The organism is Agrobacterium bohemicum (assembly GCF_002896715.1).
GTDB lineage: Bacteria > Pseudomonadota > Alphaproteobacteria > Rhizobiales > Rhizobiaceae > Agrobacterium > Agrobacterium bohemicum.
The window spans coordinates 60,172-175,514 of record NZ_PGEL01000020.1 but is presented as its reverse complement, the minus strand read 5'-3'; the positions used below and the strand labels follow the sequence as shown (position 1 = coordinate 175,514).

The following is a 115,343-nucleotide window of genomic DNA, read 5'->3' as shown; positions in this document are numbered from 1 at the left end:
GCAACTGTGCCGAACTCGACCACCTCACCTTTCTGCATGACCATGACGTAGTCTGCAAANTCGCGCACCAGAGGCAGGTCGTGAGCGATGAAGATGAAGGCAATTCCCATCTCTCGGCTCAGCTTGTCGAGCAGCCTCACCACCTGCGCCTGCACCGATACGTCGAGCGCCGAAACGGCCTCGTCACAAACGATCAGTTGCGGCTCCAGCGCAAGCGCGCGAGCAATGGCGATACGCTGACGCTGGCCACCGGAGAACTGATGCGGGTAGCGGCCCATATGTTCGGGCGACAGCCCGACTTGATCTAGCAATTCTGCGGCGCGTGCGCGCCAGTTCGCCTTGGGCAGAATCTCCGGGTGAATGACCCAGGCCTCGGATATCAACTGGTAAACCGTCATGCGCGGATTGAGCGATTGGGTCGGGTCCTGAAACACCATTTGCAGGTCGCGGCGCAGTTTGAAGAGATCGCCCGGCGAAAGCGCAAAAAGGTCTTGGCCTTTCCAATGCGCCGTGCCGCTATCCGGGTCATCGAGGCGCAACAGAATGCGGGCGAGGGTGGATTTTCCAGAACCGCTTTCACCGACGACAGCAACCGTTTCGCCGGCCTTCAGATCAAAGGAAATGCCCTTCAGTGCTTCGAAACCGCCATAGGACTTGCGGGCATCCCGAACCTTCAGGATCGGCTCGCCATCGGTAGAAGGCTCGTGCAATTGACCCTTGCCGGGGGCTGCTGCGATCAGTTTCTTGGTATAGGGGTGCTGTGGATTGCGGTAGACTTCGCGAACGGTGCCACTTTCGACCAGCACGCCTTTTNCCATGACGACCACACGGTCAGCGACTTCCGACACGACGCCGAGATCGTGGGTGATGATCAGAACACCCATGCCGGTTTCGCGTTGCAGTTCCTTGAGCAGCGCCAGAACCTCCGCTTGCACCGTGACGTCGAGCGCTGTGGTCGGTTCGTCCGCGATCAGCAGGTCGGGTTTCAACGCCAGCGCCATGGCGATCATCACGCGCTGTCGCTGGCCACCGGAAAATTCGTGTGGATATTTGTCGAGCGCCTTTTCAGGCTCCGGTAGGGCCACCCGTTTGAACAGACGCAAGGCTTCGGCCTGGGCTTGGCGGTTATCGATACCGTGCGTTCTTAGCGCTTCGCGCATCTGCCAGCCGACCGTGTAGACCGGGTTCAAGTGGCTGAGCGGGTCCTGAAAANTCATGGCGATGAGGCGGCCATTGACGGCCCGGCGGTCCTCCGCACTCATCTTCAAAAGGTCCTTGCCGTTGAGCAGGATTTCGCCAGACGAAATCTTGCCGGGCGGCATGTCGATCAGGTTCATGATCGCAGAGGATGAAACCGACTTGCCAGAACCGCTCTCACCCAGAATGGCGAGCGTTTCGCCACGGTCCAGATGGTACGAGATGTTGCGCACAGCTTTGACAGTTCCGGTAGCGGTATAGAAGTCCACCGAGAGGTTGCAGACCTCCAGCAAATGATCAGCCATTTTTCGGTCCTTTCATTTCCAGGCGCCAACGCTGGACGGGGTCGAGCGCAATACGCAGCCAGTTGGACAGAAGGTTGAGTGATAGCGTGGTGAGGATGATTGCCAGACCCGGCCAGAAGGACAGCCACCAGGCATTGGTGAGATACTGACGGCCCTGACTGATCATCAGACCCCAGGTGATCTCAGGCGGCTGAATGCCGATGCCGAGGAAGGATAAGGCACTTTCCGCCAGCATGACATAGGCGAAATCCAGCGTCGCCAGGGTCGTGAGCGTTGGCAGAACGACGGGCAGGATGTGGCGGAACAGGATGCGCTTGGACGACGCGCCCATGACACGTGCCGCCTGCACGAACATACGACTGCGGATCTCCATCACCTCGGCGCGCGTGGTACGGAGATAGACGGGGATACGCGTAATCGACAGAACCAGCATCAGGTTGAGGATCGAAGAACCCAGAATGTAGAGCACGATTACTGCGACAAGCAGCGAGGGGAACGACATGATGACGTCGGCAAGGCGCATGATGATCTGGCTGGTGCGCTGTGACGAAAAGCCTGCGATCAGGCCCAGCAGCGTGCCAACGACGGCAGATATGAAGACTGCCCCGGCGGCGACCATGATGGTGTTCTGCGTTGCAACAATGATGCGTGGCCACAGCGGCCGCCCCAGCGCATCGGCACCGAGCCACATGAACCATTCGCGGCTGAAATCGAACGGCGCGAGGTTACGGCCACGCAGGTTCTGTTTGGTCGCGAGTTCGTTGAGCAGGGTCGGGCCGATAATTGCGAGGATGATCACAAGGATGAGAAAGATCGCGGCACAGAGCGCAAACTTGTCTGCCCAGAGCATGCGTGCCATGCGCACGATGGCGCTGGCTTCTTCAGTGACGGGTTCTTTTGCGCTGCTGTTATCGGCGGTGTTGGGGGATTGAATGGCCATGGTCATATCGATCCTCAGTAGCGGATGCGCGGATCGAGCAGCGCATAGGCAAGGTCGATCACGAGGTTCATGAGGAAGATGGCGAAAGCGGTGAGGAGGATTGCCGCCAGCACGACGTTGAAGTCACGCTGCAGAATGCTGTCGATCATCAGCTTGCCAACGCCGGGGAAACCGAAGATCGTCTCGATAACGACAGCGCCATTGAGAAGGCTCGCGGCCTGGTCTCCGATGACGGTGATGACGGGCAGCATCGCATTGCGCAGCGCGTGAATGAAGATGATCGGGCCGGATTTCACGCCCTTGGCGCACGCTGTCTTGACGTAAGCAGACGACAGCGCCGAGATCATCGATCCGCGTACGACCTGCACGATGATGCCGAAGGGGCGCACGAACAGCACGCCGATCGGCAAAATCCAGTGGGACAACGTGCCGGTACCGGAGGTGGGCAGCCAGGAAAGCTGGATGGCGAACACGACGATGGCGACGATGGCCAGCCAGAAGTCAGGCACCGATGCGCCGATCAGCGAGACCATCGAGGAGAAGCGGTCGAAGAAACCGCCGGTGCGGAATGCGGCGAGCGACCCGACGACGATGGCGCAGATGGTCACCAAGGTCATGGTGATGACGGCAAGCCACAACGTCCAAGTGAAAGCCTCGAGCACCACGTCTAGGGCAGGGCGGGCCTTACGCAAGCTCTCGCCGAGATCGCCCGTCATGACATTGCCGACGTATTGGACGAACTGCACAAGAAGCGGCTGGTCCAGCCCGTGCAGGGCACGAAACTCGGCTTTCATCTGAGCGGAGGCTTCGACGGGAAGAAACAATGACGCAGGGTCACCGGTCAGACGGGACAGAAAAANCACCATGACCAGAAGCCCTATCAGCGAGATAAGGCTGGCGAGGGCGCGTTTGCGGATGAATCTGAGCATTGAGACCTCGATCTAGCTGGAATGGCCGGCAAAGGTTTCGCCGTCCACTTCACGTCGACAGGACGATCAAACGCCCTCTGGTTGGATCGGCAGAGCGGCAAATGATGACGTGCCGCTCTGACCTCTGTTCAAGGAGGAATTTCCATCCTGCCCACATGACCGTGACCCGATCAAGGCTGGCAGGATGGTGTCTTCAGGGCTTACTTTTTGAAGCCAATCTCCGAGAGCTGCAGCATGGAGTTGGTGGCGATGGTGGGCTTGAAGTCCAGACGTTCCGACACACGGGAGTAACCGACCATGTGGAACAGGAGGACATCGGCAACCAGATCGTCATGGACATAGGCGATCAGCTGTGACCAGAGTTTTGCGCGTTCGTCACCGGTCGCGGCAGATGCGCGGGCGATCAGGTCATCCACGGTCTTGTCGGAAAAGCCCGACTGTGTGCCGTTGGTATCGTACTTGAAGAACATCGTAAACGATGGGTCGCCCTTGGAATTGTCGTGCATGGCAGCAACGATCTGCGGACCACGGCCTTCCTTGAACGGCTTCGAGTAATAGACCTCATGCTCGGCGACTTCGACGAAGCGCAGCTCGACCTTGAAACCAACGTCCTGCAACTGCGCCTGCACGGCTTCCATGATTTCCGTCACATTCGGGAAATTGGCTGTGCGCGCAATGATGGTGATCGGGGTGTCGACCGGAACGCCAGCGGCCTTGGCTTCTTCAAGCAGCTTCTTTGCCTGATCGGGATCGTAAGGGAAAACCTTGACGTCCGGGTTCCATCCAAGCGTCGTCGGCGGCACCAAGGCAGTTGCGAGAACGGCGTCCTGCGGAACGAGCGTGCCGATAAACGCCTGCCGGTCGATGGCAAGGTTCAGCGCCTTGCGAACGCGGACATCGTTGAGCGGCGCGATATTGCCATCGAGGCGCAGATACACCGTTTCGCTGTCGAGATAGGAGAAGTCCGTCTTGTCGTTGGTCGCATCCACCTGGGAAATCGACGGAGCGAGACCAGCTTCACCGGCTTGAACCATGGCGGCGCGAACGGCTGGATCGGCACGGAATAGATATGTGGCCTTGGTGACGGCGGGCTTCTTGCCCCAATAATCGTCACGGGCATCGAGAACGATCTGCTGGCCCGGCGTCCAGTTGGACAGCTTGTAGGGGCCGGTGCCGATAGGCTCGCGCACGAATGCCAGCGGCGTTCCATCCGGAACAATGGTGACGAGGGAGAGCAGCAGCGGCAGGATCGGCTGAACCGGATCGACCTTGAAATCGATGGTGTTGTCGTCAACGACTTTAACGTCAAACTTCATGCCGCCGAAATAACGGCGCGACTCGCAGATGTTCTTGTCGCTGAAAATGCGGTCGAAGCTGTATTTGACATCCTTGGCACCAAAGGTCTTGCCGTCGGAGAATTTGACGCCCTGACGCAGGTGAAAACGCCAGGCGCCATCGCCGGTCTGTTCCCATTTTTCGGCAAGGCGGGGCATGACACCCTGTTTGCCACGCACGTCGAGCTCGGTCAGCGTTTCGCTGACATTTTCCATGATGACGCGCCCGATATTGGAGCGTGTCGCCATGCAGGGCTCGAGCAGGTCGGCCTCTTCAGGCAGAACGATCTTGATATCCGTCGACGCGGCCTTGACCGGTGCGATGCCGGTGCTGAGTACGAGAACGGAACCCAGAATGGCTCCGAAANGATGTGAGGTTTTCATGTCATTCTCCTCCCTATAGGTGCAGATCGCACCGCTTATTACTCACCTCGCGACGGCATCGATGCGACGCGGTTTGAATGCATTCCTCCTTGAAGCCCTATGCGCCACCAGAGATACCTCGTTCTCTTGATGTCGCCATAAGTGGGCTGGCGCAGACCATCGGATTTCCTTGCAAGTTTGTCAAATTAAATATTCATTGCCGTCATTTTGTGAAAAATTCATACGGATAAATATGTTATATTTCATATAGATATTGATATTGATTACGTCAAAAATAGCAAGTTTCCATACTTTNCAAACTTGACAACTTTATGATTTTTGTGATTTTCGTAGCTGTAAGAGGAGACCGTGATGACGCCTGAGCAGATTGCAACCGTCATGACCGGCAAAGTTGAAGCTGCCGGAAAAGGACGACATGAGGCCGTGCTGGCCTCGCCGATGATTCAGAACCACGCATCCTTCCTGCACCTGACCGATGATGGCGCGCTCATCTGCGCTTGGTTTGGCGGTACGCTGGAGGGAAAATCGGATATTTCCATCTTCGCGTCGGTTCTGGCAGCGGGGTCCAATAAATGGGGCGAGCCGCAGCGGCTGAGTTTCGATCCTGATCATTCCGAGCAGAACCCGGTGCTGTTTGCAGCGCCCGGCAACACGCTGTTGCTGTTCCATACGTCGCAGCCATCAGGCAATCAGGATGAATGCTGTATCCGGATGGCGGAGGTTTCGCGCCACGCCTCGGACCCGACCAGACTGACGGCGGGTGAGGGACGTTATCTCGACCTGCCGCGTGGCTGCTTCGTTCGTGCGCCACTGATAGTTCGGGCGGACGGCGCATGGCTTTTGCCGATCTTCCGTTGCATCCAGCGTCCGGGCCAGAAATGGAACGGCAGCCATGACCGCGCTGCGGTCGGCATTTCCGAAGATGGCGGCAAGACCTGGCGTCTGGAGGATATCGACCAGTCCACAGGCTGCGTGCATATGAGTCCCTTGGTGATTGGCGACGAAAAGCTGGCTGCGGTGTTCCGCCGTCGTCAGGCCGATTTCGTCTATCGCACGGAAAGTGCCGATGGCGGTCGCACATGGTCGGCGCCCCAGGCGACCGATGTGCCCAACAACAATTCGTCCATTGCCGCGATCCGTTTAAACGATGGCCGTATCGCGATGATCTGCAATCCAACCAATGCCGCCGTGTCGAGCGACCGCCGCGCCTCACTCTATGATGAGTTGGGCGAGGATGACGACCGGCCTGATGCCAACCCCGATGGTGGCTGCGTGCCGATCTGGGGTGTGCCGCGTGCACCAATCACGGTCTGCATTTCAGAAGATGGCGCAAAAAGCTTTCCGCAGCGGATCACCATCGAAGATGGTCCCGGTACCTGCCTTTCGAATAACTCCATTGACGGTCACAACAAGGAAATGTCCTATCCGTGGCTGCTTGAGGGAGCCGATGGCAGTCTCCACATAGCCTACACCTATTATCGGCGCGCTATCAAATATGTTCGTCTGGCTCCGGGCTGGGCACGTGCGGAAGACGGGAGATAAATCATGAGCAATATCATTGGTATCACCATGGGTGACCCCTGCGGTGTCGGACCGGAAATCACGGTGCGGGCGCTGGCCGAAATGGATGAGGCGGATCGCGCCGCCACGCGCATCTACGGTAACCTGCCAACACTGGAAGCGGCACGCAAGGCGCTGAATGTCGATATTGATCTGGCGCCCTATGTGGTCGATCTGCCGATCGAAGGTGCGCCGTTGGCCTGGGGTCAACTGTCGCCTGTTGCCGGTGATGCGGCTTTCCGCTTTATCGAAAAAGCAGTGCGCGATGCTGAGGCTGGATCGATCGGCTGCATCGTGACTGCGCCGATCAACAAGGAGGCGCTTAATCTTGCTGGCCACCACTATGATGGCCACACCGGCATGCTGCGCAGCCTGACCAAATCAGCCGCGGCCTATATGCTGCTGGCCTCGGAAAAACTGAAGGTCATCCATGTTTCCACCCATGTGTCATTGCAGGAAGCAATCCGTCGCGCCACGACCGAGCGGGTTCTGGCGACCATCAAGGCTGGCAACGACCACCTGAAACGCACCGGTTACGAGCGCCCGCGCATTGCGGTTGCCGGGATTAACCCGCATTGCGGTGAAAACGGCCTTTTCGGCACGGAGGATGACGATCAGATCGCGCCCGCCGTTGCCGCCGCTCGCGCCGAAGGCATTGATGCTTATGGTCCGATTTCCGCCGACACGGTGTTCCACCGCGCCTATTCCGGTGGCTTCGATCTCGTCGTAGCACAGTATCACGATCAGGGGCATATCCCGATCAAGCTTGTCGCCTTCGATACGGCGGTGAACGTTTCCGTGGATCTCACCATCGACCGCACCTCTGTCGATCACGGAACGGCCTTCGACATCGCTGGCAAGGGCATCGCCAATCACGGCAACATGCTGTCCGCCATTGCATACGCCCGCAAGCTCGTGGCTGGCGGCGCTTCCAAGGGAGCGCAGGCATGACGAGCACTCCCATCATCACCCTGCATCAGCCAAAGCGGCTGATCGTCGGTGCCGGAACAATCGGCGACGTCGCCAACTGGGTCGGAGAGGTCTCCTCGACGCTGGTCATTGCCTCGCCGATCACCGGCAGCTTCGTTGACCGTATGAAACTGCCTGGCAAAGTCGCCTTGTTCGACGCCATTCCGGGCGAGCCTGAGATATCCACGCTCGATGCAGCGCTGGCAGCGGCACGCGTGGCCAAACCTGATCTCGTCATCGGTCTCGGCGGCGGTTCGGTGATGGATGTGGCCAAGCTGGTCGCCGCCCTGTGGGATGGCGAACAGACGCTTGCCGATGTCGCAGGCCCTAACAAAGTGGCGGGCCGCCGAACCCGGCTGGCGCAGATTGCCACCACGGCTGGCACCGGCTCGGAAGCGGGCATCCGCTCGCTGATCACCGATCCAGTCAAGGGCAACAAGATCGCGGTCGAAAGCCCGCATCTGATTGCCGATCTCGCCGTGCTCGATCCCGAACTGACCTATTCGGTACCTCCTGCGGTAACGGCCGCAACGGGCGTGGATGCCATGGCGCATTGCGTCGAATCCTTCACCAGCAAACGCTCGCATCCGATGATCGATGGCTTTGCCCGCATGGGGTTTCACCTCGTCGGTAAATTTCTGGGTCGCGCGGTGCGTGACGGGTCGGATCGGGAAGCACGCGAAGGGTTGATGCTGGCTTCCTATTACGGCGGGATCTGCCTTGGACCCGTCAACACGGCGGCAGGTCATGCCATCGCCTATCCGCTTGGAACGCTGCTGCACCTCCCACACGGATTGGCCAATGCAATCGTGTTCCCGCATGTGCTTGCTTTCAATCAGCCCGTCGTTTCGGCCAAAACGGCGGAAGTTGCCGAAGCGCTCGGTCTTGGGGCTGGTCTGTCGCAGACACAGTTGCAAGACAGCGCTCGTGGCTTCTGTTCCGATCTCGGGATCGAGATGTCACTTGCGAAACATGGTGCGACCGAGGCTGATTTGTCGCGCTACGCTGCCGATGCGCATGCCATCCGTCGTTTGATGGACAATAATCCGGCAGATATGAGCGTCGATGACGTCCTCGACGTCTACAAGGCCAGTTTCTAAGCAACGTCAGTACAGCAGGAAAAGGCAGCGCATATGTGCTGCCTTTTTGGTTTGATCGGCCTATTTCTGCGAGGCTTGAAAAAGCCGTCCGCGCGATCCCTGAAGATGCTCGAACATTAGCCTTCTCGCATCGTCCTCTTGGCCATCGGCAATTGCTTTGGCAATAGCCTCATGTTCAGCGAAGACACGGGTCAGGCCTGTGGCTTCACGACGGATAGACGCACCGTGGAATTTCATGCCGACCGCAATGTGGTCTTTCAGTGCTTCCATTGCAGTGGAGAAATAAGTGTTCTGGGCAGCGCGGGCTATGGCCAGGTGAAACTGAAAGTCGGCGTCCTCACGGTGCGATTGCCTATTCGTGGCATCGCGGAGCAGTTCAAGTGCCTGCCTGATGGCTTTCAGGCTGTCGGCGTCATGGCGGCTGGCTGCTGCCGCTGCTGCTGCAGGCTCAAGCGTCAGGCGAAACTCGTAGCAATTCAACAGATCGGCGACATTTTCCAACTGGCCGAAGCCAAGTGGCTGCCGAAGTCCGACGGAGCGCACAAAACTACCCGCGCNGCGGCGCGAATAGATCAGGCCCTGATCGCGCAGACGCTTGAGCGCTTCGCGAATAACAGGGCGCGAGACCTCAAACTCAGCGGCGAGTTCGTGTTCGGTGGGCAGACGTTCGTCAGAATTATAGGCGCCTGATTTAATAGCGCGCAGCATGCGCTCGAACACGATGTCGGCAAGGCCTTTACGAGCGATTCCGGCTTCCAGTCCCATATATCAACTTGCCTTTCGCAGAACCATGTCTGCAACTATCTTGAGGGTATCTGGATGCCCGAACCCGCCTGATTTGGCAATGATGGTGCGCCCATTTGCCGAGGCGACGCCGAGCCCCGGCAGGCATTCACCGTGCAGATGAAGCCGTGACACACCAAGGCTGCGCATAACGGCATCAGCCGTGGCGCCACCCGAAAGAAGCAACGTGTCGAAGTGCCGCGACAGGCTGTCTCTAAGGCTATCGCCAAGAGCCTCTGCGACCGCTAGCGGGTTTACGTCCCGAGTACCCGGTGTTGCTTGTATCAAGGTCAGCGCGACGTCCGGGCCTATCGCATCTTCTGAATGACCATTCGGCGCGGCCACGTAATGCAAGTTCATGGCAGAGCGAAGTGCGTCTATCTGGACAAGTGTAATCGGATCGCGTGAACCAATGACAAATGTAGCGCGGCCGGCGGGGATCATCACCAGTTGCGAAGACGCGCCCTTGGTCATGCGGCAGGCAAGGGCATCGGCAAGGCCGCGCGCGCCGATCAAAAGGTCTATGCCATCGCGTTCGGCGGCAGCGAGCGCCTCTTCCATGTCGGCCTGCGTCCCCGTGTCAGGCGCATTGATACGGGCGAAATGCGAACCGAAGCGATCTGCTATCGATATCGGCTTTTCAATACCGTGACCTGTGACGTGACCTGCCTCGACAATACGGTCGAACGCCGGAATAGCGGGTGCGGCGAGTGCGCGGGAGTAGGGGATAGCATCGAGTTCAGCAACAATATTACCCTTAAGTCGCGAGTCGACCTTCTTGAACAGGCGCGTCCCGGTCGGCAACAAACGAATTGCGGCCGCGGTTGCTATCCTTGCATCGTCGGCGCCGATCTCACGGGTGTTAAGATTTATCGAAATCACATCCGGCTTATCTGCGACGATGTCGGGAACAGTCTTTAAATCCAGCGCGATGTATGCATGAAGGCCACGCGAAGCGAAAGGGGCTGCCGAATCAAGCGCGCCGGTCAAATCGTCCGCAAGAATGGCCAACATAATTTTTACCTTATAAAGTTGTTATCTTTATAATTGCAAAAANCGCTTTATTGTCAATCATTCATCACGATATCCGAACAAATCATGTTGCAGGCTCCGTATCGCTGAATGACTGCCAGCGCTCGCCGTTATTGGTGTAGAATATCCAAGTTGAGCGGAGGTCCTCTGCTGAGGATAGTTACAGAAGTTGTCTGCCCACTTTGCAGGATGTGGCGTATCAACGATCGCATGTCGTGTAGCACATTGAATCTGTCGCAATCCCTGCCACATCTGATGTCTCACTCTGGTCTTCTGAATGGGATGCGTATGCCCATCAATGTGCATGGGAAGAAGTGAAGATCAAACATTGTCAGAGGAGTGGCGAGGTTTGGTCAAGCCAGTTGATCATCGTGACCGCAGCATCGACAAGGAGGAGATTGAAATGAGCAGGAACCGTGGCGTCGTTTATCTGAAGCCGGGAAAAGTGGAAGTCCGCGATATCGATGATCCGAAGCTTGAGGCGCCCGATGGTCGCCGTATCGAGCACGGCGTCATCCTTAAGGTTATTTCGACCAATATCTGCGGATCTGACCAGCACATGGTCCGCGGTCGCACCACCGCGATGCCGGGCCTTGTTCTTGGCCACGAGATTACCGGCGAGGTGATCGAGAAGGGCCTCGACGTCGAGATGCTCGAGATCGGTGACATCGTTTCGGTTCCCTTCAACGTCGCATGCGGGCGATGCCGTTGCTGCAAGTCCCAGGACACCGGTGTTTGCCTGACCGTTAATCCGTCGCGGGCTGGCGGTGCGTATGGCTATGTCGATATGGGCGGCTGGATCGGCGGGCAGGCCCGCTATGTCACCATCCCCTATGCGGATTTCAATCTTCTGAAATTTCCCGACCGCGATCGGGCAATGTCGAAGATACGTGATCTTACCATGCTTTCCGATATCCTGCCGACTGGCTTCCATGGCGCAGTCAAAGCAGGTGTCGGGGTCGGGTCAACCGTCTATGTCGCTGGTGCTGGCCCCGTTGGTCTTGCCGCCGCAGCGTCTGCACGCATCCTCGGTGCTGCGGTTGTTATGATTGGCGATTTCAACAAGGATCGCCTTGCGCATGCAGCCAAGGTCGGTTTCGAGCCTATCGACTTGTCGCAGAGCGACCGTTTGGGCGACATGATCGCGCAGGTGGTCGGTACAAACGAGGTGGATAGCGCGATCGATGCCGTTGGCTTCGAGGCCCGAGGACACGGTGGCGGTGAGCAGCCGGCTATCGTGCTGAACCAGATGATGGAAATCACGAGAGCTGCTGGCTCTATCGGAATTCCCGGCCTTTACGTCACCGAAGATCCAGGCGCCGTGGACGCCGCTGCCAAGCAGGGAAGCTTGTCGCTACGCTTTGGCCTTGGCTGGGCGAAGGCACAGTCGTTCCATACCGGTCAGACGCCAGTCCTCAAGTACAATCGTCAACTGATGCAAGCCATACTGCACGACCGTCTTCCGATTGCCGACATCGTCAACGCCAAGATCATCCCGCTGGATGAGGCCGCACAGGGGTATGACAGTTTCGATCAGGGAGCGGCGACCAAATATGTGCTTGATCCTCATGGGGACCTGATCAAGGCCGCCTGAGACTCGCACCGTCTCGATTGAGTTCTCAAAGCACCCGGTATCACTTTTGATACCGGGTGCTTTNCCCGATCAACGTTCGTCATTCAGTGAAAGACAGACCTTCGGATTGACCCAGTACTGACTGTGGTTTCGTGCACAAAGAACTTTACTGGGATCACTTGGCGCATGCAAAGCGAAGTGGGTTCTGTCGTGGCGATATAGCACAGCAACGAAAAGGTGGTTGATGTCTGGACGTTGTTTATCGTCGGTCTCCGACATCGCATGCGCGTGCCGACTCGAATCCATTAGCGCAGAGTTAAGCGAATTCTCTGCACATCGCCACAAGGTCATCCCAAAGACTTTCTGCGAAGCCTCTGAGTACCATGAGTTCAAAGGCGAACATGCTGGTCCTTGTCATATGCGTGGCGATGTGTCCCATCAAGGTGACGGTTGCACTGCCAACTGGAAAGCTGGTTGGGGCCAGATCGACCGATGTTCCCTTGCTGAGAACGCGCTCGACCATTGTGCCTTGCACAAGAATACGCACACGGCCAGCACTTTGATCGACGCCGTAAATATCCGCGCCTAGTCCTGTGAAGAGCGCTTCGATTTCCCTCTGGGTCTTGGGGTGGTCGCCAACAATAAACCATTGGCCCGGCCCAGCTGCGCGCACGGCGTTTGGCTGGCGTTCTGAAAGAGAGGCCAGCTGGGTCTCAGCGTTGGTGGTACCTGGTTTNCCCATGACGAGAATGACGTGACCTTCAGGAAGCACCTCCATTGAGATACGTTCACCAACTATCGGCTTGCGATCTGCAAGTGCTGGCTTTGAGACGAGGCGAAAGTCAGACATGAAGCTTCTCGTTTTTNGGATCGACAAAGACAGGGTTGCACAGGCGTCCGGGTGTGAATTCGTTGCGGATACCGTTCCAGATCATCACCTCCTCGCCGTGGCGCTTAGAACCGCGCTTAACGAGTGCAAGGCCGATCGTGCATCCTACATGCGGAGAGAACGCGCTGGAGGTGACATAACCCTGGTCATTTNCAAGCGTTGCAGCTGCATTCTCTTCCAGAATGTGTGAGCCGCTGCGGAATGATGTATTCGGATCAAGCGGGATAACGCCGACGAGCTCCGGTCGCTCCGGTGATGTGAGGCCNTCGCGCTCGACCATTGCCTTGCCGATGAAATCCGCCTTGGTGGAGGAGACCATTTTGCCGAAACCGAGATCGGCAGGCACCACCGTTCCATTAATTTCATTGTGGGTGACATGGCCTTTTTCGATACGCAACACACTCAGCGCCTCGACGCCATATGGCTGGATACCATGTTCGCCACCTGCTTCCATCAGCGCATCTGCCACACTTTCACCGTAACCTGCCGGGACGGCGAGTTCGAACGCCAGTTCACCTGAGAAGGAAATCCGGAACAAGCGCCCGTGAAGCTGGCCGCTAAACAGAGACACGTCCCGTGCACCCAAGAACGGGAAAGCGTCGTTGGAAATGTCTTCATCGACAATGGTCTGGAGAATGAGACGGGCTTTGGGTCCGGCGATGGCCATTTGCGCCCACTGGTCCGTCGATGACGCCAAGTGGACGTCGAGGTTTGGCCAGAGGGCTTGTGCGCAGAATTCAAGGTGGTTCATGACGCCGGCGGCGTAAGCGGTGGTGGTCGTCATGAAAAAGCGTTCTTCCGAAAGACGGCTTGTCGTGCCATCATCATAGATCACGCCGTCTTCGCGCAGCATGAGGCCATAGCGTGCTTTGCCAACTGGTAGCTTCAGGAAGGCATTCGAATAGACACGGTTGAGGAATTCCGCCGCATCCTTGCCGCAGATCTCAATCTTGCCCAGCATGGACACATCACACAAGCCAGCGTTCAGGCGCACATTACGCACTTCGCGATCGACGCTTTCCCGCCAGGTCGTTTCACCATGGCGCGGGAACCAGGAAGAGCGGTACCACAAACCTGTCTCGACAAAGGTTGCACCATTCTTCTTCGCCCAGCCATGCAACGGCGATTTGCGCACGGGCTGAAAATGTTCGCCATGGTACACGCCGGTTAGCGCGCCGAATGATACCGGCGTGTAGAACGGCCTGAATGTTGTCGTGCCAACCTCTGCCGGGGAGACACCCTGGGCTTCAGCCAGAAGGCCGATGGCGTTGACGTTTGAAAGCTTACCCTGATCCGTCGCCATACCGTTGGTGGTATAACGCTTGGCCAGTTCCACATGGCCGTAACCTTCCTGAACGGCGAGGCCCAAATCCTTGCGGTGCACATCGTTCTGATAATCGACGAAGGCTTTGCCTTTGATGCCGGGAATGTTCCAGACGGGTTTGGCCGCAGGCGAAACGGTATCGCCTTCGATTGTGCCGAATGATACGGGTGACGTCTTGAAGCCGAGTTCCTCGACAAGTGAAGCTGCGCGATTTGTGCCCTCTTCAAAGCAAGCGGCGATGCCGGCAGTGGTGGCGACGGCACCTGCAAGCTCAATACCTTTCAGGCCCTGCGGTGCGAGAAAGGCTGGCTGTTGGTCCGACCAGATAGGTTTGCCGCCACGATGGCAGGCGAGATGGATAATGGGCGAAAANCCACCTGACATAGCCAACGCGTCCACCTTGATCGTCTCTGCGATGCCATTCTTGAAAACACTGATGGAGGAAAGTGCCTTGCCGCCATGGGCATCGGACACATAGGCACCCTTGATGAGACGCGCTTTGCCCGCATAGGCACAGTGTCCCTCCGGCCTTGAATCGATGATAGCGACGGGCAAAATTCCGCACGTTTCAAGATCATTCGCCAGCGCGTAGCCGCTGTCATTGGTGGTGAAGATCGCGATCTCTTTGCCGGGCGCAACACCATAGCGGTTGAGATAGGTGCGCATGGCTGTCGCCATCATCACGCCGGGTGTATCGTTGCCGCCAAAGACCAGCGGGCGTTCCTCCGCACCGCTGACAAGTAGGGCTTTTTTCGTAACGATGCGCCAGAGGCGCTCTATGGGCAACGCTGGATTCGGAAAAGAGATATGCTTCTGAACCCGTTCCACCGCGCCGAAGACGTTGCCGTCATACCAGCCGAAGGCCGTTGTGCGTGTGAGAACCTGAACGTTGGGCAGCGAATTGAGTTCGTCCATAGATTGCTTAACGAAGGTGGGCGCTGCCGCATTGCCAATTGTGGCAGTTTCAGACAGAAGCGAGCCGCCAGCCAAGGAATGCTCGTCTACCAGAATGACGCGCGCTCCGGAGCGACCGGCGGTCAGCGCCGCCGCGATGCCTGTGGGACCGGAGCCGATAATCAGTAGATCGCAATGGGCCCAGCATTTCTCGTATGTGTCCGGGTCTGCTTCGTACGTTGCTTTTCCCAAGCCCGCCGCCTTGCGGATGAAGGGTTCGTAGAGCTTTNCCCAAAGTGGCGCTGGCCACATGAACGTCTTGTAGTAGAAACCTGCACCGAGGAAAGGTGAGAGCAGACTGTTCAACGCGCCGATGTCGTAGTCAAGCGATGGCCAGCGGCTTTGGCTTTTAGCTTCCAGTCCTTGATAAAGTTCCTGCATCGTGGCGCGGGTGTTGGCTTCGGTACGACCGCCGCGACCGATTGTCATCAACGCATTCGGCTCTGCGGACCNTGCCGTCAGGATGCCGCGTGGGCGGTGATATTTGAAACTGCGGCCAACCAGTTGCCGCCCGTTGGCCAGCAGGGCAGAGGCGAGGCTATCGCCTTCGAGACCCAGCATGCGCTTGCCGTCGAAGGTAAACGACACGGTGGTCTGGCGGTCGATCAGCCCGCCGGTCTGCAAACGATAGGATGTCATGGGCGGATATCCGTTGCCTGGGCGAGTGCCACGTCGCGGCTATTTNCGATGTCATGGGTCGCCGTGTTACGCGTTACCACCAGCCAGCGGCGGCAGCCTGATGTGTGGTGCCAGTACTCCTCATAAGCACCACGCGGGTTGTCGCGTAAATAGACGTAATCCATCCACACATCCGTTCCGGCATCTGGGGCCGGGCGGGCAAGGGCTGCACCCTTGATGGTGAATTCTTCCTTGGGTCTTGCACCGCAATGCGGGCAGGGGACGAGACTGGCCATATCAGGCTATTCCTTGTGCTGCACTGTCAGTGAAGATTGGGCTGGGCACCCTGGCCTTTTTCATCCAGCATGAAACCGCGGGCGAAACGATCCAGCCGGAACGCCGTGGCTGTTTCCTGCGGGGTTCCGCGCGCCAGAAGATGGGCGAAACAGAACCCGGAAGCTGGTGTCGCCTTGAACCCGCCATAGCACCAGCCCGCATTGAGATAGAGATTATCGAGATGCGTGCGGTCGATGATCGGTGATCCATCCATCGACATATCCATGATGCCGCCCCAGGACCGCAGAACGCGCACGCGCGAAAGAGACGGGATCATGGCTTTTCCGGCTTCCGCCACATGTTCCACGGTCGCCAGATTGCCGCGCTGGGCATAGGAATTGTAGCCATCGATATCGCCACCGAAAACGAGGCCGCCCTTGTCGGACTGCGATACGTAGAAGTGGCCAGCACCAAAGGTCACGACGCCATTGATGAACGGCTTCAGCCCTTCGGAGACGAACGCCTGAAGCACATGGCTCTCAATCGGAAGCTTTAGTCCCGCCATTTCAGCCACGCGGGATGAGTTGCCAGCGGCCGCAAGGCCCAACTTGCCGCAGCCGATAAAGCCCTTCGTGGTTTCGACGCCGGTGACTTTGCCATTTTCGCGGCGGATACCGGTGACTTCGCAATTCTGGATGATGTCGACACCGCGCATGTCGGCCCNGCGGGCATAGCCCCAGGCGACCGCATCGTGGCGTACCGTGCCACCACGCTTTTGCAGCAGGCCGCCCTGTATCGGGAATCGGGCGTTATTATAATCGAGAAAAGGCAGCATCTTTTGCACCGCCGCCTTGTCCAGCAGATCGGCGTCGACACCGTGTAGCCGCATGGCATTGCCACGTCTGGTATAGGCATCGCGCTGCGCGTCCGAATGGAACAGGTTCAACACGCCGCGTTGGCTGACCATTGCGTTGAAATTGAAATCCTGCTCGAGACCTTCCCAAAGCTTCATCGATAACTCGTAGAACGGGTTGTTGCCTTGCAGCAGGTAGTTGGAGCGAATGATCGTGGTGTTGCGCCCGACATTGCCAGAGCCGATATAGCCCTTTTCCAGAACCGCGACATTGGTGATGCCGAATTCCTTGGCAAGATAATAGGCTGTCGCCAGACCATGCCCGCCGCCGCCAACGATGACGACGTCGTAATGCGGTTTCGGTTCCGGTTGCCGCCACGCGGGCGACCATGTCTTGTTGCCGCGAAGTCCGTTTAAAAACAGGGAAAGAGCCGAATAACGCATGTGATTGCCGCATCTCTCGAAAATGTTGCCGCAAGTGTAGGCTCCGATTACCAATACGGATTGCACAAANGAGACGTTTTCAGATAGATATAGGCCATGTCACGGTCTGATACTCCCACGCTGCAACGCATCGGTTTCGTATTGATGCCGAATTTCGCGCTGATGTCCTTCGCATCCGCAACCGAACCTTTACGAGCCGCTAATTTGATCGCAGCATTAACGCTCTACGAGCCAATAGCCTTGTCTGCCAACGGGCAACCCGTGCACTGTTCATCAGGTCTAAGTGTCGAATGTCATGATCTGATGGCGCATGGCAGTGCCTGTCACACGGTGTTCGTTTGCGCGGGTGGTGACCGTGCGGATTGGGACGATCGTGGTGGTCTCTATGCCGCTTTGCGAAAGCTTGCGCGGCAAGGCGTACGGATCGGGGCAATTTCCAGCGGTGCGTATGTTCTGGCCGCTGCCGGTTTGCTGGAAAACCGCGATTTTACAATTCACTGGGAACACGCGGGCGTCTTCAAAGAGGCGTTCCCACATCTTAACCCGCGTCAAGCGCGTTACTTCATCGATGGCGACAGGGTCACCTGCGGCGGCGGCATCGCGCCTCTCGATATGATGCATGCCATGATTTCACAACGTATGGGCTCGCATTTTGCGCGCCGGGTCAGCGACTGGTATCTGCATACGGCCATTGCCGAACCAGGTGCGCCACAGCGTGGATCGACAGCGCAACGCTTCGGCACCCACCATCCTGCCTTGTTGACCGTGCTGGAAAAANTGGAAGCGACCATCGAGCAACCTATGGACCGCGCTACGCTTGCGCAATTGGCAGGCGTCAGCGTCCGTCATCTTGACAGGCTCTTCACCGAACATCTTGGCAAAAGCTTTCTGGAAACCTATCGCCTCATTCGCCTGCGTCATGCCCAGAACCTGTTGGAGCAAAGCGCTCTTTCCATTTCGGAAATCGCCTTCGCTACCGGCTTTTCGAGTGCTAGCCATTTATCGCGTGCTTGCAAAGATGTGCTCGGCAAATCACCGGGTGCTTTTCGTTTGAAGTTTCCTGCTGATTAATGGAATATTCCTCTCAGGATAATTTCGAGAGGTGAATATGGCGAAAATCGAAGCGAATGATGATTCAGGAGCGGCGTTGTCACAGGACCCGCACGCCGTAAAAGAGCCACGCGGAAACAATCTTGAAATGGCAATAGGCCACGAGGTGCGTACCTATCGCAAGAAGCTCGGCATCACAGTGACAGATCTTGCCGCCGCAACAGGCGTGTCTGTCGGCATGCTGTCCAAGATCGAAAACGGCAATATCTCGCCATCGCTGACAACGCTTCAGACGCTGTCTCGCGCGCTCGGTGTACCGCTGACGGCATTTTTNCGCGGCTTCGAAGAAGCGCGCAGTGCGACTTTTGTAAAGGCAGGCGAAGGCGTTAATCTGGAGCGGCGCGGCACGCGTGCGGGCCATCAATACAGCCTGTTGGGCCATATCGATAACAACAGCAGCGGCGTCACCGTCGAACCCTATCTGATCACGCTGACGACGGATTCGGATGTCTTTCCTACGTTCCAGCACGAGGGCATGGAGTTTCTCTACATGCTGGAGGGAGAGGTGGTCTATCGCCACTCGGAAAGTCTCTACGCCATGCAACCCGGCGATAGCCTGTTCTTCGATGCCGACGCGCCGCATGGCCCGGAACAGCTTGTGAAACTGCCCGCGCGTTACATCTCAATCATTTCCTATCCGCAGAACAAAGCGAAATAAATTGCCTTAGAAGAAAATATTATTCTTCATAGTTGATATGTGAAATGCTCTATGCTAGCAATTCCTCCATCGAAGAATGGAGACGCTGGCCATGTGTGGTATTGTTGGATTGTTTCTGAAAGACAAAAGCCTCGAGCCGCAGCTTGGGGAATTGCTGTCGGATATGCTCATCACCATGACGGACCGTGGGCCGGACTCAGCTGGCATCGCGATCTATGGCGCACCGGCATCTGGCAAGGCCAAGGTGACGTTGCAGTCAGCGCAGCCGGATGTGGATTTTGGCGGTCTGGACGCCGATCTTGCCGCGGCTGGCATTGATGCCACGGTTATCGTGAAGAGCACCCACGCTGTGGTCGAGATTGCCGCCGCCAAACTTTCATCCGTCCGCTCAGTGCTGTCTGAAATACGGCCTAATATCCGCATCATGGGTTCTGGTGATAGTGTCGAAATCTATAAGGAAACCGGTCTGCCGAAGGATGTTGTTGCTCGCTTCGACGTGCGCTCCATGGGCGGGACGCATGGTATCGGCCACACCCGCATGGCGACCGAATCTGCCGTCACTACGCTTGGCGCGCATCCGTTTTCGACCGGTGCTGACCAGTGCCTGGTGCACAATGGTTCGCTGTCCAACCACAACAATCTGCGCCGCGAGCTGGTGCGTGAAGGCATGACTTTCGAGACGCAGAACGACTCGGAAGTTGCCGCCGCGTACCTGACGGCAGAAATGGCCAAGGGCAAGGATCTGGGTGAGGCGCTGACCGGTGCTCTGGAGGATCTGGATGGTTTCTTCACCTTCGTCGTCGGCACCAAATCCGGCTTCGGTGTTGTGCGAGATCCCATCGCCTGCAAGCCTGCGGTCATGGCCGAGACGGATCAATATGTCGCCTTCGGTTCGGAATATCGCGCACTGGTCAATCTGCCGGGCATCGAAACCGCGCGCGTCTGGGAGCCGGAACCGGCCACCGTCTATTTCTGGGATCACGACAAGGCCGCCTGAGACAAGCCCATATCGAGAAAGTTCACACCATGCCAGTTTTCGATCTCTCCACCACGCCCTTGCGTGAACTCAACAGTGCGCTGCATGCCTTGTCCAAAGGCGCGAATGACACAGAATTTGAAGTCATCAATCCGCGTGGCAGCCATTCGGTCGCTGTTGGTATCGACGCACCCGTCACCGTCGAAGTGCGTGGTTCGGTCGGTTATTATTGCGCCGGTATGAATGATGGCGGCACCGTCACCGTTCATGGCTCTGCTGGTCCCGGCGTTGCCGAAAATATGATGTCCGGCACTGTCATCATCGAAGGCGATGCCAGCCAATATGCCGGGGCCACGGGTCGTGGCGGTCTCTTGGTCATAAAGGGCAATGCGGCGTCGCGTTGCGCCATTTCGATGAAAGGCATCGATATCGTCGTGCACGGGAATGTTGGCCATATGTCAGCCTTCATGGGTCAGTCAGGCAACCTCGTCGTTCTTGGCGATGCGGGCGATGCGCTGGGCGACAGCCTGTATGAGGCCAAGCTCTTTGTGCGCGGTACCGTCAAGAGCCTTGGGTCCGATTGCATCGAAAAGCAGATGAAGCCCAAGCATCTGGCGAAGCTGGCGGAGCTTTTGGAAAAGGCTGGTGTCACAGATGTGAAGCCCGAAGAGTTCAAACGGTATGGCTCTGCCCGCACGCTCTACAATTTCAACATCGATAACGCCGACGCGTATTAAGGCGAGGGACATTTCATGAGCTATCACAATCCCCACACCCCGCCGCGCAAATCCGCGACATTCGATGATGCGACGCTGGCCGAAATCCGCCGTGCCGCCGCCACCGGCATCTATGATATCCGGGGAGGTGGCACCAAGCGGAAGGTTCCGCACTTCGATGATCTGCTGTTTCTCGGGGCCTCGATCTCGCGCTATCCGCTCGAAGGTTACCGCGAAAAATGCGATACCTCCGTCGTTCTCGGCACGCGTTTTGCCAAGAAGCCAATCCACCTGAAANCACCCATCACCATCGCTGGCATGTCCTTCGGCGCTCTCTCGGGTAATGCCAAGGAAGCGCTGGGTCGCGGCGCGACGCTGGCGGGCACATCCACCACCACGGGCGATGGCGGCATGACGGATGAGGAGCGCGGTCACAGCCAGACGCTGGTCTACCAGTATCTGCCATCGCGTTACGGCATGAACCCGAAGGATTTGCGCCGCGCCGATGCTATTGAAGTGGTGGTCGGCCAAGGTGCTAAACCGGGCGGCGGCGGCATGCTTCTGGGTCAGAAGATTTCCGACCGTGTCGCCAATATGCGCAACCTGCCGAAGGGCATCGACCAGCGCTCGGCCTGCCGTCACCCGGATTGGACCGGCCCGGACGATCTGGAAATCAAAATACTCGAACTGCGCGAAATCACCGATTGGGAAAAGCCGATCTACATCAAGGTCGGCGGCGCTCGCCCTTATTACGACACAGCCCTCGCCGTCAAAGCCGGTGCCGATGTGGTGGTGCTGGATGGTATGCAGGGCGGCACGGCTGCAACGCAGGATGTGTTCATCGAAAATGTCGNCATGCCGACACTTGCCTGTATTCGCCCTGCCGTTCAGGCGCTTCAAGATCTGGGTATGCACCGCAAGGTGCAACTGATTGTTTCAGGCGGCATCCGCTCCGGTGCGGATGTGGCGAAAGCTCTGGCGCTGGGTGCAGATGCGGTTGCCATCGGAACGGCTGCACTTGTGGCGCTGGGTGATAATGACCCGAAGTGGGAAGAAGAATACCAGAAGCTTGGCACCACGGCTGGCGCGTATGATGACTGGCACGAAGGCAAAGACCCGGCTGGCATCACCACGCAGGATCCGGAACTTGCTGCGCGTCTGGAGCCTATCGCTGCCGGTCGGCGTCTTGCCAACTATCTCAAGGTCATGACGCTGGAAGCCCAGACAATCGCGCGCGCCTGCGGCAAGAACCATCTGCATAATCTGGAGCCGGAAGACCTCTGCGCGCTGACCATGGAAGCCGCCGCAATGGCGCAAATTCCGTTGGCTGGCACCAACTGGTACCCTGGCAAGGGTGGCTTTTAAGCCCCCTTACGCAATAGCAGGCCGCGTTTGGGAGGATGCGGCTTGTTGACGATGAGTGTCTGATATCCAAAANGGGGAACAAAGTGACACTGGATCTCTCGCAATATGCCTCCGAAANCGGCGTCAAATATTTTATGATCAGTTTTACCGACCTCTTCGGTGGCCAGCGGGCAAAGCTGGTTCCGGCCGAAGCCATTGCCGATATGCAGGAAAACGGTGCCGGTTTTGCGGGTTTTGCCACCTGGCTTGATCTGACGCCCGCCCATCCCGATCTTTNCGCCGTTCCAGATCCATCCTCCGTCATCCAACTGCCGTGGAAAAANGACGTTGCCTGGGTCGCTGCCGATTGTGTGATGGAAGACAAGCCGGTCGAACAGGCCCCGCGCGTTCTCTTGAAGAAACTGATCGCAGAAGCGGCTGGAAAAGGGCTGCGCGTTAAAACCGGCGTCGAACCTGAATTCTTCCTGATTTCGCAGGATGGCTCGAAANTATCAGACGAGTTCGATACCGCAGAAAAGCCTTGCTACGACCAACAGGCGGTGATGCGCCGCTATGATGTCATCGCCGAAATCTGCGATTACATGCTGGAGCTTGGCTGGAAGCCCTACCAGAACGACCATGAGGATGCCAACGGCCAGTTCGAGATGAACTGGGAATATGACGACGCGCTTCAAACCGCCGATAAGCATTCCTTCTTCAAGTTCATGGTCAAATCCGTTGCCGAAAAACACGGGTTGCGCGCCACCTTCATGCCCAAGCCCTTCAAAGGCCTGACCGGCAATGGCTGCCACGCCCATATCTCTGTGTGGGATACGGATGGCAAGGTCAACGCATTCGCTGACAAGGGGATGGATTTCGGCCTCTCGGCGCAGGGCCGCACGTTCCTCGGCGGGATCATGAAACACGCGTCTGCTTTGGCGGCTGTCACCAATCCCACCGTCAATTCCTACAAGCGCATCAATGCACCGCGCACGATCTCGGGGGCGACATGGGCACCGAACACGGTGACCTGGACAGGTAATAACCGCACCCACATGGTGCGCGTGCCGGGTCCTGGTCGTTTCGAACTTCGTCTGCCGGATGGCGCGGTCAATCCTTATCTGTTGCAGGCAATCATCATTGCCGCAGGCCTGTCCGGCATTCGCACCAGCGCCGATCCCGGGCCGCATCACAACATCGATATGTACCGCGACGGTCATACGATTACCGATGCGCCCAAGTTGCCTTTGAACCTGCTGGACGCCCTTCGCGAATACGAGAAGGACACCGAGTTGCAGCAGGCCATGGGAACAGAGTTCTCGAGCGCTTATCTGAAACTCAAACAGGGCGAGTGGAATACATATTGTTCCCAGTTCACATCATGGGAACATGACACGACGCTGGATGTCTAGGTGCCGCCTTATAGCTCAGCCCCGCGCTATCGTCCGGGGCTTTTTATCGCCTTTCCAAAAGAGATCGCCCGATGACGAAATTCATTCTGACAGTCACCTGCACATCGACACGCGGTATTGTTGCAGCACTGTCCGGTTATCTGGCGAAGCTCGGTTGCAACATCATTGACAGCTCCCAGTTCGATGATCTGGATACAAATCGCTTCTTCATGCGCATCAGTTTTTNGTCGCAGACCGGCGCCACTCTCAAGCAACTCGCTGAAGGCTTGAAGCCGATCTCGCAAGAGTTTCAGATGGATGCAGAGATCCACGACGCGACGCAGCGTATGAAAGTGTTGTTGATGGTCTCGCGCTTCGGCCATTGCCTCAACGATCTGCTATACCGCTGGAAGATCGGTGCACTGCCGATAGATATTGTCGGTGTCGTGTCCAACCATTTTGACTACCAGAAAGTCGTGGTCAATCACGATATTCCTTTCTACCATATTCCCGTGACAAAGGAGAACAAGCCGCAAGCCGAAGCAAAGATCATGGATCTGGTGGAAAGCACCGGCACCGAACTGATCGTGCTGGCACGTTACATGCAGATCCTCTCGGACCGCATGTGCACCGAAATGTCCGGCAAGATCATCAACATCCACCATTCCTTCCTGCCCAGCTTCAAGGGCGCAAACCCCTACAAGCAGGCGTATCAACGCGGCGTAAAGCTGATTGGTGCGACAGCGCATTACGTAACTGCCGATCTAGATGAGGGNCCGATCATCGAGCAGGATACGGTGCGCGTTACCCACGCGCAAAGCCCTGATGATTATGTGTCGCTTGGCCGGGATGTGGAGGCGCAGGTGCTGGCGCGTGCCATTCATGCGCATATTCACCGTCGTACCTTCATCAATGGCAACCGAACCATCGTCTTTCCCCCGAGCCCTGGCTCCTATGCTTCAGAGCGTATGGGGTAGCCCGCGGCTCTGTACACATGTCTGAGGGAGTTGCAAAACAGATGTCCCGCCGATATGTATTTGGTACGCCATAATATTATGCTGCCTATCTGAGTCGCTATTTAGCAATTCGGTTGTGCGTCAGAAGGCGTCTCAGTACAGGGAGCGGGTAATGAATACGATTTNGCAGGGCTCGACAATCAAGGTGGAGCGTCCGGCAAAAACGTTGCGCGAACTAGCACTCGAGAAGGTACGGGAAGCTATCGTCAGCGGTCACTTCCGTCCGGGGGATCGTTTGGTGGAGCGTGATCTCTGCGCCCAGCTTGGCGTCAGCAGAACCATCGTGCGCGAAGTCTTGCGACATCTGGAATCCGAAGGGCTGGTTGCCAACCTTCCAAACAAAGGGCCGATCGTCGCGCAACTGGACCTGAACGAGGCGCGTCAAATCTATGAAATCCGCGGTGCGCTGGAAGGCATGGCCGCACGTTTGTGCGCCGAACGTAACGACCCCGCCATCGTCGCTGCGCTGGAAAAATCGCTGCACGGCATCCGCCAGTCTTATCATGACAAGGACATGCAGGGCGTTCTCACGCATACATCTGCATTCTATCAGACACTGTTCAGCAGTGTGGAGCGCACGGTGGCGTGGGGCATCGTCAATCTGCTGACGGTCCGTATCAACCATCTGCGCTCAATGACAATTAAGACGGAGAGCCGCAATATCGATGGCCCCGCGCAGATGGAAAAGATCATCGAGGCCATCCGCAAGGGTGATGGAGAGGCGGCTTACCAGGCAGCAATGAAGCATGTTGCCAGCGCATCGGCCATTGCCGAAGCTGTCCTTTCCGCGCAGTCACCCGTTCCTCGCGTATAATCTCCTCGTCCGTTCAATTCAGATAAGCTTACCAAACGCATTTTTACGCGCGACGCCGAGATGCGACCGGTGACGTGTGTGTCCACGTTTCCGGCTTATGTTATCCCTTTAAGCAGTTGATTTAATTCGATTAAATAATGATCTACTGACGATCATATATCGTTGGCAGAAAGTCTATTGACAGCTCTATATTATGGCATACCATAACCTCATATTCAATTGAGGGCCGAGCATGACCATTCAAATCCGCAAGACGATTTTGCAGGTTGAGACCGCCTTGATCGAGGGTGGGAAGGCGGCGCCGATCCCGTTGAAACTCTATTCCGCCTTCGCCGTCGTGAAGAACCCATGGGCTGGTCGTGGCTTTGTCGAGGACCTGAAACCCGAAATTCACGCACTCGCGCCGGTGCTTGGCGAGTTGTTGACGCGCATGATTATCGACGCTGTTGGTTCGGGCGAAGCGGTAGAAGGTTACGGCAAGGCGGCGGTTGTTGGTCTCGATGGTGAAATCGAACATGCCTCGGCGCTCATTCACACGCTGCGCTTCGGCAATCATTACCGCAATGCAGTCGGGGCCAAATCCTATCTTGCCTTCTGCAACACGCGCGGTCCCGCCAATGCGCCGATCATGATCCCGCTGATGGACAAGAATGATGAGGGTCGTCGCTCCCACTACCTGACTATTCACACCGCCATTCCCGATGCGCCAGCCGCAGACGAGATCGTCGTTGCTCTGGGGGCATCTGTCGGTGGACGCCCGCATCATCGCATCGGAGACCGTTATCAGGATCTGAAAGATCTGGGTAACGATGTCGCCAATCCCGCAGGCGTTTGAGATCGGTCGCCGCCATGCACACCAGCCCCACCGTTTCGCCTGACAACATATCGCAGCCGCCACAGTTTCAGCGTTTGCATACCGATGGCGGCGTCTCTTATGTCGAGGCGGGTTCTGGCGAGCCGTTGGTCCTGATCCACGGCGTGGGTATGCGGTTGGAGGCATGGGCTCCGCAGATTGGGATTTTTGCGAAGACGCACCGCGTGATCGCGGTTGATATGCCCGGCCATGGCGAAAGCGAAAGACTGCCTGACGGAAGCACACTTGAAGACTTCGTTGTTTGGTTTGGCCGGTTTCTGGACGAGATGAAAATCGAGAAAGCCAACGTTGCCGGTCACTCCATGGGCGCGTTGATCGCCGGAGGTGCTGCCGCCACGCTCAGTCAGCGCATCAAGCGGGTTGCCTACCTCAACGGTGTCTATCGACGGGACCCGGAAGCGAAAGCTGCTGTCATGGCGCGGGCTGCATCGATCGGCACTGTTGGTATTGATCGCGAAGGGCCGCTGAAGCGCTGGTTTGGCGACGATGCCGAGAGCTTGCATGCGCGTGAACTCACGCGCAACTGGTTAAGCCAGGTTGATCCGCAAGGTTACGGCGTTGCCTATACCGCCTTTGCGGGCGGCGACGAGACTTATGCAGACCATTGGCGCGATGTTCGCTGCCCGGCGCTGTTTTTGACCGGCTCTCACGATCCGAATTCGACACCAGACATGGCGCATCAGATGGCGGAGATAACGCCGAATGGTTGGGCGAAGATCGTGGAGGGGCATCGGCATATGGTCAATCTGACTGCACCCCATGCCGTGAATGGCCTGCTTGCAGAGTGGCTTGAAACAGAGGAGCCGAAATGATGCCGGATACCATTGATCCCCGCGCATTGAGAGATGCTTTCGGCGCTTTTCCAACCGGCGTTACGGTTGTTACCACCCGAAATTCGNATGGCAAGCCGATCGGTTTTACGGCCAACTCGTTCACGTCGGTCTCGCTAGATCCGCCGATGCTGCTCGTCTGTCTTGCACGCACCTCCCGCAATTTCGCAGTTATGACAAATACGAAAACTTTCGCCGTCAACATTCTCTCTGAAACGCAGAAGGATGTTTCCAACACCTTCGCCCGGCCTGTCGAGGATCGTTTCGCGGCGGTGTCGTGGAGCGATGGCCCCAAAGGTTGCCCTGTTTNCGATGATGTGGCGGCGTGGTTCGAGTGCACGATGGAAAACGTGCTGGAAGCGGGCGACCACGTCATTCTTCTTGGGCAGATTACAGCCTTCACCAACAGTGGCCGCAACGGTTTGGGTTATGCACGCGGGGGCTATTTCACGCCGCAACTGGCGGGCAAGGCAGTTTCAGCGGCAAGCGAGGGCGCATTGGAAATTAGTGCCGTTCTCGAAAGCGATGGCGACGTATTATTGCTAGGCACCGAAACACTGTCACTGCCAACCTGCCACAGCACGNATGGTGATCCGACGCTCGTGCTGGCCGCCTATCTCAAAGAACTAACGGGTCTCAGCATCACAATCGGCTTTCTATATTCCGTTTTTGAAGACAAGGCCGAACGTCGCCAGCATATTGTCTACCGTGCTTTTGCTTCCGAAGGCGTACCGAACGAAGGACGGTTCTTTTCGCCCTCCAGCCTGTCGGGCCTGACATTCAACACGGCCGCCACGGCCGATATCGTCAATCGTTTCGCGATGGAAAGTTCGCTGGGTAACTTCGGGGTCTATGTCGGCAACGAAACGGTTGGACGCGTTCACTCCATCAACATGAAGGGCGTCTAACCGTGAAATTTNCCCTTTTCGTCCATATGGAACGCCTTGATCCAAGCCAAAACCACAAGGCTCTCTACGAAGAATTCGTGGCGCTTTGCGAAATTGCCGATAAGGGCGGCATGCATGCCATCTGGACCGGCGAGCATCACGGCATGGACTTTACCATTGCTCCAAATCCATTCGTCACGATTGCCGATCTGGCGCGTCGTACGAAGAATGTCAGGCTCGGTACAGGCACTGTGATCGCGCCCTTCTGGCACCCGATCAAGCTGGCTGGCGAAGCCGCCATGACCGACATCATCTGCGATGGCAGGCTGGATATCGGTATTGCGCGTGGTGCCTATTCCTTTGAATATGAGCGCTTGTCGCCGGGTCTGGATGCCTGGGGCGCTGGCCAGCGCATGCGTGAACTGATCCCCGCCGTCAAAGGCATATGGGATGGCGACTATGCCCATGACGGCGAGTTCTTCAAGTTTCCGGCCACGACTTCCGCACCAAAGCCCCTGCAGGAGCCTTACCCACCAATTTGGGTTGCAGCGCGTGATCCTAACTCCCATGAATTTGCCATCGCCAATGGCTGCAATGTGCAGGTGACGCCGCTGTGGCAGGGTGACGATGAAGTCACTACGCTGATGTCACGTTTCAACGACGCCTGCGCCGCGCATCCCGACATCAAACGTCCAAAGATCATGCTGTTGCGGCACACATATGTGGGTTCGGATGAGGAAGACATTGCGCTCGCGGCCCATGAATTGAGCGTCTATTACAATTACTTCTTCGCCTGGTTTAAAAACGAAAAGCCTGTCACCCAGGGTCTGATCGAGCGCATTCCAGATGACGTGATCGCCGCAAACGAGATGATATCCGCAAACTCGATGCGCCAGAACAATGTCGTCGGCAATGCCGATGATGTCATTGCGCGTTTGAAGACCTATGAGGCCATGGGTTACGACGAATATTCCTTCTGGATCGACACCGGCATGAGCTTTGAGCGAAAGAAAGCATCGCTTGAGCGCTTCATGGCTGAGGTCATGCCAGCGTTCGCGGAGTAGACCATGCAGCACTTCCAGTATTACATCGATGGACAGTTTCTCGAAGGCGAGGCACGCTTCGATAGTCTTGACCCTTCGACGGGAAAGCCATGGGCAACAATGCCGGAGGCCCGCGAAGCAGATGTCGACCGCGCCGTTTCTGCCGCATACACTGCGCTTTACGACGGCCCCTGGCCTAAACTTACCGCCACGCAACGCGGCAAGCTGCTGTATAAGCTGGCTGATCTGGTGGCTGCCAATGCGCAGAAACTGGCAGAGCTGGAAACACGCGACACCGGAAAAATCATCCGCGAGACCTCGGCCCAGATCGCTTACGTGGCTGATTATTATCGTTATTATGCGGGCCTTGCTGACAAGATCGAAGGCTCCTATCTGCCGATCGACAAGCCGGACATGGATGTCTGGCTGCGGCGCGAACCGGTGGGTGTGGTCGCCATGGTCGTGCCATGGAACAGCCAGTTGTTTCTGTCGGCGGTCAAAATTGGTCCGGCACTGGCAGCCGGTTGCACCATGGTGGTCAAGGCGTCCGAGGATGGCCCGGCACCGCTTCTGGAACTGGCGCGGCTCATTCATGAGGCAGGGTTTCCTGCGGGTGTCGTCAACATTCTGAACGGCTTTGGCCCATCTTGCGGTTCGGCGCTTGGGCGTCATCCGAAGGTCGCGCATGTTGCCTTCACTGGTGGCCCGGAAACGGCGCGCCATGTGGTGCGCAACTCAGCTGAAANCCTCGCCTCGACCTCGCTGGAACTGGGTGGCAAATCGCCCTTCATCGTCTTTGCCGATGCCGATCTTGAAAGTGCGGCCAATGCGCAAGTTGCCGGTATTTTCGCGGCGACCGGGCAAAGCTGCGTTGCCGGTTCGCGATTGATCGTCGAGAGAAGCATCAAGGACCGTTTTGTCGCTTTGCTGAAGCAAANGGCTGAGGCCATCCGTATTGGTGCCCCACTGGATATGGCGACCGAAGTTGGGCCTCTTGCCACAAGTCGTCAGCGCAAAGGCATCATTGATCTCGTTGCTCGCTCGCTCGACGCCGGTGCTGTTCTTGTGACAGGGGGCAAAGCGCTCGATGGTGATGGGTTTTATTACCAACCGACGATCCTCGATTGTGACGGCGTTGCTTCGCCATCGCTGGTCAACGAGTTTTTTGGCCCGGTTCTTTCGGTGGTGTCCTTCGAGACGGAGCAAGAAGCTCTGCGCCTTGCCAACGATACAGTTTTTGGTCTCGCATCCGGCATCTTCACGCAGAACCTGACCCGTGCGCATCGTCTGATGAAGGGTATTCGCGCTGGTGTCGTCTGGGTCAACACCTACCGCGCCGTTTCTCCCATTGCGCCGTTCGGCGGGTTTGGCCTGTCTGGACACGGGCGCGAAGGCGGTATGGCGGCGGTTATGGATTATACCCGCACCAAAACCATCTGGCTGCGGACGTCGGATGATCCAATCCCNGATCCCTTCGTGATGCGGTGACCCCGATGTTTNATGAAATCCGCACCTACAGACCGAAGAACGGGGCAATACCCGCCTATTTTGAGGTTCTAGAATTCGCGATTTGATCGAGGTCGGGGAAANCAAGATCATGAAACCAGCCCGTTTTTCTCCCTTTGGAGGCAGCGCGCCAAAGGCATAAGCATAAAAACAAGCAACGCATAAAAAGCTCTATTAAAACAAGGAGTACGGGAACATGAAANTCACATTCGCATTAGCGGCTTTTACCGCAACGGTGTCCGCATCGGCACCGGTTTTCGCCGCTGATATCGTCTTTTCCAGCTGGGNCGGAACGACGCAGGATGCGCAGAAGTCCGCTTGGGCCGATAAATTCACCGAAAAANCCGGCATCAAGGTGCTGCAGGACGGACCGACGGATTATGGCAAGATCAAAGCCATGGTGGAAGCCAAAGGCGTGACCTGGGATGTGGTCGATGTCGAGGGCGATTATGCCGCCCAGGCAGGAAAAGGCGGCATGCTCGAAAAGCTCGACTTCTCCGTCATCGACAAATCCAAGCTCGATCCACGCTTCGTCACAGATTATTCCGTCGGCAGCTTCTATTATTCCTTCGTCATCGGGTGCAACGCCGATGCAGTCGATACTTGCCCCAAGACGTGGGCGGACCTGTTCGATACGGCAAANTTCCCCGGCAAGCGGACATTCTACAAGTGGTCGGCCCCTGGCGTTATCGAAGCCGCGCTTCTGGCGGATGGCGTTCCCGCTGACAAGCTCTATCCGCTTGATCTTGACCGCGCATTCAAGAAGCTCGACACCATCAAGTTGGATATCGTCTGGTGGTCCGGCGGCGCGCAGTCGCAGCAGCTTCTGGCATCCGCTGAAGCCCCATTNGGCAGTGTCTGGAACGGGCGTATGACGGCACTCAAGAGCAGCGGCGTCAACGCCGAGACATCCTGGGAGCAAAACATCACCGCAGCGGATTCGCTCGTTGTACCGAAAGGCGCCAAGAACAAGGATGCAGCCATGCAATTCATCGCGCTGGCCACATCCGCACAGGCGCAGGCCGATATGGCCACGGCCACCGGTTACGCTCCGATCAATGTGGACGCTGCCAAGCTGATGGACCCGGAGGTTGCCAAGACGCTGCCTGATCAACAGAAGGCAAGTCAGGTCAATGCCGATATGAAATACTGGGCCGATAACCGCGACGCCATTGGCGAGCGCTGGTACGCATGGCAGGCCAAATAAGATTGGCTTTGTGAAATGCTGCAGCCGGCTAAGTGACGGTTGCAGCATCGCATCTCGTTCCTGCGATCCTTTCAGAGCCTGAGGGAAAAATTTCATGTCATCATCGACAGAGCCTTCAACGATGAATGCGCCTGCGCAATATAGGAGGCCGAGCGGCATGCGATGGACGTTGCCTGCGCTCGTCTTCCTCATGCTGTTCTTCGTCGTGCCTGTTGTCGCCCTGTTGCTGCGCAGTGTCACAGAGCCACAGCTTGGTCTCTCGAATTATGTCGCGCTGCTGGGATCGTCCACTTACCTTAAAATCTTCGTCAACACCTTCCTCGTGTCGGCGGTGGTGACATTCATATCGTTGCTCATCGGCTTTCCGGTGGCGTGGGCGCTGGCAATCATGCCCAGCAGGCTCGCCTCGGTCATTTTTGCCATTTNACTTTTATCGATGTGGACCAACCTTCTGGCCCGTACCTATGCGTGGATGGTCCTGCTGCAGCGAACGGGTCTTATCAACAAGATGTTGATCGGCATGGGGTTGATCGACAAGCCCTTGGCTTTGGTCAATAATCTGGTCGGTGTCACCATCGGCATGACCTACATCATGCTGCCCTTCATCATTCTACCGCTTTACGGCGTCATCCGCAAAATCGATCCGGCGATCTTGCAGGCCGCCGCCCTTTGCGGGGCGACACGCGGCCAGGCCTTGGTGCGGGTGCTTTTCCCGCTGACAATACCCGGAATGGCCGCAGGCGCATTGATGGTTTTCGTCATGTCGCTGGGCTATTTCGTCACGCCCGCTTTGCTTGGTGGCACGTCCAACATGATGCTGGCGGAACTCATCGCGCAATTCGTGCAGTCCCTGGTCAACTGGGGCATGGGTGGCGCGGCGGCACTGGTGCTGCTGGTGGTAACGCTCGCGCTCTACGCTGTGCAGCTTCGCTTCTTCGGTGATCAACGCTCGGGAGATCGCTGATGCTTCTGAATTTCTCACGGCTCGGCTGGTGGAAATATGCGTTGCTCGGCGTAACGCTGCTCACAGCAGCATTTCTGTTGCTCCCTATCCTGTTCATTGCGGCCTTATCGTTCGGTTCCTCGCAATGGCTGATCTTTCCGCCGCCGGGTTGGACGCTGAAATGGTATGCCAATTTCTTCGCCGATCCGCGTTGGCTCGAGTCCGCTTGGACCAGCTTCAAGATCGCCGCCATGGTCACAGTCCTGTCAGTGCTGCTCGGCCTCGTCACCTCCTTCGGTCTTGTGCGTGGCAAGTTCATGTTCCGAGAGGCGTTGAGAGCTTTGTTCCTCACGCCTATGATCCTGCCGGTCGTGGTGCTGGCCGTCGCTCTCTACGCATTCTTTCTGCAGATCGGCCTTAACGGCACGACGCTCGGGTTCCTCATATCGCATCTTGTTCTAGCACTGCCATTCTCCATTCTGTCGATCACCAAGGCGCTTGAGGGTTTCGATAAGTCGATCGAAGATGCGGCCGTTCTGTGCGGTGCCTCGCCGCTTGAAGCAAAGATCAGGGTCACGCTTCCCTCGATCAGCCATGGTTTCTTTTCGGCAGCGATCTTCTCGTTTCTGACCTCGTGGGATGAGGTCGTGGTGGCGATCTTTATGTCCAGTCCGACGCTGCAAACCTTGCCGGTCAAGGTCTGGTCGACGCTGCGGCAGGACCTGACCCCCGTCNTGGCGGCTGCCTCCACACTTCTTATTCTTCTCACCGTAATTTTGATGGCGCTGTTTGCGCTTGTGCGCAAGGGACTGAAATCATGACGAGACCGTTCCTGGAGATCAAAGGAATCAAGAAGCAGTACGGGCCCGTCACGGCCGTACAGAACGTCGATTTACAGGTCGAGCGTGGCGAGTTCCTGACCTTTCTCGGACCTTCCGGATCCGGCAAGAGCACCACGCTGTATATTCTGGCAGGCTTTGAAGACCCAACGGCCGGCGACATTTTACTGGACGGCAAGTCCCTCCTGTCCACGCCCTCGCACAAGCGCAACATCGGTATGGTGTTTCAACGCTACACCCTGTTTCCGCATCTCTCCGTCGGTGAAAATATTGCTTTCCCTTTGAAAGTCCGCCGTCTGCCGAAAGCTACGATCGATGCCAAGGTCAAGGAAATGCTGCGGCTGGTGCGGCTGGAAGGTTTCGAGGATCGCAAACCGGCCCAAATGTCCGGCGGACAGCAGCAGCGCGTCGCACTTGCGCGCGCTCTGGCTTACGATCCGCCCGTTTTGTTGATGGACGAACCGCTTTCTGCGCTCGACAAAAAACTGCGCGAGGAAATTCAGTATGAGATACGCCGCATTCACCAGCAGACCGAGGTCACAATTCTGTATGTGACTCATGACCAGGAGGAAGCCCTGCGCCTCTCCGATCGGATCGCCGTATTCTCGAAAGGTGTGATTGATCAGATCGGTACAGGGTCGCAACTCTACGCCAATCCTCGCACACGCTTCGTTGCAGAGTTTATCGGAGATAGCGATTTCATCGCCTGCGATCTTTTGTCAGCGTCTGATGGGCAGGCGACGGTCTCACTTGGAGATGGCATGGTATTCGATAACATCCCNGTGCACGNTGATGCCGTTTCGGGTAGCAGGGCATCTTTGATGCTGCGGCCGGAACGCATTCGCCTTTCAANGGATAACGAGCAAACAACCGGCATCGCGGCCACGGTCAGTGATATCACGTTTCTCGGCAGCAACATCCATGTCATGACCGAAACGACATCAGGTAAAAAATTGGCTGTCCGACTACCATTCGGAAATGAAGCCATTTCAGGTCTCAGTCGTGGAGATCACATTCGCCTAAATTTCGATCCTCAGGCCGCACGTTTGTTTTGTGAGGTTTAGAACTGCTGATCATTCTCTCATATGTGTGGGTTGATAGCGAACCGCGACTTGCAGTGTGCCCGAAGCCAACCGGCACATGGGGGTGTTGCGTCTAGCCGATTGCAAATTTGTATTAAACCTACGTCAGTGGCGGTCAGTGTTCTCGAGGNAGCGGTTGTAGATTACATAACCACGTTTGCGTACCAGTGATCGTCTGAAANTGGGCAATCTGTACTCTGTTCAGCGCCCGAACGTGATCTACGACATTCTTTGACAGCGGCAGGCCGCAATCGCGGATTGCGACCTCAAGGACGTGACTCAGGATTGCGCCCCCATTTCTCGGCTTCGAGCTTGCTATCGAGTGATTTGCAACGCGGCTTCATTCCACGGAGGCGAACCTGCCCTTGCCAGCGTCTTTNGATTTCTGATTGTGCCATCTGGATCTCCAATAGATATTGGAGCTCACGCGAGGGATACCAAGGATTACTCCGGCGCTTTTAGACTCGAGAGGCTTGCACCAACTATGTCTATCGATGTCGCACAGAGTTGTGCAGCGCCTATCTTCATGGCTTCGCAAATGTAATAAGACAATTCCGAACCAATGGAGCGCAGCTTGTGATCAGGGATACTAAGGAACAGAGCATTGTCGATGGCTTATCCCAGCGACACGGCGTCAGCCAAGGCGTCATCGAACATCTCACAATGGCGTTGATTGCAGGCCATACCAATCAGGCACAGTTCAATCACCCCGAACTTGGTGGAATGGGGCAATGGTCGAGCGGCGGCATGATCATGGTCGGCGACATGTTCAACAATGGCCTGAAGCACCGGGTTGATATGGTCTGCTCCGAGATAGCCGATTACATAAGGTCGGGCAAACTGTCCGGCCCGAAAATAGATCGGTCTCATCAGTCCCAGAGCCAGGGAGACGGTAGCAGCTTTTTCTACCAGTCAAGTTCGCACAGCAGTTCTTGGCCACAACATCTCGGACAGGCTTCGTCGACTGGTGCCCAGAACAATCTTCGTTACGCGTTCTTTCCCGCAAGCCGTCGGCTGGCCATCGATGTAAACGGACAGATCACCGTTTACGATACTAAGGACCACAACATTGGCGGCTTTTCCCAACAGCAGAGCGGCGACCAGTCACTAACCTTTACATCTCAGCACGGTCTCGTCCGTGTGGCTGATCTCGATATAATAACCACAGCCGACAGCCCTGAGACGCCGCAAGACACGCAGAGACCGGTTCCCATTCAGGTTCAACCGATACCAGTTCCGTCTATGACGCCTCCAAGCATGAGTGTTGTCTCCGGTCCGACAGCTTTTGATCAAGACGATATCATCAGCAAGATTGAACGGCTCGCAGGTCTGCGCTCGAAAGGTATAATTTCGGACGAAGAATTTGCAGCGAAAAAGACAGAACTACTTGATCGGTTGTAAAGGTAGCGGCGAAGAAAGTGCATGATACAGATATTAAGAGGAAANCCGGCTCATAGGAGGAAGTGCCGGGGGATGACTAATAACCTCTGTATGATGAAGCCTTGTCACCCAAGGTTCACGATGGCGGAGAGGGTGGGATTTGAACCCACGATACCCTTGCAGGTATGCCGCATTTCGAGTGCGGTGCATTCGACCACTCTGCCACCTCTCCGCGGGCACGAACTGTGAGGATCGTGCGGGCGTTCTCATAACCAGCAATCCTTTGGTTTGCAAGGGTTAAATGTCTGATGAGGTAGTGCTTGCACAAGTTTNCGATTTNCTCGATGCGACATCCATGCTGGCACCTGGGTGCTTTTTCACACGGGTAATCAAATCGGAACAAAATTTACAGTTCCGCTGTTTGCGGTTTACGAATAACCGGCGGGACCGAGCGTGGCGGCTGCGAATAATGACATGAACAGGCGGTTCTGGTCTGTGGAGCGCGGATTGTCTGCCGTTGTTGGAACGGCCATTCATGACGGCCACGCCACTCGTGACGACGTGCTACCGCTCATGGCTCTGTCAGATGAAGAGAGATTGCGGGAAGAAGACCCTTTCACGGCGGAAATGATTGCGGGCCTCGCTAATCAGATCGTGGTGCATCAATCTCGCTTCGAGATCGATCTTAATCGTGCAAGGAATCAAGCGATTTATCTTGTGCCCGAACAATCGTGGGGACTGGACGTTTGGATCAAGCGTCCGCCCGAGCCGGTGCTACATGGTTCGCTTGCTTTNCACGATGATTATTATGCGATGTTGCGGCAAATGCTGGCGGCGATCGAACAACGCCATGGCGCCTTTATTGTTTTGGATGTGCACAGCTATAACCACAGACGAGGCGGTGCCGACGCTTCACCGACGGAACAACACAAGGCTCCGGATATCAACATTGGGACATCATCAATGGACAGAGGCCGTTGGGCGGATGTCGTTGATACCGTTATCGATCACTTCAGTCATGCAAGCATTGGAGGTCGGCGGTTGGACGTGCGCGAGAATGTGGCGTTTCAGGGCAAGGGAGAGCAGACCCGGTTCATCCATGAGCATTTCCCTAAAAACGGCTGTGCGATAGCCATCGAGTTCAAAAAANTCTTCATGGATGAGTGGACGGGGCAACCGGACACAAAAGTCATTCAGGATATCCGCGATTCGATTACGGCGTTGGAGCCGGTGCTGGAAGAATTGCTGAGGACCCGACAATGACAGCGTCTGATGCTAGAAAGCCTTCAATTCTGTTTGATGTATTGGAAGATATTAAGGATTGTTTGGCGGAGGGCAAAGCAATCCGCCAGGATATAGGGGCTGATGGCCGCCTTCATGTGGATCGTTCACTGCCATTCCTTTGCCTGCATTTGACCAACGGTTCTAAAAAGCTGGCTGCCCGAGATATTGCTTCAGCTCATGCTTCCTATCTCATCGCGTCCAACATTTCGGAAGCTGTGCCAATCCTGAAGGTGGTCGGTTCGGAGATGCAAAANCGCTTCGGGACCTTTATCGTGCTCGATGTTGGAGAGCTTGAGCATGATGTTCTTCTTGCTGACGATTCTCCGTTTCTGCCGCATTACGAAGTTGCTGTTTCGGCAACCTCGGAACCCGCGACGCAGGACGCAAAACGGGTATTTATCAAAGCAATTTGCGATGCGGACATCAGGTTCCGCACACCGCGCATTACCCGTCCTGATGAAACTGATGATCATGTTGCCAAACTGAAAGCAGCAGGGCTAGAGTTCCCATGCATCAGCGTGCGTTTCGCGCCGATCTACCGTCAACCTGAATCTGGGGCGGACTATCCAGGCCTTCGCGAAACGATGATCGCCGATCTGTTCGATGCTGGATTGCGTGCCTTTTCGGCGTTCTCAAGTCAGTCCGATGCGTTCAAAATTACGTCTCACCGTGCGCTCGGTCGAAAAGCATTCGTGGATGCTGTGCGTCGTGCCGATCGTTCGATAGACGAGATTGCAGCCTCGTTCGACTTTTTGTTGTCCGTTACGCCGATAAATGCACGAAAAGCCTTTGCTGAATTCAATGAAGGCAATTCGCAATATGCACCACATTTCCTTTATCGACCGCTTGGCGTCGATGTTGAGGAGCAGAAGCGGAAGCTTTATTCCGTTGCCTTCGATCATCTTGAAGATCCGGTTCTCTATCATCTTTACCGTGAAAANCAGCAGGAGATCGACCTTCAACTGACGATGCTGGCGCATCTGCATCTGCGCCAGTTCACGGACTTCAGCCGTGCCTTGTATGGCTCGGTGGAGCCACCGCTGATATCGCTTGCAGAAGATGTCTTGGCCCGCTGCACCCGTCACGATGAAGCTGGTGAAATCGCCATGGTGGATTGTTACGAGGTGACGAAGAAGGCGCGGGAAATGGTGGATGCCTACCGCGAAGAAAATCCCGAATTCAAGGCGCGGGTCGAAATTAGAGACGACCTTCCACCAGGTTTGATGGTGACGGGTGAAAAGCTATTGGTATCCCGCCACACTGTTATGGAACGTAGACGCCTCGATGCGCTTTTGCATCACGAGATAGGCGTCCATTTGCTGACATATTTCAATGGCTCCGCGCAGGGTCTTCGTCTCTTTCGCACTGGCCTTTCTGGCTACGAAGGTGTTCAGGAAGGTCTGGCGGTGCTGGCAGAGCATCTTTCCGGCGGCATGACGAGAGACAGGTTGCGTCTTATCGCAGCCCGTGTGGTTGGCTGTGCCGCCATGCTGGACGGAGCGAGTTTCGTCGATACGTTTCGTATAATGACGCACAAACACGGTTTTGAGGACGCCAATGCGTTCAATATGGTGCTGCGCATATACAGGGGCGGAGGGTTATCCAAGGATGCGATCTATCTTCGCGGCCTTGTCGAGATTCAAAGTCATTTAAGAAAAGGTGGTGCGCTCGATCCGTTCTGGATGGGCAAAATTTCTGCGGCACATTTCCCTGTCATGCAGGAGCTTGCGCTTCGCGGCCTTCTTCACCCCCCTGGGATACGCCCAGCATTTCTTTCGCCAGCGAAGGCAAGTGAGCGGCTGGAAAAAATAAGATCAGGTTTATCGATAGCAGAAATGGCAACGTTATAAGGGAGGGACGCATGCGTCTTGCATTTTTCGTCAATTCAATCGAGGGCGAGCAACCGACCTTTGCGACGGGGTTGCTGGCAATGGCCGCACTGAATCGCGGTCATGAGGTGGTCTATCTTACTCCGGGGGATTTCACACTAAGGCAAGATGACAGTCTTGTGGTTCATGGCTTGGTATTGCCACGCCAGAAGTACAAGAAGATCGAGAATTTCCATGCGGTCTTGCAGGATAAGAAAGCCGAGCGGAAAACGATGGATGTCGAAGATATCGACGCGCTGATGCTGCGCAATGATCCTTCGCTGGATCAAACTGCACGGCCATGGGCTGTTCACTCGGGGATATTGTTCGGTCGCCTTGCAGAACAGCGCGGCGTTGTCGTCTTGAACGATCCGGAAGGTCTGGCTCTGGCGCAAAACAAGCTATATTTCCAGGGTTTTCCCGAAATCGTTCGTCCAACGACGTTGATCTCGCGCAATGTCGAGGAGATCAGAGCTTTCGCAGATGGTCACCCCAAGGGCGTCATCGTCAAGCCTTTGCAGGGATCTGGCGGAAAGAACGTCTTTAAAATCAGTTCCAGCAAGGAAGCCAATCTCAACCAGATTTTTGAGGCCATCAGCGTAGAGGGCTACCTCATCGCCCAGGCTTATCTCCCTGCTGCGAAAGGCGGTGACATCCGCTTTTTCATGATGAACGGTGAGCCATTGATGCGCGACGGTAGTTATGCTGCGCTTCGTCGCGTTCCGGCAGAGGGAGATTTGCGCTCCAATATTCATGCCAGTGGTACAGCGGAGGCAGTTGAGGTTTCTGACGAGGTGCTAGCACTAGCGGAGATGATGCGCCCCAAGCTTGTCGAGGACGGCATGTTTCTCGTCGGTCTGGACATCGTCGGCGATAAAATTTTGGAAGTGAACGTCTTTTCACCTGGTGGTTTGGCCCACATTCGTGATCTTACAAAGGTAGATTTCACTGAGACGGTGATTGAGGCTATCGAGAAGAAAGTTGCTATGCAGCAGGCCTCAGCGGGCGTTCTGAACAACCGACTGTTGGCGACCCTTTGAGCTGCCAACGCAGTCTGCCTCCAAGAATGGGAAGACCTGATGACCGTTGCGATCATTCTATTGGCGGCTGGGATGTCCAGCCGCACCGGCAAGGATGGCTTTCACAAGCTCCTTGCAGAGTTTGACGGGGTGCCGCTTCTGCGCCGAATGGTGACGGCTGCGGTAGACAGTGAGGCCATATCTGTCACGGTCGTCTTGGGGCACGGGCATGCAGAGCAGCGCAACATCTTGTCCGGCATTGAAGTCCAGATGGTTGTAAATCCAGACTTTGCTTTGGGGATGGCAAGTTCAATCGGGGTAGGCTTTGTCGCAACCGAGGCTCAAGATGCTGACGGGATTATGGTGATGTTGGCGGACATGCCCGATATCACGACTGAGCATTTGGATCGGATGATCAAGGCGTTCCAAGACGCCGGTGCGATTTCAATCGTGCGGGCCGTGTCCGATGGGAAACCTGGAAACCCTGTTATCTTGCCACGTTCGTTGCGAGATGCTGTTTTGGAAGTGCAGGGAGATGTCGGAGCACGCCACTTGATCAAGTCCTCTACCTTGCCCGTCATAAATATTGAAATTGGACGCGCTGCCGAACTTGATGTCGATACGCTGGAAGAGGTGGCAGCGGCGGGTGGCGTGTTTGTCAGCGCGTCAACCACTTGACAGGGACCGAACGCGGGCACCAGACCGCATCGTGCTGATGATCTCTGCCAGAATGGAAACGGCAATTTCGGCGGGGCTTGCTGCACCGATATTAAGTCCGATTGGTCCGTGAATGAGCGCAAGCTGAGCCTCATCGATGCCCTGATCTTGCAAGCGCTGCAGACGCGCTTGATGGGATTTTCGACTGCCGAGCGCACCGACATAAAAGCACCGCGATCGCAAAGCTTCAGTCAAGGGGAAATCGTCTATCTTCGGATCATGCGTCAGAGCAACAAGCGCGGTATGCGGGTCCAGCGGCCTGATTTGCAAAACGTCTTCGGGCCAATCCGCGATCAGATCGGCATTCGCAAAACGTTCTGCTGTCGCGAATGCCGTGCGTGGATCGATGATGGTGACGTCGAAGCCAGCGAGTTTTGCCATGGGCAGAAGTGCCTGACTGATATGAACGGCACCGATGATGAGGATGCGCGGCCGGGGGAGATATACGTTGATGAAGTACGTGATATCTTCGATTGTGACGTTGCCGGACTTTCCAGAATGAAGCGCGGCGGCGATCGCTTCGCCGAGATCGCCGTGAACTGAAGTTTTGTCTGAAACGACAATGCTGATGCCGCTTTGAATATCGGTAACCAGCGCTACCGGTACCCGTGCGAGACGGAAATGGTTTAGTTTCTCGAGGCTCGCAGTATCCATTACTGAAGTCTTTCGACGTAGATGCGAATGCGACCACCGCATGACAGGCCCACAGACCACGCCGTTGCGTCTGCCACGCCAAATTCAAGCATCTGTGGCACACCGTTTTCGATGACATCGATTGCGGCAGAGAGAACCGCACCTTCAACGCATCCTCCTGAAACAGAGCCTTCGAAGTGACCATCCGAGTCTATGACCAGATGGCTGCCAACGGGCCTCGGTGCCGATCCCCAAGTCTCGATAACCGTTGCGACAGCGACCTTGCGGCCACTTTTTTTCCAGTGCTCAGCGCGGCTCAAGGGATCATTCGTTTGATCGTGACCGGTCGTTTTCAAACTCATCTCCATTTCTCGATTGCGGCAGGTTTTTACTGGCAGCGCCGATTGCGTTCACTCCGGATTTGGCGCGCTTTTCTGCGGGCTCAATTTTTTACTTCCGAAGAGGTTGAAGCGATTGGGGTCAAGGCGTTCCTGTCGGTATTTTAACGTCACATCGTCGAATGTGATCTCCAACTCGCGTCCGCTCGCCAGCACACCCTCTAAGTCCCGGAGAGGGGTGTTCGTTCCGACCAAAAGATGAATGAGGTTTGCGGCGCGCGCGCCAAGAACCTGTCGCGAAAGCAGCGATCCGAAATTCAGCTTCACTCTAAAGCTGCTCCACACACCCGGTTCAATGCCGCGTATCTGAATGAAAAGAGAAGGAGTATGGCCTGTTTCCGAATATTCGAGCATGGAACTACACTCCCACTCGCCATTGTTCGTCTCGGTAAATACAGGCCTGCTGGATGCGGATAAGTCGGCAATACTGCTACATTGAAAAGCGGCAAACTTAGGTGTCAAGCTAAGAGTTGCCTGCGACTGGACGTAGTCCCCCCNTGCTTCACGGCCCAGGATGTCAACGTTCGTGCCGGGTTGGGCCACGACGCCAACAAGAAATAATGAAAAANTATAGGAGGTGAGCATGCTGTTCGAAGGCCATCCGTGCGGATGCAGAGTGTACTCTGTTGGGCGGGATGCACAAGACGACATGCCACTCTCAACACACAAGAATTTATGTAGCCGGACCGCGTATCCTGAGAGCGCAGTGAATACTAGACTATCAACTTTTCGTTCGTCACGGCACTTTTCCCCGTTCACATGGTTAGCTTGGCACCTCAACCACACAAGTGGAGCCAAATATGCACGATAGTGGCCAGCTGGAACTTTCTAGACGAAATTTACTTATCACCTCGGTTGCAACAATCGCAGCCACAGGTGCCGCTAGCAGCGCGGCAGCGCAGTCCCNNGGGAGCCAAATGACGTATACCTCAAAAATTGAACTCACCGTGAACGGTGAAAACCACCACCTTGAGATAGACAATCGCACCACCTTGCTCGACGCATTGCGCGAACATCTCCACCTCACAGGCACGAAAAAGGGCTGTGATCATGGCCAGTGCGGTGCCTGTACGGTTATGGTGGATGGGCGCCGCATCAATTCTTGTCTGTCTCTTGCTGTCATGCACGATGGTGACGACGTCACGACCATTGAGGGTCTAGGCCAGCCCGGCAAACTTCATCCTATGCAGGCGGCTTTCGTCAAACATGACGGATTTCAGTGCGGTTATTGCACGCCGGGACAAATCTGTTCGTCCGTGGCCGTGCTCGAAGAGATCAAAGCCAACATCCCAAGCCACGTTACCAAAGATCTCAATTCTCACGCACAACTCACGGCAACAGAAGTCCGTGAACGTATGAGCGGTAACCTCTGTCGATGCGGAGCCTATTCCAACATTCTCGATGCCATTTCCGAAGTCGGGGGNATCAGAGCATGAAGGCCTTCACTTATGAACGTGCATCATCGGTTGAAGCCGCAGCCAGCACCGCAGCAACGAATGCACAGGCGAAATTTATCGCTGGCGGCACCAATCTACTGGACCTTATGAAACTCGAGATCGAGACGCCGACACATCTGATTGACGTCAACGGCTTAGGCCTGGACACAATCGAAGCCACGTCCGATGGCGGCTTGCGTATCGGTGCAATGGTAAGAAATACGGACCTTGCCGCGCACACTACTGTGCGGAAAGATTACGGTCTGCTGTCCCGCGCCCTTGTCGCTGGCGCTTCCGGCCAGCTTCGCAATAAGGCAACGACGGCTGGAAATCTTTTGCAACGCACGCGCTGTCCATACTTTNACGACACCAATCAACCCTGCAACAAGCGACAACCTGGCAGTGGCTGCTCTGCAATTGGCGGGTTCAGCAGACAACATGCTATTGTCGGCGTTAGTGAAACCTGCATAGCCACCCATCCAAGCGATATGGCAATTGCCATGCGTGCGCTCGACGCCACGGTTGAGACAGTAAAGTCAGATGCGAAGCGTCGATCGATACCTATTGCCGATTTCTATCGCCTACCCGGCGACACCCCTCATATCGAAACCGTTCTCGAACCCGGTGAGTTTATCACTGCGGTTGTTCTTCCCCCACCCGTTGGTGGAAAGCAAATCTACCGAAAGGTGAGGGATAGAGCTTCCTATGCGTTTGCGTTGATTTCGGTTGGTGCGATTATTCAGCCTGATGGCACCGGCCATGTTGCAGTGGGTGGTGTTGCGCACAAGCCATGGCGTGTTGAAGCGGCAGAAGCGGACCTTCCAAAAGGCGCGCGTGCTGCAGCAAATGGCATTCTCGCAGATGCCCATCCGACGGAACAGAACCGGTTCAAGGTCGCACTTGTCGAGCGTACGCTCGGTGCCGTCCTTTCAGAAGCAAGGGGTTGAACGATGAAGTTCGATAAGCCAGCCACCACCAACCCCATCGATCGTCTCAAAGTCGTTGGCAAGCCCATTCACCGCATCGACGGTGAACTCAAGACGACGGGCCGCGCAATCTATGCATATGAATGGCACGACCCGGATAACAAATATGCTTACGGTTATCCGATCGGTTCTGCGATTGCCAAAGGCAAGATCAAGTCCATGGACGTATCCACCGCCAAGGCGGCACCCGGCGTTCTCGGTGTCATCACGACTCTGGATGCGGGCAAGCTCGAAAAAGGCGAGTATAATACCGCCAACTTGTTCGGTGGTGATGAAATCCAGCATTACCATCAGGCTATCGCTCTTGTGATCGCTGAGACGTTCGAGCAGGCACGTGCTGCGTCTTCTCTCGTCAGGGTCGAATACACGGAAGAAAAAGGTGTTTTCGATTTGGCGGCAGAGAAGGGATCGGCGGAAAAACCGGACGAATCCCAAAAGCCTGACAGCTCTGCGGGAGATTTCGACAGCGCGTTCCGTGCGGCTCCAGTCACCTTGGACCAGACCTACACCACGCCGGATCAGTCACACGCGATGATGGAGCCGCATGCTTCCATCGCTGCGTGGAACGGAGACGAGGTGACGGTATGGACGTCCAGCCAGATGATCGACTGGTGGCGCTCCGACCTTGCGACAACCCTTGGTGTCGATAAGGATAAGATCCACCTTATGTCGCCATTCATCGGCGGGGGATTTGGCGGTAAGCTGTTTCTTCGTGTCGATGCGGTGCTTGCCGCGCTTGGCGCGAAGCAGGTTCACCGTCCGGTCAAGGTAGCACTGCCTCGTCCGCTGATGATCAACAATACGACGCACCGGCCAGCCACCATCCAGCGTATTCGTATTGGCTGTGGCAAGGACGGCAAGATCACCGCAATTGCGCATGAAAGCTGGTCTGGCAATCTTCCGGATGGAGCGCCGGAAACCGCCGTCAACCAGACACGCCTGCTATATGCGGGTGCCAACCGCATGACTGCTATGCGTCTGGCAAAACTGGACTTGCCCGAAGGTAACGCGATGCGTGCTCCCGGCGAAGCTCCAGGTTTGATGGCACTTGAGATTGCCGTGGACGAGATGGCAGAAAAGCTCGGTATCGACCCCATCGAATTCCGTATCCTCAATGATACCCAAGTCGATCCCGAAANTCGTGATCGCCCCTTTNCCCATCGTGATCTCATTGGCTGTCTCAAACTGGGCGCAGAACGTTTCGGCTGGAGCAACCGGCCGAAGGTTGCTTCCAAACGCGAAGGCAACTGGCTCATCGGCATGGGGGTTGGCGCAGCGTTCCGTGACAACCTCGTGCTTCCATCGGCTGCACGCGTCGTTCTTGGCAAGGATGGCATTATCACGGTGCAGACGGATATGACGGACATTGGCACGGGAAGCTATACGATCATTGCGCAAACCGCCGCCGAAATGATGGGCGTGACCGTCGACAAGGTCGCCGTTGAACTTGGCGATTCCCGTTTCCCGATCTCTGCGGGGTCGGGCGGGCAGTTTGGAGCAAACTCTTCCACGTCGGGTGTTTATGCCGCTTGCGTCAAACTCCGGGAAGCAATTGCCCAAAAAGTCGGGTTCAATTCCGAAGACGCCGTTTTCGAGGATGGTGTGGTCAAGTCAGGAAACCGAAGCGTTCCTCTGGCCGAAGCCGCGGGTGCAGATGGTCTGGTCGGTGAAGACAAGATGGAGTGGGGCGATCTCGCCAAGACCCATCAGCAATCCACCTTCGGCGCGCATTTNGTAGAGGTGGGTGTCGATATCGCGACTGGCGAAACGCGCATCCGCCGAATGTTGGCGGTCTGCGCGGCAGGGCGAATCCTCAACCCCATTACCGCGCGAAGCCAAGTTATCGGTGCGATGACCATGGGGGCCGGTGGCGCGCTGTCAGAAGAGTTGGCGGTGGATAAAAAACGGGGCTTCTTCGTCAATCACGATCTCGCAGGCTATGAGGTGCCCGTTCATGCCGATATTCCACACCAGGACGTCATCTTTCTGGACGAGACCGATCCGATGTCGTCGCCCATGAAGTCCAAGGGTGTCGGTGAGCTTGGCCTATGTGGTGTCTCTGCCGCTATTGCGAATGCTATCTACAACGCCTCCGGCGTCCGTGTGCGAGACTACCCGATAACGCTGGACAAGCTGATTAGCGGGTTACCGGAAGTCGCCTGACATCAATTCGTTCACAACCGGTCTGCTCGTTTGGTGTTCAGCGAGCAGACCCGGGATCAAGGCAAAATGTACCATCGGCATTTTCCCGATTGCGGTTACGGTTCCCTAACCATGCAAAGAACTCTCAGGGAACGATTTATGTATGATTCAATTATTATCGCGTAGAACAATTTCAAGAAGAACCGTGAAATGGCTTGGGCATGATGCCTTAACACTGTCAGGTTGCGTTTACCCCGGAGTGGGTTCCAAGCCATCGACACCGCTGCATTGAAAATGACCCGAACCCGAACTTGTGTGCCGCGAACGTACGAGTGCGTGGTCATGGATTTNACTATGCATAACGAGATAGCACGCCTTTCAAGCCTTAAGAGTTTGCGGTTGCTCGATACACTCCCAAGTGAAAATTTTGATCGGATCACACGGCTTGCAGCCGACATTTTTGGACTTCCGATTGCGGCGGTGTCGCTGACCGATGTCAACCGGCAGTGGTTCAAGTCCAAGGTCGGTGTCGATCATAACGAAATTCCCCGAGAAAAGGCGCCTTGCGCTAATGTCGCGGAGACGAAAAAACCATTCGTCATCCGCGATTTTCAGCAGGATGACTGTTATGTCGACAGTACCCTCGGCTGTGCCGGCATCCGGTTTTACGCGGGTGCTCCTTTGGTGACGGCGGATGGTTATGCGTTGGGTGCGCTCTGCGTGCTGGGAACGGAACCGCGCGACGTCACCGATAAAGAAATGGCAACATTGTGCGATCTTGCCGCAATGGTCATGGACCAGGTGGAATTGACGCACGCACTCGGACGCATCGAACCTTGCAGCGGCCTTCCCAACCGTTTCCAGCTCATGAATGATCTTACTGATTCCGCTTTGCGTGCTGATGTCGGCGAACGCATCATCAGCTTGCTGGATCTCGCGCAGACAGAGCAATTTGAGCGACTGTCACGGGTCCTCGGCCCATCACATTTCGATACTGTCATCCATGCCGTTTCCAGTCTTTTGACAGAGCATGTCGGACCCAACGCTACGCCCTATCATGTAGGGCCAACGCAGTTTGCGTTCTTTGCCCCTGACAATTCGGATGTCGAAAGCTATATGATTTTGCTCAAGGGTTTGCTGTGCGAAATCGAAGGCGACAGCGATACTCAAATTTCGATGACGCCAGCGATAGGCATGGTCTCCTACGATCCGCAAACGATGTTGCCGGAAGATATCCTCAGATCCCTGCAAAGTGCGGTTCAGGACGCGCGCGAAAGTTCAGCGAAAATCGAGCTGTTTTCCCCGGCGATGGATTTGCGTCACAGACGCAATTTCAGAATCCTGCAGGATTTTCGCTCGGCACTGGCCGCGTCGGATCAATTATCGTTGGTATTCCAACCTCGTTTGGATGTCGCAACCGGTGAAATCCGCAGCGCGGAAGCCCTGCTGCGATGGGACCATCCCGTCTTGGGTCCAATCTCGCCGGTCGAATTCATTCCCGTTGTTGAGGCGTCTGCTTTCGCCCGCGAATTGACCGATTGGGTCATGCACAAAGCGATATCGCACATTTCGGTATGGGGTAAGAGAGGTCTGCGCTTCAAGCTTTCTCTCAACCTCTTGGCCCTCAATCTGGAGGAAGGCGACTTTTTCGAGAGACTGATGTCAAAGCTTGTACTGTTTGATGTCGAGCCTAACCAGATCGAACTGGAACTGACGGAAACGGTGATGATGAAAGAGACCGAAGGTGCATTTGGTCTCCTCAATCAGTTGAAGACGGCGGGCGTGCAACTCGCCATCGATGATTTCGGAACCGGCTACAGCAGCCTTGCCTATCTGCAGAAACTACCGGCAGACGTTGTCAAGATCGACCGTTCCTTCGTGGCCGAGATGGAAANCGGAAATCGTGAGCGCGTGCTTGTGCGCTCGATGATCGATCTTTCCCACAGCCTGGGGTACCGCGTTGTCGCCGAGGGCGTGGAGACCCAGGAGGCTGCAAACCTGCTGGAGGTATTAGGATGTGACGAAATCCAGGGTTATTGGCTATCGCGCCCCGTCCGAAGTGAAGCACTGTTGGATTGGTTGATCGCGCGCCAGCGTCCTGTGGTTCTATTGGCCGGATAAATCTCCGTTTGATGCAATTTGTTGTTTCGCGAAGTCTCTTGGATTGACCCCTAAGAAAGGGCGATGAAATGAAACATGTTTTNGAGCGGATGGTCAGCGGCACGCACAGGCTTGACGACGAACTTCTGATGATCCTTGATGCATTGCCTATACCGCTGTCGTGGGCCTCGCTGCCCGATGGTGATATACGGTTCGTCAATCGCGCCTTCACAAGGACGTTCGGCTATCAGAATGGCCGCTTTGCTACCGTGGATGACTGGATCGACGAGACCTATATCGACGAAGCAGAACGCAAGCAGGCGCGGCAGCGTTGGGAGCAGCTCAGGAGTCCCGAAGGCAGTGGAATAACGGAAATCGAGCCGTTCGAGATAAAGGTCAGGCATGATGACGGCGAGACCGTGCCTGTGCTTCACAGGGGAATTGTCCTGCATGATTTNCAATTGTGCATCGCAACGTTCGAAANCCTGTCGTCACAAAAGCTTGCCGAAAACGCACTCCGTTGCATCGCCTATGAAGACCCGTTGACGGGACTAGCCAACAGACGCGTTCTTCAGGAAAAATGGGATGCAGAGGTGGCGAAAAANGATACGCGGCGTCCACCCGTCATGGCCGCGCTTTTAATGATAGATCTCGATAACTTCAAACCTGTGAATGATTACTTTGGTCATGCCGCCGGTGATGAGATACTGAAAAANGTAGCGACCCGGCTTCGCCAATCCGTTCGTNACGACGATACTGTGGTGAGAATGGGCGGAGACGAGTTCGCCATTCTGCTCACCGACCTAGAAGATCAGACCGCTGCCGAGAAGATATGTCAGAGAATATCGGATGCGTTCACCGCGCCTTTCATGGTTCACGGTCAGACGATCAAGGTGGGTGCAACGGTAGGTGCCAGCCTATACCCGCATCATGCGGAAGATCTGGAGATGCTGCTACACGCGGCAGATCAGGCGCTCTATCGCATGAAACGCAACGACAAAGACAACTGGGCCTGGTTCGACCGCTCGCTAGAGGTCGCAAACGACCCGCAGCTTGTGTCCAGTGTCATGTGAGGAGGGGTTGGCGGTTTCCCTGACGTAAATCAACCACCAGTTTTAATAGTTGAAGGATGATCGTCTGAAAGGGACCAGATATAGATCCCGGCATCCATGTCATCGTGGGCGGAGTGCTCCCCATGTGTCAATTTTAACTCCTCTCGCCGTTCTTTGATCTGTACCATTATCGAGGTTCCTGACCGCATAAGAGTTTTCATTGTATTTTCGTTTCACTTGGTTTGTAGCAATTTGCGTTAAGCGCCTATCGGATGAATAATTGGGCGGGGTCTTTGTCGATAAGATATTGCATCCCCGAATATATTCGATATTTAAGGGGCATCACCACGGACCCGGTGAGATTCCGGGTGGCTCTTCTGGCCGCCGATCCGCCAGACAACGCAATAACTGCATGCCTTTTCAANTGATCGCTTTNAAAAGCGCATTCGCATGCCTTGCGGGACTTCATCATATGCAATTTAATTCTATTCGCCGGGATTGGTCCGCCAACCCAACTCGAGAAATGCTCGCCGGAGCGGTCGCAACATTCGCGCTGATACCGGAAGTCATCGCCTTTTCTTTCGTCGCAGGTGTCGATCCACAGGTCGGTCTGTTCGCCTCCTTTATCATTGGCATTGTCATCGCTTTCACGGGCGGTCGCCCTGCGATGATCTCGGCTGCTGCCGGTTCCGTCGCGCTTGTCGCTGCCCCGCTGGTTCACGCGCACGGGCTGGCGTATCTGTTCGCTGCGGGTTTGCTTGCTGGCATACTGCAAATCCTGTTCGGACTGCTCCGTCTCGGGGTTCTGATGCGTTTTGTTTCAAAGTCCGTCCGGACAGGTTTCGTCAATGCCTTGGCGATCCTTATTTTNGGGGCTCAGCTTCCACATATCATTGGCGGCGATTGGCTGGCCTACGGCATGCTGGCTGCCGGGCTCGTCATCATCTATGTCCTCCCTTTGCTGACCAAGGCTATCCCTTCACCCTTGATCTGCATTCTTGTTCTGACGGCCGCATCCATATCGCTGCAACTCCCGGTCATGACAATCGCAGATCTGGGAAAGCTGCCGGATAGCCTTCCGATCTTCGGTTGGCCGGCCGTACCGCTGACCTTGGAAACGCTTAAAATCATTGCGGGACCAGCGCTTGCCATCGCAATGGTCGGCCTGCTCGAATCCATGATGACGGCGAGCGTGGTTGACGATCTCACGGGAACACCCAGCTCCAAGAACCGGGAATGTACCGGTCTCGGTATCGCCAATACTGCCGCAAGCCTGTTTGGAGGAATCGCCGGTTGCGGCATGATTGGCCAGACGGTTAGCAACGTCAAATATGGCGGTCGCGGTCGCTTTTCGACCCTTTTTGCGGGCGCCTTCCTTCTCGTTCTGATGGTTCTCTTGAAACCCTGGGTTTCGCAGGTTCCTGTGGCAGCGCTGGTTGCTATCATGGTTATGGTGTCAATCGATACGTTCGACTGGTCATCCCTAAAAACACTCGTCATTCATCCCAAGATGTCGAGCGTTGTCATGCTTGTCACAGTTCTCGTCACCGTATTGAGCGCCAATCTTGCTCTCGGTGTTGCGGTCGGCGTCCTTCTCAGCGGCGTGTTCTTCACCTTCAAGGTTGCTCGCTTATTGCAGGTCAAGATGGAAAGAAACGACGATACGCGGTGTTTGACGTACCGGGTTTCGGGACAGGTATTCTTCGCATCGGCAGATGTTTTCGTGGAGGCCTTTGATATTGAAGAGGCTAACGGCATGAACGTCCTGATCGACGTGACGCAAGCCCATTTCTGGGACATCACCGCCGTTGCCGCGCTCGACAAGGTGGTCGATCGTTTCAACGCGCACGACATCCCGGTGACAGTAATTGGTGTCAATGATGCCAGCGCGACTTTGATTGGTAGCCTCAATGGCGGGATCAACCTTAAGGATATTTGAGGGTGTTTTCCACCAAAAAGACACCGGAATTTTTCATCTGAAATAGTCATGCAATCTTTCTGCCGCCACCGCCCGAAAAGCGGTGGCGGCACTGTTTCGTTCGCAAGCAAATGGGCAATTCTGTATCGTCGACCCGTGGCTGGAGCTAAGAGGGCGTCGGACGTGCTTCCGTCTATCTGTCTGTGAATGCTGAATTTATCGGCACTTATTCTGCTGAATAAGAGGCATCTGCCCACGCAAAAAGCGCTTCCTAAAAAGAGGCCTGTGGCCTTCGAAAAGTGGCTTTACAAATGATATAAAGTGATAACAATAGAAAGAATAAAGCGTCCTCTTTGCTGAGGAAGCGGCCTGTAAGTCGGGCCGTGCGAAGTGGCGGGGTGTACAGGAGGTTGTCTATGGAAATGTCATCGCTTACCGCCCGTCAACTGTACGAGCTGGCCAAGGCTAATCCCACGCGCAAACGATTTGGGTTCGGCAGCAGGCCGATGCTGATCAACATCGACCTGCAATGCGCCTACACGTCGCTCGGCGAGTTCGTCTCCGCTTACGAAACCGATCCTCGGCAGCTCGAGTACATAAACACGCTGTCCAATCTAGCTCGCAGCAAGGGTCTGCCGGTGACGTGGACCTATGTGGCCTACATGGAATCGGGCGAGGACTGCGGTGTTTGGGGTACACGTACCAACACGCCGGACTCCCTGCAAAACATCAAGGTCGGTTCTCGCAGGGCCGAGTTCGATCCGCGCTTAGAGATCGATCATGTCAAGGACATTGTCATGAACAAGCGCATGGCGTCCCCGTTCCATGAAACCAACCTCCAGTCGCTGATGGTTTGGCACCAATGCGACACGGTTGTTTTGACCGGTGGTTCAACATCCGGCTGTGTTCGCGCTTGCGTAGTGGATGCAATCTCGCGCGGCTACCGGGTCATCGTTCCCGAGGAATGTGTGGCGGACAAGCATGAGAGCCCGCATTTCGCCAATCTCTACGATATTTCGGTCAAGTATGGCGATGTGATCCCGGTTGCGGATGCGATTGCCTGGTACGAGGCCTATCAGCCGGAGGTTCGCTGAGATGGCCGCTGAAGATGCCGCGATGAAGTCGGATATGGGGCTGTACGATTACCTGCCCTGGCCCAACCGCCCCAAGATTGTCTGGCCCGGCAACAAGAAGATCGCCGTCTGGATCGCGCCGAATATCGAGTTTTACGAATACAATCCGCCCAACAATCCAACCCGCACGCCGTGGGCGCGGCCAAACCCGGATGTTTTGCAATATTCCCACCGCGATTACGGCAACCGTGCCGGTTGGCAGCGGATGATGGCAGCGATGGACAAGGCTGGGTTTCGTGGTTCCGTCTCGCTTAATGTTGCGCTGTGCGATCACCATCSGGAAATCATCAAGGCCTGTGCCGATCGCGGATGGGAGTTCTTTNCCCACGGCATCTACAACACACGCTATGTCTATAATCTCGACATCGAGCAGGAGCGCGCTGTTATCCGTGATGCCTTCGATACGGTGCGCAAACACACAGGGCAGGAACTGGCGGGATGGCTCTCACCAGCATTGTCCAACAATTTCTGGACGATGGATATCCTGTCGGAAGCGGGCATTCAATATACCTGCGACATGTTCCACGACGACCAGCCAATGCCGGTCAAGGTCAACACAGGCAAGCTCATCTCCATGCCGTACTCGCTCGAGATGAATGACGTCATCGTTTACAACAGCCAGAAGGTCACGCCGCGCCATTACGGCGAAATTATCAAGCGGCAGTTCGATCAGCTTTACAAGGAAGGCGATGACAGCGGCACGGTCATGTGCATTCCACTGCACCCTTACCTCGTCGGCCAACCGCATCGTATCGACGCTTTTGCCGAAGCCATCGAATACATCGCGGGGCACGACGGCGTGTGGCAGACGACTGGCCGCGAAATCGCCGCCGCCTATCACGCCGCCGGCGCTTATGACGCCATGAGTGCCGCGATGGCTACCCACAATTCCGGGAAGGGTGCGCGCTGATGTCTATGCCTGAAGACTATCTCAACTATCCCGCCCGTCGTTACGGCATGGACCATGACCGCTATGAGTGGAGCGATCTTTTCTCTCGCAAGCCGATTGCCTGGCCAGATGGTGCGCGCATTGCGCTGTCCATCGTCACCCATGTCCAACATTTTCCACTGGATATGCCGTCCAAGCCTTTCAAGGCGCCGGGCGCATTGTCCATGCCTTACCCGGATTTTCGCTATTACACGAACCGCGACTACGGCAATCGCATCGGCATTTTCCGCGTCCTCAAGCTTCTTGCCGAAAAAGAACTAGAAACCAGCTTCGCGATCAATGGCGTGATTGCCGCGCGTTATCCGGCGCTGATCGAGGCTGTGGTCAGAGGCGGCCATGAAATCATCGCCCATGGACTGGATATGGGCAAGGTCCATCACTCCGGGCTGGGTGAGGAGGAAGAAAACGCCATCATTGCCGAGGCCTTGAGCCTGCTGCGCAACGCAAGCGGGCAGAAGGTTGAAGGCTGGCTCTCGCCTGGCCGTGCACAGGGCTTTAATACGCCTGATCTTCTGGCGAAGAACGGCATCGCCTACAGCCTTGATTGGGCAAATGACGACCTTCCTTACGAGATGCAAACCCGCAACGGTTCGTTGCTGGCCATGCCTATGGCCTACGAAACGGACGACCGCGTGGTTGCCGACGAGTATTTCCACTCGGAAGCGGAATGGGTGCAGCAGGTCAAGGACCGGTTCGACGTTCTTTACCGCGAGAGCGCGGAATATGGCGGTCGCGTCATGAGCCTGCCGCTGCATAGCTGGGTGTCGGGCATGCCGTACCGCGTCGAATACCTGCGCGAAGCACTCGACTACATTCTGTCGCATGAAGGCGTGTGGAACGCGCCCGCGGGGGACATCTGCGCGGCCTTTCGTGCTGCTGGCTAAAGCCGAACGTGGAACTGACAACAGAAAGACAAGGTCATGGCGCAAGCAGTCGCACCGCGCACAATGTTGGGCAAGATCTGGGATGAGCATGAAATATTGCGCCATCCTGCAGGCCCGTCGCTGCTCTACATTGATCGCGACATGATCCACGAAGGCAGCTTTCATGCCTTCGCTGATCTAAAGCGGCGCGGCCTGAAGCCGCGGCGTCCGCAACAGATTTTCGGTGTGGCCGATCATTACGTGCCGACGCTCGGCCGCACGTCGAGCGATGCGGCAAGCCCTGCTATCGCTCACATGATCGATACTTTCGATCAGAACATGGAGTGGGGCGGGATGCGCCATTTCGGCCTGTCCAGCCGTGAGCAGGGTATTGTCCATGTTGTGGCGCCGGAACAGGGCATTACGCTGCCAGGGCTGACCATCGTCTGTTCTGATAGCCATACGTCTACGCAAGGGGCGCTTGGTGCTATTGCATTCGGCATCGGCCAATCCGAAAATGCCCATGTGCTGGCCACGCAAACGCTGTGGCAGTCGCGCCCCAAGACAATGCGGGTCACGATCGATGGCGTGCTGGGGCAGGGCGTGACGGCCAAAGACGTGATGCTGGTACTTATTGCGAAAATCGGTGCCGCCGGTGCCGGTGGTCATGCCATCGAATTTGCCGGACAAGTGGTGAGGGATCTCTCCATCGAAGGGCGGCTGACGCTGTGCAACATGTCGATTGAAGCCGCAGCCCGCTTCGGCATGGTCGCAGCGGATGAAACGACATTTACCTATGTCCGAGGCCGTCATTTCGCGCCATCGGAACAAGAATGGGACGGTGCGGTCGCCCACTGGCGCACGCTCGCCAGCGATAGTGACGCGTTCTTCGACGTGGAAGTGAGAATGGATGGTGCGGATATCGCGCCCATGGTGACGTGGGGTACTAGCCCGGAAGATGCCGTTTCCATCAATGGCCGCGTTCCCGATCCTGCAAGTTTCGAAAGCTCCGACAGGCGCAAGGCCGCGACGAAATCACTGGAATATATGGAGATCGCCCCCGGCACGCCTCTGGATGGCTTGAAACTGGACAAGGTTTTCATCGGTTCCTGCACCAACAGCCGGATCGAGGATTTACGGGCTGCGGCCTCCATACTCAAGGGCCGCAAGGCCGTGATCCCGGCCATCGTCGTGCCAGGCTNGACACGGGTGAAAGAGCAGGCGGAAGCCGAGGGCATTGCGCGTATCTTCCGTGAGGCAGGCTTCGAATGGCGCGAGTCCGGCTGTTCCATGTGTGCGGCAATGAACGGCGATGTGGTTGGCCCCGGTGAGCGTTGCGCATCCACCTCAAACCGCAATTTCGTCGGCCGTCAGGGTCCGGGCGCACGCACCCATCTGGTCAGCCCAGCCATGGCGGCTGCCGCTGCCATCAGCGGCTGTCTGACCGATGTCAGAAAGATGTGAGGGCGGGATGATGAAAGCATTCACACGTGAAACATCCACGGCAATTGCGATCCCCGGCGTCAACTGCGACACGGATCAGATTATTCCCGGACGCTTCTTGAAAGCTGACCGCGCGCAGGGCTACGGCCAGTTCCTGTTTCATGACATCCGTCGTGATGAGCATGGGGAAATCGACCCTTCATTTCCGCTGAACAGACCCGGTGCCGATGCCGCGACGATCCTGCTTGTCGAAGACAATTTCGGCTGCGGTTCATCTCGCGAGGGTGCCGTTTACGCTCTGGTGGATCACGGCGTAAGGGCGGTCATCGGCCCTAGTTTTGGTGATATTTTCTTCAACAACGCACTGAAAANCGGGTTAGTGCCAGTCCGTTTGGCCGCGGAACACTGCGAAGCGCTGGCGGACTATCTCACGCGCTTCCCCGCCGCCGAGGTCTCAGTTGATCTGGAAGCTGCGGAGCTTGTCTTGCCGGGTCATCTTGGCATCCATCCCATCGCCATTGATCACTTCGCGCGCGACTGCATCCTAGGCGGTCTCGATGAGATCGAAATGACATTCACCTTCATGGAGCAGATCACCGCCTTCGAAAANGATCGAATGGCGTCGCATTCCTGGCTGGACCGTTGACGGGCGGACCAGCGAGTTTCTTTTGCCGTCTCATAAAAAACTGGGAGCATAAAAAATGACATTCAAAATCGAAAGACGTGACCTTTNAAAAGTATCGGGAGCGCTGGCGGTCGGCCTGGCCGCACCCTCCATCCTGCGTGCGCAGACGCCGCCAACCGTAAAGGTCGGCGTCATCGAGCCGCTGACCGGCAATCTTGCCTATAACGGTACACAGAGTGCGGCCGGTGCAAAGTTCGCCGCAGAAGCGATCAATGCAGCAGGCGGCATCAAGAGCATGGGCGGCGCCAAGATTGAACTCGTGGTGGTCGACGCACAAAGCCGCCCGGAAGCCGCCGCTTCCGCCGTCGATACCCTCATTCAGGCCGATGCCTGCGCCTTCACAGGCGCGACAGCATCTGCGCTTGGACTTGCCTCTTCGCAGGCGGCTGCAAAGTATAAACTGGCTCAGGTCTTCTCCATCGGCACGGCCGAAACCGTTGTCCAGCGCGGTTTGCCAAATGTGTTCCGCTTCACGCCGGGCGTCAACAAATGCACCAGTGTCGCGCTTGAAAACCTCAAGCTTCTCAATGAAGGCACCGGCAACGCGGTCAAGACCGCAGCCATTGTTCATGAAGATGGGCCTTTCGGCTCCAACATGGCGAAAATCCTTGCCGAGCAACTGCCTAAGCAGGGTATCGAGGTTGTCGAGACGATCTCACATCCGACGCCCCAGCGCGACTTTTCCAACATCGCGCTGCGCGTGAAGGCATCCAAGGCCGATATCCTCATTCCTTCCAACTACATCAATGAATACACGCTGATGGCACGTGCGCTGAACCAGCAGCGTGTGGAGCTGAAGGCGATCTATTCCATCCTTGGCGGCGCCGCATCCAACATCAAGTTCGTTCGTGAAAACAATGCGGTCGCGCAATATGTCATGGATTGCAATCATTGGTACGATCCTTCCAAGGAACTGTCCAAAGCACTGGCCGCCAGCGTAGCCGCTGCAAAGCTCGATATGACCTACGACGTNATGGTTTCCTACGCGACGATACAGGTCATCGCCGATGCCCTGGAGCGCAGCGGGTCTGCCGATCGTCAGAAGATGATCGAAGCCTTGTCGGCCTCCACCTTTGACCAGTCGATCATGCCCTATGGACCGACGAAGTTCGTCAATGGGGACAATGTCAATTCACGGCCCGTCAACACCCAAATCCGTGGCGAAAAGATCGAGCTGGTCTTCCCGAAAGAATACGCCACCGCAGAGGCGGTCTTCCCGATCCCTGCCAAGAACTGACACGGCCTCGCCCCCATGACCCCATGGTCCTGGGGGCGCTCTTCAAACGACAGAGAGGCGAGCCNTGATGTCAAGTCTGATCTTACCTGCCGTGTTGAGCGGCCTGATGATGGGAGCCATCTATGCGCTTGTGGCGCTGGGCCTGACCCTCATCTATGGCGTGCTCCACATCATCAACTTTGCGCATGGCAGCCTGTTGATGCTGGCGCTCTACGCCGTCTATTTCCTGTACTCCTATTTCGGCGTTGATCCGTATCTCGCCATTCCCCTTGTTCTTCCGGCCTTTTTCGCGCTGGGATACTTGTTGCAGCGTTTTCTGATTGCGCCGATGAGCAGCGGCTCGGAACAGAACGTGCTTCTCATTACGCTTGCCGTATCGATGATTATCGACAATCTGGCACTCTACTTCTGGACGTCCAATACGCGCACGGCAGATATCGCCTATGCCTATGACACCGTTGAGGTGCTGGGCGCTTATCTGCCGCTTGGTCGCGTCATCGCCTTTGGTGCAGCCCTTACCGTCGCGCCGCTGCTGTGGTGTTTCATGGCCTATACCCGCACCGGCTCTGCCATTCGCGCCGTTGCCATCGAAAAGCGCGGGGCCGAACTCGTCGGTATCGACGTCAATCATACCTATGCCGTCTGTTTTGGCATCGGCACCGCCTGCGTAGCACTTGCCGCCTGCCTGTTGTTGCCAACCTTCTACATCACCCCGCAGGTCGGCTACACCTTCGTGCTGGTCGCCTTCACGACGGTGGTGCTGGGCGGAATGGGTAGCCTTCTGGGTGCCTTGGTCGCGGGCCTGCTGCTCGGCGTCATCGAATCGCTGTGCGGACTCTTTCTGGGCGAAAGCCTCGGCCAGATCGGCATCTTTCTCGCCTTCATCTTCATCCTTCTCTTCAAACCATCAGGGCTTCTTGGGAGGGCAAAGACATGAGACCTCAATCTATCGGGCAGATTGCCCTTATTGCCGCTGCTCTCGCTTATCTCTTCGGGGTCTATTTCGCGTCGTCGCCAGTCTGGATGGGCTTTACTATTAACGCGCTAATCGTCGCGGTCGTCGCTCTCTCCTGGAACATCACCGGTGGTTTCGGTGGCCTTTCGTCCTTCGGTCATGCCGCACTTTACGGTACCGGGGCCTATGCGTCCGCGATCCTTCAAGTTCAGTATGGTGTAAACGCCTGGGTTGGCTTCGGCGTGGGCATTCTTGCAGGTGCCGCCATGGGTGCCTTCATCGGAGCCTTGGCGTTCCGCTATGGCCTGAAGGGCTCCTATTTCGCGCTCGTCACCCTGGCCTTTGCTGAAGTGCTGCGCATCTGCGCATCGTCCTTCGATTTTACGGGCGGCGGTAGCGGGCTGCAATTGAAGCTGGACCCCGGCGTGGCCAATCTGCAATTCAACGACCGTGCCATCGCCTACACCGCCCTTCTCGTTGTGGTGGCACTGGTCATGGCGCTAACGGCCCTCATCAAATACTCACGTTTCGGTGCCTATCTCATTGCTGTCAGGGAAAATGAAGATGCCGCACGCGCGCTTGGTATCGACACCTACAAGATCAAGGTGCAGGCCATGGCGATATCAGGCGCCTTCGGTGGTCTGGCCGGTGTGCTTTATCTCCAGCTCTGGCTCTTCATCGATAGCAACGTTGTCTATGGCAGCGCGGTCTCTATCGAAGCTCTGATCGGGCCGATTATTGGCGGTGCTGGCACCATCTGGGGTCCGCTTCTCGGCACACTCGGTCTGCATCTTCTCGGCGAAGGCGCGAAACATCTGCTGCCCAACGCGCCCGGCCTGAACTTCGTGCTTTATGCGATTGTGCTGATCTGCGCCCTGCGCTTCCTGCCAAACGGTCTTGTTGGGCTTACTAGCAAGCTCGGCACCTTCAAAANGAAGGAGGACGACAATGCTTGAAGTTCGTAATCTTTCCAAAAGCTTCGGCGGCTTGAGAGCCGTCACAGACGCCTCGCTCGATGTGCCCGAGGGTTCAATCGTTGGCCTGCTTGGGCCGAATGGTGCGGGCAAGACAACTTGCTTCACCATGATTGCCGGTTTCACTAAGGCGGATGAAGGCACAGTCCGCTTTCAGGGCAAGGATATTACCGGCCTGGCGCCGCATAGCATCTGTGCGCTCGGAATGATCCGTACGTTCCAGATCGTCCAGCCCTTTGCCGGGCTGACGGTGCAGGAAAACATCGCGGTGGGTGCCTATCTTCACCACCACGATCGGCGCGAAGCCATGGCCGTGGCACGGGATGTGGGCAAGCGGCTGGGCATGGGCGCAATGCTTGATCGTCCCGCTTCCTCGCTCACCATTGCGGGACGCAAGAGGCTGGAGCTTGCGCGTGCGCTTGCAACCGGTGCGAAATTTCTGCTGCTAGATGAGGTCATGGCGGGGCTGATCCCATCAGAGATCACCGAGATCGTCGGCATCATCAGAACAATCCGCGAAGAGGGTCACACGTTCCTCATGATCGAACATGTCATGCAGGCCGTCATGCAGCTTGCCGAAACGGCCTATGTGCTGAACCAGGGCAAGATGATTGCCCACGGAACACCACGCGAACTCGTCAAGGATCCGTCCGTGGTGGAAGCCTATCTCGGCCACGGTGCGGCCGCGCACTTGCAGGAGGAAANCCATGCTTGATATCAAGGGTATCCGCGCAGGCTACGGATCGATGAGCGTCCTACAAGGCATCGACATGAGCGTCAACAATGGCGAAATCGTCGCTCTCCTTGGTTCGAACGGCGTGGGCAAGACCACGCTCAACAATGTCATTTCCGGCTTCATCAAGCCCAGCGCCGGATCTATCTCCTTCAAGGGCGTGACGATAACCGGTAAGAATGCACGCGATATCGTAGCGCTCGGCATTGCCCATGTGCCCGAGGGGCGAAAGGTTTNCCCGAACCTCTCGGTGGGCGAAAATCTCAAACTTGGCGCGTTTCGCCGTGCAGGCAAAANCACCAGGCAGAACTTCGAGAAGATCTGCGAGATTTTNCCAAGATTGCGGGAAAGAATGAACCAACTGGCGGGAACTCTGTCTGGCGGTGAACAGCAGATGTTGGCGATTGGGCGTGGGCTTATGTCGGAGCCGGAACTGCTCATTCTCGATGAGCCGTCTCTCGGCCTTTCGCCGATCATGGTGGAGGAGATGTTCGGGCTGATCACAAAGATCAATGCAGACGGCGTTGCCGTGCTGCTGGTCGAGCAGAACGTCATGCAGTCGTTGAGTGTTGCCAAGCGCGCCTATGTCATTGAGCAGGGCCGCTTCGTCATGCAGGGAGAAGCCGCAACGTTGCTGGCCGATCCGCAGTTGCGCCAGGCCTATCTCGGAATGTGAAAAGTCGCCCTGGACAACACGCGCCAGGGCGCAGCCAATTTACGGAGAATGGAGAATACAATGTCCCTAACACGTACCCAACGTCTGCGGCAGTTGCTCGCAGGCGAACGAGCCCTCATGGCTCCCGGTGTCGTCGATGCTATGTACGCCCGCCTTGTCACAGAAGCCGGTTTCGACGCCATGTATATGACGGGTGCTGGCACCTCTGCCACACGCCTTGGCTATCCGGATGTGGGTCTTCTGACCATGACCGAGATGGTCGATAACGCCACCCGCATCGCCGACGCCTCCGACATCCCCCTGATTGCCGATGCCGATAATGGCTTTGGCGGCCCACTCAATGTGCGGCGTGCCATTCAGCTCTACGAACGTGGCGGTGTGGCTGCGGTCCATCTTGAAGATCAGGTCTTGCCGAAGCGCTGCGGGCACCTCGCGGGCAAACAGATTGTGTCAGCCGAAGATATGGTGGCCAAGGTCAAGGCTGCAGTGGATGCCCGTGTTGACGAGAACTTCGTTGTCATTGCCCGCACGGATGCGCTTGCGCTGCATGGCCGAAACGCTGCATTTGACCGTGCGGAAATGTATCGTGAGGCAGGCGCCGATGTCATCTTCATCGAAAGCCCCGTCCCAGATGACTTGGCCCATATTGCACCGCGCTTTCCCGGCATTCCGCTGCTCTACAACATGGCGACCTCGGGCAAGACACCCTTCCTGACCCGCTCTGAAATCGAAGCGTTGGGCTTCAAGCTTATCATTNACCCTAACTGGCTGCTGCTTTCTGCCTGCGAAGCGGCGCGCAAGACGCTTCAGGTTTTAAAGACCGAAGAGACCATCGCGTCTGTCGCGCCCAACGTCATGAACTTCAAGGAGTTTTTCGATATGGCGCGGATGCCTGAAATTCAGGAGCTGGAAGCCCGCTACGGCACACCGGACGCAAACCGTACCACCTATTGAGCAGGAGATTTGAGCCATGGCAGTGCTACAAGCCGAAGGCGTGACGTTCGATTTTGAAGTACCTGTCGTGGTCGTCGGGGCAGGGGCCTGCGGTCTGGTCGCAGCCCTTGCCGCCCATGATGCGGGTCAAGATGTCATGGTGCTGGAACGTGACGAGAACCCGACGGGCTCTACCTCGCTGTCTGCCGGTCTCATTCCGGCACCGTGCACCCGTTTGCAGAAGGAAGCGGGCATCGAGGACAGCCCCGAACTCTTCGCTCAAGACATCGTCGCCAAAACCCATGACCACACACCCCATGATATGGCGCTGGTTGCTGCAAAAGCCGCAGGTCCGATGATCGACTGGTTGATGGACACGCATAAGGTGGAGTTCGAACTGGTCACGGGGTTCATCTATCCCGGCCATTCGCGGCTTCGCATGCATGGACCGAGAAGCCGAACTGGTGCCGATCTGGAGCAGTCTCTTCTCGCCGCCTTGTCTAACTCCGATATCGATTTGATGACCGGCGCGTCTGTAGAAGACCTTTATGTGGATGCCAGCGGCCGCGTCACCGGCGTTCGCTTCCGCCGGCCTGATGGTGCACTGGAAATGCTGGGCTGCAAAGCGCTTGTTCTCGCTTCCTGTGGCTTTGCAGGAGACGTCGCGCTGGTGCAGAAATACATTCCGGAAATTGCCGATGCCGAGTGTTGCGGCCACCTCTCCAACACCGGGGACGCAGTAAAGTGGGGGCTGGAGATCGGCGCTGCAGTCGCCGACATGGCAGCCTATCAGGGCCATGGATCGGTCGCTCATCCGCATGCCTTGCCGTTGACATGGGCCGTCATCACGATGGGTGGCATTCTTCTCAACACGCAAGGCCAGCGCTTTTCCAACGAGATTCGCGGTTATTCCGAACACGCCGCAGAAGTCGCCGCCCAGCCCCACAATATTGCCTGGGACATTTATGATGCCAGGGGTGAAGAGGCCGCAATCGGCTTTTACGACTACCGCGAGATCCGCAAGTTGGGTGCCGTCAAAACGGCCAATAATCTAGAGGAACTGGCATCTGTCACGGGTCTTCCGCTTGCCGCCATCCGTGAGGAGTTGGAGGCCATCGAAAGCTGCGCACGCACCGGCGAGCCAGACCGTTTCGGTCGCAGCTTTACCCAGGATCAGGTTCTGGTTGCGCCCTATTATGCGGTGAAGGTCAACGGCGCGCTGTTCCACACTCAAGGTGGTCTGGTCATTGATGCCGAGGCCCGTGTGCTGCGCGAAGATGGAACGCCCTTACCAAACCTGCTGGCAGGCGGCGGTGCTGCGCGCGGCGTCTCTGGCGATTCCAATTACGGCTATCTCTCCGGAAACGGTCTTTTGACAGCGACCAGCTTTGGCCGGTTGGCTGGCATCACGGCTGCCCGAATTGCTGCTGAAAGCTGAAAAACAAGAGGAGGACGTCATGAAGAAGGTTATGGTCATCGTACCGTTTCCCATGGGCGAAGACGATATCGCCCGCCGACAAGCGCAGATGAAGGCGGTCGATCTTGGTCCCGGCGTCGCGTTTCACTATCGCTCGGTGCGGGTTGGGCCAAAGAACTATTCCAGCCAGCACGACATGGCGCTCGCCGACTTCTCGATCCTCGATGCCGGTCTCGATGCTGAGAAGGAAGGCTTTGATGCCGTCTGCATCGACACAATGTCCGATAGCGGCATGTCGATGCTGCGCTCCGTCCTCATCATCCCAGTGATTGCGCCGGGCCGCCATTCCATGCTGCTGGCGCAGATGCTGGGTGACAAGTTCTCGATCCTGATGATGTGGGATCGCTGGAAAATGCTCTACACCAAGACGCTGGGCGAGCTTGGCATGGAACATAAATGCGCGTCTATGCGCTCGATTGGCGTCACCCCTGATAATATGAGCCTGCTTTCCGGCAAGGAAGACGAGGTATTTCCACTTCTGCTGGGCGCCGCGAAAAAATGCGTTGAGGAGGACGGTGCGCAGGTTCTGATCCTCGGCTCCACCACCATGCATGAAGCGCATTCCTGGCTCTCTGCTCGCATCGGCGTTCCCGTCATCAACCCTGGTCCACTCACCTACAAGCTTGCGTCCATCGCACTCGATCTGAATCTCACCCACAGCAAGGCGACATGGCTAACACCGCTTACGCCAAAGCACGACATGATCCGCGCCATCGGCGCTGCCGGTGCGGCCTATCTGGAGGGTAATCAATGACCCGCATTCTCGTCATCGTTCCCTTCGCACTGGACGAAGAAGGCGTGCGCAATCGCCAAGCGCAGTCGCAATATGTGCCGCTGCCTGCGGACTGGGAACTAACCTATCGCCCCGTGACCTGCGGCCCGACGTCCTTCATGTCGCCGCATGATTGGGGACTGATGGATCTCGCCATTTTCGAGGCCGGGTGCAACGCGCAAGACGAGGGTTTCGATGCTGTCTGCATCGACACGATGTCGGATAGCGGCATGGTCATGCTCCGCTCTGTCCTCTCCGTCCCCGTCATCGGTGCGGGCAAGGCCTCAATGCTCTATGCGCTGACGCTTGGTGGAAAATTCTCGGTGCTGGCGCAATGGGACCCGGCACTGCCGCGATACCGCAAGGCCATCCGTGAATATGGTTTCGACCGCCAGTGCGCCTCTGTGCGCAGCTTCGATCAGCCGCCGGATTTCTCCAACCTGCTGGGCGGCAAGGAAGACAGCGTGTTCCCCCGTATGCGCGATTTAGCCATGCGCTGCATCGAGGAGGATGGCGCGGAGGTCATCTGCCTGGGATCAACGACCATGCATCAGGCTGGCGAATATCTCGCCGCAAACCTGCCGGTTCCGGTCGTCAATCCCGGTCCGCTGACATACAAGCTGGTCGAGACCTTCCTCGCTCTCGGCTTGACCCATGGCAGAGATGTCTATCCACCACCGGTGGAGCCACGCTTGGATATGTTACACGCGATGATGAAAGCAGGAGCTCTTGCAGAAGGGGCATCGAAAGGTAACTAGGTCACTGCTCCGAACAAAAAGCCTCAATTACCCAGCGAGAAATCTTTNCCGTCTTCGCGCTTTAGCGAGACACGGTATTCGTAACGATCAGCACGATAAAAGATTTCAGCCGCGTAAAAAGGCTTTAATTCTGAGTTGAAAAACAAACGGTTAACCAGCATCAATGGAGCGCCGATGGGTATTTCCAAGTGTTTGGCGGCATAGTCGTCGGCAAGCGTCGCCGTCAATGTTTGTTCTACCTTTNCAACGACTGCACCAGCTTTTTGCACAAGATCGATCATATTGGTCGTTGCCAAATCCTGCCGGTTCAACGTCTCGCCGATTTCCGGCAGCAGATAGGCTGTCGATAGCGAATAGGGGCGGCGGTCCAGTGAACGCACCCGAACGGCGCGAACCAGTTCCGTGGTGGGCAACACGCCCATCTGTTCGCAAATCCGTGGCGGTGCTTCTCCAACATCAAGGCTGACAACCTTCAGCCGTGTGCTCTTCCCCACTGCATTGAGGTAGCTGAACAGGCTGTTGATGTTGGAAACGACGACACGGTTCAATTTGTTTTCTTTGGTGCGGTCGGTGATATAGGTGCCTCGTCCCCGCGTTCGTGTCACCAGCCCTTCCGCCGTCAACATCTCCATCGCCTTGCGAATGGTAATCCGGCTGACCGAAAAGCTTTCTGCCAATTCCGCTTCGCTGGGGACCGGTGCGTCGCTGGGATAATAACCCTTTACGATGCGTTCGCGCATGACCGCATAAATCCTATGATAAAGCGGGGTAGGTGAGCGGACTTCAGGCATCGATCAAGGAATTCCATAACGAGAAATCGGATTATGTCATGCAGGGGACGAGCCTCAGCCTCCAAGTATAACATCTAAGATCCTGTTAAGGGCGGCCCCGCTCCCGATCGACCATCTCACAGCAACGCGAGAGGTGCAATTCAAANGATATAACATTATGTCATTTATATCTTTNATTTNGAGTAATCTTCACTGGGCAGGAACATACGAGCTAGACCCAGGTTAGTATGGAAANCCAAGGAGCTCATCAAGAACATGACCGGTCCCCAGACACCAAGCACTCCCTTCGCCGATCCAGAGACATCGCTTTACACCGATCCAGGTGTTGTTCCGGCTGATGAAACGGATTTTGCGTCCAAGCCCGATGCGCCGCTGGTCGAGGATGCTTTGAGGTATGTGGCGGAGAGGGACGCCGGGTTTGGCAGTTCTGTGACTGATGAACTGAAGGCCATACGCGGAGAAGTGGAAAGCCTTTCATACCGTGCAGGCGACACGCTCTCGACCAACCTTGTGGCAGCGCCCGAAAAGACTGTTCGATCAGCGCGGCGTCTCATAGATCAACACCCAATTGCATCACTCGGCCTCGCTGCTTTGCTCGGATTCGCGTTTGGATCGACGCGCAGGCATTGATTCAGCGATTGGGAAACAGGGAGATTTAGCGAGTTATCCGCGAAAATCTCCCTCGTTCGTCTCCCGCTCATCATAATTCACATCCCATTCTTTCTTGATCGGTTTCTTTCCGGGAGGCGTTTTATGCATGGTCGCATCGTCTGATCCGGTAATCACCCGCGGCTTGGCGCTGTCCACTCCATTATTATCGCTGTGCTTCAAACCTTTGGTATATTGCCCTTTGGCATCGTCGTGAATGTCTTCCACAGAACCCTTAACGTCTTTTTGCGGTGTCATCACGTGTCTCCTTTGAGCTGTTTCGCGAGGATTTGTCTGCACTCCTGAGCGAACAGCAAGTGACACCTGTTGTTCCCGAAAAANTAATCATAGTTTGAGAGCAAGCTGCGGCTCTTGGAATGTTTGCTGGCTGTTGAGTGAGGAAAGGGTAACGCCCAGAAGCCTCACTGAACGCTTGAATGGAAACACGGACGCCAGCAGAACCTCTGCGATCTCCGTGATAATCCCGGCATCGGAAATCGGTTCGGATACTGTCTTGCTGCGTGTCGCCTGGCTGAAATCGGAGTATTTGATTTTAACGGTGACCGTTTTTGCGGCGATATCATGCGCCTCGCAATAGCGCCGCACTTTTTCTACCAGTGGTTTTAGCTCCGCTTTGGCTCGATCGAGATCACCGATATCCTCAGCGAACGTGTCTTCGGCGCCCACCGATTTGCGGATACGGTCGGCTTTCACCTGTCGTTCGTCGATGCCACGGGCGATGCCGTAGAAATATGCGCCAGACTTGCCGAAATGCTGCTGCAAAAAGCTCAATGGTTTCGACTTCAGATCAAGGCCGGTTTCGATGCCGTGATTTTTCATCCGCTCAGCCGTCGCTGGCCCAACGCCATGGAATTTCTTGACGGCAAGAGACTCGACAAAGCCTGGCCCGTTTTTAGGCGTAATAACAGCCTGACCGTTAGGCTTGTTCAGGTCGCTCGCCATCTTGGCAAGAAACTTGTTGTAGGAGATGCCAGCTGAGGCATTGAGACCTGTGACGACCTTGATCTTTGCACGAATTTCAAGCGCGATCTCGGTCGCGATTTCCATGCCTTTCAGGTTTTCAGTCACATCAAGATAAGCCTCGTCCAGCGAAAGCGGTTCGATCAATGGCGTATATTCGGCAAAGATTTCACGGATTTGATGCGAAACCTGCCGGTAGACGTCGAAGCGAGGCGGCACGAAAATCAAATCTGGGCACTTGCGCTTTGCAGTCACTGAAGGCATTGCCGAATGCACACCGAAAGTTCTGGCCTCGTAACTTGCCGCAGCCACGACACCGCGCGCTGCCGACCCGCCAACGGCCAACGGCAGGCCTCGAAGGGCAGGATTATCCCGCTGTTCCACCGATGCGTAGAAGGCATCCATATCAACGTGAATAATTTTTCGAACCGGAGGCTGGGCCATGACATCCATCTCCTAACGCCTCCCCTCAAGGTGAAATCGAAACAAAAAGAGAACATACCAGCTTTTATGCAAATTTCCAGTGCTGTCGCTCTTTCGTGCGGCGTCGAACGGAACTCTCCGGTCTCGAGTGAGTATGCCTATATTGATACTCAAANCAGGAGAAACCTATGGCCGACGACAGCACAACGACAATGAAAGCGCTTTTCGAAACGCGTGCGGCGGCAGACCTTGCGGTTGAGCATCTGGTTCAGCAACACGGGATATCGCGATCTGACATCTTCATCCAATCCACAACGGCTGAGAACACAGTTGGTGTTTCGCAGTCTGGAGGTGATGTGTCCGCCAACGATAATGCGCGGCAAGACGCACCGCTTGCTGGCGAAATCGAAGTGTCCGCCGATATTTCCGCCAACGATGTCGCGGCTGTACAACGCAGTCTGGGCGAGGCGGGCGCGATCCGCGTTTCAGCAGGCTGAAATGCTGTGGGGTTTCTGTTAACACGGCCCCAGTTGACGGGCCGTGTGCATTCATTGGTCCCCTACCATCTGCGCGGTATCCCTTGAACGCAACCGTCCGCGTCCCCATTCATTTATAGCGTAAATACTTTTATCTCTCGGGTTGGAGTGCATCATGGCCGCAAAAACTTGGAATGCAGATGGCGCTGCAACAGGGACAGCAAGCGATTTCACCGATAGTGCGGAGCGCATTCGGAGATTGCGTCGGCTGTCCGGCATTGCTCGCCTGATGGATACGGCTATCGGAATACCGGGTACGCGCATCCGTTTTGGTGCCGACTCCATCCTAGGTCTGATGCCGCTTGTTGGAGATGGTGCTGGGGCGATGGTTGGTTTGTATATCGTCAACGAAGCCCGCCGCCTTGGCGTTCCGCGTGACAAGCTTGCGCGCATGGTGGGTAATATTGGCCTGGATGCTGTCGTCGGCAGCGTGCCGCTCGTCGGGGATCTGTTCGACGTCTATTTCAAGTCACACCGCCGGAACGTCGATATGATTATAGATCACTTCGGTATTCAGCAGGACGAGTTGAAACGGAAGCGGTGAATTCTGAACGCTGGTTCAAGCCGTCGATGACCGAGAGGGTATCGCCGCAGGCAGAACGAGGATCGCTCTTAAGCCCTGCGGAGAATTGCGTTCCAGTGTGAGAGAACCGCTATCGAGTTCGGCGAGTTCGTTGGTGATGGTCAGTCCGAAGCCAGTGCCAGAGATGCGCTCGTCTTCTCTGACGCCCGGAAGCAAAACCGCCTCCATCCGATCGACAGGGATGCCCGGTCCGTCGTCCTCGATAGTAATGCGCAGGGTCGCTTTGTCTCTTACAGCAGTCACCTTTACGGTGGAGGATGTCCACTTGAAGGCGTTTTCGATCAGGTTTCCCAACATTTCTTCAAGGTCGTTATCGTCGCAGGCGACCCTCAATTCGCTGTCGATGACGGTCTCGAACCGGACAGTCTTTTCCGCATGGATGGAGCTGATTGCCAAGTGCAAATTCGTGACGGTATCGGCTACGTTGGCGCTTGCCGTGCTCCCGCTCGTCGCCATGGCCTGGCGCGTTGAGCTTAGGTGGTGCTTGATCCTGTGATCGATACGTTGGCCGAGATCTCGCAAAGTGCCGTCTGGATCATTGCTATCATTCAAGGCCAGTAAAAGGCTCGCGACCGGGGTTTTAAGCCCGTGTGCGAGATTGGCAAATTGCATGCGCGTGGCGATAAGGCGCTCTTCGTTTGCCGCGAGGAGAGCGTTCGTCTTGGTCGATAGCGGAGAAAGCTCTGGAGAGAGTTGTGGTGGCAGGCGCGCCAGTTCGCCACGGTTGATGGCATCGATATCCGCGACCATCGTTCCAAGTGGGCGCAAGCCAAACCGAATTTGCCACAGCGTCCCGAACAATAGAACGATGCCCAGTAACAGCATGCAGGGTATCAGCCATGACAATGCTCTGACCGCCGGGTCGATCAACGCGCCGGAGGGTGCCGTTGCTGTGATGGTCATCATGGTGCCGTTGATGCTGCGTGTTATCTGGCGGGTATAGAGCGTTTTCCCGTGTTCATCTCGGGCTTCTCCGGGTGACGCCATGCCCGTCAGCATGTGCTTCAAGCTCTGACGGGGGGNCGGAGCGTCTATGGCGCTTTGCGCGAGTGAGCCAGACGTCAGACGGTGTCCATTTGAATCGATCTGCCAGTACCATCCTGATCCGCTCCGATCAAACGGAGGAGCATCCATCGGTGTGGAAAGTGAAAGCTGGCCACTCGCAAGTGGCTGCACGGCATTTGCGAGTGCGCCTATTTGCGTGTCCAGACGCTGGTCTATTTGTTCACGCACGACATTCTTAAGCGCCAGCCAANGGATGACGGACGCGACAACAAGCGCTGCGGTGACGAAGAACCCTGAAANCAATAGCAGTCGTCTCGCCAGCGATTTCGGGGCGCGCAGTTTCATCGGCTTCACGACGTCACCGCAGCCGTTAGCATATAGCCACGCCCTCTAACGGTTTCGATCCGCTCGGCTCCTATCTTTTNGCGCAGCCGGGCGATGATGACCTCCATGGAATTGGAGTCCACTTCCGCGTCTCCTTCATAAACGCGTTCGTTGAGTTCGCGCCGGTCCACCACGGTTTCCTTTCGCAGGATCAAGCAGGACAGAACGCGCCATTCCAGAGCCGTCAGCTTCAAGGGAAGACCATCAAGTTCAAACGTGCCCAGTTGCGCATCGAAAACAAGAGGCCCGCAATTCAGCCTTGCCGAGGCGTAGCCAGCAGCGCGGCGCACCAGCGCCCGAAGCCTGAGCACCAGTTCTTCGACCTTGAATGGCTTGGGCAGAAAATCATCCGCACCCGCCTTGAAGCTTGCGACCTTGTCCGGCCATCCATCGCGGGCTGTCAGAACCAGAACGGGCAGGTTGCGCTCGCTCTCTCGCCAGCCTTTCAGAACCGAGATGCCGTCGATTTTCGGCAGACCGAGGTCGAGAATGGCAACGTCGAACAACTCCGTCAGTCCGGCGTGCAGGGCATCTTCGCCGTCGCGGGCTATATCGACGACGAAGTTTTCGAGCCGAAGTGCGCTGGCTATCCTGCTGCCGAGATCTGCATCATCTTCTACGAGCAACACGCGCATGAGGGGACTTTCAAATGGAAGAAATGCCAGAAACTTATGGATATCAGCTTAACTCAAACTGAACAGGAAGGTTCAGCAGGGTGTGGGTATGGTTGAGTTAGTTTGTGCTTGTCATTCAAAAGGAGCACTGAAATGAATACTGAAAATCAGACCCACGAGCACACCGATCCTGCTTCGGCACCGGCCCATCCACCACACAAGCACCGCCGCCGTTTTGCGCTGCCGGTTCTCGCGGCAGTCGTTGCACTTGCGGTCGGTGCAGCAGGTGGCGCCGGTGCCATGAAGCTGGTGCGGCCAACGCCGGAGATGGCACCGATCACACCGGTTGCGATCTCGGCCATGCCACCGTCCAGCCTTGTCACGATCAAAGGCACGGTCGCCGAGATTTACGGCAACAAGTTCGTGCTGCAGGACGACAGTGGAAAAGCCCTGATCGAGACAGGTCCAGGTGGCGAAGATGGCAAGCTGGTCACCACCAATGAGGCCGTTACCATACAGGGNCGCTTTGACGATGGTTTCGTGCATGCCAGCTATCTCGTTCGCCAGGATGGGCAGACTGAATCGCTTGGCCCGCGGCATGGTCCCCCACCGCATGGCCCACTAGAGGATATGGCTCGCAAACTGAGACCATGATCCGGTTGAACGTGTGTTCTGTGTTGCAAATGACATCCCCGGTATCCGAGTGGAAGACGGGGATGTTGTCGTCCGTACTTTAAGCGGCCGTTGAATATCTTGCGACGGACTGCGCTGGCAAAAGCCTTAGAACTTCGTCGGCATATACGTTCGCATTTTGCAAAGCCTTATCCAGATTGCTGACCTGCGACGGGTTCATCATGTGCAGATAACCACCGAAATCGAACATGTCGCGGAAGGCGGCGCGTTCGATGATCGGCGTATCCAGCACATGCACATTGCGTTTTGCCAGAAGGGCTTTGGCAGCCAGCAGTGCACGCGTCGTCACCATGGAATTGACACGTGAAAGCACGACGGAATGAGGGATTTNGATGGATGCCCGATCATCCAGATAGCGCAGCAGTTCGAGGACCTGCGCAGCACCCTGCGCATCCATGGTGCTGCCCTGCACAGGTATCATGACATGATTTGAAAGCCCGACGGCCGTTGCCAGAAGCGGTGATTGGGCGCCCGGTAGATCAATGATGACGTGGTCGAACTTGCAGCGATTGTTCAGCACATGCTGCTGCAAGCTGGATGCCGAAACATAGGTGATGACGGATAGATCGACACGATGATCGGCGGCTTCGCGCCACTTGGAAAGCCAGCGCTGAGGATCCGTATCGATCACGCACACCGTCAATCCGCGCCGCACCAGTTCCGATGCGAGCAACAGAACTGCTGTCGTCTTGCCCGCGCCGCCTTTGGTGTTTGCGAATGTGATGACCGCCATGATTGATCCGATAAAAGCTGAGACGGTCATCGTCTGCTCGATACGCCGAGATCATGGCGCGTGCCAATCATTAACCATTATGATTAATGCTTTCTTAAAGATGTCAGGCGATTTCGCTCCTAGCGACGGCGGTCTTCGTTCAGGATTTCACGGGCAATCTGGTCCAACGGCACTGTCTTATCGACGCCACCATGGGCAATGGCCTCTTTGGGCATGCCGAAGACGACGGAAGAGGCCTCGTCCTGAGCGATTGTCAATGCGCCAGCCTGATGCATTTCCAGCATTCCGCGCGCACCATCGTCGCCCATTCCGGTCATAATCACACCCATGGCATTTGATCCCGCCGCACGTGCTGCCGAACGAAACAACACGTCGACGGACGGACGGTGACGGGAGACGAGGGGGCCGGTGCGGACAGAAACATAATATCGTGCGCCCTGACGCTCCAGCAGCGTGTGCTTGTCACCGGGGGCGATCAGCACATGCCCGCGCAAGACGGTATCACCGTCTTCTGCTTCCTTGATCTCAACATCGCAGAGCGAGTTGAGACGCCGTGCAAAAGCCGCCGTGAATTTCTCCGGCATATGCTGCACGATGACCATGCCCGGCGCGTTGGCCGGTAGCCGTTCCAGCATCTCACGTAAGGCCTCGGTGCCACCAGTCGATGCGCCAACGCAAACCACCATTNCCGTCGTGCGCGCCATTGCCCTGCCAGAAGGGGGCGGCAGAATGACGTCTGCGGTCAACTTTGCCTGTGGCGCGTTGGGAATTGCGTGGCGCGAAGGTGTCTTCATGCCTTTGACGCGGGCGTGGGCAGCACTTTTGACGACTTCGCAAATCCGTTGGGCGGATTCTGCCAGATGGTCGGCAGCGCCAATGCGCGGCTTGAGGATAATGTCGACAGCACCCGCCTCGAGCGCCTGAAGCAAGGTTTCCGAGCCAGCCTCTGTGAGTGATGAACACATGACCACCGGAATGGGGTGCTGCGACATGATTTNGCGCAGGAACGTAATGCCATCCATCCGCGGCATTTCAACATCGAGTGTTATGACGTCGGGCAGGTCTTCCTGTATCTTGCGAGCGGCCATGAAGGGATCGGAAGCCGCGCCTATCACTTCGATGTCTGGGTCTGCCTGAAGAATCGCGGTCAGCGTTTGCCGGACGCTGGCGGAATCATCGACGATAAGAACACGTGTTTNCTTGGTCATATATGTGACTATTGTTTCATGAAANTTGTGTTGGCAACCTGTTTGATGGGCAGGTCAATTCCGGTCACCGTCTCCGAATGGCCTATCAAANGATAGCCGCCGGGCACAAGGCATTTACAAAGCTGGCTCAAAACGTGGGTCTGCGTTTTCTTGTCGAAATAGATCAGAACGTTTCGGCAAANCAGAATGTGAACCGGATCGCCGATTTCGTAGGTCGGGTTCATCAGATTCATTCTCGCAAAACCGACCTTGGAACGAAGCTTGGCGGCAATGCGCACATCGTTCCGGTGCTTTTCTTTGGCTTGCATCACATATTTACGCTTGAATTCCGGCGGCACGGGGTCCACGAGGTCCCGGGGATAGATACCGCTATGCGCTTTCGCCAGAACTTCGGTGGACAGGTCAGTTGCAAGAATGTTGAAATCGGAAATCACGCCTTTTTCAGCGGCGTCGGCCATGATCATCGCCATAGTGTAAGGCTCTGCACCTGTCGAGCATGCCGAGCTCCATGCGCGAACGCGTCCAAAGCCTTTTTTCGCCAAGGCAGGAAGGGCGGATTTGGCCATGAAATCGAAGTGGTTAGGCTCCCGAAAGAAGTCGGTCTTGTTGGTGGTGACAACGTCAATCAGAAATATCGCTTCCGTTTCGATTCCGCCGTGGCGAAACAGATAGTCGCAATAGGAACCGAATGTCGGGTGCCCTGTCGCACGTAAACGCTTGCGCAACCTGCCCTCCAGCATGGACCGCTTTGTTTCCGGCATTTTGATGCCGCAGTAGTCGTAGATGAAACTGGAGAGTTCCCGAAAATCGCGTGTGTTCAGGCTGTCGTCGAAATTTACGCTTACAGCAGTACTCAACTCTTGGATTCCTTTCACGCGGCGCGCATCGGTCCGGCATTGACCTTGGCAAGATCGCTTGCTTCGCCTGAAAACAGCTGTGCAAGATCGATAATGACGACAAAGTCTCCCTCACGACGAACGACGCCTGCGATGTAGCTGGAATTCCAGCGTATGCCGATATCAGGTGCGGTTTCGATTTGGTCGAGATTGAACGGCGTCACCTCGAAAACCTTGTCGGCAACCAAGCCCAAGGCTAGCGCCTTTTCACCGAACGGAATGTCGAGAACCAGTATCCGGGTGTGGGGCGTCTTGATCGTTTNGGACATGCCCAGACGCAGACGAAGATCGATGACGGGAACGCCCTGACCGCGAACGTCGCGCAGACCGAGAAGATAGTCTGGCCCGTGAGGAATTTTAAATGCGTCTTCGTGATCGAGAATTTCGCGGACGACATCCACGGGCACGGCGAAGACTTCCTCACCAAGACTAAAAGTTACGTATTGAGTTTGAGTGGATGGGCTCGCCATTTACGTTTTCTCCAAAGTCCTGGGCATATTCGTCAAGTTGCGCTGTTCAATTGCCGTGCCGGAATGATCCGGCGCGGATGGGCATAAAACCCTCCCGCGCCGGATAGCGTGTGGACATCATGCGGAATGACGGAAATCCTGGTCGTCCGCGTCCGGTCCACCCATGGAAAGATCAAGTGTGAAGCCTTTTGCACGTGCNTGCTGGCCACCGATCGAATTGTCGCTCTGTTTGCGGTTCGCCGTTCTTGATGCTGGCGCGGGTTTATGGATTGGACGGTGCGAATTTTGAGGCTGTGGCTGCGCGCGGGACGCAATCGAGGGGCGGTCAACCTTGAAGAAGGCGATGCTTGCCTGCAACTCTTCAGCCTGTGCTGCCAGCTCTTCCGACGTTGCAGACATTTCCTCGGATGCGCTGGTATTCTGCTGCGTCACCTTGTCGAGCTGCTGGATAGCTTCGTTGATCTGGTTGGCGCCGATATCCTGCTCGCGGCAAGCGGCTGAAATTTCGGCCACCAGTTCTGCCGTCTTTCGGATATCGGGGACCAGGCGGTTCAACATTTCGCCCGCATCGGCGGCGGCCTTTACGGTTTCGCTGGACATGGAGCTGATTTCAGCCGCAGCGGACTGGCTGCGTTCGGCAAGTTTGCGCACTTCAGATGCGACCACCGCAAAGCCCTTGCCATGTTCGCCTGCACGGGCTGCTTCGACAGCGGCGTTGAGGGCGAGAAGGTCTGTCTGACGTGCGATTTCCTGAACGATGGAAATCTTTTCGGCAATGGTGCGCATGGCAATCACAGCCCGGCCAACGGCAGCGCCACTGGCTTCGGCATCGGTAGAAGACTGGCGGGCGATCTTTTCCGTCTGTGCGGCATTTTCAGCGTTCTGGCGGATGTTTGCAGCCATCTGTTCCATCGAAGCGGATGCTTCTTCTGTCGAAGATGCCTGTTCCGTCGCACCCTGTGAGACCTGCTCGGAACTGGCGGACAGTTCCTGGCTTCCCGACGAGACGTTTTCTGCAGCGGAAATCGAGTCCGACACCACGCCGCGAAGGCGTTCGATCATCGTGTTCACATGCTCGAGAAGTGTGCCGATTTCGTCGCGCGTCGTGACAGCGGCCATGGTCGTCAGATTGCCTTCGGAGACATTTCGAACGGAAACGATTGCCTTGTTGAGGCCACGGCTGATGGAGATCGAAATCAAAACGGCAGAAATCAAAGAGATAATGGCGGCCACAATAGCTAGGCTCAACAGCGTCGTGAACGTGCTGTTATAAGCAGCTTCGCTGGCCTTGTCGGAAGCCCCGATACCCTCTTCCGTCAAGACGGCGAGGTTTNCCGTCATAGCATCGAGCTTTTCAGATGCGACTGTTCCGTCGTTCTGATTGAGTTCTAGCGCCTGCTCACGATTATTGGATTTCACCAGATTGATGACGCGATCCTGAAGGGCTATAAAATTACCCCAAAAACTGCGAATTTCTGCCCACTTTGGTTTGAACTCTTCCGACGCACTTTGCTCGCCAGTTGCGAGGGCTTCTGTGAAGTTCTTACGCTCGGTTTCGATCATTACCAACGCATTTNGCATACGCTCAGGCGATGTCGAAAGAAGCAGGTCACTCTCGGCCAAACCAAGACCGTCGAATGCGCCGGCGATGTCATTGGCAACATCGTCCTGATGGATGGGACCGCTAATCATGCTGTCCTTCAGTCCATCCATTTCCCGCAAGCCATTAATGCCGAAGACAGCACATGCCGCCATGAGGAGGACAAGTAGACCAAAGATCAGGCCAAGTTTCAGTTTGATCGTGAACCGCATGATATGTCCTTTAAGAATAGCGCTCGAAGTGATGGGCGTTAAGGGTATTCGCTACCCCTGAATCGCGCTTGGAGTGATGCATTCACTTTTCGCGATAAAATGCGGGACAATCATCGTCGCATCCATATGACGGGCTTGGGGAAAATCTTCCCCAAGCCTATGTCTTTTGATTGTTAGGCGCTTTCGCGGAAGTCCGCGTCGTTGGCATCCGGGCCACCCATCGACATATCAAGCGCGAAACCCTTTGCGCGTGCCTGTTGTGAATGAATGGAGTGGTCCTGTGTCGGGCGGCGCACTGGAGCAGCTGGTTTTGCAGCAGGTCGAGGTGCAGGGGCGGNCGCCNGTGTTTGAGCCTGGGCTCTCGGTCCTGGGCTTGTATTGCCGCGCTCCACTCTAAAGAAGGCGATGCTCGCCTGAAGCTCTTCAGCCTGGGCTGCCAATTCCTCGGAGGTGGCCGACATCTCTTCGGAAGCGCCTGAGTTCTGCTGGGTCACGAGGTCCAGTTGCTGGATCGCCTCATTGATCTGGCTGGCGCCAATATCCTGCTCACGGCATGCGGCAGAGATTTCCGAAACCAGTTCCGCTGTCTTGCGGATATCTGGAACGAGGCGGTTCAACATTTCGCCAGCTTCGGTCGCAACCTGTACCGTAACACCCGACAGAGACGAGATTTCGGCTGCCGCAGCCTGGCTACGTTCTGCAAGTTTGCGAACTTCAGATGCGACGACGGCGAAGCCCTTGCCATGTTCACCNGCGCGGNCGGCTTCAACGGCGGCGTTCAATGCGAGAAGGTCTGTCTGGCGAGCGATTTCCTGAACAATAGAAATCTTCTCGGCGATGGTCCGCATGGCGGTAACTGCACGACCGACAGCCTCGCCACTGGCTTCCGCATCCTTGGAGGACTGGCGTGCGATTTTTTCGGTCTGTGCGGCGTTATCGGCGTTCTGCTTGATGTTGGCTGCCATCTGTTCCATCGAAGCAGATGCTNCTTCGGCAGAAGAGGCCTGCTCGGTGGCACCTTGCGAAAGCTGTTCCGAGCTTGCGGACAGTTCCTGGCTACCGGAAGAGACATTATCGGCGGCGGTCAGCGCATCGGCAACAACGCCGCGAAGACGCTCGACCATGCGCTGCAAGGCAATACCCAGCGTATCCTTGTCGGATAGTGGCGTCGGCGTGATTGTCAGATTACCATCGGCAATTTCGTTCGCCACGCCTGCGGTGTTGCGCAGGTTTCCAGTCATGACGTTGATGCGCGTCACCAGGTCCTTGATTTCGTCGTTCGTTTTGATCTCGACATCCTGGTTGAGGTCACCGATCGAAACGGCTTCCGCAACGACCAAGATCTTACGCAAGCCGCTGCTGATGCCGAGAGCAATCCAAAGAGCCGTGAACACGGCAATGACAACTGAGGCGATCGATGCGCAAACCAGCAGCATGCGCGTTTGCTCGTAGTCGGCAGTGGTGGAGACTTTGGCTTCTTCAAGACGTGCGCGGTTCATCTCGACGCCCTGATCGAGCTTCTGCGTCAGAGCATTTGCGGACACGCGACCGTCTCCCGACGAATAGGTGGACGCGGCAGATGCGTTGCCTTCTTGGATATATTCGCGAACGCGGTCGTCACTGTTTTCGAACGCTTTGGTAATTGCCTGTAGCTCTATCCAGTAGTTGCGCGTCTGGGGGCTGGCTGTGGCCGCCATGTCGGCGATCATCTTGTTCATTTCCGTCCGCGTTTCGTCGCTGGCGGCGATGTGCTTTTGAACTTCCTGGGNCGACGTCGCCAGAATGAGGTTTTTCTGGGAGCGTACGGTCGAAAGTGACAGCGCATTTATCTGGTGTGTCTTGTCCAGACGAACAACGGTGCCGTCCACCACCTCGTCCATTGCGTCCTTGGCCAAGCCGAGGCTGTAAATGCCGTATCCGGCTGTTCCTGCAAGCATCAAGATCAGGAATCCGAATGCGACAGCTAGCTTCATTTTAATGGTAAATCGCATTTTAGAATTCCTTAGAGAGGTCGATGACGTTGTTGCGGGAAGTGCCTTTCACGGATGTGTCCGGCTGTGAGGTGAAGATTGCATTGAGATTCGGAAGAATGACGAACTCGCTGCCGCGTTTGACGAGGCATTTGATGTAGTCGGNACGCCACCGCATTCCAACGCTCGGAGGCTGCTCGCTCGCCGTTCTGGAAAAGGTTGTAACCTCGTAGACCTTATCGGTGCGAAGGCCGACCAATGTTCGCTCACCATCAAGCGGAAGCTCGATGACGATGATGCGGCTATCGATTGTTTTTTCCGCAGCACCCATGCCAAAGGCCAGGCGAATATCCGCCAACGGAATGACTTTGCCGCGAAAGTTGATGACACTGGCCACAAATGGCTTGCTGCCAGGCACCGCGGTTTCTGGCAAAAGATCCAGGATTTCCTGAACCTGAACGGCTTCGATGGCAAAGGTTTCGCCCTCGATGCTGAAGGTGAGAACCTCGAGATCCTCTTGAGAGCCCCAGAGCTCTTCTGGCTGTTTCAATCTAGGCTGGTTCATCCGGCAATACGCATCTGCGCCTCCTGCTGCTGTCCTGCGGTCACGAGGTGTCCGACATCGAGGATGAGGGCGACACTGCCGTCACCGAGAATGGTCGCACCGGAGAATGTTGCAACGTCGTGATGCAGTTTCGACATCGCCTTGATCACCGTCTGGTGGTCTCCGATGATCTGATCGACAACGAGGCCAACGCGCTCTGAACCCGTTGAAATAACGACGACTTTCTGGAACTGGTCAGGCGTCGTGCCGGTATGGAACAGCTCACGAAGGCGAATAAAGGGAACGAGACTTTCGCGCAGCGAGATGAAAGAGCGGCCGCGGGATTTCATGTCGTTTTCAGGCGTCAGCTCAAGGCATTCTTCCACTGCCGACAGGGGAATGACATAGCAGCCAGAACCGACCCGCACCAAAAGACCATCGATGATGGCCAGTGTCAGCGGGATGGCTAGCGTTATCTCGGAACCGGCACCAGGTGTGCTGCTGACGTTGATGGTGCCGCGCAATCCCTCTATCGTCTTTTTCACGACATCCATGCCGACGCCTCGGCCTGAGAGGTTTGTGACCTGCGCTGCCGTGGAGAAACCCGGCTCGAAAATCATCTGTAGAAGTTCCTGATCGGACAAGGTTGCGCCAGCAGCAACAAGACCTGATGATTCAGCCTTCGCTCGCACCCTGTCGCGGTCGATGCCACGACCGTCATCACGGATGGTAATGGTGACGTCGCCGCCAGACTGGCGGGCCACCAGTGTGACCTGACCCGCTGGATTTTTGCCAGCGGCGACACGTTCTTCGGGCGTTTCCAGCCCGTGGTCGCAGGAATTTCGGACGAGGTGCACGAGAGGGTCGGCCAGACGTTCGATCACGACCTTGTCGACCTCGGTGCTTTCCCCTTCGGTCAGAAGTTCGATCTGCTTTCCGGTTTCGCGGGCAAGGTCGTGGACGAGGCGGCGAAAACGACTGAACAATTGCGAGATCGGCACCATGCGAAGCACCATCATGGTGTCGCGAAGTTCACCGGAAAGGCGCTCAACATCTTCAGAAACCGAGCGAAGCTGGATATCGACACTCGTATTGGCCAACTGGGAAAGCCGCGATTGAGCGATCACCAGCTCTCCGACACGATCCATCAATTCGTCAAGACGCTCGGCAGGAACGCGAACATTTTCCGCACTCCTGTTCTGTTTGCCATCGGTATTTGCCTGGGCTGCGGTATTTGCCTTGGCTGCTTCCTCGACCGGTGCCAGCGGCTGGACGATTTCGGTTGCGGGCGCTGGCTCGCTCGAGATTTTTTNGACGTCTATTTCCATGTCGTCCATGACGAAGATGAAANCGTCATCGATGGCCGAGCGTGGTTGATCCGTCGTCAGCGTGATCGCCCAGGAAAGGTACAGATTGGTTGGGTCGATGAGATCAAGCGAGGGAATCGCGCTCGTATTCACGGTAATGGCGCAATCGCCAAGTTCCGCCAACTCATCCAGAAGCCCCAATGGGTTCGTGCCGTTTGCCATGGAGTTTGCAGGCAGGCTGAAATTGATTTGCCACGTTGCGGTAGAGGGCTCATCCGCTTTTGTCGCGGCGACAGTTTGGCCCTTGTGAGGGACGGCTGCGCCGTCTGAACCGACTGCGGCTTGTAATTTTGCCAGCAGGCGATCGCCTGTTTCTGGAAAAGCCGTGGCCGGATTATCAACGAGGCGGCGCATGTGGTCCTGCGCCTCGAGCACTGCCGCGATCAGTTCGCTACTGGCGGGAACTTCACCCTTGCGGACGCGGTCGAACGCGGTTTCACAGTGGTGGGTGAAGGCGGCCAAGGCTTCGAAACCAAACATGGCTCCGGACCCCTTGAGGGTATGCAGGCCGCGAAACACGGCGTCGATCTGTCCTTGGTTGGACAGGTCATGCAACAGGTCCAGCAAGCCGCTTTCGATCTGTTCGAAAAGCTCGGCTGCCTCTGTTCTGAAAACCTGAATGGGGTCCAGTATGTTCATCTACCAAGAACCTTTTTAACGATTTTGACGAGGTTTNCAGGATCGAAAGGCTTGGTGACCCAACCCGTCGCGCCTGCGGCTTTCGCCCGAGCCTTCATGTCCGCGTCTGATTCCGTGGTCAGGAATATGATGGGTATGCCGGTATGGGCTGGCGACTGCCTCAAGGCTTCGATCATTTCCAGGCCGTTCATGTTCGGCATGTTCAGATCGGTGACGATAATATCGAAAGAACCGGCCTTCGCCTTCGTCAGTCCATCCGCGCCATCGACCGCTTCCGTCACGTGATAACCTGCATTTGTCAGTGCGATTTTGGTCGTCATTCTGATGCTGGCAGAGTCATCGACGGTAAGAATATTGGCGCTCATTGAATTTCCTTTCCATGCAGCCAGAAGAGGCGAGAGGCCTCGTCCATATTCGTGAGAAACCCGCCCCGGCGAAGGGTATCGACGACACCTGGTGAGGCTGGTTTCGTGAGGGTGATGTACTTGCCGTTCGCACGTGCATAGACCCTCGAGGCTTCGATGAGCTGGATGAAGCTCAAATCGGTATGGGCATCTGAGGGAATGTCGATAGTGACGGCTTTATGCATCTGAAGCGCGTCAAGCAGGCTCTCATGCACGGTCGCGATTCCGCGTATGGAGAGCGAGGGAGGCAAATTGAGTATTTCTGGCGTCATCAGTTCCTACTTCCCGGCTGTCTTGAATTCTGGCCAGCGAAAATCGCCCGTCACGTGTCTTGCGACGCTGAATCCGCCAGTGCTGTCTGACATTTCCGCATCGATGTATGTTTTGGAGATTTGTGCCTGTCTGGCTATGTTGCGGCGCACGAGCACGGCGTTGCCGCTGAAAACACCAAGGTGTTTGTCGATTGCTGCACGAACAGCTTTCGAACTTCCGTGGTGTTCAGACACAGCCATGACAACGCCGTCTTTGCAAAAGCAAGAAAGCGATCCAAATCCATTCATTTTTTGAAGTTCGGGCAGGCTTCATGCGACCCGGCACGATAACGGTACAATCCAACGATTAATCGTTATGTCTCGTAGCTGTTCATCATATTCGACTATTTGTAGGGGTGTAGTGGTTAAGGCACGGTTAATCACGGTTGCGATTAGTGGTGGTATTTTAAGAGTTGTGATTAAACTGTGGTAATATGCTGTTTTTCTGCAATGACAATATTTTTACTACCTTAGATACATATTTTATGTTCATGTTGCAGGTGTCTACGTTTGATTTTGGTCGAGTTCGCTGCGCCATGAACGTTGGAACACTTGTGTGTCATGATCATACCGCCACATGACTCTGAAGCATATTTNCCCTGATTGTAGGTGGTTGAAACCATTAAACGGCTGTCTTGGTGCCGACAGATTGTATTTTACGGTAATGCCCCTCACGCCGTAATTTTTAAATCGGACAAATCATTGAAATAAAAGGTTTATTTNGATTTTTATTTTTTTNGGCTGATGCTGTTGCAGAACCAGGATGTTTCGCATAGGCTTTTACGGCAACGTTTCAGTGAGGGAGGAGACTCATGCGCATACGTTCTATTTTGGCTGCCTTGGCGGCCGGTGTCATGTTACCTGCAGGTATTGCGGGGGCCACTGACTTGGAAGTGACGCACTGGTGGACATCGGGCAGTGAAGCTGCTGCGGTGGGAGAGCTAGCCAAGGCGTTTGATGCAACCGGAAATAAGTGGGTGGATGGTGCGATAGCTGGCTCAGGCGGCACTGCCCGCCCAATCATGATCAGCCGCATAACCGGTGGTGACCCGATGGGCGCCACGCAGTTCAATCACGGTCGTCAAGCAGAAGAGCTTGCGCAATCTGGATTGATGCGGGATCTCACGGATGTCGCTGAAAAAGGCAAATGGAAAGACGTCATCAAGCCAGCAAGCTTGCTCGACAGCTGCACAATAGACGGTAAANTATACTGTGCGCCCGTCAATATTCACTCATGGCAATGGCTGTGGCTTTCCAACGCCGCTTTCAAGACCGCTGGCGTAGAAGTTCCGAAAAACTGGACCGAGTTCATCGCGGCTGGCCCAGCGCTTCAGAAAGCCGGAATACAGCCTTTGGCTCTCGGTGGGCAAGCATGGCAGGCGAATGGTCTGTTCGATACGCTGGTCATTTCGATGGGCGGCAAGGACCTTTACGAAAAGGTCTATAAGGACAAGGACGCCGAGGTTGCGGCGGGCCCTGACATGCAGAAGATTTTCGCTGCTGCCGATGAAGCGCGCAAGCTTGCCAAGGGCTCGAATGTTCAGGACTGGAACCAGGCGACCAACATGGTCATCACCGGCAAGGCGGGTGGTCAGGTCATGGGTGACTGGGCGCAAGGCGAGTTTCAGCTTGCCAACATGAAAGCAGGAACCGACTACACCTGCCTTCCGGGCCTGGGTCTGAACGAATATCTGACCACGGGCGGTGATGCGTTTTATTTCCCACTGCTGAAAGACGATGCGAAGTCGAAGGCGCAGGAAGTTCTTGCCGAAGTGATCGTTGATCCCAAAACCCAGCTTGCATTCAACCTGAAGAAGGGCTCGCTTCCCATCAGAGGCGATGTCGACTTAGGCACGGCTAATGACTGCATGAAAAAGGGTCTGGCGATTCTCGCCAAGGGCAACGCCCTGACAAGCACGGATCAGCTCATTTCCGCCGATACGCAAANGCAGAAGGAAGATTTGATGGCGGAATTCTTCGCCAATTCATCTCTGACGGCTGAAGCTGCGCAGAAGCGCTTCGCTGATATCATCGGTTCCGCTGACTGATAGCTTGCCTGTGTGCGGTGGTTTAACATGCCGCCGCAGGCACCTCCTTGCCAGACATGGAGCGCATTGGCGCGTCTGGAAACTGTGCGGCGGGATATGCTTTCAAGGCTACCCGCGGCACGATCAACCTCTACGATTGATAAGGAGTGGGGCATGGCAGTGAAAAGCCATTCTGGTCGTCCAAACCAGCTATTCCGCAATCTGAATTCAAAGATTGCATCTATCCCTATGATCCTGACCGCGATGGTCATCTTCATGGGCGGAACGATCTGGACAGTCGTTTATTCCTTCACCAATTCGAAGCTCTTGCCGCGTGCAACCTTCATCGGTTTCGAGCAATATGAGCGCCTTTGGGCCGCGCCTCGCTGGATCATCTCGATCCAGAATCTGGCCATATACGGCATTCTTTCTCTGATTTNCAGCCTAGTGATCGGCTTTGTGCTGGCAGCGCTGATGGATCAGAAANTCCGTTTTGAAAATACCTTCAGAACCATTTTCCTTTATCCTTNCGCTTTGTCTTTCATCGTTACCGGCCTTGTTTGGCAGTGGCTGTTGAACCCGGAATTCGGCATCCAAGCCGTCGTTCGGTCCCTTGGCTGGGAAAGCTTTACATTCGACCCGCTCTATAATTCGGATTTCGTCATTTATGGCATCCTGATTGCGGCACTCTGGCAGGGAACGGGTCTCGTCATGTGCCTTATGCTCGCGGGTCTGCGCGGTATCGATGAGGACATCTGGAAGGCCTCGCGGGTTGACGGTATCCCGATGTGGAAGACCTATATTCTCATCGTCATTCCCATGATGCGCCCGGTTTTCATCACCACGCTCGTGATTATCGCCAGTGGTATCGTCAAGGTCTACGATCTGGTCGTGGCACAGACCAGCGGTGGACCCGGCATCGCCTCCGAAGTCCCTGCGAAATATGTCTATGACTACATGTTTCAGGCACAGAATCTGGGGCAGGGCTTTGCAGCGTCCACGATGATGTTGCTCACCGTCGCCATCATCGTCGTCCCATGGGCCTATCTCGAATTCGGAGGGCGCAAACGTGGCTAATATTTCGACGCTCAATACGGTCGCTGCCGGAGTGGACCCCGTGTCCTCTCAACTTGGCGGCCCACGCGGACGCAAGCCGCGCAAGCGCATATCCCGACGTAATATCATCCTCTACGGCAGCCTGTTCGTCGCCGCGCTCTATTACCTGCTGCCGCTTTACGTGATGATAGTGACATCGCTGAAAGGCATGCCCGAAATTCGCATGGGCAACATTTTTGCCCCGCCGATGGAAATTACCTTCGAGCCTTGGGTCAAGGCGTGGTCCAATGCCTGCACGGGTTTGAACTGCGATGGTCTTTCTCGCGGTTTCTGGAACTCGGTGCGCATCATGATCCCATCGACCTTCGTGTCGATCCTGATTGCTTCCGTCAGCGGCTATGCGCTGGCCAACTGGAAGTTCAAAGGCTCTGAGTTTTTCTTTTCCATTCTCATCATCGGAGCCTTCATTCCCTATCAGGTCATGATTTATCCGATCGTGATCGTGCTGCGCGAATTGGGTGTCTACGGAACATTGACCGGCCTCATCATCGTTCACACCATTTTCGGCATGCCGATTCTTACCCTGCTGTTTCGTAACTACTTCGCCGGACTGCCGGAGGAGTTGTTCAAAGCGGCGCGTATCGATGGTGCGAATTTCTGGCAAATCTATTTCCGCATCATGGCGCCCATGTCGCTACCGATTTTCGTGGTGGCGATGATCCTGCAGGTCACGGGCATCTGGAACGACTTTCTCTTCGGCGTCGTGTTCACAAGACCGGAATATTATCCGATGACGGTTCAGCTCAACAATATCGTCAACTCGGTTCAGGGCGTGAAGGAATACAACGTCAATATGGCGGCCACCCTACTGACCGGTGCCGTTCCGCTGTTCGTCTATTTCGTTTCAGGTAGACTTTTTGTCCGCGGCATCGCCGCAGGCGCAGTCAAGGGTTAAGCTTCATGAATAAAAGCGTCTCCATTCGCGACCTGTCCCTGTCATTTGGCGCGGTCAACGTGCTCTCAGACCTCAACCTCGATATTTATGAAGGGGAGTTCCTCGTCCTTCTCGGCTCGTCCGGTTGTGGGAAGTCCACTTTGCTCAATTGCATCGCCGGTTTGCTGGAACCGACCGACGGACAAATCTTCATCAAGGACAGAAACGTCACCTGGGAAGAGCCGAAAGATCGCGGCATCGGCATGGTGTTCCAGTCTTACGCCCTCTACCCACAGATGACGGTGGAAAAGAACCTGTCCTTCGGTTTGCAGGTCGCCAAAGTTCCGAAGGAAGAAATCGACAAGCGCGTCAAGCGCGCCGCCGGTATTCTCCAGATCGAACCGCTGTTGAAACGCAAACCCGCAGAACTTTCCGGCGGCCAACGGCAGCGTGTGGCCATTGGACGTGCGCTGGTACGAGACGTCGATGTATTCCTGTTCGATGAACCCCTCTCCAACCTCGACGCCAAGTTGCGTTCTGAACTGCGCGTGGAAATCAAGCGGCTTCATCAGGCGCTGAAAAACACAATGATCTATGTCACGCACGACCAGATCGAGGCGCTGACGCTGGCAGACCGGATCGCGATCATGAAANGCGGTGTCATTCAGCAGTTGGATGATCCGATCTCGATCTACAACAAGCCGAAAAACCTTTTTGTGGCGGGTTTCATCGGTTCACCTTCGATGAACTTCCTGCGCGGCGAACTGGTTGAAAAGGACGGTAAAGTTCTTTTCGTCACCAACGGCGTCAGCTTCACGCTGGATGGATATGACGCTTCGTCTGCACTCAATCCGGGCACCTCGGCTGTGCTTGGCGTAAGGCCGGAACATGTGCGGGTCGATAGCGATATCACCAGCGGCGAAATCCACGATGCTGTCGTCGATATCGAAGAACCGATGGGTGCGGATAACCTGATCTGGCTGAAGCTTGCCGGACATACACTGTCAGTTCGTGTCGGCGGCCATAGACGCTTTGCACCTGGCACCAAGGTCAAACTCGCCTTCGATATGTCGATGGCCTCGCTTTTCGATGCGGCAACAGAAGATCGCATCTGAACACAAACACATTTCCACCGGACACAGTCCCAATGTCAGGAGAGACACATGACGAAACTCGGTTTCCAACTCTATAGCGCCCGCAATTTTCCGCCCCTTTCGGATGTTTTAAAGAAATTATCGGCGGCGGGATATGCCCACGTCGAAGGGTTCGGCGGCATTTATGGCGCGATGGACGATGCAGCCTTGAAGGCACTGCGCAGCGATCTCGATGCGAACAATCTGACCATGCCGACAGGACATTTCGGTCTCGATATGCTGGAAGGAGAGCCACAGAAAGCGCTCAACATCGCGAAAATTCTGGGCATTCAGGCGATCTATTGCCCCTATCTCTTGCCCGATCAGCGTCCAAGCGATGCCGCGGGCTGGCTTTCCTTCGGCAAGCGCCTACAAGACGCTGCCAAGCCTTTTCGTGATGCGGGCCTTGCATTTGGTTGGCACAACCATGATTTCGAATTCGTAAAGCTGGACGACGGCTCCACGCCGCAGGATCAGATTTTTGCCGGTGGACCTGAGCTGGAATGGGAAGCAGACATCGCCTGGATCATCCGCGGAAAAGCTGATCCGTTCGAGTGGATCGAGCGCTATGCCAGCCGCATCACCGCAGTGCATGTCAAGGATATCGCACCAGCGGGTGAAAATACCGACGAGGACGGTTGGGCAGATGTCGGTCAAGGAACCGTGGATTGGAAGGGGCTTGTGGACGTGCTGAAGAAGACTGCCGTCAAATATTACGTGGTCGAGCACGATAATCCCAAAGATGTAGACCAACTGATCACGCGTTCCATCGCATCCTTCAATACGTATTAATTCACCAATCTGGAGTTTCAGACATGGCCAAGGAACTTGGCGTCGGCATCATTGGATGCGGCAATATTTCAACGACCTATTTTTCCCTCTCACCGCTCTTCAGAGGATTGAAAGTTCTCGCCTGCGCCGATCTCAACCGCAGCGCGGCGGAATTGAGAGCCGAAGAGTATGATGTAAANGCTCAGTCCATCGAAGAGTTGCTTCAAAACGACGAAATCGATGTGGTTGTGAACCTCACCATTCCGGCAGCGCATTTTTCCGTTTCGAAAGCCATTCTCGAGGCTGGTAAACACGTCTACTCGGAAAAACCCCTTGTCCTGACCCTTGAGGAGGGCGAGGAACTGCGGCGTCTCGCCACGAAAAAAANTCTGGCTGTCGGTTGCGCGCCTGATACGTTCCTGGGCGNTGCGCACCAACTCGCCCGCAAATACATCGATGAAGGCGGCATCGGGCGTATCACATCAGGCACATGCCACGTTATGAGCCCCGGAATGGAAATGTGGCATCCCAATCCCGGCTTCTTCTTCCTTGAAGGTGGCGGACCAATCCTGGATTTGGGGCCGTACTACATCGCCAATCTCATCAACCTCATCGGCCCGGTCAAACGCGTTGGCGCTTTGACCTCCATGGCAAACCCCACCCGTACAGTGACCAGCCAGCCGCTGAACGGCCAGACGATCCCCGTGGAAACACCGACGAACATCCATGCTTTGCTGGAATTCGTAAACGGGGCGACGATCACGTTGTCGGCCAGCTGGGATGTATGGTCGCACCGCCACGCCAATATGGAGCTTTATGGCACCGATGGCTCGATCTATGTGCCGGATCCCAACTTCTTCGGCGGTGTCGTGGAAGCCAGTGGTCGAGACAAGGATATCAAGCCGCTGGAAAACTGGGAGCATCCATTTGGCATTGCCAATCAGGAAAGCCCGCAGGGCCCGCGCGCGAATTATCGCACCGCCGGTCTTGCCGACATGGCACTCGCGCTGATCGAGGGCCGCGACGCCCGTTGCTCGCTGGATCGCTCGCTACACGGTATCGATGTCATGACGGCCATCCTGAAATCTGGTGAAGAAGGCCGCTTCATCGAGTTGAGCACAACCTGCACCCAGCCAGCGGCTTTGGGTATTGAGGAAGCGCAGGCGCTGCTACGTTAAACAAAAAATGGCGGATACTCCCAAGGTGTCCGCCATTTCAGGCTGCAGGCTCATGTGTCAGAATATCCGTCCTCACGGTGGCCTTCAGCGGCAGATGATCTGAGGCGACGCGAGACAAGGCGCTGTTATGCGCTGTGACATTGTCGATCAACCCCGTGCGGTTGGAGATAATCCGATCGAGGGCCAACACAGGCATACCTGCGGGAAAGCTGGGAACGGCGGGCGGCAATGTTCCAAAGGCATCGCGAAACGTATTGAGCGAAGAGCCATTGCCCAGCCGCCATTCATTGAGATCTCCCAGCAGAATGGTCGGCTGTTTGTCTCTTTCATCCAGTAGTTCTACCAGAGCCTTTGCCTGTTGCGCCCGCGAGTGCCGCAGCAGTCCGAAATGGGCGGCGATGATGCGCAGCGTGCCACCCTGTTTCAATTCCAGCTCAACCACCAACGCGCCGCGTGGCTCAAGCCCCGGTAGCTTCAGCGGATGCACATCACGAACGGCACCTTCCTTGAACAAAACGACGTTGCCGTGCCAGCCATGCGCCTTTGTACCGGCGGCGACGGGAACAGGTGACAGACCACACTCCCGCTCCAGCCGGATCAGGTCGAGCAAGCCTGTGCGTTCTCCAAAACGGCTGTCTGCTTCCTGGAGGGCGATTATGTCCGCGCCGATTTCCTGAATGACATGGCTTGTGCGATCCGGGTCGAATTTGCGGTCTCGACCCACACATTTGTGAACATTATAGGAAGCAATGACAGGAAAGCCGTTTTCCCCGCACGGGTCACTACCGGTTGGACGTTTTTNGCGGTTGCGAAAAGAGTTCACCAGAACGGACGACAGGCTCTCGGGCTTCGCTCGTATCGTTTTTTNATCTGGCATCACCGAACCCAATTCCAATTTGCTTAGTCGTCGGCGCTGCCGCATCCAGACGTCTTGTAACGCATGTTATAGATATGGCGACGCAAGCCATAGGACCCTTTCGAAANGCCGTAGCAGGAATGGCCGCGCGCGCAACTCTTCCAGCTTCACTTGCCTTGCAGTTTCCATCGCCGCCGCGAAGCGTTCGGATATGGAATTTGCAAAGCCTTCATCGATAACTTCTATGTCCACCTCAAAGTTCAATCTCAATGAGCGGGGATCGAGATTGGACGAGCCGACATAGGACCAGCGGTCATCGATCACCAGCAGCTTCGAGTGATTGAAAGGGCCTGTCGCCCGCCAGATCCGACAATAGCTTTTCAGCATCTGGTCGAATTGCGCCGTCATTGCGTGGTCGACAAGGGTCAGATTGTTGTTTGCGGGCACGATAATATCGACCTGCACCCCGCGTCTGGCAGCCGTCGTCAGTGCTGAAATCAGCTCTCTGTCTGGCAGGAAATAGGGGGACATGATGCGGATGGACGACCGTGCGATGGAAAACGCCCCCATCAGCATTTTATGGCTGGTTTCGATGCTGTTGTCCGGCCCGGATGGCACCACGCGGCCAAGTACCGGAGAGCCGGGGTCACCTTCGGGTAGCGTAACATCCCAGACAGGGCCATCCAGCAACTCACGCGTCGTAAATCGCCAGTCTTCGGCGGCAACTGTGAAAAGGTCGGCAACGAGCGGGCCGGTTACCCTGAAATGCGTATCGCGTGAGTGTCTGTCGCCGGAAAACTCCTGCGTAAAGCCTTCGCGAATATTCATGCCACCGGTAAAGGCTGTTCGGCCATCGACAACCAAAATCTTGCGGTGTGTGCGCAAGTTCGCGTAGGGCAAGCGCAGGCCGACGATAACATTGCCATTGAAGACGGCCGCCTTGATGCCAACCTTTTTGAGGGCCGGCAGGATGCTGGGAACAGAGTAGCGGGCTCCGACTGCATCGACCAGCACGCGTACCTCGACACCGCGGTTTTGCGCGTCTGACAAAGCCTCCACGAAGCGCTGTCCGATCATGTCCTGATCGAAGATATAGGTCTCCAGAACAATGGATCGCTTGGCATTGGATATGGCCTCAACCATCGCCGTGTAAGCTTCGTCGCCAGAGGATAGTGGCTCAATGGTGTTTCCTGTGGTCAAGGCATTGCGTGTCACCCGATCGCCTACGTTTTTCATGGCTAGGAAACGACGGCCGAACCGGGCGATCACCAGATCATCATCGGTATCGAAAAGGGCGACGCGGTCCATGATGGTTCCGTGCATCAAAGAGCGCTGTTGGCCAAGAGAACTGCGGCGGATACGGTTTATACCGGCAACGGCATAGATTGCGGCACCCACGAAAGGCGAAAGCAGAATGACACCGACCCAACCCAGTGCAGTGCGCACTTCCTGTTTGGTCATGGTCGCGTGGATAGCAGCACTTGCTCCCATGATAATCGACAGTGTCGCCAGTATATGCGGCCAATAAGTGGTAAAGAGATCAAACATATAGAGAATATAATGGAGTTCCAGCGTGCCGCAAGCCGCTTCCTTTATAGCCCAGGTAGCGATGTATTAAGGCTTTGTAAGCTATAACAGGCGCCAAGAATTTTTGATGAAGCCGATGACACGATGGACGCTTGCCGGGAAATCTCTGCCGAAAATAGCCTTTTGATCCCAAGTCGCCAGACTTGTATTCAAACCGGAAATATTTTACCACCGTGTCACTTCCTGCAAACCGGTGAAACGCCATGCGTTTGAGACATATTGCGCTTCTTGCCTGCACCGCATTTATGCTCGCAGGCTGCAACGATACGCTCGAGACAGTCGAGCGTGATGTTTCGCATGTCAAGAACAAGGTTGATTACCCGCTTTCCGCGTCCATTCTGGCTGAGATGGACAAGAAGAATATGGATCGCAATGCGCCGATCATGATCCGTATTTNCAAGGAAGAGGGTAAGCTCGAAATCTGGAAGGCCAAGCGCGACAATCGCTTCGATGTCATCGCGTCTTATGACATCTGTGCATGGTCTGGAAAGCTGGGCCCAAAGGTCAAGGAAGGCGATCGGCAGGCGCCCGAGGGTTTCTATAATCTGACGCCGGGGCATCTGAACCCGAATTCCAACTACTACCTTGCCATCAACACCGGCTTTCCCAACCGTTATGATCAGGCCAACGGCCGCAGCGGCACCAATCTGATGATCCATGGTGCATGCTCGTCGTCGGGTTGCTACTCGATGACCGACGCGCAGGTGCTGGAGATTTACGGCTTTGCGCGCGATGCCTTTAAGGGCGGTCAAAAGACGGTGCAGCTTCAGGCGCTGCCGTTCCGCATGTCGGCGGAAANCATGGCACGCCACCGTAAAAGCGAGCATTCTGAATTCTGGAAGATGCTGAAGGTTGGCTACGACAATTTCGAAGTCACCAAGCGCCCACCAGAGGTCAATGTCTGCGAAAAGAAATACGTCTTCAATCAGCAGGCTGAAGGCGGTCAGTTCAATGCTGGCGCTGCATGTCCGAAANTGAGTACGCCGCCGGCGCTTGCCAGCGCGCTTCAAAGCTACGCCAAGACCTATGATGTCGCTTATGCCAAGGCGACCAATAAGCTGGATGGAATGGTCTGGTACGACCCAAGCGAAGCCGAGCGCAAAGCGCTGGTTGCGGCAAAGCGCAAGGGCCGTGAGCCTGCCTATGCGCCGACAGGGTCTGCTCTCAAGGCTGGCAAGCTGATGAAGGAAACCGAATTTGCCGCCCTGATGGAAAAGAAGGCGGCCAAGGGTATTTCCGGACAGGCAGCGACGGCCATGGCATCTGCATCGAACCCCGGCGCGACGACTGCGGCGACGGTTGGAACGCAACAACCGGCTGCTGCCCGTGTAGCGCCGACGGTTATGGTCGTGGCAGCGCCGGTGGCTCCCAACCAGCAACAGACTGCCGCCGCACAGAGCATTCCTGTTCCAGCGCTTAACCCGCTGGCCTTCTCCGCGCCACCACAGCCTGACGATGCCCAGAAGAAACCGTTCTGGAAGTTCTGGGCCAAGCAATGACCTTGCCCGTCGCCGATATCTACGATCTGAGGGGGCTGAAATGCCCCCTTCCTGTTTNGAAAAGTCGCAAGAAATTATCGAGCATGAAAGCGGGCGAGGAACTCTGGGTCGAAACCACCGACCCTCTGGCCTTCATCGATATTTCGCACATGTGCAGACAGGACGGACATGTTCTGCTGTCAGCCGTCGCAACGGACACTGGGCACAAGTTTCATATTCGCAAAGTGTAATGCGTTCTCAGACGCCGCGTTTATTGCCCCACAGCAACACGTGTAGTTGCGGCAGCACGCGAACATTAAACCAGTGATCGGCGCTGACCTTATCCACCAGCCATAACATTCGGTTCATCACGCCGTCGATATCAACGACAGCATCGTCATCATCCGGTGGCGGAGGCGTATGGTTGCCTGGCTGGAGATAGACCGGCAAATCGGGAAAGCGCGCGGCGGCATTCTTCGCATAGGCGTAATCCGCATCGTCAAAAATCACGACCTTCAGAGCAATATGCGGACCTTTCCCTGCTGCCGCAAGACAGCTTTCAAAGGCTTCCCAGTCCGTCTGCATCCCGCTGGACGGTGGCTTGGGGCTGAGGATAAGGTAGTCGAGATCGGCAAACCAGCGCTTGGCAATGCTGCCTTGAGTTTCCAGCGCGAAACGATAGCCCTCGGCATGCCCTTTATCGATCAATCCGCCCAGCGGCTGTATGGCTGGATTGCCGCCGGACAGGGACACGGTCAGAGGCTTGCCGCCCGAGAGCGCTGTGACATCCTGCCAGATGGCATCGACGGACATCGGCTTCCAGTCATCGCGATATTGGCTGTCCACCGCGTGGAGCGTATCGCACCACGAGCAGCGATAGTCGCAGCCCCCGGTACGCACGAAAACCGTGGGAACGCCGATCAGCAGACCCTCACCCTGAATGGTCGGACCGAAGATTTCGCTGATGCGGATGGGTATGTCCTTCGTGCTGCTCATGGCTGGCGCAGGGNCCGATATTCGGCCCATGTCTTCGCCGTCTCGCTGACACGGACCGCGCTGGTTTCTGGCAGACGTTCCTTGCACCAGTCATAGAAATGCTTGGCAAGACGTTCAGCCGTGACCATGTCGTGTCCCAGCACATCATTGAGGTGCCGATGGTCGAAGCGATCATCGATGTAGTGCTTCAGCGGCGATAGCTCCTGATAGTCGCGCACAAAGCCGTGCTCGTTCAACGTCTCGCCGGAAAGCTCGACTTCAACGATATAATTATGACCATGTAGCCGCGCGCATTGATGATCTGCGGGAAGTCCCGTCAACTGGTGCGATGCCGAGAAATGGAATTCCTTGGTGATGCGAAACATCAGTTCACCTCCTGCGCAGCGTAGGCGCTGGTGGCTGCAAGCCAGAAGTCCGGGTCTTCATAGTCCGTGGGGTCGTTGACCCCTGCCAGATGAAACGCCTCGCGGCGCTCCACGCAGGTACCGCAGCGTCCACAGTGGCGCATTCCACCCTTGTAGCAGGACCATGTTTCGGCAAAGGGCGTATCGTGGCTGGCACCATCAGTCACGATGTCGGCTTTGGAGCCCGCGACATAGGGGGCATAGAGTTTGACGCTGGCATAACCATCCAGAGCGTGGCGCTGCATATCGTTGAAACTGTCTATGAAACCTGGTCGGCAGTCGGGATAGATGAAGTGATCACCACCATGAACGGCAATGGCCACGGCATCCGCCTGCTGTGCGGCGGCCAGCCCGAATGCGATCGTCAGCATGATGGCGTTGCGGTTCGGCACGACGGTCGAGCGCATCGTTTCTTCCGCATAATGGCCATCCGGCACCGCGACATCATCTGTCAGTGCTGACCCTGTCAGATGTGCACCGATAGTCCTGATATCGATAATGTGGTGCGGCACCGCAAGGCGGCTTGCACAGAGGGCTGCAAAGTCCAGTTCCTTCTTGTGGCGCTGGCCGTAATCGAAGGAGACCAGAGCAACGAGTTCGTTTTCGGCTGCAATTTTATGCGCAAGCGAAACGGAGTCCAATCCGCCGGAGCAGATGACGATGGTTTNCATATTTTGGATCCCTTGTTTTGACCGGGTGGGCTGCGACCGGATTACGGTTGCGGCTTCTAACGCAAGTCGGGACCATTGTGAAGGGGCGCGGGCACATTAGGCCGCGCCTTCGCAGAAGGTGATATGTGTTACTCCACGATTACCGAAAGTGCGGTGCCGGTGTAGACTGGTCGCACCTTCACACCATCGGTTTCAATCGAGGCAAAAGAGCCGTTGATGCTGTTCGCCGTCAAAACCTCGATTTTCGAACCCGAAGCCGGAGTTTGGCCGCCGAAGGTCAACTTTAAGACCGCACCCTTGATCGCAGCTTTGCCTTTGATGTGAAGCGGACCATTTTTCGCATCGACAAGAAGAATGCCACCCGTCTGGCTATAGTCTCCATCGATATTGATGCCTTGCTGCGCGGCAAGATGCAGGGTGCCGCCGGAAACCAAGACGCTGCCGGTGCCAAGTGCCGTGCTCGAAGCTGCGACGAGCATCCCATCCCTTATCGCGGTACCGCCGGAGTAGCTGTTTGCGCCGACGAGTTCCAGAACACCGCTACCCGCTTTTGCAAGACGNCCCGGTCCGGAAATGTCGTTTGCCCAGCGGTCACGCGCATTGAATCCGCCAGCGGCAGCATCCATCGTCACAGTCACATCGCCGTCGAAGGCGCCGTAACCTGCTGCGGCCGCAACGAGATTGATCCGGCCCCAGCCCTGGCTGTCATCCAGCAGGGNATAGCCGGATTCGATACCGGTGGAGAAGAGGACCGCACGTCGTTGTGAGGCATCGAGATAGGGCAGGCGGGTTTCAAGCAACACCTCGGCACCGTCAGGCACCACCATCGCAGCGCGTGGTGCAGCCATGTCCCTGCTGAACGAATAGGTCATGCGCGTGCGGAAATCAGCTCTGTTCGTCGCCGCGTCGGCAAAGCGGTCGGTAGACTTGTCTGCGCTATGGGCAAAAGCCTGCAATGTCTGTCCCTGTGGTAAGCGTCGGGTCAAATAGGCCTGTACCTCTTCATGCGCCGCCCTCTTCGCATCGGCTACCTTGGGGTCTTGCAGGACGGCAGCAGCTATGGCCGTGGCGGTGATCCGTCCGCCGATTACATCGAGCGGCGAGTGCATGCCCGCCACGATCCGTGTGTCGCCAAGCTCCGATGCTTTTGTCAGCAGTTCCGAGAAGCGCTCGGGCACGGCGTAAGCATAGGCGATAGCGGCAAGATAGGCTGCATTGGTGTGGCCACTTGGAAAGCCGCCATCCTTGCCGCGGCCGCGATTTTCACGCGCATATCTCAAGGCGGGCACGGTGACATCTGGCTCGGTTTCGTAACGTTCAAATGTCTTGTCGCCAATGGTTTCGGTGCCGGTTTCGATAACTTCGCCCTTCGCGCTCATGCGCCAGGGACGTGGCGTCGAATAGAAATATTTCGATGGCGAGGTCGAGCCTTCGGGACCACGCATCAATTTCATGAAGGCAACAAAGTCCTTTAATTCGGAATCCGACGAGCCTGAGTCTGTACCCTTGTCGTCCTCTCGCTTGGTGATGACGTCATTGACGTTGAAGTCTTCAAGCGTGTGGTTGATGGTCGTGGTTGCGCCAGCGCCTTCGCGGTACCATGCCGCCAATGGTCCCAGACCTTCGATCACGCTATAACCCTGCGAGCGACGGTCGTTCAAATAGGCATTGAGAGCGTCAGCATCAGTGCGGTTCCTGCCGGTGACGGACAGAACATAGCGCATGTTCTCAGTCCAGATGTCTGGATTGAGGATTTTGACCTTGCTGTAATCCGTCGGGCCATCGCCGTTGGCGCCGCCACCCGCCCATTTTTCATCACCCAGCGTCCAGATGCGTTTAAAGCCGGAGAGAATTTCGATGACCGGATTGTCTTTGTCATCATAAGCATTGACGGCTTCACCCTTGGCATTCTTGCTGGTCTGGTTGTGATAGTTTTGCGTAACGGGTAACGGATATGGGGCGGGCGGGNCCGGTACTCCGATCTTGAAGCCAATGCCCGAGGGTTCCGGTGTATCGAAAGCCTGCGCATGTGAGGTCATGCCAAATGCTGTCAGAGATGCCAGCAGGGTGGAGCGGAGCAATGGAAANCGAGCGCCCGGATTGGTCATGGCAGCATCCTCATTCATTTTGGTGCAAAAGTGAGTTTGTGAAAAAGACGGCGTCAACGGTCGGCAAAATGCCCCTCGTCCATGACAATTTGATTACAGTCAGCGACGAATAAAGCGCTTGGAGGCTTATTGGGGAGAGCCGTCTTCTTCCCATTGCACGCAGATGGATGCGCCCTGCGATGATGGTGTGGCGGACTGGCTGACGGTTGCTCGTAGGCTTTGCGCCATGGCGGTGATCAGTCGTGTACCGAGCCCGGTTCCCTTCGGCGAGGTGGCTCCATCGATGCCGATGCCATCGTCTTCAACGATAAGTCGAACGATGTTGTCGTGTGTTTNCAATGAAATACGAATGTCGCCCGCGCCGCCGGGATAGGCGTATTTCAGCGCATTGGTGGTCAGTTCGGTGACGATAACCCCCAATGCGACGGCCTGATCCGGAGAGGCCTTTATGGTATCCATGTCCGTCGAAATGCGCAGTTTTTCGCTGTCGCGCGCGGATCGGGCAAGGTCGTGAATGATGGACGAAAGATAGGAATCGAGTTCGACTTCCCCGACATTATAGGCTGTGTACAAACTGCGATGGACGCCAGCAATCGCGGAAATCCGGCTTTGTGTTTCGAGGAGGGCGGTGCGGGCTTCCTCGGTTGCCACGGCATTCAACTGCATGCGGATCATGGCAGAGACAAGCGACAGGCTGTTGGCGATCCGGTGGTTCATCTCCTTTGCCATCAGCTCTGCGCGTTCTTTTGCCTGCAACAATTGCCGCTCGGCCTCTTCTTTTTCCCGCCGAAGCTGGAAATTGTCGAGGGCCTGCTGGATAGAATTGAGCAAANGCGGAAAGAAGTCGTCGCCAACATTCTTGATAACGTAATCGGCAGCACCCGCCTTCAGAGCGTCGATGGCGACCTGCGCTTCGCTAGCGCCGGTCACATAGAGAACGGGTATGTTTCGATGCGCTTCGCCGATGCCGGATAAAAACTGCAGACCGGTACCATTTNGAAANTAATGATCGAGAACCACCGCATCGAAGCTGTTCGCCTTGAATTCTTCAAGACCTACAGCCACGGAGGCGGCGTGAACCACCGTCATGTCATGCCGACCAAGCACGCGCTGCGCAAGCTTTGCGAGCGTTGGGTCGTCATCAACATAAAGTATTCGCAACGTCATTAAGCTTTCATGGAACCTGTATTACGGAAANGAAAAGGCCAAGGTTTCGAATGGCCGTAGCAAAACCCTCATAGTCCACCGGCTTGGTAATATAAACATTTGCGCCGAGATCGTAGCATTTCTGGATCTCGGTTTCGTCGTCGGTTGTCGTCAATACCACAACTGGAAGACGTTTTGTGTATTCATTGCTCTTGATCTGTTCGAGAATCTTTATGCCTGAGGTGTCCGGCAGATTGAGGTCCAGCAAGATCAAGAGATAGCGGTCTTTGCTGACAAGCCCGTCCCGCTCAGGTCCGAGGATGAAATCCAGAGCCTTGTGACCAAGGGTGAAAGGAACGATTTCATTGTTGACGCCGGCACGACGCACGTTCTTTTCTATCAGGCGCGCATGGCCTTCGTCGTCTTCGATCATGACGATCGTGACTTCTTGTCCTGTTGCTTTCATACGTCGTTCCCTCGTGTGATTTTCCGCAGATCGGTCGGCAGTGTCAGGTGAAAGGTGCTTCCTTTCCCAAGTTCAGACGCAACCGTAATATCTCCACCTAGATTCCTGATGAGCGACCGCACATGGGCAAGACCTATGCCTTCGCCCTGCTGGTCCTGTTCTCCCGCGCGGCGGAACAGTTCAAAAATACGCTCCAGATCATCTGCGGCAATGCCGCGTCCGTTATCGCTGACATCGACGCGTACGATGCCACGTCCTTGCGGCAGAATACGGGCGGTCAGTTCCAGCGGTCTTCCCGGCATCTGGTACTTGACGGCATTGTCGAAGAGATTGCCGAGGATCTGGTCGAGCGAGATACGGTCGGTAATGATCGTGAAACTCTGAACATCGAGATCGATCTTGCCATCGACAGCGCTGACCTGATGCTGGACGCTGGCGCCAGCCGTCATGAGGAGGTCCTTGAGATCGACTTTTTCGGCCTGCAGCTTCCGGCGTCCGTCACGCGAGATTTTGAGAATGGCGTTGATCAGCTGGTCCATCTTGCGGGTCGAAGACCGAATGAAGCGCATGGCCTCGGGCAAATCTTCTTCCACTGCCAGCTTGGCCTCACGCACTTCGTTTTCGGACAGGGGCTTGCCGTCCGCCAGTACGAAAGCCTGCACAGGTTTCAGCGATGTGTCGAACTCCGACAAGAACCCCATGATATTGACGAGAGGCGCACGCAAATCATGGGTTACGATATAGGCAAACTTCTGGATTTCCTGATTGGCGCGGACAAGATCTCTGGTGCGCTCGTCAACGCGTTCTTCCAGCCCCTTGTTCAGCTCGTCCACCTCTTCGCGAGACCGCATGAGCTCTTGAATATATTTCCCGATCAGTGCCAGCGCGCCACCCAGCACCGCCAAGATAGCAATCGCACCGCAAATCGTAACCCAGCGCAGATTTTCCGCAGCCGATAGCTGGTCGGCCACGATGATGCGCAACCGGCTGTCGGTTGTTTCCTGATAGCGAGCGAGCGTGTCGCGTATCTCTCGCATATAGGTAAGGCCGGTATCGCTACGCACAAGTTCGATTGCTTCTGGTGCACGATTGTCGTTCATCAACTGAACGGCGCGACCGAGTTCGGCCATCTTGGCATCGAGATTGGATTGCAGCTTTGGCAGGTCGGCGACATATTCCGGGCGGCTGCCAATGCGCTCAACCAGCTGTAGCTTGATGTCACCGAGCGCTTTCAGTGCTTCCCGGTAGGGAACCAGATAACGCTCGTCGCTGGTCAGAAGGTAACCACGCTGTCCGGTTTCGGCATCCTGAATAGTGGTTAGGACGTCGAGGATCGATGCCCTTAAACGGCGCAGCTCAGCTGTTTCCTGCGAATATTTGTTGTTTGCCTGGACGAGCCAAAGGGAGGTCGCAACCATGCCAAGAAGCACTGCGATACCCAAACCGAACATGATCATTGTTCGACGAACGAACGAAGATAGTTTCGCCACCCCAGACCCCGTAGCTTTTAAGTTATTTCGTAAGTACTCGAGCATCACGGCTATATGCAAGATGTTGTGGTGTTATTGGTTAAGTTGTTCACTTTAATCGCAGAAAGCGCTGAAGACGCGAGGCGATCCGCGCGAACCGTAGCGCTCGGTATCGGCCAAGAAAAAGCCCACCGGCATGTCACTGGTGGGCTTCCTTATTTTGCTGCTGGCTTTTTTTAAAGGCTGCGACCGATGTCGAGGAATTTTTGACGTCGTTCAGCGCGCAATTGGCTGCCAGACAGCGGAACGAGTTCTTTCATCGCCGCTTCAATAGTCTTGCCGGTCGCCTCGATCACCGTTGCCGGGTCGCGATGCGCACCGCCGAGAGGTTCCGGAATGATCGCATCGATAACGCCAAGTGACTTAAGATCGTCGGAGGTGATGCGCATATTGGTGGCTGCTTCCTTGGCGCGTGTCGAATCGCGCCACAGAATGGAAGCCGCACCTTCCGGTGAGATCACAGAGTAAATGGCATGTTCCAGCATGTAGACGCGGTTGCCGGTGGCGATAGCGATAGCGCCGCCTGAACCGCCCTCACCGATCACGACGGATATAATCGGAACCTTGGCATTGAGGCACATTTCCGTCGAACGGGCGATAGCTTCCGCCTGGCCACGTTCTTCGGCTCCGACGCCGGGATAGNCGCCAGCGGTGTCGATCAGTGTAATAACGGGCAGCGAGAAACGATCGGCCAGTTCCAGAACGCGGATCGCCTTGCGGTATCCTTCTGGACGCGGACTGCCGAAATTGTGCTTCAGGCGCGACTTGGTATCGCTACCCTTTNCCTGGCCGATGATGGCGACAGGCTGTCCGTTGAACCGGCCGAGACCCGCCTGGATTGCAGCATCTTCGGCAAACTTGCGGTCGCCAGCCAGCGGTGTGAAGTCTGTGAACAGCTGTTTGGCATAATCAACGAAATGCGGACGCTGCGGGTGACGCGCGACCTGCGTTTTTNGCCAGGCGTTCAGCTTGGAGTAAATGTCCTGCATCGAGTCCCTGACGCGGGATTCAAGACGCGAAATCTCCTCCGAGGTATCTATGCTCTCGTCTTCGGCGGCGAGCTTCTTTAGCTCCAGAATCTTGCCTTCAAGGTCCGAGATAGGTTTTTCGAAGTCGAGGTAGTTGTGCATGAGATCCGTTTCCGATCGTTTTGCGCAAGGTTTGACCGGGTGGTCCCGGCGGTTCCGATCGCTCTATTCAAGGTTTTTGGCCTGTTTGGCAAGAGGGTGGTGCGTTTGTACCAGCTCTTGAAGCCTTTCTTCCAGCACATGTGTATAGATTTGTGTCGTGGAAATGTCCGAATGACCAAGCAGTTCCTGCACCGCACGCAGGTCGGCACCATTTTGTAACAGGTGGCTGGCAAAGGCATGACGCATGATGTGCGGTGAAATTGCCGAAGGTGAAAGACCCGCCCTGATCGCGATATCTTTCAGGTCGCGGGCAAAAACCTGACGCGGCAGATGTCCTTCCTTGCCATTGGAAGGAAACAACCATGGGCTTTCTGACTGCCCCCGGACGAGCGCTTTTCTGGCTTTGTCATAGGTCTCCATAGCTTCCATGGCGGCCCGCGAAAGCAGAACCATCCGGTCCTTGTTGCCCTTGCCACGGATCATCAGGAAGCGGCCTTCATGGCGTAAAACCGTGGCCGGAAGCGAAACCAGTTCGCTGACACGCATGCCGGTGGCGTAGAGGAGCTCCAGCAACAGATGCATTCGGATGCGGGCAACTTGCCCGGCCCCTTCCGTTTCGGCTTCCGTCTGCGCCTGTGCCAGAAGCTTCGTGACATCTGACACGCTCATGATTTTGGGAAGGGAGCGACCTTTTTTCGGTGCGTCCAGTATGCCGGTGGGGTCGTCGCCTCGCAGCCCTTCGGTGTAGAGAAACTTGTAGAATTGGCGTGTTGAGGACAGGCGCCGCGCTTGCGAGGACGCTGCAAATCCTTGCGTTGAGAGATGCCCAAGATAGGCTGAAAGGTCTTCCGTCGTCGCCTCCGATATCGCGGTATTGCGTTCTCGCAGGAAGTCCGTCAGGTCGGTCAGATCGCGCTCATAGGACGACAGTGTGTTTNCCGCAGCGCCGCGTTCGGCGCTCATCATTTCCAGAAAACTTTCCAGCCTTGCGGCGTCCTGACCAGCCATCGATGCGCTTTCGTTAGATCAGGGGGTGGGGTTCAGACGCTCGGAGGGAATGCGCACGGTGACCTCCCGCTCTCTCGGCTGGACCAGCGACACGAGCGAAACCATGCTGCCATAAATGATACCCGCAATGGCCGCCAGGACAAAGATGAAGCGAAAAAGGGTTGGCATGGAAACTCCGGTACACGTCTCAGGTCTTATATGAGACGCGCTTGAAGCAAGGACAAGGCTGCTGCTTTAAACGTAAGGCGCGTCTTTCGGGCGATTCTCTTTCTATAAGCCGCAATTTGGCTTGACGCTTCGTAAACATTTGCAGATACCGATCCCAAACGGGCCATCATTCATGAGTGAAACCAACACAAATTTTCATCCTGGATTGGGTGAAAAAACGATCGGTGAAAGAGCGCGGGCAAAGCTTGGACGACGAAACCTCGTTTTCGTGGGATTGATGGGTGCGGGCAAGTCCGCAATCGGCAGGCTGGTCGCGCAACACCTTAAAATTCCTTTTGTTGATACGGATATCGAAATCGAGCGCGTATCGCGCATGACGATTCCAGAGCTTTTCGCGTCCTATGGCGAAGACGAGTTTCGCGCGCTGGAAAAGCGGGTGATCAAGCGCCTGCTTCGCGGCGGACCGAAGGTGGTCTCCACAGGCGGCGGCGCCTTCGTGAACGAAAGCACACGTCGGCACATTAAGCGTGGCGGTCTCTCCATGTGGCTGAAAGCCGACATCGAGGTGCTGTGGGAGCGCGTCAACAAGCGCGACAACCGTCCTTTGCTGAAAACCGAGAACCCGAAGGCGACGTTGATGGAACTGATGGAGCGTCGTCATCCGATTTATGAAGAAGCCGACATAACGATCGAGTCACGCGATGTCCGCAAGGAAATCATCGTGAACGAGGTACTCGAAGCCATCGTTGGTGCGGAACAGAAGGCCTGATCTTATGACATCTCTTCCCAGCCAGACCGAAGAACACCTCGTCCATGTGCCGCTTGGTGATCGTGCCTATGATATTCTGATCGGCCCCGGTCTGGTGGCGCGTGCCGGCGGTGAGATTTCCTCCCGTCTCAAGGGCAAGCGCGCCGCCATCATAACAGATGAGCATGTGGCACCTCTTTACCTAGAAGCCCTGATGGACGGCCTTCAGACCGACGGTATCGAGGCTGTGTCTCTCACCCTTCCTGCCGGTGAAAAGACCAAGAGCTTCGAACATCTGATGACGGTTTGCGACACCGTTCTGGCTGCCCGCGTAGAGCGTAACGATGCCGTGATTGCGCTGGGTGGCGGTGTGATTGGCGATCTCGCAGGCTTTGCGGCGGGGATCGTGCGCCGCGGTGTTCGCTTTGTGCAGATACCGACATCGCTTCTAGCACAGGTGGATTCATCCGTCGGCGGCAAGACCGGCATCAACTCGCGATACGGCAAAAATCTTCTCGGCGTTTTTCACCAGGCCGATCTCGTTCTGGCAGATACCGCAGTGCTGGATACTTTGAGCCCACGCGAATTTCGTGCCGGTTATGCTGAAGTCGTCAAATACGGACTTATCGACAAGCCGGAGTTTTTCGAGTGGCTGGAAAACAATTGGCCGGATGTCGTCAAGGGCGGCCCTGCCCGTATCAAAGCCATTGCCACCAGTTGTCAGGCGAAAGCGGATGTGGTCGTCGCGGACGAGAAAGAGCATGGTGTTCGTGCGCTTCTCAATCTTGGCCACACATTCGGTCACGCGCTGGAAGCAGCAACGGAATATGACAGCAAGCGTCTGGTGCATGGCGAAGGCGTGGCTATCGGCATGGTGTTGGCGCACCAGTTTTCAGCCCGCCTCAATCTAGCGAGCCCAGATGATGCCGCCCGTGTCGAGGCGCATCTGAGGGCCGTGGGCCTGCCGACGACGATGAAAGACATTCCCGGCGAATTGCCACCGGTGGAAACATTGATGGCGGCGATTGCGCAGGACAAGAAGGTAAAGGGCGGCAAACTTACCTTCATCCTGACCCACGGCATCGGGCAATCATTCGTCGCCGATGACGTTGCCTCCTCCGAGGTGCAGTCCTTCCTGACCGAAAAACACCCCGGCTAACTGGATCAGGTCAGAAACGTGTGGCTTCGCCCGGTGCTGCGACATCTATTGCGAGCGCGTGAAGTCCGGCATCCAGTTCCGGCTTCAACAGGGCATTGATCGCGCGGTGACGATCCACTCGTGACTTGCCGGAAAAGCTTTCCGACACTATCTGAACACGCATGTGCGTCTCATCCGTTCCGGTCATGTCGGGCTGATGGCCAGCGTGTAAATGACTCTCGTCGATAACGTTCAACCTGACCGGTAAAANCGTCTCTTTGAGCTTGTTTTCAATGCTCTGGCGCAAGGACATCTGTTCGGTCTCCAAATCGTTATTGCCTCTGAAAAAGGGCTCTCTAAGAGCCTGTAACATTCCGATTTGTCAATTCTTGTCGTGCGCATTCTCGCGCACCATAATCAGGTTACCATGAAATTGGATTCGAAATATTTCGACCGTATTCGCACGCGTCGCAAANGGGAGCCGGAGCCGGAGATCAAAGCTCCAGCCTGCCAGTGGGACGGATGCGAAAAACCGGGCGTTCACCGCGCACCTGTCGGCCGTAACGCCGAGGGGCAGTTCTTCATGTTTTGTTTCGAGCATGTGAAAGACTATAACAAAGGCTATAATTATTTCTTGGGTCTCTCAGATAGCGAGATTGCCCGGTATCAGAAAGAAGCCATTACCGGCCACCGCCCAACATGGACGGTCGGGGTGAACAAGACCGCTGGCGACAGTCCGTTGCACTCCACATTGCGCTCGGGTTCTGCTGGCGCGACCAATGCGCGCATCCGTGATCCTTTCGGCTTTACAGGTCAGGGACGTAGCGGCGGCCCGCGTTATGCGCAGAGCCGCAAGCTGAAGACGCTGGAACAAAAAGCTTTCGATACGCTCGGACTTTCTGCAAATGCCAAGCAAGAAGAGATCAAAAAGAGCTATAAAGAGCTTGTCAAAAANCATCATCCTGATGCTAATGGTGGTGATCGTGGTTCGGAAGAGCGTTTTCGTGCTGTTATTCAAGCGTACCAATTGTTAAAGCAATCTGGTTTCTGCTAAGCCCTTTCCTGTGATCGCCTGATAGATATGTGGCCGGGTGGCTGCTACCNGCCTTGGAGACGTTATGAGCAAAATTGACCTGGATATTACCAACCTGCCGGATACGACTGTGTCTGTGCGCGATGTTTTCGGTATCGATGCGGACCTTCGTGTGCCCGCCTATTCGCAGGGCGACGCTTATGTGCCGGACCTAGACCCCGACTACCTGTTTGACCGTGACACCACGCTCGCCATTCTAGCCGGCTTTGCTCACAACCGACGCGTCATGGTGTCCGGCTTCCACGGCACCGGCAAATCTACCCATATCGAACAGGTGGCCGCGCGGCTGAACTGGCCTTGCGTGCGCGTCAATCTCGACAGCCACGTCAGCCGTATCGACCTCGTCGGCAAGGACGCCATCGTTCTGAAAGACGGCAAACAGGTCACGGAATTCAAGGACGGCATTCTGCCCTGGGCTTACCAGCACAATGTGGCATTGGTTTNCGATGAGTATGATGCCGGTCGCCCGGACGTGATGTTCGTTATTCAGCGTGTGCTGGAATCCTCCGGCCGTTTGACTTTGCTTGACCAGAGCCGCGTCATCCGCCCGCACCCTGCCTTCCGTATTTTCGCGACTGCCAATACGGTTGGTCTTGGTGATACGACCGGTCTTTACCATGGCACGCAGCAGATCAACCAGGCGCAGATGGACCGTTGGTCTGTCGTGACAACGCTGAACTATCTACCACACGAGCAGGAAGTTGCCATCGTCGTCGCCAAGGTGAAGAGCCTCGATAACGCCAAGGGCCGCGAAACAGCATCGAAGATGGTGCGTGTGGCCGACCTGACTCGTTCGGCCTTCGTCAACGGTGATCTCTCTACGGTCATGAGCCCGCGCACAGTCATCACCTGGGCAGAAAATGCCGATATCTTCGGCGATATCGCTTTTGCTTTCCGCGTTACCTTCCTCAACAAGTGCGATGAGCTTGAGCGGACGCTGGTGGCCGAACATTATCAGCGCGCATTCGGCGTTGAGTTGAAAGAAAGTGCTGCGAACATCGTTCTCAGCGCCTGATATTTTCCGGTTTTTCCGGAAGGCATCACNGACGCGTTGAAAAAGCCACCCTTTAGCCTTGGTGATAAGGGTGGCGTTCAGGATCGACAGGAAAGACAATGGCAGGCCGTGGCGACAATGTGAGACCCAAATCCGGGGCGGTAATCGATTCCGAACCTTTGCGTCAGGCCATCACAGGATGCGTGCGCTCCGTTGCAGGCGATGCGCAGGTCGAAGTCGTGTTCGCCAATGAGCGGCCGGGCCTTACCGGTGAGCGTATGCGCCTGCCGGAAATTTCCAGGAAGCCGACCGCACAGGAAATTGCTGTCACCCGTGGTCTGGGTGATTCCATGGCATTGCGGCTTGCCTGTCACAATAGCGATGTCCACGCCACCATGTCGCCTCAAGAGCCGGATGCCCGTCTCATCTTCGATGCGGTGGAACAGGCCCGCGTCGAATCCATCGGCGCACGGCGCATGGCCGGCATGGCGTCCAACATCCGGGCGATGAACACCGAGAAATATGCCAAGGCGAATTTCGTCAACATCGATACGCAGGAAGACGCACCGCTTTCCGAAGCGGTGGCGATGATGGTGCGCGAAAGGCTGACGGGTGAAAAGCCGCCCCAGAGTGCCGGCAAGGTTCTGGATTTGTGGCGTTCTTTCATCGAGGAAAAGGCATCTGCCGATCTTCAGGACCTGTCGAAGGTCATGGACGACCAAAAGGCATTTTCCAGGCTCGTCCGTAAGATGCTGACTTCCATGCAGATGGCGGAGGATTTTGGCGACGACGAGGATCAGGACGAAAGCCAGGAGACGGATTCCGAAGAAGATCAGCCTGCCAGCAACGAGACGCAGGAAGAGCAGATCGAGGAAGAGGCCGGTTCAGATGCCGCCCCTGCCGAAGAGAGCGAAGCTTCTCAGGAGCAGATGGAAGACGGCGAGATGGACGGCGCCGAGATGTCTGAAGACGAAATGTCCGACGATCTCGATGAGGACTCCGAAACTCCCGGCGAAACCCGCCGTCCCAACAGCCCTTTCGATGACTTCAATGAGAAGGTGGATTACCGCATCTTCACACAGGAGTTCGACGAAGAAATTTCGGCCGAGGAGCTTTGCGACGAAGCCGAACTGGACCGTCTCCGCGCCTTCCTCGACAAGCAGCTTGCTCACTTGCAGGGTGCGGTCGGACGCTTGGCCAACCGGCTGCAACGCCGCCTGATGGCGCAGCAGAACCGTTCCTGGGATTTCGATCTGGAGGAGGGATACCTCGACCCGGCACGTCTTGTGCGCCTCGTCATCGATCCGATGCAGCCATTGTCCTTCAAGAAGGAGCGTGACACCAAGTTCCGCGATACGGTCGTTTCGTTGGTCATCGATAATTCCGGCTCCATGCGCGGCCGCCCGATTACCGTTGCCGCCACCTGCGCCGATATTCTTGCGCGCACGCTGGAGCGTTCTGGCGTGAAGGTGGAGATTCTCGGCTTTACGACGAAGGCCTGGAAGGGTGGGCAATCGCGCGAGCAGTGGCTGGCCGGTGGCAAGCCACCATCTCCGGGGCGCCTCAATGATCTGCGCCACATCATCTACAAATCGGCAGACGCCCCATGGCGTCGCTCGCGCCGGAACCTCGGCCTGATGATGCGTGAAGGCCTGCTGAAAGAAAATATCGACGGTGAAGCGCTGATGTGGGCGCATAATCGCCTCATCAATCGTCCCGAACAGCGCAAGATCATGATGATGATCTCCGACGGTGCGCCGGTGGATGATTCCACGCTTTCGGTCAATCCCGGCAATTATCTGGAGCGGCATCTGCGCGCCGTCATCGAGCAGATCGAAACGAAGTCATCGGTCGAACTGCTTGCCATCGGCATCGGCCACGATGTGACGCGCTATTATCGTCGCGCCGTGACAATCGTGGACGCTGACGAACTGGCGGGCGCGATGACCGAACAACTGGCAGCCCTTTTCGAGGACACCAGCAGCGCGCCACGCCGTTCCGGCAGGGCACGCCGTGCCAGCTAGGCAGTTTTTTGCTGCTGCCATTCGGATCATGAAACGGGCTCTTGGTGCAGCGCTCGTTCTGACGGGCACACTAGCGCCCTCCACCATGGCTGCGTCCACAGTCGATGTGCCTGTCAGCGCGCGTCAGATACCCACGTTCAAAGTCGGTTCAGAAGAGAAACGGTTCGGCAAGCTGGAATTCGTCGGCGGGCTGATCATGCATTCTCCCGAACCGCTTTTTGGCGCAATCTCCAGCATTCGTTTTCTACCGGATGGCCGTCATTTTCTTGCGGTGCTGGACACCGGCCACTGGCTCACTGGCGCCATAGATCGCAACCCATCCGATGTGTTGTCTGGCATTTCAGATGTCCGCATCGACACCATGCTGGATGAAAATGGCCACGAGGCGAAACGCAAGATGGATATGGACGCGGAAGGACTGGCGCTCCGCGCCGGTCAAGCCTTCGTCAGCTACGAGCGTTGGCCGCGGATCGAAATATTCGCCCGAAAAGATCTCGCAACTGCAAAGCCTGTAGGGCAATTGCCGGTCCTCATCCCGATTGAGGAGTTTCGTCGCAACGCCGGAATAGAGACGCTTGTGCTCTCGCCCATCGACGGGCCTCTCAAGGGGGCTATGGTGATCGTCGCGGAGGGGAGCTTCGACAAGGATGGACACCTCTTTGCAGCTGTCCTCGAAGGACCGCGCAAGGGAATTTTTGCCGTCGCCCATGACAGCTCCTTTTCGGTAACAGACGGAGCCTTTTTGCCCAACGGCGATCTGCTGTTGCTGGAACGCCGCTTCAATCTGGCCGAGGGTATAGGAATGCGCATCCGTCGTATTTCTGTCGATGCCATCAAACCCGGCGCTGTCGTTGATGGTGAAGTTCTCATGAAAGCCGATCTTTCAAACCAGATCGACAATATGGAGGGTATCGATGTCATCGCCGGTCCGGATGGCTCGACACACGTCATTCTTGTTTCGGACGACAATCATTCTTTCCTGCAAAGAAACATCATGCTGGAATTCAAGCTCACCCAATAGAGCTGTTTTTGGTATGAAATCGCAAATTGTCAGATAGAACAGTCATTGCTTTTTNACGAATATCTCAAATATTACAGCAATTTAATCTTCCATCATCTTCCGTTTTGAGTATTTGGCGCGTTAAGTGGTTTAGAGGGATGCTAGAGACCCGTTCTCTACAGCCCTATCGATACAACCCATTTCGTTTGCATAATACGACTCTGAAGATACACGTTCACTGACTTTATCATTCGCTGTTCTACCAGGAATATACTCCGACCGTGAAGTGTATCGATTAGCCTGTCGCGCATTTGCTAAGCTGTCCAAAGGACTTCCGCATGAAATATGTCATTACAGTCGTGCTGATCGCTGCCATTTCCGCCGTGCTGTTCATCAATCGCGAAACAGTGGAATCGTATCTTCCTGCATGGGCAAGCCAGACCTCGGTCAAGACGTCGGATACCCATGCTGCGGCAGAGGGTCAGTCCAAGGGCGGCGGCAAACGGGGCGGTGGCGGACAGGCTGGCGCGCGTGTTTCAGCGGTAAAGGTGGCGGTTGCCAGGACGGCATCGATGCCGGTCTTGCGCCAGACGATCGGCTCGATCGTTCCCGTAGCGCAGACCGCACTGACGAGCCCTATTTCCGGCATTGTTGCAAATGTGCTGGCAAGCGATGGTGCGGAGGTCAAGGCGGGCGATCTGCTGGTGCAACTGGATGACCGAACGATCAAGGCGAATATCGAGCGCGACGAAGCGCAACTGGCCAAGGATCAATCGGTGCTGGATGCTGCGAATGCGACACTTGGCCGAGTGGAAAGCCTGAGTAAATCAGGCGTCGACACCCAGCAGCAATTCAGTGATGCCACCGCGACGGCCAAACAGGCTGCTGCTACTGTTTCCGTCGACAAGGCAAATCTTGCGGCCGACAATGTTGTGCTGTCGCAAACCCAAATCCATGCGCCCTTTGATGGCAAACTGGGTGCTGTCCTTTTGTCGCGAGGCGCATATGTGGCTCCTGGCGCCAATGTCGTGATGTTGACGCAGATGAAGCCGGTCTACGCCGAATTTACCTTGCCGGAACCGGATATCGATCTCGTTCGTACGAACCTTTCCAATAAAAGTCTGACGGCAGATGTGTATCCAACCCAGGGGCAGACCGAAAAAATGTCCGGGTCTGGTGACATCGTCTTCATCGACAACACGATCGATTCCGCGTCCGGGACGTTCAAACTGCGTGTCCGTCTAGACAATGAAGCCGAAACGTTCTGGCCCGGCCAATCTTTGAATGTCACGGTCAATGCGGGTAAAATCGATAATCTGGTGACGGTTCCTCTTGTTGCACTTCAGCCTCGTGGCGATGGATATGTTTCTTATGTCGTCCATCCCGACAATACGGTTGAATTGCGCAAGGTGACGCTGGCCCTCAGTGACGGCAAGATAGCCGGTCTCTCGCAAGGCTTGGCAGATGGCGAGGCGGTCGTTGTCGAAGGGCAGGCCAGCCTGACGAATGGCAGTCATGTGACCGTCGCTGAACAAACACATGAAGCCGCTCCGAAAGCTGACGCCATCGCCGGTACTGCGCCATGAACATTTCCGAGATTTTCATCCGTCGGCCGGTTGCCACGATCCTTCTCATCATCGGCGTGCTGATCGCCGGTGCATCTGCCTACAAAAACCTGCCAGTTGCAGCACTACCTCAGGCAGACTTCCCGACTATCAATGTGAACGCACAGCTTGCGGGCGCAGCGCCTGACACCATGGCGAGTTCGGTCGCGACGCCCCTTATCAAACAATTCGAGACCATTGCTGGTATCGATACGATCACGGCCAGCTCTTCGCTCGGCAACACACAGATCACGATCCAGTTTAATCTGTCACGAAACATCGATGCCGCAGCCGCGGACGTCCAGGCGGCCATTGCGCGCGCTCAAAGGCAATTGCCTGACAATATGACGTCGCCGCCGAGCTATCGTAAGGCTAACCCCGCTGACGCTGCGGTGATCATTCTCGCGCTCACCAGCGACGGTGCCGAACTGACGAAGATGGATGATCTGGCCGAGAATGTCATTTCACCTGCCTTATCCACTATCTCAGGCGTAGCGCAGGCGCAGATTTTCGGTGCCAAGACCTATGCCGTGCGCGTGGAGGTCGATCCGTCGAAACTGTCCAGCCGTGGCTTGTCGCTCGATAGTCTTTCAACGACGCTGGCTGCCGCGAACAATCAATCACCGATTGGCACCCTGCAAAATTCGTCGCAAGCATTGACGTTGGATGCATCCACACAACGTACCAACGCGGCTGCGTTTCGCACGTTGATTATCGCTAATCCAAATGGCCGGGCCGTCCGCCTTCAGGATGTCGCCACAGTCAAGGACAGTGTGGAAGTCGTCAATCAGGGCAGCTGGCTGGATGGTACGCCAGCCATTGTCCTGGCCGTGCAGCGTCAGCCGGGCGCAAATACCGTGGCCGTCGTTGATGCCATCAAGGCGAAACTTCCGGAGTTGCAGGCGGGCTTGCCCGGGAATATGCACATCAATGTCGTCAACGATGCGTCGGTCTCCATCCGTGCCGCGGTTGCCGACGTCGAAGTGACGCTTATGGTGACACTCGGCTTGGTGATCCTGGTCATCTATCTCTTCCTGCGTCAGATATGGGCCACGCTCATTCCAGGCCTTGCCGTACCATTGTCTCTGGTTGCCACATTGGGTGCGATGTATGCGCTCGGATTTTCGATCGACAACATCTCCCTGCTCGGATTGACACTTTCAGTCGGTCTGGTGGTGGATGATGCCATCGTGATGCTGGAAAATATCGTCCGCAAAGTCGAAGAGGGCATGCCGCCGTTTCAGGCAGCCATTGAAGGCAGCAGCGAAGTCACCGGCACTATCATCTCGATGTCGATCTCGCTGGTCGCCGTCTTTTTGCCGATCCTCCTGATGGGCGGTATCGTTGGACGCGTGCTGAACGAATTCGGCGTGGTCGTCACGCTTGCCATCATGTCGTCTGCTGTCGTTTCGCTTACGGTTACGCCCATGTTGGCCGCACGGTTGCCACACCACGAGGCGCCAGAGAACCCGAAAAAGACGTTGTTCGACCGGGCAACGGATGCCTATGGCCGATCGGTCGGCTGGTGCCTTGCGCACCGCTTCGTTGTCATAATTCTGTTCGTTCTCACCTTGATCGGTTCCGGCTGGATGTTCTCGAGCCTCGCCCGCAGCTTCTTTCCGACCGAAGACATTGGCCTGTTGACGGTTTCGACGCAGGCTCGGCAGGACATATCCTATAAGGCGATGAACGCGCTTCAGACGAAGGCCGCAGATATCCTGTCGGCCGATCCCGCCGTGGCCCACGTCACCTCCACGCTGGGTTCCGGCCCTGGCGGTTCGGCGCTGAACTCAGGTACGCTTCTGGTGCAGTTGAAACCCGCCGACGACAGGCCGGCGCTTGACGTGACGCTGGGTACGTTGCGGCACTCGTTATCCAGCATTGCCGGTCTGAAAACATTCATCACTCCGCAGCAAAGTCTGCGGTTTGGCGGAAGAAGCACCCAGAGCCTTTATCAGGTCGTGCTGCAATCCATCGATGCGTCCGCTGCGCGGCAATGGTCTCAGACACTCGGAGACGCCATGCGGGCAGATAGCGCGCATTTCGTCGATGTCGCATCCGACTTGCAGGACAGTGCGCTTCAGGCCCACATCGAGGTCGATCACGATAGAGCAAACAGCCTCGGCGTGACATCACAGGCCTTGCGCACGACGCTGGAAGCAGCGTTCGGCAGCTATGTCGCAACGCAAATCCAGACGACCGGCAACAGCTATGACGTCATTCTCGAATATGATCAGTCGTTGGAATGGAACGAGCAGACGCTGGGTGCGCTCAAAGTCGGCTCGACATCCGGAACGCTCGTTCCGCTGTTGAGCTTCGCAAAANTAACGCGCGTCTCCGGTCCAGTTACCGTCAACCAGACCGGACAGCTGACAGCTGTTACCCTGTCGTTCAACCTTCCAGCAGGCGTAGCGCTGGGCACCACGACGGAGCAGCTGGATCAAATCAAGCAGCAGATACAGCTTCCCTCGACTGTAACAACCAGTCTCGCCGGTGCCGCGCAGATATTCAAACAGACCAGTGATAGCACCGGCCTGCTCATCGGCGCGGCGATCCTTACCATCTACATCGTGCTGGGCGTGTTCTATGAAAGCTTCCTGCATCCGTTGACCATCCTGTCCGGCCTGCCATCGGCGGCGTTTGGCGCGCTGCTCACCCTCAAGCTGTTCGGCTTTGACCTGTCCATCATCGCGCTGATCGGATTGCTGATGCTGATAGGTATCGTCAAGAAGAATGCGATCATGATGATCGATGTTGCCTTGACCTTGCAACGCGATGAGAAAATGCCAACGCTGGAGGCTATCCACGAAGCAGCCGTGCGGCGCCTCCGTCCGATCATGATGACGACATTCTGCGCGCTTTTCGGTGCTCTTCCCATCGCTTTGGGAACGGGCGCGAGCTCGGAGCTTCGTCAACCGCTCGGTATTGCCGTGGTCGGAGGACTTATCGTCAGCCAGATTTTGACGCTTTTCATGACGCCGGTGATATTCGTGGAGGTAGAGCGTTTCTCAGACTTCCTGAAATCGTTATGGAAGTCCAAACGGCAGGAGCCTGTCACGCAATAGGGCAACGGCCGCATCTCTGTCACGAATGGACCTGCAATATCATGCATTTGCTCTATTCGTGTACATGTGCAAAGGTGCTAATCTCTGTTGCAACACGGCCATAGTCCGGGAAAGACGACCGACATGGCATTGCGTGACTTCTCATCGATCCCGTTGACGTCGCTTTCCAGCTTGACCGAGGCAACTGCAAGAATTGCAGGCGCAAGGACACAGGACGACGTCATCGAGGCTGTTCGCGCATCGGCCCGCGCGCTCATGGGATGTCAGGGCATCGCCATTATCCGTCGGGATAACGACCTCTGCCACTATGTCGAAGAGGATGCCGTTGGTCCTCTTTGGAAAGGGAAGAGATTTCCGGCTGCCGCATGCATCAGCGGCTGGGCGATGATGAACCGGAAGACGGCTGTGATTCCGGACATCGTAAANGATGAACGTATCCCGCACGACCTTTACGCCGACACCTTCGTCAAGGCTTTGGTTATGGCGCCGGTGGGCGCAAACAATCCCATCGGCGCAATCGGCGCTTACTGGTCTTATGTCTATGAGCCGACCCAATGGGAGATCGATGTCCTCGAGGCACTGGCCAGTGCCGCCACGTCTGCCTTTGAAACCGTGGATTTGATTGGTGCGCTATCGAGTGATCTGGCGCAGGCACGCAGCCTTCTGCCGGATTTTTCAGGCGACCAAAGCGATTTTTCGAAAGACATCGAGAGGGTAGGCGGCATCGCCGCGGTTCCCACTATTCTGGACGTCGTGCTTCGTATGACCGGCATGGGTTTTGCCGCTGTTACCAGGGTA

General features: G+C 56.1%; 109 protein-coding genes, 1 tRNA gene and 1 other annotated feature (2 of these 111 only partly in view). Of the genes, 67 read left to right on the top strand and 43 right to left on the bottom strand.

What is annotated here, in order from left to right; genetic code table 11:
* The 4 genes from CUC55_RS06180 to CUC55_RS06165 form a co-directional block, all read right to left on the bottom strand.
* Positions 1–1,502: the 5' portion of an ABC transporter ATP-binding protein gene (locus tag CUC55_RS06180; protein ID WP_103087283.1), read on the bottom strand. 118 nt of this gene lie to the left of the window's left edge; the window shows 1,502 of its 1,620 coding nt (coding positions 1–1,502); it begins with the start codon at positions 1,500–1,502; its stop codon lies off the left edge, out of view.
* A complete protein-coding gene (locus tag CUC55_RS06175; protein ID WP_170063832.1) occupies positions 1,495–2,361 on the bottom strand; it encodes an ABC transporter permease in 867 nt (288 codons plus the stop codon). Before CUC55_RS06175 ends, CUC55_RS06180 begins: the two co-directional genes overlap by 8 nt.
* Before the next feature lie 95 nt (positions 2,362–2,456).
* The gene (locus CUC55_RS06170) at positions 2,457–3,371 is read right to left on the bottom strand and encodes an ABC transporter permease (RefSeq protein WP_103087282.1); all 915 of its coding nucleotides are present in this window, start codon (positions 3,369–3,371) and stop codon (positions 2,457–2,459) included.
* Positions 3,372–3,571: 200 nt separating this feature from the next.
* A complete protein-coding gene (locus tag CUC55_RS06165) occupies positions 3,572–5,089 on the bottom strand; it encodes an ABC transporter substrate-binding protein (RefSeq protein ID WP_103087281.1) in 1,518 nt (505 codons plus the stop codon).
* Between the two features lie 351 nt (positions 5,090–5,440).
* Between CUC55_RS06165 and CUC55_RS06155 the strand changes: the two genes are divergently transcribed.
* The 3 genes from CUC55_RS06155 to CUC55_RS06145 are packed head-to-tail and all read left to right on the top strand — an operon-like array spanning position 5,441 to position 8,718.
* Positions 5,441–6,631 carry a sialidase family protein gene (locus CUC55_RS06155; protein WP_067652373.1) on the top strand — a complete coding sequence of 397 codons (1,191 nt, stop codon included), beginning with the start codon at positions 5,441–5,443 and terminating at the stop codon, positions 6,629–6,631.
* A gap of 3 nt (positions 6,632–6,634) precedes the next feature.
* Entirely contained in the window at positions 6,635–7,600 is a 966-nt protein-coding gene (gene pdxA, locus CUC55_RS06150; RefSeq protein ID WP_067652371.1) for a 4-hydroxythreonine-4-phosphate dehydrogenase PdxA, read from the top strand.
* On the top strand, positions 7,597–8,718 hold the full coding sequence (locus CUC55_RS06145; RefSeq protein WP_067652369.1) for an iron-containing alcohol dehydrogenase: 1,122 nt from the start codon (positions 7,597–7,599) through the stop codon (positions 8,716–8,718). The genes pdxA and CUC55_RS06145 overlap by 4 nt, the downstream gene beginning before the upstream one ends.
* Before the next feature lie 60 nt (positions 8,719–8,778).
* Here the strand turns inward: CUC55_RS06145 and CUC55_RS06140 are convergent, their stop codons facing one another.
* Positions 8,779–9,483 (bottom strand): FadR/GntR family transcriptional regulator, encoded by a 705-nt coding sequence (locus CUC55_RS06140; protein WP_103087279.1) that lies wholly within the window; start codon positions 9,481–9,483, stop codon positions 8,779–8,781.
* Between the two features lie 3 nt (positions 9,484–9,486).
* Entirely contained in the window at positions 9,487–10,515 is a 1,029-nt protein-coding gene (locus CUC55_RS06135) for a four-carbon acid sugar kinase family protein (protein ID WP_067652364.1), read from the bottom strand.
* 421 nt (positions 10,516–10,936) lie between these two features.
* Here CUC55_RS06135 and fdhA point away from each other — a divergent pair, with 421 nt between their 5' ends.
* The gene (gene fdhA / locus CUC55_RS06130) at positions 10,937–12,127 is read left to right on the top strand and encodes a formaldehyde dehydrogenase, glutathione-independent (protein WP_067652464.1); all 1,191 of its coding nucleotides are present in this window, start codon (positions 10,937–10,939) and stop codon (positions 12,125–12,127) included.
* Positions 12,128–12,422: 295 nt separating this feature from the next.
* Here fdhA and CUC55_RS06125 read toward each other — a convergent pair whose 3' ends face one another.
* The 4 genes from CUC55_RS06125 to CUC55_RS06110 form a co-directional block, all read right to left on the bottom strand.
* Positions 12,423–12,848, bottom strand: a complete 426-nt coding sequence (locus CUC55_RS06125) for a sarcosine oxidase subunit gamma family protein (protein WP_425352758.1) — start codon at positions 12,846–12,848, stop codon at positions 12,423–12,425.
* Positions 12,849–12,948: 100 nt separating this feature from the next.
* Complete coding sequence (locus tag CUC55_RS06120; RefSeq protein WP_103087278.1) at positions 12,949–15,912, bottom strand: sarcosine oxidase subunit alpha; 2,964 nt, start codon at positions 15,910–15,912, stop codon at positions 12,949–12,951.
* On the bottom strand, positions 15,909–16,187 hold the full coding sequence (locus tag CUC55_RS06115; RefSeq protein WP_103087277.1) for a sarcosine oxidase subunit delta: 279 nt from the start codon (positions 16,185–16,187) through the stop codon (positions 15,909–15,911). The genes CUC55_RS06120 and CUC55_RS06115 overlap by 4 nt, the downstream gene beginning before the upstream one ends.
* 26 nt (positions 16,188–16,213) lie before the next feature.
* Entirely contained in the window at positions 16,214–17,464 is a 1,251-nt protein-coding gene (locus CUC55_RS06110; protein WP_103087276.1) for a sarcosine oxidase subunit beta family protein, read from the bottom strand.
* A 96-nt stretch (positions 17,465–17,560) separates the two neighbouring features.
* On the opposite strand from CUC55_RS06110, the gene CUC55_RS06105 reads away from it, so the two are divergent.
* From CUC55_RS06105 to CUC55_RS06020, 18 genes are all read left to right on the top strand, one after another.
* Entirely contained in the window at positions 17,561–18,535 is a 975-nt protein-coding gene (locus CUC55_RS06105) for a GlxA family transcriptional regulator (protein WP_103087275.1), read from the top strand.
* A 37-nt stretch (positions 18,536–18,572) separates the two neighbouring features.
* Positions 18,573–19,232 (top strand): helix-turn-helix domain-containing protein, encoded by a 660-nt coding sequence (locus CUC55_RS06100; protein ID WP_170063828.1) that lies wholly within the window; start codon positions 18,573–18,575, stop codon positions 19,230–19,232.
* Between the two features lie 91 nt (positions 19,233–19,323).
* Positions 19,324–20,229, top strand: a complete 906-nt coding sequence (locus tag CUC55_RS06095) for a class II glutamine amidotransferase (protein ID WP_067652462.1) — start codon at positions 19,324–19,326, stop codon at positions 20,227–20,229.
* 29 nt (positions 20,230–20,258) lie between these two features.
* Complete coding sequence (locus CUC55_RS06090; protein ID WP_067652349.1) at positions 20,259–20,945, top strand: GltB/FmdC/FwdC-like GXGXG domain-containing protein; 687 nt, start codon at positions 20,259–20,261, stop codon at positions 20,943–20,945.
* Between the two features lie 15 nt (positions 20,946–20,960).
* Positions 20,961–22,289 carry an FMN-binding glutamate synthase family protein gene (locus CUC55_RS06085; RefSeq protein ID WP_103087274.1) on the top strand — a complete coding sequence of 443 codons (1,329 nt, stop codon included), beginning with the start codon at positions 20,961–20,963 and terminating at the stop codon, positions 22,287–22,289.
* A gap of 83 nt (positions 22,290–22,372) precedes the next feature.
* Positions 22,373–23,680 carry a type III glutamate--ammonia ligase gene (glnT, locus tag CUC55_RS06080; protein WP_103087273.1) on the top strand — a complete coding sequence of 436 codons (1,308 nt, stop codon included), beginning with the start codon at positions 22,373–22,375 and terminating at the stop codon, positions 23,678–23,680.
* Positions 23,681–23,751: 71 nt separating this feature from the next.
* The gene (gene purU, locus CUC55_RS06075) at positions 23,752–24,636 is read left to right on the top strand and encodes a formyltetrahydrofolate deformylase (RefSeq protein WP_103087272.1); all 885 of its coding nucleotides are present in this window, start codon (positions 23,752–23,754) and stop codon (positions 24,634–24,636) included.
* 151 nt (positions 24,637–24,787) lie between these two features.
* The gene (locus CUC55_RS06070; RefSeq protein WP_103087271.1) at positions 24,788–25,489 is read left to right on the top strand and encodes a GntR family transcriptional regulator; all 702 of its coding nucleotides are present in this window, start codon (positions 24,788–24,790) and stop codon (positions 25,487–25,489) included.
* Positions 25,490–25,721: 232 nt separating this feature from the next.
* Positions 25,722–26,324, top strand: coding sequence for an amino acid synthesis family protein (locus CUC55_RS06065; protein WP_067652341.1), 603 nt, complete (start codon positions 25,722–25,724; stop codon positions 26,322–26,324).
* 14 nt (positions 26,325–26,338) lie between these two features.
* A complete protein-coding gene (locus tag CUC55_RS06060; protein WP_082760315.1) occupies positions 26,339–27,175 on the top strand; it encodes an alpha/beta fold hydrolase in 837 nt (278 codons plus the stop codon).
* Positions 27,172–28,101, top strand: coding sequence for a flavin reductase family protein (locus CUC55_RS06055; RefSeq protein ID WP_103087270.1), 930 nt, complete (start codon positions 27,172–27,174; stop codon positions 28,099–28,101). The genes CUC55_RS06060 and CUC55_RS06055 overlap by 4 nt, the downstream gene beginning before the upstream one ends.
* A 2-nt stretch (positions 28,102–28,103) precedes the next feature.
* Entirely contained in the window at positions 28,104–29,144 is a 1,041-nt protein-coding gene (locus CUC55_RS06050) for an LLM class flavin-dependent oxidoreductase (protein ID WP_103087269.1), read from the top strand.
* Between the two features lie 3 nt (positions 29,145–29,147).
* Positions 29,148–30,611, top strand: a complete 1,464-nt coding sequence (locus CUC55_RS06045) for an aldehyde dehydrogenase (protein ID WP_103087268.1) — start codon at positions 29,148–29,150, stop codon at positions 30,609–30,611.
* A 214-nt stretch (positions 30,612–30,825) separates the two neighbouring features.
* Complete coding sequence (locus CUC55_RS06040) at positions 30,826–31,836, top strand: ABC transporter substrate-binding protein (RefSeq protein ID WP_103087267.1); 1,011 nt, start codon at positions 30,826–30,828, stop codon at positions 31,834–31,836.
* Positions 31,837–31,930: 94 nt separating this feature from the next.
* Complete coding sequence (locus tag CUC55_RS06035; protein WP_103087266.1) at positions 31,931–32,800, top strand: ABC transporter permease; 870 nt, start codon at positions 31,931–31,933, stop codon at positions 32,798–32,800.
* Positions 32,800–33,600: an ABC transporter permease gene (locus CUC55_RS06030; protein WP_103087265.1), complete on the top strand. Its 801-nt coding sequence runs from the start codon at positions 32,800–32,802 to the stop codon at positions 33,598–33,600. The genes CUC55_RS06035 and CUC55_RS06030 overlap by 1 nt, the downstream gene beginning before the upstream one ends.
* Positions 33,597–34,682: an ABC transporter ATP-binding protein gene (locus CUC55_RS06025; protein ID WP_103087264.1), complete on the top strand. Its 1,086-nt coding sequence runs from the start codon at positions 33,597–33,599 to the stop codon at positions 34,680–34,682. Before CUC55_RS06030 ends, CUC55_RS06025 begins: the two co-directional genes overlap by 4 nt.
* Before the next feature lie 594 nt (positions 34,683–35,276).
* The gene (locus tag CUC55_RS06020) at positions 35,277–36,101 is read left to right on the top strand and encodes an SHOCT domain-containing protein (RefSeq protein WP_245304018.1); all 825 of its coding nucleotides are present in this window, start codon (positions 35,277–35,279) and stop codon (positions 36,099–36,101) included.
* Between the two features lie 121 nt (positions 36,102–36,222).
* On the opposite strand, the gene CUC55_RS06015 is transcribed toward CUC55_RS06020, so the two are convergent.
* Positions 36,223–36,312: transfer RNA gene (locus CUC55_RS06015), tRNA-Ser, on the bottom strand.
* 242 nt (positions 36,313–36,554) lie between these two features.
* On the opposite strand from CUC55_RS06015, the gene CUC55_RS06010 reads away from it, so the two are divergent.
* From CUC55_RS06010 to CUC55_RS05995, 4 genes are all read left to right on the top strand, one after another.
* Positions 36,555–37,343 carry an N-formylglutamate amidohydrolase gene (locus CUC55_RS06010; RefSeq protein ID WP_103087263.1) on the top strand — a complete coding sequence of 263 codons (789 nt, stop codon included), beginning with the start codon at positions 36,555–36,557 and terminating at the stop codon, positions 37,341–37,343.
* On the top strand, positions 37,340–39,214 hold the full coding sequence (locus CUC55_RS06005) for a flavohemoglobin expression-modulating QEGLA motif protein (protein ID WP_103087262.1): 1,875 nt from the start codon (positions 37,340–37,342) through the stop codon (positions 39,212–39,214). The genes CUC55_RS06010 and CUC55_RS06005 overlap by 4 nt, the downstream gene beginning before the upstream one ends.
* Positions 39,215–39,225: 11 nt before the next feature.
* Positions 39,226–40,272 (top strand): glutathione synthase, encoded by a 1,047-nt coding sequence (locus tag CUC55_RS06000; protein WP_067652321.1) that lies wholly within the window; start codon positions 39,226–39,228, stop codon positions 40,270–40,272.
* Between the two features lie 39 nt (positions 40,273–40,311).
* Positions 40,312–40,929, top strand: a complete 618-nt coding sequence (locus tag CUC55_RS05995) for a nucleotidyltransferase family protein (RefSeq protein WP_067652319.1) — start codon at positions 40,312–40,314, stop codon at positions 40,927–40,929.
* On the opposite strand, the gene CUC55_RS05990 is transcribed toward CUC55_RS05995, so the two are convergent.
* From CUC55_RS05990 to CUC55_RS23160, 3 genes are read right to left on the bottom strand one after another with little or no spacing between them, the layout of a single operon-like run.
* A complete protein-coding gene (locus CUC55_RS05990) occupies positions 40,918–41,622 on the bottom strand; it encodes an XdhC family protein (RefSeq protein ID WP_067652317.1) in 705 nt (234 codons plus the stop codon). The genes CUC55_RS05995 and CUC55_RS05990 overlap by 12 nt on opposite strands.
* Positions 41,622–41,963: an XdhC family protein gene (locus tag CUC55_RS05985; protein ID WP_425352230.1), complete on the bottom strand. Its 342-nt coding sequence runs from the start codon at positions 41,961–41,963 to the stop codon at positions 41,622–41,624. Before CUC55_RS05985 ends, CUC55_RS05990 begins: the two co-directional genes overlap by 1 nt.
* Positions 41,964–42,011: 48 nt before the next feature.
* Positions 42,012–42,584: a DUF6030 family protein gene (locus tag CUC55_RS23160; protein WP_103087261.1), complete on the bottom strand. Its 573-nt coding sequence runs from the start codon at positions 42,582–42,584 to the stop codon at positions 42,012–42,014.
* 215 nt (positions 42,585–42,799) lie between these two features.
* Between CUC55_RS23160 and paoA the strand changes: the two genes are divergently transcribed.
* The 20 genes from paoA (at position 42,800) to CUC55_RS05880 (ending at position 65,221) form a co-directional block, all read left to right on the top strand.
* Positions 42,800–43,435 carry an aldehyde dehydrogenase iron-sulfur subunit PaoA gene (paoA, locus tag CUC55_RS05975; RefSeq protein ID WP_103087260.1) on the top strand — a complete coding sequence of 212 codons (636 nt, stop codon included), beginning with the start codon at positions 42,800–42,802 and terminating at the stop codon, positions 43,433–43,435.
* On the top strand, positions 43,432–44,382 hold the full coding sequence (locus CUC55_RS05970; protein WP_103087259.1) for an FAD binding domain-containing protein: 951 nt from the start codon (positions 43,432–43,434) through the stop codon (positions 44,380–44,382). The genes paoA and CUC55_RS05970 overlap by 4 nt, the downstream gene beginning before the upstream one ends.
* Positions 44,383–44,385: 3 nt before the next feature.
* Positions 44,386–46,584, top strand: a complete 2,199-nt coding sequence (gene paoC / locus CUC55_RS05965; RefSeq protein ID WP_103087258.1) for an aldehyde oxidoreductase molybdenum-binding subunit PaoC — start codon at positions 44,386–44,388, stop codon at positions 46,582–46,584.
* A 273-nt stretch (positions 46,585–46,857) separates the two neighbouring features.
* The gene (locus tag CUC55_RS05960; protein ID WP_425352753.1) at positions 46,858–48,684 is read left to right on the top strand and encodes a sensor domain-containing phosphodiesterase; all 1,827 of its coding nucleotides are present in this window, start codon (positions 46,858–46,860) and stop codon (positions 48,682–48,684) included.
* Positions 48,685–48,752: 68 nt separating this feature from the next.
* Entirely contained in the window at positions 48,753–49,736 is a 984-nt protein-coding gene (locus tag CUC55_RS05955; RefSeq protein WP_103087256.1) for a GGDEF domain-containing protein, read from the top strand.
* Positions 49,737–50,061: 325 nt separating this feature from the next.
* Positions 50,062–50,117: a sequence feature (sul1 is cis-regulatory element that is thought to sense ions involved in sulfur or methionine metabolism; They are found in Alphaproteobacteria), on the top strand.
* Positions 50,118–50,187: 70 nt separating this feature from the next.
* Entirely contained in the window at positions 50,188–51,654 is a 1,467-nt protein-coding gene (locus tag CUC55_RS05950) for a SulP family inorganic anion transporter (RefSeq protein ID WP_103087255.1), read from the top strand.
* 395 nt (positions 51,655–52,049) lie between these two features.
* Entirely contained in the window at positions 52,050–52,727 is a 678-nt protein-coding gene (locus tag CUC55_RS05945) for an isochorismatase family protein (protein ID WP_067652302.1), read from the top strand.
* A complete protein-coding gene (locus CUC55_RS05940; protein WP_425352752.1) occupies positions 52,684–53,676 on the top strand; it encodes a polysaccharide deacetylase family protein in 993 nt (330 codons plus the stop codon). The genes CUC55_RS05945 and CUC55_RS05940 overlap by 44 nt, the downstream gene beginning before the upstream one ends.
* Positions 53,676–54,599: a polysaccharide deacetylase family protein gene (locus CUC55_RS05935; protein ID WP_067652300.1), complete on the top strand. Its 924-nt coding sequence runs from the start codon at positions 53,676–53,678 to the stop codon at positions 54,597–54,599. Before CUC55_RS05940 ends, CUC55_RS05935 begins: the two co-directional genes overlap by 1 nt.
* 36 nt (positions 54,600–54,635) lie before the next feature.
* Complete coding sequence (gene leuC / locus CUC55_RS05930; RefSeq protein WP_103087254.1) at positions 54,636–56,042, top strand: 3-isopropylmalate dehydratase large subunit; 1,407 nt, start codon at positions 54,636–54,638, stop codon at positions 56,040–56,042.
* On the top strand, positions 56,026–56,667 hold the full coding sequence (gene leuD / locus CUC55_RS05925) for a 3-isopropylmalate dehydratase small subunit (RefSeq protein ID WP_425352751.1): 642 nt from the start codon (positions 56,026–56,028) through the stop codon (positions 56,665–56,667). Before leuC ends, leuD begins: the two co-directional genes overlap by 17 nt.
* A 55-nt stretch (positions 56,668–56,722) precedes the next feature.
* A complete protein-coding gene (locus CUC55_RS05920) occupies positions 56,723–57,943 on the top strand; it encodes an ABC transporter substrate-binding protein (protein WP_103087253.1) in 1,221 nt (406 codons plus the stop codon).
* Positions 57,944–58,010: 67 nt separating this feature from the next.
* Positions 58,011–58,880, top strand: a complete 870-nt coding sequence (locus tag CUC55_RS05915; RefSeq protein ID WP_067652292.1) for a branched-chain amino acid ABC transporter permease — start codon at positions 58,011–58,013, stop codon at positions 58,878–58,880.
* Entirely contained in the window at positions 58,877–59,854 is a 978-nt protein-coding gene (locus tag CUC55_RS05910) for a branched-chain amino acid ABC transporter permease (RefSeq protein ID WP_210200660.1), read from the top strand. The genes CUC55_RS05915 and CUC55_RS05910 overlap by 4 nt, the downstream gene beginning before the upstream one ends.
* A complete protein-coding gene (locus CUC55_RS05905; protein WP_103087252.1) occupies positions 59,847–60,587 on the top strand; it encodes an ABC transporter ATP-binding protein in 741 nt (246 codons plus the stop codon). Before CUC55_RS05910 ends, CUC55_RS05905 begins: the two co-directional genes overlap by 8 nt.
* Positions 60,580–61,281, top strand: a complete 702-nt coding sequence (locus CUC55_RS05900; protein ID WP_103087251.1) for an ABC transporter ATP-binding protein — start codon at positions 60,580–60,582, stop codon at positions 61,279–61,281. The genes CUC55_RS05905 and CUC55_RS05900 overlap by 8 nt, the downstream gene beginning before the upstream one ends.
* A 48-nt stretch (positions 61,282–61,329) precedes the next feature.
* Positions 61,330–62,235: an isocitrate lyase/PEP mutase family protein gene (locus tag CUC55_RS05895; RefSeq protein WP_103087250.1), complete on the top strand. Its 906-nt coding sequence runs from the start codon at positions 61,330–61,332 to the stop codon at positions 62,233–62,235.
* Positions 62,236–62,251: 16 nt separating this feature from the next.
* Positions 62,252–63,652 (top strand): FAD-dependent oxidoreductase, encoded by a 1,401-nt coding sequence (locus CUC55_RS05890; RefSeq protein ID WP_067652281.1) that lies wholly within the window; start codon positions 62,252–62,254, stop codon positions 63,650–63,652.
* Between the two features lie 19 nt (positions 63,653–63,671).
* Positions 63,672–64,445 (top strand): aspartate/glutamate racemase family protein, encoded by a 774-nt coding sequence (locus tag CUC55_RS05885; RefSeq protein ID WP_067652448.1) that lies wholly within the window; start codon positions 63,672–63,674, stop codon positions 64,443–64,445.
* Positions 64,442–65,221 carry an aspartate/glutamate racemase family protein gene (locus CUC55_RS05880; protein WP_067652279.1) on the top strand — a complete coding sequence of 260 codons (780 nt, stop codon included), beginning with the start codon at positions 64,442–64,444 and terminating at the stop codon, positions 65,219–65,221. The genes CUC55_RS05885 and CUC55_RS05880 overlap by 4 nt, the downstream gene beginning before the upstream one ends.
* 23 nt (positions 65,222–65,244) lie before the next feature.
* On the opposite strand, the gene CUC55_RS05875 is transcribed toward CUC55_RS05880, so the two are convergent.
* A complete protein-coding gene (locus CUC55_RS05875; RefSeq protein WP_103087249.1) occupies positions 65,245–66,012 on the bottom strand; it encodes a GntR family transcriptional regulator in 768 nt (255 codons plus the stop codon).
* A 255-nt stretch (positions 66,013–66,267) separates the two neighbouring features.
* Here CUC55_RS05875 and CUC55_RS05870 point away from each other — a divergent pair, with 255 nt between their 5' ends.
* Complete coding sequence (locus CUC55_RS05870) at positions 66,268–66,642, top strand: hypothetical protein (protein WP_067652275.1); 375 nt, start codon at positions 66,268–66,270, stop codon at positions 66,640–66,642.
* 33 nt (positions 66,643–66,675) lie between these two features.
* Here the strand turns inward: CUC55_RS05870 and CUC55_RS05865 are convergent, their stop codons facing one another.
* Both CUC55_RS05865 and dinB read right to left on the bottom strand, forming a co-directional pair.
* The gene (locus tag CUC55_RS05865) at positions 66,676–66,918 is read right to left on the bottom strand and encodes a hypothetical protein (protein WP_067652272.1); all 243 of its coding nucleotides are present in this window, start codon (positions 66,916–66,918) and stop codon (positions 66,676–66,678) included.
* Positions 66,919–67,005: 87 nt separating this feature from the next.
* Positions 67,006–68,085, bottom strand: a complete 1,080-nt coding sequence (gene dinB, locus CUC55_RS05860; protein ID WP_067652446.1) for a DNA polymerase IV — start codon at positions 68,083–68,085, stop codon at positions 67,006–67,008.
* Between the two features lie 167 nt (positions 68,086–68,252).
* Between dinB and CUC55_RS05855 the strand changes: the two genes are divergently transcribed.
* Both CUC55_RS05855 and CUC55_RS05850 read left to right on the top strand, forming a co-directional pair.
* Positions 68,253–68,561 carry a hypothetical protein gene (locus CUC55_RS05855; RefSeq protein ID WP_067652269.1) on the top strand — a complete coding sequence of 103 codons (309 nt, stop codon included), beginning with the start codon at positions 68,253–68,255 and terminating at the stop codon, positions 68,559–68,561.
* 154 nt (positions 68,562–68,715) lie between these two features.
* Positions 68,716–69,144 (top strand): DUF4112 domain-containing protein, encoded by a 429-nt coding sequence (locus CUC55_RS05850; protein ID WP_067652266.1) that lies wholly within the window; start codon positions 68,716–68,718, stop codon positions 69,142–69,144.
* A gap of 15 nt (positions 69,145–69,159) precedes the next feature.
* On the opposite strand, the gene CUC55_RS05845 is transcribed toward CUC55_RS05850, so the two are convergent.
* Complete coding sequence (locus CUC55_RS05845; RefSeq protein ID WP_103087248.1) at positions 69,160–70,542, bottom strand: sensor histidine kinase; 1,383 nt, start codon at positions 70,540–70,542, stop codon at positions 69,160–69,162.
* Entirely contained in the window at positions 70,539–71,207 is a 669-nt protein-coding gene (locus tag CUC55_RS05840; protein ID WP_103087247.1) for a response regulator transcription factor, read from the bottom strand. The genes CUC55_RS05845 and CUC55_RS05840 overlap by 4 nt, the downstream gene beginning before the upstream one ends.
* Positions 71,208–71,339: 132 nt before the next feature.
* Here CUC55_RS05840 and CUC55_RS05835 point away from each other — a divergent pair, with 132 nt between their 5' ends.
* On the top strand, positions 71,340–71,840 hold the full coding sequence (locus tag CUC55_RS05835) for a hypothetical protein (protein WP_067652257.1): 501 nt from the start codon (positions 71,340–71,342) through the stop codon (positions 71,838–71,840).
* Positions 71,841–71,919: 79 nt separating this feature from the next.
* Here CUC55_RS05835 and CUC55_RS05830 read toward each other — a convergent pair whose 3' ends face one another.
* The 11 genes from CUC55_RS05830 to CUC55_RS05780 all read right to left on the bottom strand — a co-directional run bounded on the left by CUC55_RS05830 (position 71,920) and on the right by CUC55_RS05780 (position 82,434).
* Positions 71,920–72,612, bottom strand: coding sequence for a ParA family protein (locus CUC55_RS05830; protein ID WP_103087310.1), 693 nt, complete (start codon positions 72,610–72,612; stop codon positions 71,920–71,922).
* 119 nt (positions 72,613–72,731) lie between these two features.
* Complete coding sequence (locus CUC55_RS05825; protein WP_103087246.1) at positions 72,732–73,820, bottom strand: protein-glutamate methylesterase/protein-glutamine glutaminase; 1,089 nt, start codon at positions 73,818–73,820, stop codon at positions 72,732–72,734.
* A gap of 8 nt (positions 73,821–73,828) precedes the next feature.
* On the bottom strand, positions 73,829–74,677 hold the full coding sequence (locus tag CUC55_RS05820; protein ID WP_103087245.1) for a CheR family methyltransferase: 849 nt from the start codon (positions 74,675–74,677) through the stop codon (positions 73,829–73,831).
* Between the two features lie 14 nt (positions 74,678–74,691).
* Positions 74,692–75,186, bottom strand: a complete 495-nt coding sequence (locus CUC55_RS05815) for a chemotaxis protein CheW (RefSeq protein ID WP_103087244.1) — start codon at positions 75,184–75,186, stop codon at positions 74,692–74,694.
* 117 nt (positions 75,187–75,303) lie between these two features.
* Positions 75,304–76,998, bottom strand: coding sequence for a methyl-accepting chemotaxis protein (locus tag CUC55_RS05810; protein WP_103087243.1), 1,695 nt, complete (start codon positions 76,996–76,998; stop codon positions 75,304–75,306).
* A gap of 173 nt (positions 76,999–77,171) precedes the next feature.
* Positions 77,172–78,989, bottom strand: a complete 1,818-nt coding sequence (locus CUC55_RS05805; protein WP_103087242.1) for a methyl-accepting chemotaxis protein — start codon at positions 78,987–78,989, stop codon at positions 77,172–77,174.
* A gap of 1 nt (position 78,990) precedes the next feature.
* Positions 78,991–79,533 carry a chemotaxis protein CheW gene (locus CUC55_RS05800; protein ID WP_103087241.1) on the bottom strand — a complete coding sequence of 181 codons (543 nt, stop codon included), beginning with the start codon at positions 79,531–79,533 and terminating at the stop codon, positions 78,991–78,993.
* Entirely contained in the window at positions 79,530–81,518 is a 1,989-nt protein-coding gene (locus tag CUC55_RS05795; protein WP_103087240.1) for a chemotaxis protein CheA, read from the bottom strand. The genes CUC55_RS05800 and CUC55_RS05795 overlap by 4 nt, the downstream gene beginning before the upstream one ends.
* Positions 81,515–81,883, bottom strand: coding sequence for a response regulator (locus tag CUC55_RS05790; protein WP_103087239.1), 369 nt, complete (start codon positions 81,881–81,883; stop codon positions 81,515–81,517). Before CUC55_RS05790 ends, CUC55_RS05795 begins: the two co-directional genes overlap by 4 nt.
* Positions 81,880–82,194, bottom strand: a complete 315-nt coding sequence (locus CUC55_RS05785) for an STAS domain-containing protein (protein ID WP_067652231.1) — start codon at positions 82,192–82,194, stop codon at positions 81,880–81,882. Before CUC55_RS05785 ends, CUC55_RS05790 begins: the two co-directional genes overlap by 4 nt.
* Before the next feature lie 6 nt (positions 82,195–82,200).
* Positions 82,201–82,434 carry a hypothetical protein gene (locus tag CUC55_RS05780; RefSeq protein WP_157940922.1) on the bottom strand — a complete coding sequence of 78 codons (234 nt, stop codon included), beginning with the start codon at positions 82,432–82,434 and terminating at the stop codon, positions 82,201–82,203.
* A 611-nt stretch (positions 82,435–83,045) separates the two neighbouring features.
* On the opposite strand from CUC55_RS05780, the gene CUC55_RS05775 reads away from it, so the two are divergent.
* From CUC55_RS05775 to CUC55_RS05750, 6 genes are all read left to right on the top strand, one after another.
* Positions 83,046–84,281: an ABC transporter substrate-binding protein gene (locus CUC55_RS05775; RefSeq protein WP_103087238.1), complete on the top strand. Its 1,236-nt coding sequence runs from the start codon at positions 83,046–83,048 to the stop codon at positions 84,279–84,281.
* 153 nt (positions 84,282–84,434) lie between these two features.
* A complete protein-coding gene (locus CUC55_RS05770; RefSeq protein WP_103087237.1) occupies positions 84,435–85,337 on the top strand; it encodes a carbohydrate ABC transporter permease in 903 nt (300 codons plus the stop codon).
* Positions 85,330–86,271, top strand: a complete 942-nt coding sequence (locus CUC55_RS05765; RefSeq protein ID WP_067652218.1) for a carbohydrate ABC transporter permease — start codon at positions 85,330–85,332, stop codon at positions 86,269–86,271. The genes CUC55_RS05770 and CUC55_RS05765 overlap by 8 nt, the downstream gene beginning before the upstream one ends.
* A gap of 5 nt (positions 86,272–86,276) precedes the next feature.
* Positions 86,277–87,365 (top strand): ABC transporter ATP-binding protein, encoded by a 1,089-nt coding sequence (locus tag CUC55_RS05760; protein WP_103087236.1) that lies wholly within the window; start codon positions 86,277–86,279, stop codon positions 87,363–87,365.
* A 48-nt stretch (positions 87,366–87,413) separates the two neighbouring features.
* Entirely contained in the window at positions 87,414–88,175 is a 762-nt protein-coding gene (locus CUC55_RS05755; RefSeq protein ID WP_067652211.1) for a sugar phosphate isomerase/epimerase family protein, read from the top strand.
* Positions 88,176–88,198: 23 nt separating this feature from the next.
* Positions 88,199–89,332 (top strand): Gfo/Idh/MocA family protein, encoded by a 1,134-nt coding sequence (locus CUC55_RS05750; protein WP_103087235.1) that lies wholly within the window; start codon positions 88,199–88,201, stop codon positions 89,330–89,332.
* 37 nt (positions 89,333–89,369) lie between these two features.
* Here CUC55_RS05750 and CUC55_RS05745 read toward each other — a convergent pair whose 3' ends face one another.
* The gene (locus tag CUC55_RS05745) at positions 89,370–90,209 is read right to left on the bottom strand and encodes an endonuclease/exonuclease/phosphatase family protein (RefSeq protein ID WP_103087234.1); all 840 of its coding nucleotides are present in this window, start codon (positions 90,207–90,209) and stop codon (positions 89,370–89,372) included.
* Positions 90,210–90,275: 66 nt separating this feature from the next.
* The gene (locus tag CUC55_RS05740) at positions 90,276–91,736 is read right to left on the bottom strand and encodes a phospholipase D-like domain-containing protein (RefSeq protein WP_103087233.1); all 1,461 of its coding nucleotides are present in this window, start codon (positions 91,734–91,736) and stop codon (positions 90,276–90,278) included.
* 242 nt (positions 91,737–91,978) lie between these two features.
* Here CUC55_RS05740 and CUC55_RS05735 point away from each other — a divergent pair, with 242 nt between their 5' ends.
* Both CUC55_RS05735 and CUC55_RS05730 read left to right on the top strand, forming a co-directional pair.
* Entirely contained in the window at positions 91,979–93,274 is a 1,296-nt protein-coding gene (locus tag CUC55_RS05735; RefSeq protein ID WP_103087232.1) for a L,D-transpeptidase family protein, read from the top strand.
* Positions 93,271–93,504 (top strand): sulfurtransferase TusA family protein, encoded by a 234-nt coding sequence (locus CUC55_RS05730; protein ID WP_103087231.1) that lies wholly within the window; start codon positions 93,271–93,273, stop codon positions 93,502–93,504. The genes CUC55_RS05735 and CUC55_RS05730 overlap by 4 nt, the downstream gene beginning before the upstream one ends.
* A gap of 7 nt (positions 93,505–93,511) precedes the next feature.
* Here CUC55_RS05730 and queE read toward each other — a convergent pair whose 3' ends face one another.
* The 10 genes from queE to CUC55_RS05680 all read right to left on the bottom strand — a co-directional run bounded on the left by queE (position 93,512) and on the right by CUC55_RS05680 (position 102,879).
* Positions 93,512–94,249: a 7-carboxy-7-deazaguanine synthase QueE gene (queE, locus tag CUC55_RS05725; RefSeq protein ID WP_067652194.1), complete on the bottom strand. Its 738-nt coding sequence runs from the start codon at positions 94,247–94,249 to the stop codon at positions 93,512–93,514.
* Positions 94,246–94,614, bottom strand: coding sequence for a 6-carboxytetrahydropterin synthase QueD (gene queD, locus CUC55_RS05720; protein ID WP_103087230.1), 369 nt, complete (start codon positions 94,612–94,614; stop codon positions 94,246–94,248). The genes queE and queD overlap by 4 nt, the downstream gene beginning before the upstream one ends.
* A complete protein-coding gene (gene queC / locus CUC55_RS05715) occupies positions 94,614–95,324 on the bottom strand; it encodes a 7-cyano-7-deazaguanine synthase QueC (RefSeq protein WP_103087229.1) in 711 nt (236 codons plus the stop codon). Before queC ends, queD begins: the two co-directional genes overlap by 1 nt.
* A gap of 128 nt (positions 95,325–95,452) precedes the next feature.
* Positions 95,453–96,769, bottom strand: a complete 1,317-nt coding sequence (locus CUC55_RS05710; RefSeq protein WP_425352757.1) for a phosphatase PAP2 family protein — start codon at positions 96,767–96,769, stop codon at positions 95,453–95,455.
* A 789-nt stretch (positions 96,770–97,558) separates the two neighbouring features.
* Complete coding sequence (locus CUC55_RS05705; RefSeq protein ID WP_103087228.1) at positions 97,559–98,599, bottom strand: response regulator; 1,041 nt, start codon at positions 98,597–98,599, stop codon at positions 97,559–97,561.
* Between the two features lie 7 nt (positions 98,600–98,606).
* Positions 98,607–99,044, bottom strand: a complete 438-nt coding sequence (locus CUC55_RS05700; RefSeq protein ID WP_103087227.1) for a response regulator — start codon at positions 99,042–99,044, stop codon at positions 98,607–98,609.
* The gene (locus CUC55_RS05695; protein WP_067652442.1) at positions 99,041–100,495 is read right to left on the bottom strand and encodes a sensor histidine kinase; all 1,455 of its coding nucleotides are present in this window, start codon (positions 100,493–100,495) and stop codon (positions 99,041–99,043) included. The genes CUC55_RS05700 and CUC55_RS05695 overlap by 4 nt, the downstream gene beginning before the upstream one ends.
* Before the next feature lie 254 nt (positions 100,496–100,749).
* Positions 100,750–101,703 (bottom strand): acetyl-CoA carboxylase carboxyltransferase subunit alpha, encoded by a 954-nt coding sequence (locus CUC55_RS05690; RefSeq protein ID WP_103087226.1) that lies wholly within the window; start codon positions 101,701–101,703, stop codon positions 100,750–100,752.
* Positions 101,704–101,766: 63 nt separating this feature from the next.
* Positions 101,767–102,711, bottom strand: coding sequence for a site-specific tyrosine recombinase XerD (gene xerD, locus CUC55_RS05685; RefSeq protein WP_103087225.1), 945 nt, complete (start codon positions 102,709–102,711; stop codon positions 101,767–101,769).
* 18 nt (positions 102,712–102,729) lie between these two features.
* A complete protein-coding gene (locus CUC55_RS05680; RefSeq protein WP_103087224.1) occupies positions 102,730–102,879 on the bottom strand; it encodes a hypothetical protein in 150 nt (49 codons plus the stop codon).
* Positions 102,880–103,051: 172 nt separating this feature from the next.
* Here CUC55_RS05680 and CUC55_RS05675 point away from each other — a divergent pair, with 172 nt between their 5' ends.
* Both CUC55_RS05675 and aroB read left to right on the top strand, forming a co-directional pair.
* Positions 103,052–103,648: a shikimate kinase gene (locus CUC55_RS05675; protein WP_067652173.1), complete on the top strand. Its 597-nt coding sequence runs from the start codon at positions 103,052–103,054 to the stop codon at positions 103,646–103,648.
* A 4-nt stretch (positions 103,649–103,652) separates the two neighbouring features.
* Positions 103,653–104,786 (top strand): 3-dehydroquinate synthase, encoded by a 1,134-nt coding sequence (gene aroB / locus CUC55_RS05670; protein ID WP_067652170.1) that lies wholly within the window; start codon positions 103,653–103,655, stop codon positions 104,784–104,786.
* Positions 104,787–104,796: 10 nt separating this feature from the next.
* On the opposite strand, the gene CUC55_RS05665 is transcribed toward aroB, so the two are convergent.
* The gene (locus tag CUC55_RS05665) at positions 104,797–105,078 is read right to left on the bottom strand and encodes a BolA family protein (protein ID WP_103087223.1); all 282 of its coding nucleotides are present in this window, start codon (positions 105,076–105,078) and stop codon (positions 104,797–104,799) included.
* A 114-nt stretch (positions 105,079–105,192) separates the two neighbouring features.
* Between CUC55_RS05665 and CUC55_RS05660 the strand changes: the two genes are divergently transcribed.
* The 7 genes from CUC55_RS05660 to CUC55_RS23380 form a co-directional block, all read left to right on the top strand.
* Positions 105,193–105,819, top strand: coding sequence for a J domain-containing protein (locus tag CUC55_RS05660; protein WP_103087308.1), 627 nt, complete (start codon positions 105,193–105,195; stop codon positions 105,817–105,819).
* Between the two features lie 64 nt (positions 105,820–105,883).
* Positions 105,884–106,873: a cobaltochelatase subunit CobS gene (gene cobS, locus CUC55_RS05655; RefSeq protein WP_103087222.1), complete on the top strand. Its 990-nt coding sequence runs from the start codon at positions 105,884–105,886 to the stop codon at positions 106,871–106,873.
* 98 nt (positions 106,874–106,971) lie between these two features.
* On the top strand, positions 106,972–108,876 hold the full coding sequence (cobT, locus tag CUC55_RS05650; protein ID WP_067652163.1) for a cobaltochelatase subunit CobT: 1,905 nt from the start codon (positions 106,972–106,974) through the stop codon (positions 108,874–108,876).
* A gap of 28 nt (positions 108,877–108,904) precedes the next feature.
* Complete coding sequence (locus tag CUC55_RS05645) at positions 108,905–109,897, top strand: esterase-like activity of phytase family protein (protein WP_067652438.1); 993 nt, start codon at positions 108,905–108,907, stop codon at positions 109,895–109,897.
* 317 nt (positions 109,898–110,214) lie between these two features.
* Positions 110,215–111,462 (top strand): efflux RND transporter periplasmic adaptor subunit, encoded by a 1,248-nt coding sequence (locus tag CUC55_RS05640; protein ID WP_067652159.1) that lies wholly within the window; start codon positions 110,215–110,217, stop codon positions 111,460–111,462.
* Entirely contained in the window at positions 111,459–114,545 is a 3,087-nt protein-coding gene (locus CUC55_RS05635; RefSeq protein ID WP_103087221.1) for an efflux RND transporter permease subunit, read from the top strand. Before CUC55_RS05640 ends, CUC55_RS05635 begins: the two co-directional genes overlap by 4 nt.
* Positions 114,546–114,668: 123 nt before the next feature.
* Positions 114,669–115,343: the start of an ATP-binding protein gene (locus tag CUC55_RS23380; protein ID WP_103087220.1), read on the top strand. 1,083 nt of this gene lie beyond the right edge of the window; only the first 675 of its 1,758 coding nucleotides appear in the window; it begins with the start codon at positions 114,669–114,671; its stop codon lies off the right edge, out of view.

Excerpts from the sequence above, each read along its gene's own strand:
- CUC55_RS05985 (WP_425352230.1), bottom strand. The coding sequence starts at position 41,963 with ATGAGTTTGAAAACGACCGGTCACGATCAAACGAATGATCCCTTGAGC.
- dinB (WP_067652446.1), bottom strand. The coding sequence starts at position 68,085 with ATGGCCCAGCCTCCGGTTCGAAAAATTATTCACGTTGATATGGATGCC.
- CUC55_RS05880 (WP_067652279.1), top strand. The coding sequence starts at position 64,442 with ATGACCCGCATTCTCGTCATCGTTCCCTTCGCACTGGACGAAGAAGGC.
- CUC55_RS05645 (WP_067652438.1), top strand. The coding sequence starts at position 108,905 with ATGAAACGGGCTCTTGGTGCAGCGCTCGTTCTGACGGGCACACTAGCG.
- CUC55_RS05850 (WP_067652266.1), top strand. The coding sequence starts at position 68,716 with ATGGCCGCAAAAACTTGGAATGCAGATGGCGCTGCAACAGGGACAGCA.
- CUC55_RS05945 (WP_067652302.1), top strand. The coding sequence starts at position 52,050 with ATGGAAATGTCATCGCTTACCGCCCGTCAACTGTACGAGCTGGCCAAG.
- cobT (WP_067652163.1), top strand. The coding sequence starts at position 106,972 with ATGGCAGGCCGTGGCGACAATGTGAGACCCAAATCCGGGGCGGTAATC.
- CUC55_RS05780 (WP_157940922.1), bottom strand. The coding sequence starts at position 82,434 with ATGGCTGTGTCTGAACACCACGGAAGTTCGAAAGCTGTTCGTGCAGCA.
- CUC55_RS06000 (WP_067652321.1), top strand. The coding sequence starts at position 39,226 with ATGCGTCTTGCATTTTTCGTCAATTCAATCGAGGGCGAGCAACCGACC.
- CUC55_RS05890 (WP_067652281.1), top strand. The coding sequence starts at position 62,252 with ATGGCAGTGCTACAAGCCGAAGGCGTGACGTTCGATTTTGAAGTACCT.
- CUC55_RS05995 (WP_067652319.1), top strand. The coding sequence starts at position 40,312 with ATGACCGTTGCGATCATTCTATTGGCGGCTGGGATGTCCAGCCGCACC.
- CUC55_RS05885 (WP_067652448.1), top strand. The coding sequence starts at position 63,672 with ATGAAGAAGGTTATGGTCATCGTACCGTTTCCCATGGGCGAAGACGAT.
- CUC55_RS06155 (WP_067652373.1), top strand. The coding sequence starts at position 5,441 with ATGACGCCTGAGCAGATTGCAACCGTCATGACCGGCAAAGTTGAAGCT.
- CUC55_RS05870 (WP_067652275.1), top strand. The coding sequence starts at position 66,268 with ATGACCGGTCCCCAGACACCAAGCACTCCCTTCGCCGATCCAGAGACA.
- CUC55_RS05640 (WP_067652159.1), top strand. The coding sequence starts at position 110,215 with ATGAAATATGTCATTACAGTCGTGCTGATCGCTGCCATTTCCGCCGTG.
- CUC55_RS05675 (WP_067652173.1), top strand. The coding sequence starts at position 103,052 with ATGAGTGAAACCAACACAAATTTTCATCCTGGATTGGGTGAAAAAACG.
- CUC55_RS05990 (WP_067652317.1), bottom strand. The coding sequence starts at position 41,622 with ATGGATACTGCGAGCCTCGAGAAACTAAACCATTTCCGTCTCGCACGG.
- aroB (WP_067652170.1), top strand. The coding sequence starts at position 103,653 with ATGACATCTCTTCCCAGCCAGACCGAAGAACACCTCGTCCATGTGCCG.
- CUC55_RS06090 (WP_067652349.1), top strand. The coding sequence starts at position 20,259 with ATGCCAGTTTTCGATCTCTCCACCACGCCCTTGCGTGAACTCAACAGT.
- CUC55_RS05695 (WP_067652442.1), bottom strand. The coding sequence starts at position 100,495 with ATGTTCGGTTTGGGTATCGCAGTGCTTCTTGGCATGGTTGCGACCTCC.
- CUC55_RS05855 (WP_067652269.1), top strand. The coding sequence starts at position 68,253 with ATGGCCGACGACAGCACAACGACAATGAAAGCGCTTTTCGAAACGCGT.
- CUC55_RS06095 (WP_067652462.1), top strand. The coding sequence starts at position 19,324 with ATGTGTGGTATTGTTGGATTGTTTCTGAAAGACAAAAGCCTCGAGCCG.
- CUC55_RS05915 (WP_067652292.1), top strand. The coding sequence starts at position 58,011 with ATGTCAAGTCTGATCTTACCTGCCGTGTTGAGCGGCCTGATGATGGGA.
- CUC55_RS06175 (WP_170063832.1), bottom strand. The coding sequence starts at position 2,361 with ATGGCACGCATGCTCTGGGCAGACAAGTTTGCGCTCTGTGCCGCGATC.
- CUC55_RS05865 (WP_067652272.1), bottom strand. The coding sequence starts at position 66,918 with ATGACACCGCAAAAAGACGTTAAGGGTTCTGTGGAAGACATTCACGAC.
- CUC55_RS05935 (WP_067652300.1), top strand. The coding sequence starts at position 53,676 with ATGTCTATGCCTGAAGACTATCTCAACTATCCCGCCCGTCGTTACGGC.
- CUC55_RS06060 (WP_082760315.1), top strand. The coding sequence starts at position 26,339 with ATGCACACCAGCCCCACCGTTTCGCCTGACAACATATCGCAGCCGCCA.
- CUC55_RS05755 (WP_067652211.1), top strand. The coding sequence starts at position 87,414 with ATGACGAAACTCGGTTTCCAACTCTATAGCGCCCGCAATTTTCCGCCC.
- CUC55_RS06145 (WP_067652369.1), top strand. The coding sequence starts at position 7,597 with ATGACGAGCACTCCCATCATCACCCTGCATCAGCCAAAGCGGCTGATC.
- queE (WP_067652194.1), bottom strand. The coding sequence starts at position 94,249 with ATGAGCAGCACGAAGGACATACCCATCCGCATCAGCGAAATCTTCGGT.
- CUC55_RS05680 (WP_103087224.1), bottom strand. The coding sequence starts at position 102,879 with ATGCCAACCCTTTTTCGCTTCATCTTTGTCCTGGCGGCCATTGCGGGT.
- fdhA (WP_067652464.1), top strand. The coding sequence starts at position 10,937 with ATGAGCAGGAACCGTGGCGTCGTTTATCTGAAGCCGGGAAAAGTGGAA.
- CUC55_RS06065 (WP_067652341.1), top strand. The coding sequence starts at position 25,722 with ATGACCATTCAAATCCGCAAGACGATTTTGCAGGTTGAGACCGCCTTG.
- pdxA (WP_067652371.1), top strand. The coding sequence starts at position 6,635 with ATGAGCAATATCATTGGTATCACCATGGGTGACCCCTGCGGTGTCGGA.
- CUC55_RS05785 (WP_067652231.1), bottom strand. The coding sequence starts at position 82,194 with ATGACGCCAGAAATACTCAATTTGCCTCCCTCGCTCTCCATACGCGGA.
- CUC55_RS06135 (WP_067652364.1), bottom strand. The coding sequence starts at position 10,515 with ATGTTGGCCATTCTTGCGGACGATTTGACCGGCGCGCTTGATTCGGCA.